This is a genomic window from Pseudomonas sp. BMS12, assembly GCF_001592875.1.
Taxonomy (GTDB): domain Bacteria; phylum Pseudomonadota; class Gammaproteobacteria; order Pseudomonadales; family Pseudomonadaceae; genus Aquipseudomonas.
In genome coordinates this window covers 57,672-160,340 of sequence record NZ_LSOF01000015.1, presented here as the reverse complement: position 1 = coordinate 160,340, position 102,669 = coordinate 57,672, and the positions used below count along the sequence as shown (strand labels likewise).

Genomic DNA, 102,669 nt, shown 5'->3' with positions numbered 1-102,669 from the left:
CAGCAGCCTTTCTTTCTGTCAACCAGTTTCGAAGAATTTTTCGTTTCCTCTCAACCGCTTGCGCCTTATCGAAACTCTCATCTCGCATCAGCGGGAGGCGAATTCTACAGCGTTCAAAACCGCTGTCAACCACCTCTTTCTAGCATCTTCGTTCTTTTCAGACCGAAACCCCGACAGAACCAAACCACCACCCTGTCAGGCCGGCGCATTCTACTTGAATCCGCCGCCGGTGCAACCCTTTATTTCCATCTAACTCTTTGTTTAACAAGGAGTTTTCAGATCAGGCTGCGCCGGAAGAGGTGCGCATTATAGGCACTCAAATTCGCCCGTCAACGACTTTCTGCAAAGATTTTGTCATCTTCCCTTGAGCGATTGACAACAGGGCCACCAGAGGCGGTAGACGCAGCACCAACAGAGTTGCACCACAGCTCGCATAAAACACCCACTCCCCAACATCGGAGCGCACCACCCAGAGCATATGCAGCAATGCCAAGCCAAGAATCGGATAAACCAGACGGTGCAATTGACGCCAACGGGGACCTAGCCGGCGTTGGCTATAGCGATTGGATGTCAGCGCCAACGGTAGCAATGCCAGCAGAGCCAAAGCCCCAACAATGATGTACGGGCGCTCAGCCAGATCAACCCATAGACGCGCCATGTCCAGGCCAAGGATGAATAGCAAGTAGCCCGACAAATGCAGCAAGACGTAGGCAAAACACCACAAGCCCAATTGGCGCCGCACGGCAAGCCAACCACCCCATGCAGTCAAACGCCGTAGCGGGGTCATGCTCAATGTGAGCAAGAGCAGGATCAACGCACCCTGCCCGAGGTTATCCACCAGAACCTTACCTGGATCAGGCCCAGTCAGCTGCATCAGCCCCTGATAGAGCCAAAACATAGGAAACAGCAGTGCAACGACAAAAACGCCACTGCGCCATACCGGATAACGCATCAGTAATACTTCTGTAAGTCGAGCCCACTATAGAGAGTGGAGACCTCGTCATAGCCATTGAACAATCTGGTCGAGATCACGTTGGGATTGAACAGGCTGTTAGGCAGGCGTCGCTCCGTAGCCTGACTCCAGCGCGGATGATCCACTTGAGGATTGACGTTGGCATAGAAGCCGTACTCCTCTGGAGCCAGACCTTCCCAGGTGGTTCGAGGTTGTTCGGCCACGAGGCTGATCCGCACGATGGACTTGATGCTCTTGAACCCGTACTTCCATGGCACTACCAGGCGCAATGGCGCGCCATTCTGGTTCGGCAGTACTCGCCCGTAGAGTCCGACCGCCATCAGGGTCAATGGATGCATCGCCTCATCCAGGCGCAGCCCTTCTACATAGGGCCAATCGATTAGAGAGAAGCCTGAACGCACACCGGCCATCTGCTCTGGCGCCACACGGCTCTCGAAGCGGACAAATTTGGCATTGGCCGTCGGCTCGGCCCGCTTGATCAGATCCGCCAGAGGAAATCCGAGCCAGGGAATCACCATTGACCAGGCTTCGACGCAACGCAGCCGGTAAATCCGCTCTTCCAGGCGATGCGGCTGCACCAGTTGCTCCAGCGAGACAGCCCCAGGCCTGGCCACCTCACCATCGATCATCACCGACCAAGGCTCCACCTCAAGCTTACCCGCGTAACGCGCAGGGTCACCCTTGTTGGTGCCGAACTCATAGAAGTTGTTGTAGTGGGTAACGTCCGGGTAAGGCGTCAGTGCCTCCTCACCGGCCGTAACCGCTTGCCAGCGTACACTCGACAGCTTTTCGCTAAACCAGGCAGGCGACGCACCCGGCTCGACATCCGTGTAACGCCCCTCGTCAGCACGTACAGGCAAAATACTTGCAGCCACAGCGCCGGCGGCGGCAGACATCAAACGACGACGGGAAAGATACACGGCCTCCGGCGTAACCTCGCACTCACGAGCAGCAGAGGTGGGGGGCGTCTTGATAAGCATGCTGAGCTCCGCAATAAGGACGATTGATGCGCCAATAGACTGCGGAGCCGCGGAAAAATTACATTACTCGACGGTTTTGCGACGGCGCAGTTGCAACAAATATTGCACCGGCCCGGATACCGCGTACGCCAGGAAGATCAACAGCAGGATACGGGGCGGGTCGCTGAACACGACGGCGAACACCAGGACCACAACCAGGATGGCAACGAAGGGAACGCGCCCTTTGAAATCGAGATCCTTGAAGCTGTAGAACTTGATATTGCTGACCATCAGGACGCCTGCCATGGCCACCAGCAAGGCATAGAGCATCACCACCGGCACAGGCATATCCACACCATCGACACCGAAGTCCTTCAGCGCCCAGACCATACCCGCGACAACACCCGCAGCTGCCGGACTGGCCAGCCCCACGAACCACTTCTTGTCGACCTTGCCGATCTGTGTATTGAAGCGAGCCAGGCGCAAGGCCGCGCATGCGGTATAGATGAATGCCACTGTGAGCCCGACATTGCCCAGCTCGGACAACGCCCACTGGTATGCCAGCAACGCCGGAGCCAGGCCAAAGGCAACCATGTCGGACAGCGAGTCGTACTCGGCACCGAAGGCGCTCTGGGTATTGGTCAGTCGCGCCACGCGCCCGTCCAGCCCATCCAGCACCATGGCGATGAAGACAGCGACAGCTGCGTACTCAAACTTGCCGTTCATGGCACTGACGATGGCAAAGAAGCCGGCAAACAGGTTACCGGTCGTGAACAGGTTGGGCAGCAGGTAGATGCCGCGATGACGCACCTTGCGTCCCTCGTCGTCATGCCCTTCCTCTACATGCTCATCGATGGGTAGCAGGCTTTCTTCTTCAGAGCCTTTGCCAGAATCCTCGGGGCGTTCGTTCATGAACAATACCTTGCAGCAATTGAATAGGACTACGACCGATGTCAGCGCCAGGCGTTCGCCAGCGACACGGTTCAGCGAGAGGGCTTTATACCAGAAGCCCGCCTGAGCATAAAAAAACGCGGCCGAAGCCGCGTTCCTTAGAGCACCGAAAGACCTTAGTTCTTGGCCTTGTCGACAATCTTGTTGGCCGAGATCCACGGCATCATGGCGCGCAGCTTCTCACCAACCACTTCGATGCCGTGAGCGGCATTGTTGCGGCGGTAGGCGGTCATCGACGGGTAGTTTGCCGCACCTTCCTGGATGAACATCTTGGCGTATTCGCCGTCCTGGATGCGCTTCAGAGCGTTGCGCATGGCCTGACGGGATTCGGCGTTGATGACTTCCGGACCGGTGACGTACTCACCATATTCGGCGTTATTGGAGATCGAGTAGTTCATGTTGGCGATGCCGCCTTCGAACATCAGGTCGACGATCAGCTTCAGCTCGTGCAGGCACTCGAAGTAGGCCATTTCCGGAGCGTAACCGGCTTCTACCAGGGTATCGAAACCGGCTTTTACCAGCTCGACGCAACCGCCACAGAGAACGGCCTGCTCACCGAACAGGTCGGTTTCGGTCTCGTCCTTGAAGGTGGTTTCGATAATACCGGTACGGCCACCGCCGACACCGCAGGCGTAGGACAGAGCGACGTTCTTGGCGTTGCCAGAGGCGTCTTGGTAGATGGCGATCAGGTCAGGGATACCGCCGCCCTTGACGAACTCGGAACGCACGGTGTGACCCGGAGCCTTCGGCGCAATCATGATCACATCGAGGTCGGCACGTGGCACAACCTGGTTGTAGTGGATAGAGAAGCCGTGCGAGAAGGCCAGGGTGGCGCCCTTCTTGATATTCGGCTCGATCTCTTCCTTGTACAGGCGGCCCTGGAACTCGTCCGGGGTCAGGATCATGACCAGATCGGCATTGGCAACGGCAGTGGCCACGTCGGTGACTTTCAGGCCATGGGCTTCGGCCTTGGAGACGGTAGCGGAGCCTTTGCGCAGACCGATAGTGACGTCAACACCGGAGTCCTTCAGGTTGCACGCCTGAGCGTGGCCTTGGGAGCCGTAGCCGATAACAGCGACCTTCTTACCCTGGATGATGGAGAGGTCGCAGTCTTTGTCGTAATAAACTTTCATGTTCTTGGCTCTTCTGGATCGAAAGGGATGGGTGCTCAGCACCGCTACAGGGGCACCTTAAGCGATCCGCACCATTGCGTAAAATGATATATTTGCAACACAACATGCCAATATATGAAACGACTATGGATAGCCACTCGCTCAGACTTTTTCTTTCTTTGGCGGATAACCTGCACTTCGGCAAAACCAGCCGCGAGCAGCACGTCAGCCCATCGGCCCTCAGCCGCAGCATCAAACAGTTAGAAGATGAACTTGGCGCCCCTCTGTTCCTGCGCGACAACCGCTCGGTCCGGCTGACGCGCGAGGGACAACAATTCCGCGAATACGCTCAGGAAGTCATGAACGGCTGGCAGGCTATCCGCCAGACCTTCAAGCAAGACCAGCTGATCCTGCACGGCGAACTCTCCCTCTATTGCTCGGTCACGGCCAGCTACAGCTTTCTCTACGACATTCTGAGCAGCTTCCGTCAGAACTATCCGCGCATCGAAATGAAACTGCACACCGGGGATCCGGCCAAGGCCGTCGAACGCGTGCAGCAACAGTTGGAAGACCTGGCCATCGGCGCGCGGCCGGACAATCTGCCGGCCGACATCGCATTCCAATCCATAACCCGCTCCGAGTTGCGATTTATCGGCCCGCAATCCCCTCAACTACTCAGCGATGAGCAACTGAAGCATCCTGGCGCAGAGACCTGGCGAGACGTACCGATGATTCTGTCGGAAGAGGGACTTGCAAGAACTCGCACAGACCGCTGGCTGAAAAGCCATAACATCAAGCCACGCATCTACGCCCAGGTGAGCGGCAACGAAGCCATCGTCAGCATGGTAAGCCTGGGGTTCGGCATCGGCGTGGTGCCGCAGATCGTTCTGGACAACAGCCCGCTGACTGCACGCATCCGCATCTACGACATCCAACCGCCGCTAACCGCTTACGACATTGGACTGTTCGCCCTGCAAAAGCGCCTCAAGGATCCGCTGATCGCTGCGTTCTGGAACCGCCAGACATAAAAAAGCCCCGCACTGGGCGGGGCTTTCAGCAACAACCTGAAGGTCAGATACTCAGTACCTTGTCGCCACGGGCGATACCGGTGACACCGCTGCGCACGGTTTCCAGAATCGACGCAGTGCCGATGGCCTGGATGAAGCTGTCCAGCTTGTCGCTGGTTCCGGCCAACTGGATGGTATACACGCTGCTAGTCACGTCGACGATCTGCCCACGGAAGATGTCGGTGGTGCGCTTGACCTCGGCGCGCTGTGCGCCGGTGGCCTTCACTTTCACCAGCATCAGTTCGCGCTCGATGTGGGCGCTTTCCGACAGATTCACCAGCTTGACCACTTCGATCAGCTTGTTGAGGTTCTTGGTGATCTGCTCGATCACATCGTCATGGCCAACGGTAGTCAGCGTCAGACGCGACAGGGTCGGGTCCTCGGTTGGCGCCACGGTGAGGCTTTCGATGTTGTAGTTGCGCTGGGAGAACAGGCCGACGATACGCGACAGCGCACCTGGTTCGTTTTCCAGCAACAGGGAGATGATATGGCGCATGGTCAGGTCCGCTCCGTCTTGCTCAGCCACATGTCACGCATGGCACCGCCGCGAATCTGCATCGGGTACACGTGCTCGCTGGTGTCCACTGCAATATCGAGGAAGACCAGGCGGTTCTTCATGGCGAAGGCTTCTTCCATCTTCGGCTTGAGGTCTTTCAGGTCGGTGATGCGCATGCCCACGTGACCATAGGCCTCGGCCAGCTTGACGAAGTCAGGCAGCGATTCCATGTAAGAGTGCGAGTAACGGCTGCTGTATTGCATGTCCTGCCACTGGCGAACCATGCCCAGCGCACCGTTGTTGAGGTTGATGATCTTCACCGGCAGGTCGTACTGCAGGCAGGTCGACAACTCCTGGATGTTCATCTGGATACTGCCTTCACCGGTCACGCAGGCCACATCGGCCTCCGGGAAGTTCAGCTTGACGCCCATGGCAGCCGGGAAACCGAAGCCCATGGTGCCCAGGCCACCGGAGTTGATCCAGCGGTTCGGCTTGTTGAAACGGTAGTACTGCGCCGCGAACATCTGGTGCTGACCGACGTCGGAGGTGATGAAGGCATCGCCCTTGGTCACTTCGCTCAGCGTCTCGATCACGGTCTGCGGCTTGATGATGCTGCCGTCACCCTCGTTGTAGGGGAACAGACGACCACTACCGCGCCACTCGTCGATCTGCTTCCACCAGTTGGCGACGGTTTCCTTGTTCGGGGTCTCGCCGATTTCCTTGAGGATGGCAACCATCTCGGTCAGCACGCTGTCGACAGGGCCGACGATCGGGATGTCAGCCTTGACGGTCTTGGAGATCGAAGCCGGATCGATATCGATGTGGATGATCTTGGCGTTCGGGCAGAACTTGGCACCGGTCTCGCCATTGATCACTCGATCGTCGAAGCGTGCGCCAACCGCCAGGATCACATCGGCATGATGCATGGCCAGGTTGGCGGTGTAGCTGCCGTGCATGCCGAGCATGCCGACGAACTGACGATCAGTGCCCGGATAGGCACCGAGGCCCATCAGGGTATTGGTTACCGGAATATTGAGCATGCGCGCCAGTTCGGTGAGCTGCTCGGAAGCCCCACCCATGACCACGCCACCTCCGGAGTACATGACCGGACGTTTGGCAGCCAGGAGCATCTCGGCAGCCTTGCGGATCTGCCCGGAATGACCACGGGTAGCCGGGCTGTAGGAGCGCAGTTTGACCTTCTTCGGGTAGCTGTACTCGAACTTCTGGGTCGGATCGCCCATGTCCTTGGGAATATCCACGACCACCGGGCCTGGACGACCGGACTGGGCGAGGTAGAAGGCTTTCTTGATCACTTCGGGGATTTCCGAAGGATGCTTGATGATGAAGCTGTGCTTCACGATCGGACGGGAAATACCGACCATGTCGGTTTCCTGGAAGGCATCGGTACCGACCACGGTGCTGGGCACCTGGCCGGAAATGATCACCATCGGGATCGAGTCCATGTAGGCCGTGGCGATGCCGGTCACAGCATTGGTCGCGCCGGGACCGGAAGTCACCAGCACCACACCGGCCTTGCCGGTCGCGCGGGCATAGCCGTCGGCCATATGAGTAGCGGCCTGCTCGTGACGCACCAGGATATGGGTCACTTCCGGCTCTTTGAACAGAGCATCATAGATGTGCAGGAGGGCACCGCCCGGGTACCCATAGATGTACTTCACGCCTTCGTCACGCAACGAGCGGACGACCATTTCAGCGCCGGATAAAAGCTCCACGTTGTTCACCTCTAGAACGCCAGATTACCACCCGACAACGAGTGGTCCTTGATGTAGGTCTTACTGGCCGGCAGACGATCACGACTGTGGTCGCGAGATAGTGCAGGGGTCTGCTTGACGAGTAGCGGAACGGCCCAATCTTGCGGAGCCTTTCCTTCCCAGCGCGAGGTAACGCGTTGCGGGTGTAACGGGGGTCGGCACGGGTAGCGCCTTTTTCCACTGAGCTGAAGGACGCTTGCGGCGGACTCCACTACAGCAGGAATGGGCGATTGTTCGGATTACTGAACAGCAAGTCAAGTCATAGCACGCAGTTTCTTGTAATCGCGGCTTGTGACATGGAGCAGGATGAAGATTTGCAGGTTTTGGTTATAGTAACCGGCAGGTTTTTGCTGCCGACTTCAAGAAGGAAATGACATGCGTCGCATGATTCTCGCGTGCAGTGTGCTGCTCGCCCTGAGCGCCAATGCCAGTGCTGGCCAGATTTATAAGTGGGTGGACGCGCAAGGCAATGTTCACTTTGGCTCGCAGCCACCTGAAGGCCAGCAGGCTGCCGAGGTGAATCCGAACATTTCCCAACCCAAGCTTTCCGTGGAACAGCCTGCCCCCAGCAGCGCAGCCCCTACCGCCGAGCCGGAGCAGAAAGCCATTGATGAGAAGGTGAAAAAGGAAGTTGCCGAGCAGGAAGCCGAGCGCAGGAAATACTGCGAAGCAGTACGCACCAACCTTTCTCAGTTAGAAAACAACCCACGCGTTCGCGTAGAAGACAAAGGCGAGTTGCGTCGCCTTACCGAAGAAGAGCGCCAGGCACAAATCGCCGAAAGCAAGAAGCTGATTTCCGAGAATTGCAAGTAAACGGGAACGGCAGCATCACGAGCGCTTAACCAGCGCTCGTGATCAGTCGATCAAACTCCCCCAGCTCCCGTAGCAAGCCAAGCACTTCGGTCTCACGGCCGCGATAGCACTCCTCCGCCATCGGGCGGATGCCCGAAGCCGAGGGCAAGGCTCCAGACGACTCCAGCAGCGCCTTCATCCGCGGCAGGAACAGCCACTGCAGCCAGGCTTCGAAACTCATGGTATCCACGCAGAACGGCTGCACGCTGGCCAATGCCTCCGCGCTCGGCGGCTCGACCGACCAGAGCCCCAGCACACGCAATTCCCGCTCGATCAGCAACAGTTGCTCAGCAACAGCAGACAGGCGCGTATCCATCAGAGGCTGACCCGTGCTCGCTCACGAGCTTGCGCTGCGCCTGCGGCATCGCCCTGACGCTCGCGCGCCTGGGCGATCAGCCCCCAGAGACCCGCCTGCAAGGTCGGGCGCCCATTGGCGTAGGTCAGACCACGGCGCGCCAACTGCTCGGCCTGGGCCGCATCGCCTTGAGCCAGGCGCACCTCCGCCAGGCGATAAAGTACCTGTGGTTCCCGCGGGGCGATGCGCTGGGCACGCTCCAGACTGGACGAAGCGCCATCCAGATCGCCACTGCTTTGTTGCTGCTGCGCGCTGGTCAATAGCGCCAGCACCGGACCATCGAGCTGTTCGTCCGCCGCCAGACTGCCACCGCCAGGGATGCCGCTGGGCATGCTGGGGATCGGCGCCGCCTGATAGCCATCGGCAGCACCAGCAAGAGGAGCGCTGCTCAGCGGCCCCGACTCAAACGTCGAGGGGGTGACGCTGCTACCGTCCGGAAAGGTCTGCAAGGGGGCCGAGTTCACGCCGCCTGGCACCATCACCACCACGCCGGAGTCCTGCGGCAGATCCTGCGCCTGCGGTGCAGGCGCACTGGACACACCATAGCCGCCGCCCTGCTCGTCATCGAGCAGGCGCCCACTGGAGTCCACTACCGGAATGGAGCCCTGCGGCACGCTGGCGCAACCCGTCAGCACTGCAGACACCGCCACCACCGCAATCCACCACCTAGCCATGCACATCCTCACTTACAACAAAATTCAGTTGAGCCAACCACGCACCCAGTCCATCACCGAGTCCGCCGGAGCCCCCATGCCACACGGGGCGCCCGCTGCCGGTTCGCTGCCACGTATATAAGGAATCTCCACGGCATTCGGGCAACCTGCCGCAGAGCCCTGGCCACTGCTGGCATCCACCCAGGCCGCCGTCACATTGTCCGGCATGGGCATATCCAGCGGCAGCGGGTCGGCCTTCTTCATGAAGCCCGCCCAGACCTGCAATGCCCCCGTGGCGCCGGTCAGCGGCGTCTTGCCGTTGTCGTCGCGCCCCAACCAGACCACGGCCAGCAGATCCTGACTGAAACCGGCAAACCAGCTATCACGCGAGTCGTTGCTGGTTCCGGTCTTGCCCGCCAGCGTCAGCGAGGCCGGCAATTGACTGTACACCGAACGTCCAGTGCCCTCGCGCATCACCCGCTGCATGGCGTTCTGCACCAGGTAGATCGCCCCCGGATCGAAGCGTTGCTGGATACGGAACTGATAACGCTTGAGTGGCTCACCTTCCGCGGCCAGCACATTGCGGATACCGCGCAGCGGTGTATTGAAGCCACCGTTGGCCAGGGTCTGGTACATAGTGGCCACTTCCATCGGGCTCAGGGCTCCGGCGCCCAGCAACATCGAGGGATAAGCCGGCCAGTCACGCTCGACACCAAGGCGCGCAAGGGTTTTGAGCACATTGGGCACGCCCAGTTCCAAACCGAGTTTGGCAGTCGACAGGTTGTAGGAATTGGCCAGCCCCTGATAGAGGTAGATGGTGCCGTGAGCCTTGTGGTCGTAGTTCTGCGGTCGCCAGACCTGACCATCCTGGCCCTTCACAGAAAACGGCGTGTCCTCCAGCCAACTGGTCAGGGTGTACTGACTCGGTCGCTCCAGGGCAGTGAGGTAAACCGCCGGTTTGATCAGCGAACCGATTGGCCGATTGGCATCCAGCGCCCGGTTGAAACCGGCGTAACGCGGCTGACGACTACCGATCAGGGCTTGCACCTCGCCGGTCTCCGGATTGGTGACGACCATGGCCGCTTCCACCTCATCCACACCCTTGCGCCCGGAAAGGCGCTTGAGGGTTTCGCCCAGGGCCGCTTCGGCCTTGAGCTGAATGATCGGATCGAAGCTGGTGAAAATACGCAGGCCTTCCTCGGTCAGGTCCTCTTCGCGGTAGTCCTGGCGCAGCTGACGCTTGACCAGGTCGAGGAAACCGGGGAATGAGCTGTCGGCCAGACTGCCGCGCTTGGTCACACCCAGCGGCTTCTTCTTCGCCGCCTCAGCCTGTTCGGCACTCACCACGCCCTGCTGCACCAGCAGGTCGAGCACCAGATTGCGCCGCTCCAGGGCGCGCTCGGGATTGCGTCGCGGGTTGTAGTAGGTCGGCCCCTTGACCATACCCACCAGCAAAGCCACCTGCTCGAGCTTGAGTTCGCCCAGCGGCTGACTGAAGAAGTACTGGCTGGCCAGACCGAAGCCATGCACGGCGCGCTGGCCATCCTGGCCGAGGAACACCTCATTGAGGTATGCCTCGAGGATCTCCTTCTTGTCGTAGTGCAGCTCGAGCAGCACCGCCATCATGGCTTCGGTCAGCTTGCGCGTCAGGCTACGCTCGCTGGAGAGATAGAAGTTCTTCACCAACTGCTGGGTCAGGGTACTGCCACCCTGGCGCAGCTGCCCCGCGGTGGCGTTGATCCAGACTGCACGCGCAATGCCCTTGGGCGATACGCCGAAGTGATTGAAAAACTCGCGATCCTCGACCGCCACCAGGGTCTCCACCAGATAGGGTGGTGCCTGGTCGATCTTGATCAGGATGCGATCTTCGTGGTGCGCGGGATACAAGCCGCCAATCAATAGCGGCTCCATGCGCGCCACCGCCAGATTGGCGCCATTGGCCTGAGTCAGCCCGGCCACGTAGTCGCCGGAGAACTTCACCCGCACCCGTTGAGCCGGCTCGCTACCTTCGTAGAACTGGAAACCGCGAGTATGCAAATCGACCAGATTGCCATTCACCGCAGCGGCGCCGGGGCCATTGGCAGCACCCTCGCGGCGGTAGCCGAGCGCATCCAGCTCGGTGAGGAAATCGGTCTTGCTGAGCTTCTGGCCGACGAACAACTCCAGCGGCCGTGCATAGACCTTGGCGGGCACCGTCCAACGCTTGCCGGAGAATTTCTCCTGCACCACGGCATCCAGATAAACGGCAAAGCCAGCTACCACCACCAGGCCGACCAGTGCCAGTTTGAACAACCAGCCCAGCCAGGAACGGGAGCTGCCGGAGCGGCGCTTGGCGCCTTTACGAGGGGTACGGGATCGAGTCATGGCGCGGGATTATACGCACTTTGCCCAGCCCAGCCAGGCACGTACCAGCGGTTTGCAGAGCGCCGCACAGCGGCCATAATGCCGCCTCTTATCGAATTCGAAAGCAAGGAACGACCGTGAGCCAAGCCCTGATTGCCGCACTGCAGAATCCAGCCCTCTATCCTCATCCGGTAGACGGCTTCCAGGTGATCGAAACGCATATCTCCTGGGTAGTGCTCACCGGCCCATTTGCCTACAAGATCAAGAAACCGATGAACTTCGGCTTCCTTGACTTCACCGACCTGGACAAGCGCCGCCATTTCTGTGGCGAGGAGCTGCGCCTCAACCAGCGTCTGACCGACGGTCTGTACCTCGAAGTTCTACCGATCAGCGGCAGCGAAAGCGCTCCGCAACTGGGTGGCGATGGCCCGGCCATCGAATATGCCCTGAAGATGCGTCAGTTCCCGCAGAGCCAGTTGCTCAGCGCCGTGCAGGCCCGTGGCGAGCTGACGCCTGCCCACATCGATGCCCTGGCTGCACAGATCGCCGACTTCCACGGCCGTACACCAGCCGTCGCCGTCGATCACCCGCTGTGCTCGCCGCAGGCCATCGTCGCGCCGATGCGACAGAACTTCGAGCAGATCCGTCCGCTGCTGTCCGACGCTGCCGACCTGCAGCAACTAGAGGCTCTGGAAGCCTGGACCGAAGCCAACATCACCCGCCTCGAACCCCTGCTGGCCACGCGTGCAACTAACGGTTCGATTCGCGAGTGCCATGGTGATATCCACCTGGGCAACGCCACCCTGCTGGACGGCGAAGTCGTATTGTTCGACTGCATCGAATTCAACGAACCGTTCCGCCTGATCGACATTGCCTCGGACGCCGCGTTTCTCGCCATGGACCTGGAAGATCGAGGTCTCAAGGCCCACTCCCGACGCTTCGTCAGCGCCTGGCTGGAACACACTGGCGACTATGCCGCACTGGAACTGATCAATTTCTACAAGGCCTACCGCGCCCTGGTACGAGCCAAGGTCGCGCTGTTCAGCCTGGCGCACCAGAACGACGCCGTACAAAAAGCCGCGACCCTGCGCCAGTACCGCAACTACGCCAACCTGGCAGAAAGCTACAGCGCCATCCCCTCGCCCTTCCTGGCCATCACCTGTGGTGTATCGGCCGTCGGCAAGAGCCACGTGGCCCTGCGCCTGGTGGAGGCCCTCGGCGCCATTCGCCTGCGCTCGGATGTAGAACGCAAGCGCCTGTTCGGCGAGCAGCCGGAGGCCGAAAAAGGTGCGTTGCGCGCCGGCATCTACAGTGCCGAGGCCACAGCTGCCACCTACCAGCGCCTGCACCAGCTGGCAGAGAACGCCCTGCACGCGGGCTTCCCGGTCGTGCTGGACGCTGCCTATCTCAAGCGCGAGCAGCGCAGCGCCGCCTGGCAGGTGGCCGAGCAGAATGGCGCACCTTTCCTGATCCTCGACTGCCAGGCGCCCATGGACGTCATCGAGGCCTGGCTGCAACAGCGGCAGGCCGACGGCAACGACCCTTCCGACGCCACCCTGGAAGTCATCCAGGCCCAACAGGCCGGCCGCGACGAGCTGGACGAGGACGAAGCGGCCCACAGCCGGCGCGTGGACACGCACCAGGCGGCCAGCCTGGACAGCCTGGTAGAACGCATTCGCCAGCGTCTGCCGGGAATCTGAGGCAGACGAGCGCTCCTTCGGGCCTGCTCTATACTGCCGGCAGGCCCTGAATGGAGGCACCCCATGAGCCAACCCCGCCAGCTGGATAGCGCGCTGTATCGCCTGCTGCGCAACGAGCAGATTGCCGAATTCAACGCCCAGAAACCGCAGACCGGCATGATCGATCTGCGCGGCGGAGACTTCCGCGGCCTCGACCTGCGCCAGCTCGACGCCAGCCGCATCGACTTCACCGACGCCTACTTCCGCGGCGCCGACCTGCGCGGGCTGGACCTGCGCGAAGCGAAACTGGAAGGCGCCAGCATCGCCCACGCACAGATTTCCGGGGTGTACTTCCCCGTGCAACTGAGTGCCGACGAGGTACTGCTGTCGATGCAGTTCGGTATTCGCATGCGCTACCGCCCCACCTGAACGGCAGCCGCATGAGCGAGATCGCCCGCCTGTTCGGCAACCGCGCCGACGCCTATGCCAGCTTCCGCCCGCAATACCCCGAGCCGCTGTTCGACTGGCTGGCGGCTCACAGCCCTGGCCACCAACGCGCGCTGGACATCGCCTGCGGCAATGGCCAGGCCACTCGCCCTCTGCAGCGACATTTCGACCAGGTGCTGGCTTGCGATGCCAGCCCGGAACAGCTGCGAGCCGCCGATCTGCCAGGCGTGTTCTGCTTCGCCGCCAACGCCAGCGCCCAACCGCTGCACGATGGCTGTCTGGACCTGATAGTGGTCGCCCAGGCCCTGCATTGGTTCGCCACACCGGATTTCTTTACCGAGGCGCGCCGCCTGCTCGGCCCTGGCGGGTTGTTCTGCGCCTGGTGCTACGGCCTGCTGCGCATCGATGAGGCGCTCGATGCACTGCTCGATGACTTCTACCGACACACCCTGGGCGGTTACTGGCCCAGCGGGCGCGCCAGCGTGGATGCCGGCTACGCCGACATCCACACACCCTTCAGGCGCCTCGCGCTACCTGAATTCGCTATCGAGCTGCAATGGGATTTCACCCAGCTGCTGGGCTACCTGAGCACCTGGTCGGCCGTGCAGAAACTGCAGCAAGCCAGCGGCCGTGACCCGCTGCTGGAACTCGCTCCGCAGCTGCAACAGGCGTGGGGCGACGGGCAGAAGACGCGTTTTATACGCTGGCCGCTACACTTCCTGGCAGGCTTCCCCAATCGAGCCGATTCGTGACTGCGCAGCAATGCAAGGAAAGGAGGCGCAATGAACGATGAACTGCAACATCTCAGAAACCTGGGCAAGACATCGGCCCAATGGCTACATGCGGTCGGCATTCACAATGCCAATGACCTGCGCCGTCTCGGTGCGGTGGACGCATACCGGGCAGTGCGCGCACGAGGCTTTCGCGCTTCCAAGGTATTGCTCTATGCCATCGAGGGCGCACTGCTGGACGTACACTGGAACGAGCTGCCGCCGGGACTCAAAGCCAGACTCAATGGCCAACTGGACGAGCAGCGCCCGGGCAACAAGAGCTAGCTCACAACCTCCGAGCGGCGGGATTTACCTGCATCGCGCCGCCGCCTATTGTTGCCATCAGCGGCGTGCCTTATCGTCAGCCTAGCCAGTTCAAGGAATCAACGTCATGTACTTACTCGGGGAGCAACCGGCCTACGCCGATCAGCTGATCCAACGCCTGCAGAGCATTCCTACCCAGCTACTGGATGGGCTGCAGTCCAGCGGAGCGCCACTGCGCCTCGAACAGGTCGATGACCTGGCCAAGATTCTGCCCGGCAACCAGCTGTACATCATCGAAAACGGCCTGCTACATGCCCAGGTCGATGATCGCCCGCTGTTCTATCTACAGGAAGGCGATCTGGTCGGCCTGCGTCAGGGTATCGACCTGCCCAGCTGCCGCTACAGCAGCGAAGAGCAGCTGACTCTGATCCCCTACTCGCGCAGCGAAGTGTTCAAGCACATCTATGCCAGCGAGCAACGCCAGGAACTCTTCATCCAGTACCTGATTGGCCACACCGCCTTGCTCTCCGATGCCCTGGCCCGCCTCAAGCAGCCGGAGATCCGCCCAGCCACCGGCTTCCAGCACTTCGCGGCCGGCGAAGAACTGATCCACCAGGGCGATGATGCGGACCATGTGTTCGTGATCATCGAAGGCCATGCCGAGGCCTATGTCGATGGGCAGAAAGTCGGCGACGTACAGAAAGACGAGATCTTCGGCGCCATGGCCGTGTTCACTCGCGAGAAGCGCAGCGCCACAGTGCTTGCCAGCGAGCCCTGCACTGTCATGGTCATTCCCAAGGACCAGTTTCTCAGCCTGATGCAAAGCAACCCACGCATCGCCCACAGCCTGATCGAGAGCATGGCCCGGCGTATCGACCTGATGAACAAGGAAGTCACCCAGCTGCGCGCCCAGGTTCAGCCGGCCTGATACTACCGCCGAAAACGACAACCCCGGCCAGATGCCGGGGTTGTTCGTTTCTGCCCTATGCCAGGTAGTCGAAGCCAGGCAGTCGAAAATAATTCTCATCTAGGTATTGACGCAAAAATGAGAATTGTTATTATTACCGCAACTGGTCGCGAGATCAGCCGATAAGCTCAAGAGACCATTCAGTCGGACTCTTCAGATTATCTCCTCATCAGGCTAATCACGGTTATTGACCCGGCACTTTGCCGGGTCTTTTTTTGCCTGCGATTCGACTGCCGACCCCGCGGACCGTGCCGCCTGCAAACTTGTTCGGGTGCTCGATGCCTGCTGCTGAATATTGGGCCCGATGAAGAAACGCGACTACCAGCCCACGCCCAGGCCGATCAGATAGCGCCGCTCATTGGTATCGCCATGCTCGCTGGCCACCTTGTCCCACTCGGCCTTGAGGCTCAGCGCCGCCCAGCTGTTGAGCTTGTAGCGCACGCCTGCCTCGGTATCGATGATGTAGTCGATTTCTTCGATGAAGGGCACGCCAACCTCACCCTGGCTGTACAGCTCGAAGTTCTTGCCGAGCAGATAGCGCCGGTAGTCCCATTCCATCGCTGCCGAATTGAAGTGCTCGCTGCTACCGTCGGCGAACACGTAGTCGTTGCGGTTGAACAGCCCAGCCATGGAGAAGGCGCCCAGCGCGTCGTCCCAGAACTGGTAACCGGGTCCGGTACCCACGGTACGCTGGGTCTCGAGATCCTCGACCCGGTCATGGCTGTATTTCAGCTGGCCCTGCCAAAAGAATTGCTGGGTAAGAAAGCGATCGAGGTCGTAGTCGAGCTCGACTCGATCGGTCTTACGCTCGCCGTCCTTGGTTTCATGGTCGTACTCGGCAGCAATGCTGTGGCGCCAGGCGCCGTGCCGGGCCTTGGTATCCAGGTCGATGTCATAGTCCTCGACATCGTTCTCGGCGCGCTTGTAGTCGGCGGAGAAATCCAGGTTGCCGGTCCAGGTCAGATCCTGCACCAGCGGCTTGGGCGGCAGCATCTGGCTGATGGAAGTCAGCTCCACCACTTTCGGTGCAGTACCATTGACCAACTCCACCTGGCCCTCGCCCGCGGGCCGAATGGACTTGGCGCGCTCGCCAATGAAGTCGTCCTGTTTGATCAGCAGCTCCTGCGCACTCTCCAGAGTGGCAATCTTCTTCACATCCAGAGTAACGCTGCCGGCATAGTCGGTCTTGAGCAGCAGCTTGCCGCCATCGAACAGCAGAATGCTGCCGGTAAGCTTGTCGCCGTTCTTCAGCCAGACGGTATCGGCCAGCAGAGAGGTGGGGGAAAGGGCAAGCGTCAGGCAAAGCAGGGAGCGCGGCAGTGTCATGGGATATCAACGGGCTGGTTGCGGGCAAAGGCGCGCATTATCCGCATGCGCGCCGGCTGAGCAAGCACAGACCGGCGGCTAGCCGTCGAGTTCAGCTTTACGACTACCAGCCTATGCCGAGGCCGATCAGATAGTGACGATCGGAGAAGGTCGAGCCCAGTCCGCGCAGCTGGTTCAGCTCGTACAAAAGTGACAGCCTGGCCCAGTCGTTGACGTGGTAGCGCAACCCCGCCTCACCATCGAACACATAGTCGACCTCGGCGATTTGCGGCACCTGTATTTCCGCAGTGGAGTAAAACTCCAGGCGCGAGCCCCAGAGCAGGCGCTTGAAGTCCCATTCCAGCGACCAGCTGTCGAAGCTCAGGTCGAGGTATGGCGAGTCGAGACGCACCCGGTTGAACTGGCCGATCAGGTCGAAGCGTCCCAGCTCGGTATCCCAGAAACGATACCCCGGCCCCGTGCCCAGGATGCGCTGGCGGCTGACATTCTCGAAATGATCCTCCTGGTGCTCATAGCCGCCGCGCCAGAACCAGTGATCGGTGAAGAAGCGATCAAGGTCATACTCCAGCTCCCAGTTATCCTCGGTCTTCTCGCCATTTTCCGTCTCGTGCTCCAGCTCGCCGCGCAGCACATGGCGCCAGCGCCCGTGCTCGATGCGGGTATTGCCCTTGAGCTTCCATTCGTCGGTGCGGTCTTCGTTGCGCTCCATGTCCAGCTTGGCGTCCAGGTTGCCTTCCCAGACACGATCCTGAAGCAACGGCCGCGGCGGTAGCAGGCGGTTGATCTCGGCCAGCGCCACGACCTGCTCGCCACCATTGACCAGGCGTACCATGCCTTTGCCGGCCGGCTTCAGCCGTTCGCTTTTTTCGCTGTCCAGACTGCTGCGACGCAACATCAGGGGTTTGTCCGCACTCAGGGTATCGATATCCTTCCAGTCGATCAGCACGCGCCCGGCATACTTGGTCTTCAGCGCCAGCTTGCCGCCATCGAGCAGCAGTATCTCGCCGGTCAGGCGGTCGCCATTGCTCAGCCACACGGTATCGGCACGTGCCGGTAGGGCCGTACTCACAAGCAGCAACAGCAGGATGCGCAACGACATGGGCAGAACACCCCATAAGAAACCGGAGAAAGTGCCTGAACATGCCCTAGCGCCGCCCCCTGCGGCAAGCGCCGAGGAGCGCCGTGCCGCGCTTTATCTGGTGCTGGCAGCCATCCCGGAAGGCAAAGTGGTTGCCTATGGCGAGCTGGCCAGCCTGGCCGGCCTGGGACGTGCGGCACGCTGGGTTGGCCGTATGCTCAGCCAGCTCCCGAACGACACCCGCCTGCCCTGGCATCGCGTGCTCGCAGCCGGCGGACGCCTTAGCCTGCCGGCAGGCAGCACGGCCGGCGCCGAACAGCGTGCCCGCCTGCGCGCCGAAGGGCTGACGATAAGCAACGACCGCGTCGACCTGCGCCGCCACGGCTGGCGCCCCGAGGAAAACGGGAACAAACCTCGTTGATTGTTCGTCACCATCCGATCGCGCTGCGCAGGCGCTGCAACGCGGCTTGCGCCGCGACGCCAACAGCCCCTAGAGTGCGCCCTTTGCATGCTCCCTCAGCAGAACTTGCCCATGCCCCGTAAAACCTGGCGCGCCGCCCTCGCCACCTATGCCCACCCGGCCGCCCTGGCCCTGTTGCTGCTCGGCTTTGCCGCCGGCCTGCCCTACATGCTGGTGTTCTCCACCCTCTCGGTATGGCTGCGCGAAGCAGGCGTGGCGCACCAGACCATCGGCTATGCCAGCCTGATCGGTCTGGCCTACGCGTTCAAATGGGTCTGGGCGCCGATGCTCGACCAGTGGCGCCTGCCGTTGCTGGGGCGCCTCGGCCGCCGGCGCTCCTGGCTGGTGCTGTCTCAGGGACTGGTAGCCATCGGCCTGATCGGCATGGCCCTGTGCGACCCCCAACAGCATCTCTCCTGGCTGATCGGTGTGGCCGTGGTGGTGGCCTTCGCCTCCGCCACCCAGGACATCGCAGTGGATGCCTACCGCCTGGAGATCGTCGACGACAGCCGCCAGGCCGCCCTGGCCGCCAGCTACATGACCGGTTACCGTGTCGCCGCCCTGCTGGCCACCGCCGGTGCGCTGTACTTCGCCGGCTGGTTCGGCACACCCGGTTCCGGCTACCAGCATGGCGCCTGGGCCAGCACCTACCTGCTGTTCGCCCTGCTGATGCTGCCAGGAGTGATCACCACCCTGTGGATGCGCGAGCCGCCGGTACCCCTGCAGACCCAGATAGCGGCGGCGCGCTACGGCCTGTACCGCCAACTGGCCTCGGTACTGGTATTGATCGTGCTGCTGGTATCGGTGCCGGCGATGTTCACCCAACTCTTCAACAGCGACGCTCTGGGCCTGTTCCAGGGCGAACTGGGTATGGTCGAGCTGATCCGCGACGACCGCGCATTCCTGCGCTTTCTGCTCTACCTGGTTCTTACCAGCCTGTGCCTGTCGCGCATGGGCCGTCGCGGCCTGGCCCCGGTACTCACTCCAGTCAACGACTTCATCCTGCGCTATCGCTGGCAGGCCCTGTTGCTGCTCGGCCTGATCGCCACCTATCGCATGTCGGACACGGTCATGGGCGTGATGGCCAATGTCTTCTACATCGACATGGGCTTCGCCAAGAGCCAGATCGCCAGTGTCAGCAAGCTTTTCGGCCTGATCATGACGCTGCTCGGCGCGGCGGTGGGTGGTCTGCTGATCGTGCGTTTCGGCATCCTGCCGATCCTGCTGCTGGGCGGCGCGGCCTCGGCCGCCACCAACCTGCTGTTCGCCAGCCTGTCCGGCTTGGGCGTCATTGCAACGCCGGCCATCTACGCGGAACGCACGGCGTGGGAGCTGATGCAGGCGCTGGACCCGCACATGCTCATGCTGATGCTGACCATTACCCTGGACAACCTCAGCTCAGGCCTGGCCACGGCCGCCTTCGTCGCCTACCTGTCGAGCCTGACCAACCTGAAGTTCTCCGCCACCCAGTACGCGCTGCTCAGCTCCATCATGCTGCTGCTGCCGCGCCTGGTCGGCGGCTACTCCGGGGTGATGGTGGAAAAACTGGGCTATGCCCAGTTCTTCTTCGCCACCGCGCTGCTCGGCATCCCCACCCTCCTGCTGATCATCCTGCAGTGGCGGCGCGGTGAAGCGCTGGTGAGCGAGCCGAGCAAGAGCTGAGTCAGGCCGATGCCTCGGCGCTGACCATGCGCACCACCCGCTGCGGGAAAGGAATGTCGATACCGGCCTGACGCAGGCCGTCACGCACACCTTCGTTGAGCATGAACATCACGCCCCAGTAGTCGCCATTGTTGACCCACAGACGCAGCGACAGGGTAATCGCGCTGTCCCCCAGCGACGTCACCACCACTTCCGGTTTCGGCTCGGTCAGCACCCGCGAGTCGCGCGCCAGCCCAAGCAGGACCTCGCGCGCGGCCTGCAGGTCGGCATCGTAGTCCACGCCGATGTTGAAGATCACCTTGCGCGTGGCCTGGTGCGAGCTGTTGACGATGGCGCCGTTGGATAGCGCGCCATTGGGCAGGATCACCGTCTTGTTATCCACGGTGCGCAGCACGGTGTGGAAGATCTGGATGCTGTCCACCGTACCGGAAACCCCCTGGGCCTCGATCCAGTCGCCAATGCGGAATGGGCGGAACAGCAGAATCAGCACACCACCGGCGAAATTCGACAGACTGCCCTGCAACGCCAGGCCGATGGCCAGGCCGGCGGCACCGATCACGGCGATGAAGGACGCGGTGGATATCCCCACCATGGAGGCCACGCTGACCAGCAGCAGGACCTTGAGCCCCATGTTGGCCAGGCTGCCGATGAAACTGGTCAGCGCCGCGTCTACGCGCCGCCCTGCCATCAGACGCTGCAGGCGCCGGGTTACACGGTTGATCAGCCACCAGCCCAGCAACAGGGTCAGCAGCGCCAGGGTCACCTTGCCGCTGTACTCCAGCACCACCGGCAGCCAGCTTTCGGACAGCTTGATCAGCTCCTCGAGATTGAATTCCATGGGTTCACTCCTTTTTTCGGACAGCAAAAACGCCACCGCCATGGCGGGCCATGGCGGTGAAGGGTGTTGTATTGGGACGCCCGCGCGGCGCCAGGGTTCCGCCAGGCAGGGTCAATCGCGGAAGTTGTTGTACTGCAACGGCATGCCGAACTCCTTGCCACGCAAGGCCGCAATCGCTTCCTGCAGGTCGTCGCGCTTCTTGCCGGTGACACGCACCTGTTCGCCCTGAATGGCAGCCTGCACCTTGAGCTTGCTGTCCTTGATATGGGCGACGATCTTCTTCGCCAGCTCCTTGTCGATGCCCTCGCGGAAAGTCACTTCCTGCTTCATGACCTTGCCGGAGGCGTAGGCTTCCTTGGTTTCCATGCACTGGCAATCGATCTTGCGCTTGATCAGGCTGCTACGCACGATGTCGAGGACCTGCTCGAGCATGAACTCGGCCTCGGCAGTCAGGGTAAGGGTCTTGTCTTTGCTTTCGATGCTGCACTTGCCACGCAGATCGAAGCGGCGCTCGAGTTCCTTGGTGGCATTGTCGACCGCGTTGGTCAGTTCGTGCTTGTCCAGTTCCGACACCACGTCGAACGAAGGCATGGGCTTGCTCCTGATGGACGGCGCGATCCTCCTCACGGAGTGAACACGCCTGACTTGACGATAAAAATGGCGCGCCCATTATAACCAGTCTGATACGTGCCGTTCGTCACTGCTGCGGCCCCCCTATTTCTGCCAGCGAGTTGCCACCAATGCCCAACCCCCATCTCAGCATCCTGGTGGTGGACGACGCCAAGTTTTCCAGCGCCATGATCGGCCGGGCACTGACCCAGGCCGGTTATCAGGATGTACGCTTCGCCAACAGTGCCGCCGAGGCCCTGCGACAGCTGGAAAAGCGCCCCGCCAGCGTGCTGCTGGCCGACTGGTTGATGCCGGAAATAGACGGGCTGGAGCTGACCGGCCGCGTACGCCAGCTGGACGAAACTGCCGAGCATTACACCTACGTCATCCTGCTCACCGGCAAGGAAGGTGAGAACGTGCTGTCCGAAGCCTTCGACCGCGGCGTCGACGACTTCATCAGCAAATCCTCGATGAACGAGCAGCTGGTGCCGCGGGTCTACGCCGCCGACCGCCTGTGCAACACCCTGCAGCGCCTGCTCAACGAAAATCGCATGCTGACCCAGAACATCGCCAGCCTGGAGCAGCGCAACCTGGTCGACCCGCTGACCGGTCTGGGCAACCCGCGCTACCTGCAACAGAAGCTGAACGACAGCCTGCGCCAGGTCGAGTCGCGCGGTGGCGCCCTGTGCTATCTGCTGATCGGCCTGCAGGAAGGCGATGCGTTGCGCCGCCAGCACGGCAACGGCTTCTGGAACGAAGTGCTGCATGGCGTCGCCCGCCGTCTGCAGCAGCTGGTACGGCCGCTGGACGTGCTGACCCGAGTGGACGAGACCCACTTCGGCATCATTACCCTGCTCGAAGACCTGCAGGAGTGCTCGCCGAGCAGCTTCAAGCGCATGCACGATGGACTCAATCTCAAGGCCTTCAAGACCAGCGAAGGCTTCATCAGCCTCAAGGCCGGCATCGCCCTGGTCGGCCTCGACGCCAAGTCCCTGCCGGTCGAACCACGCCAGCTGTACGCCGAGGCCACCCGTTTGCTGCCCGACTCCTACGCCAGCGGCCGAGTCAGCGCGGTGCGCCTGCCGCTACCGCAGTGACCACCTGGCACATCCTCGGCGTCGGCAGCCTGGGCACTCTCTGGGCCACCCGCCTGGCCCGCGCCGGCCTGCCGGTGCGCCTGCTGCTGCGTGATGCCTCCAGCCTGACCCGCTACCGGGCCGGCGGCGGCCTGAGCCTGGTGGAGAACGGCCAGAGCAGCCTCTACCCCATCGCTGCCGAGACGGCCCAGGCGTCGACACCGATCAAGCGCCTGCTGCTGGCCTGCAAGGCCTATGACGCCGAAGAGGCGGCCGCCAGCCTGGCACCACGCCTGACTCCGGGCGCCGAGATCATCCTGCTGCAGAACGGCCTGGGCAGCCAGCAGGCCGTCGCCGAGCATCTGCCCAAGGCCAGCTACATCTTCGCTTCGAGCACCGAAGGCGCCTTTCGCGACGGTGCCTTTCGCGTGGTCTTCGCCGGCCAGGGCCATACCTGGCTGGGTCAGCCCGGCCAGACGCAAGCGCCTGGATGGCTGGAAGAACTGGCCCGCGCCGGTATCCCTCATCAGTGGACGGCGGATATCCTCGGCAAGCTGTGGCGAAAGCTGGCACTGAACTGCTCGATCAACCCGCTGACCGTGCTGCACGGCTGCCGCAACGGCGGGCTGCGCGACTTCCCCGAAGCGGTCGCCACGCTCTGCGCCGAGCTTGCTCAGCTGCTGCACCGGGTTGGTCAGGCGGAGGCTGCCGAGGGCCTGCACGAGCAGGTACTGCAGGTGATCGAGGCCACAGCCGCCAACTATTCCTCCATGTACCAGGATGTGGCTGCCGGAAGGCGTACCGAGATCGACTACCTGCTTGGCCATGCCTGCCGCGAGGCTGATCGCCTCGCCCTGAACCTGCCGCACCTGAGCGACCTGCAACGACGCCTGCAGGCCGAGCTGCAGGCCCGCGGATTGCCCCTGAACTGAAGCGAGGCTAACCTGCCCTTCCCCGTTCCCTGGAAACCGCGCCCTTGAGCCGTCTACGCCAGCGTCTCGATAACCTGCCGGTCGGTCGCAAGCTGCTCGCCGCGCTGCTGGTGTTGCTGGCCACAGTGATGCTGGTGGCCAATCTGGCGTTCATCAGCGCGGCCTACTGGATATCCCAGGAAAGCATGGCACCGCAGGCCCTGCAGACCCTTGGTCGCCTGTTTGCGACCCCACAGCTCAGCAATAGCGCCCTGGCCTCGCCACAGAATGCCCGCCAGTTGCTGGAACGCCTGGACAGCTATGCCCCGCTGCGCGCAGCCGCCCTCTACAACAGCGCCGGCGTGCGCCTGGCCGACCTGCAGGTGGGCCAACCACTGCAACTACCTTCACGCAGCGAGGATCTTGAGCACTGGCGCCAGGGCGAGTTCCGTGCCACCCAGGTCATCGACCTGCCGCAAACCGGCAAGGCACCCGGCCGCCTGTTGCTGGTCGCCTCCAGCGAACTGCCGGGCGCCTTCTACACCGGCACCGTCAGCGCCAGCGCGGCGATCCTGGTGATCAGCATCCTGCTCTGGGCCCTGATCGCCCGGCAGATTCGACGCCTGGTCACCCGCCCCATTCGCAAGCTGGAAGAGCTGTCGCGCCAGGTCACCCGCGAGGAGAACTACTCGCTGCGCGCCGCCCGCGGCAACCGCGACGAGATCGGCAGCCTGGCCGACGCCTTCAACACCATGCTCAGTCGCATGGAAGCCCGTGAGCAACAGCTGCGGCGGGCTCGCGACGATGCCGAGAGCGCTTTCTCGCAGGCCCAGACACTGGCCGAGGAAACCCGGCACTCCAACCGCAAGCTGGAGCTGGAAGTGCAGGTACGCAGCAAGATCGAGAAGAAGCTGACCGGCTTCCAGAACTACCTGAACAACATCATCGACTCCATGCCCTCGGCACTGATCGCCCTGGACGATCAGCTCTACGTCACCCAGTGGAACCAGGAAGCCAGCGCCCTCTCCGGTACACCATTGGACGAGGCATTGAACCAGCCGGTGTTCCTCGCCTTTCCGCCACTCAAGCCCTTCCTGCCGCAACTCAAGCGGGCCGCCGAAAAGCACCAGGTGGAGAAGGTAGAACGCGTTACCTGGCAGCGCGGCGAAGAGGCCCACCACTACGCCCTGACCTTCTATCCGCTGATGGGCACCAGCGGCCGTGGCGCGGTGATCCGCATCGACGACATCACCCAGCGCCTGTCCCTGGAAGAAATGATGGTGCAGTCGGAGAAGATGCTCTCGGTCGGCGGCCTGGCCGCCGGCATGGCCCACGAGATCAACAACCCACTCGGCGCCATTCTGCACAACGTGCAGAACATCCGCCGGCGCCTGTCCGCCGAGCTGGTGAAGAACCAGGAGCAGGCCGTGGCCGTGGGCATCGCCCTGGACGACGTCAACGCCTACCTGCAGGCCCGAGAGATCCCTCAGCTACTCGACGGCATCGCCCAGGCCGGCTCGCGTGCAGCCAAGATCGTCAGCCACATGCTCGCCTTCAGCCGGCGCAGCAACCGCCAGCTGCTGCCCTGCCAACTACCGCTGCTGATCGACCAGGCTCTGGAAATCGCCGGCAACGACTTCGACCTGACCGAGAGCTTCGACTTCAAAGGCCTGACCATCGTGCGCGATTTCGCACCCGATCTGGAGCCAGTGCCGGCCACTGCCAACGAGCTGGAGCAGGTCATCCTCAACCTGCTGAAGAACGCCGCCCAGGCCATTCACTTGCGTGACGACGAACGCGAGCCGGGACGCATCATCCTGCGCACCCGGCGCAACCCGCCCTGGGCGGAAATCCAGGTGGAGGACAACGGCGTCGGCATGCCGGAGGCCGTGCGCAAGCGCATCTTCGAGCCTTTCTTCACCACCAAGGAAGTCGGCCAGGGCACCGGGCTAGGCCTGTCCGTGTCCTATTTCATCGTCACCAACAACCACAAGGGCCAGCTGGAGGTGCACTCCACCCCGGGCCAGGGCACCTGTTTCACCCTGCGCCTGCCGCTGACCGCTACGCACGAAGAGATGAATCACTGAGATGGGTTACCGACTGAGCAAGATCTACACGAAGACCGGCGACAAGGGCGAGACCGGCCTGGGCGATGGGCGCCGTGTGGGCAAGGACCATCCGCGTATCGAGGCCATCGGCGAGCTGGATAACCTCAACAGTCAGCTCGGCCTGCTGCTGGCCGAGCTGACTGAACAGCAGACCAGCTGCGACGGCCTGAACGAGATCATCGAGGTACTGGCGCCCTGCCAACACCGCCTGTTCGACCTCGGCGGCGAGCTGGCCATGCCCGCCTACCAGGCCCTGCAGAAGAGCGAGGTGGAACGCCTGGAGGCGGCCATCGACCTGTGGAACGAAGAAGTCGGCCCGCTGACCAACTTCATCCTGCCGGGCGGCTCGCGGCTGATCGCCCAGGCCCACGTCTGCCGCGGCCTGGCCCGCAGCGCCGAACGCCGCTGCCAGCACCTCAATGCCGTGGAGCCGCTGCGCCCGGTGGGCATGGCCTACATCAATCGCCTGTCCGACCTGCTGTTCGTCGCCGCCCGCCTGATCGCCCGGCGGCAGAACATCGACGAAGTGCTCTGGCAGGCGGCGCAGAAGCCAGACACTCCGTAGAGGCAGAGGATCGCCCAAATTTCTGCTCGGCAAGCAGAGCTGACGGTGACGGTCAGCTCTGCGGCCAGAATGCGCGGATACCGGCCACCCCCTGGGCACCGGTTTGCCAGGCGCGCTCCCTATCCTGCGGGCCGACACCACCGAGCAAGAAAGCGGGAATATTGCTGCCACGCAGCAGCTCGGCAGCAGCATCCCAGCCCAGCGGCGCAGCCTCCGGATGGGTCTGGGTGGCCTGCAGTGGCGACAGGGTGACGAAGTCCACGCCCATGCGCGCGGCCAACGCCAGTTCCTCGGCGCCGTGGCAGGACGCGGCCAGCCAGCGCTGCCCAGGGAACGGCCGGCCATGGGCGGCGTACTTGCGCAGCTGCTCGGCCGTCAGGTGCCAGCCAGCGGCGGGAAAGTCGCCCAGCCACTCCAGCGGCCCCTTGAGCATCAGCTGCGCCTTGCCGGCGCACAGACCCTGGATATCCACCGCCAGGTCGCGGTACTGGGCATCGAACATGTTCGGCGCGCGCAGCTGGATAAGACGGATCCCGGCCGCCACGGCGGCTCGCACACCGGCCAGCAGCTCGCCCGGCTCCAGGCCATCCGGCGTGATCAGATAGTGATCCGGCAAGCGTGCAGCGGCGACGATGGGCTGGTTGGCGGCGGGAAACTCGTAGTCCAGCAACTCGCGTGAGCTAACCCAGGCCAGCGGCTGGCCCTCGGCGCCATGGGGTTCGCCACTGAAGGCAGAGACTTCCCAGACATCCAGCAGCACCTGCTTGTCCGGATAATCGTGCTGTACCTGGATCAACGGCCGGGCCACCTCGACGTCTATGCCCAGCTCCTCGTTCAACTCGCGAGCCAGGGCATCACGCACCTGCTCGCCGGCCTCCACCTTGCCGCCGGGAAACTCCCAAAGGTCACCCTGGTGCTGGTCGGCAGCCCGCCTGGCAATCAGTACAAGGTCATCGGCGCCGCGGATCACCGCAGCCGCCACATGCACTCGTTTCATCCGTTGTTCTCCGTTTCCTGCAGGCCGGCCTGGTACCAACGCTGGAAGGCCGGCCATTGATAGATGCTGTCCACATAGGCCTGCGCCTCCTGCGGCAGTGCCACTCGGTAGCTGCGCAGCCGCGCCGCCACCGGGGCGAAGAAGGCATCGGCGATGCTGGCGTGACCGAAGAGGAAATCGCCATCCCGACCATGACGTTGACGGCATTCCAGCCACAACGCGCAGACGCGGGCGATATCCGCCTGAACCTCGGCCGGCACTTCGGCCAGCGCCTGGCTACGGCGCAGATCCATAGGCATGTGGCTGCGCAGGGCGACGAAGCCGCTGTGCATCTCCGCGCAGGCCGAACGGGCCAGGGCCCGCGCGGCCTGCCCACGGGGCCACAGATGCGCCTCGGGAAAGCGCTCAGCGAGGTACTCAGCGATGGCCAGGGAGTCCCAGATCACCCCATCTTCGGTTTTCAGCACCGGCACCTTGCCGGTCGGCGAATGCTGCAACAGCCGCTGGCGACTCTGCGGGCCGTAGAGCGAGACGAGGATTTCCTCATAGGGCACCTGGGCCAGCTCCAGCGCCAGCCAGGCGCGCAGCGACCAGGAAGAGTAGTTCTTGTTGCCGATGACCAGGGTCAGGGACATGGGACGCTCCGAATCAGATGGACTGTTCCGACCTTAAGAGCGGCTTCCTCCAATAGCAAATTCCCGGTAGTCATGGGGCCATGACTACCGGGAATCCGGGTACCACTCAGCGCTGAGCGTGGATCAGGTGCGGTATTCCGCGTTGATCTTCACGTACTCGTGGGAGAGGTCGGTGGTCCAGATGGTTTCGCTGCAGGTGCCGCGACCCAACTCGATACGAATGGTGATTTCCTCACGGGCCATCACCGCCGCGCCCTGAGCCTCGGTGTAAGTAGCGGCGCGGCAGCCCTGGCTGGCGATGCACACCTCACCGAGAAACACGTCGATCTTGCTCACGTCCAGGCTCGGCACGCCGGCGTAGCCAACAGCGGCGAGGATGCGCCCCCAGTTGGGGTCGGAGGCGAACAGCGCAGTCTTGATCAGCGGCGAGTGGGCCACGGCATAGCCGACATCCAGGCACTCCTGGTGGGTGCCGCCGCCGTTGACCTGCACGGTGACGAACTTGGTGGCGCCCTCGCCGTCGCGCACGATGGCCTGGGCCACTTCCATGAACACCTCGAATACCGCCTGTTTGAGCTTGGCGAACAGTTCGCCGCTGGCAGAGGTGATCTCCGGCAGTTGTGCCTGGCCGGTCGCGATCAGCATGCAGCAGTCGTTGGTCGAGGTATCGCCATCGATGGTGATGCGGTTGAACGACTTGTTCGCCGCATCGCGCACCAGATCCTGCAACACGCTGCGCGCCACCTTGGCGTCGGTGGCGATGTAGCCGAGCATGGTCGCCATGTTCGGGCGGATCATGCCAGCACCCTTGCTGATGCCGGTGACGGTGACGGTGACGCCATCGTGCTGGAACTGCCGGCTGGCGCCTTTGGGCAGGGTGTCGGTGGTCATGATGCCGGTGGCAGCTTCGGCCCAGTGGTTCTCGTTCAGATCATCCAGCGCCGCCTGCAGCGCGCCCTCGATCTTCTCCACCGGCAGCGGCTCACCGATAACACCGGTGGAGAACGGCAGCACGGCGCCGTCCGGCACGCCAGTCAGGGCTGCCAGCGCAGCACAGGTACGCCGGGCATTGGCCAGGCCGTCCGGGCCGGTGCCGGCGTTGGCGTTGCCGGTATTGGTCAGCAGGTAGCGCACCTCACCCTGCATACGCTCGCGGGTAATCAGCACCGGAGCGGCACAGAAGGCATTGGTAGTGGTCACGCCGGCCACGCGAGAGCCCTCGGCGCAGCGCATCACCACCACATCCTTGCGCCCGGGACGCTTGATGCCGGCGGAGGCGATACCGAGTTCGAAACCGGGAACCGGGTGCAGAGTAGGCAGGGGACCAAGACCGACGGCCATGTGGAACGCTCCTTCGAAGGCAGTGCAAAGCCGCGGGTAGGCGGCACGGGTTGGAAAAACGCCGCGAGCGGCAGAGCCGGTCGCGGCGTTGTCTATATAGCAGGCCCTGCCTGGATCAGCTCAGCTGACCGTGGCAGTGCTTGTACTTCTTGCCAGAGCCACAGGGGCAGGGCTCGTTACGGCCGATCTTCGGCTCGGTGCGCACCGCGCTGGCAACCGCCACTTCGCCTTCGGCCTCCTCGGCTTCGACGCCCGGCATGGCCGATGCCTCGGCGTGCTGGAACTGCATGCGCTCGGCCATGGCCTCGGCCTCGCGACGCAGACGCGCCTCTTCCTCGGCGGGGTCTTCGCGGCGCACCTGCACATGGGACAGTACGCGGATGGTGTCGCGCTTGATCGAGTCGAGCAGCTCCTGGAACAGGGTGAAGGACTCGCGCTTGTACTCCTGCTTGGGGTTCTTCTGCGCATAACCACGCAGGTGGATGCCGTGGCGCAGGTGGTCCATGGTCGCCAGGTGGTCTTTCCACAGGTCGTCCAGCACGCGCAGCAGCATCTGCTTCTCGAAGGTACGCAGGGCCTCGGCACCGGCCAGCTCTTCCTTCTCGTTGTAGGCGCTCAGCAGCGCCTGGAGGATGCGCTCGCGCAGGGTTTCCTCGTACAGCTTCTCGTCGTCGTCGAGCCACTGCTGAATCGGCAGCTGGACACCGAAATCGCTGTTCAACGCGGCTTCCAGGCCACGGATGTCCCACTGCTCCGGCAGCGACTGCGGCGGGATGTGGCTGTCGATGGCGGCGCCCAGCACTTCCTCGCGGAACTCGCTGATGGTCTCGCCGATATCGCTGGCGGCCAGCAGGCTGTTGCGCATGTGGTAGATCACCTTGCGCTGCTCGTTGGCTACGTCGTCGTACTCGAGCAGCTGTTTGCGCATGTCGAAGTTGCGTCCTTCGACCTTGCGCTGGGCCTTCTCGATGGCGTTGGTCACCATGCTGTGCTCGATGGCCTCGCCGGACTGCATGCCCAGAGCCTTCATGAAGTTCTTCACCCGGTCGGAGGCGAAGATGCGCATCAGGTTGTCTTCCAGCGACAGGTAGAAGCGGCTGGAGCCCGGGTCACCCTGGCGACCGGCACGGCCGCGCAGCTGGTTGTCGATACGGCGCGACTCGTGGCGCTCGGAGGCGATCACGTGCAGGCCACCGGCCTCGATCACCTGCTGATGGCGCTTCTGCCAGTCGGCCTTGATCTGTGCGATCTGCTCTTCGCTGGGGTTTTCCAGCGCCGCAACTTCGGCTTCCCAGTTGCCGCCGAGGAGGATGTCGGTACCGCGACCGGCCATGTTGGTGGCCAGGGTAACGGCACCCGGGCGACCGGCCTGGGCGATGATTTCGGCTTCCTTCTCGTGGAACTTGGCGTTGAGCACCTTGTGCTCGAGGCCGGCCTGCTCCATCAGCTTGGAAACGTATTCGGAGGTTTCGATCGAAGCGGTACCGACCAGGATCGGCCGACCCTGGGCCTGGCATTCCTTGATGTCGGTGATGATCGCCTGGTACTTCTCTTCCTGGGTCAGGTAGACCAGGTCGTTGTAGTCCTTGCGCGCCACCTGGCGATGGGTCGGGATGACCACCACGTCGAGACCGTAGATCTGGCGGAACTCGAAGGCCTCGGTGTCGGCGGTACCGGTCATGCCGGACAGCTTGTTGTACAGGCGGAAGTAGTTCTGGAAGGTGGTCGAGGCCAGGGTCTGGCTCTCGGCCTGGATGCTCACACCCTCCTTGGCTTCGATGGCCTGGTGCAGGCCCTCGGACAGGCGGCGGCCCTGCATGGTACGGCCGGTGTGCTCGTCGATCAGGATCACCTGGTCGTTCTGCACGATGTATTCGACATTGCGGTGGAACAGCTTGTGCGCGCGCAGACCGGCGTAGACGTGGGTCAGCAGGCTGAGATTGTGCGCGGAGTAGAGGCTCTCGCCCTCGCCCAGCAGGCCGGCGGCGGTAAGCATCTCCTCGACGTACTGGTGGCCGGCCTCGTTCAGCTCAACCTGGCGGCTCTTCTCGTCAACCTTGTAGTGGCCTTCCTGAGTGACCACGCCTTCCTCTTCCTCGATGTGCTGCTTGAGGCGCGGGATCAGCTGGTTGATCTGCATGTACAGCTTGGAGCTGTCTTCGGCCTGGCCAGAGATGATCAGCGGGGTGCGCGCTTCGTCGATGAGGATGGAGTCCACTTCGTCGACCACGGCGAAGTTCAGCTCGCGCTGGTACTTGTCCTCCAGGCTGAAGGCCATGTTGTCGCGCAGGTAGTCGAAACCGAATTCGTTGTTGGTGCCGTAGGTGATGTCGCAGGCGTAGGCGGCACGCTTCTCTTCCGGCGGCTGGAACGGCGTGACCACGCCGACCGACAGGCCGAGGAATTCATACAGCGGGCGCATCCAGTTGGCGTCGCGGCGGGCCAGGTAGTCGTTCACCGTGACCACGTGCACGCCTTTGCCGGAAAGCGCGTTGAGGTATACCGCCAGGGTGCCCACCAGGGTCTTGCCCTCACCGGTACGCATCTCGGCAATCTTGCCTTCGTGCAAGGTCATGCCGCCGATCAGCTGCACGTCGAAGTGGCGCATGCCCATCACCCGCTTGCCGGCCTCGCGGGCCACGGCGAAGGCTTCCGGGAGCAACTGGTCGAGCGTCTCACCCTTCTCCAGACGGGCCTTGAACTCCTCGGTCTTGGCCTTCAGCTGATCGTCGGAGAGGCCGAGAATCTGCTCCTCCAGCGCGTTGATCGCGGTCACTGTCTTGAGCATGCGTTTAACTTCACGCTCGTTCTTGCTTCCAAAAAGTTTCTTCAACAGTGGCGCAAACATATCGACGGATTCTTCCACGCTGGGGGATGGAGGGTGGTGCCTGGCACGACCCGGCAGCCAGCTCGGCTGCGTGCGAAAGGGGGCATTCTACCCGGAAACGTTGGCGAGAAAAGGGCGAACCCCCACACCCCTGCCGGATACGCCAAACACGCACGCCGACAGGCCGTTCGACTCTATATGGGGACGAACACCGACAGCTGCAAGGCCCTTTGCTAACATGGCGTATCCTCAGCCGAAGCCAGCGCCATGAGTTCTCGCCTCCCTCCCGCCAAAACCCCCAGCGCCCTGCTGCGCGAACATCGCCCGTTGCAGGCGCTGTTCAGCGCCGCTCAGCGCCTGGGCAAGCTGCAGGCGCTGGTCGAGGCGCAGCTGGAGCCGGCGGCGCGCGAGCACTGCCTGGTCGCCAGCTGGCAGGACGGCTGCCTGTTGCTGCTGACCAGCAACGGGCACTGGGCGACACGCCTGCACTACCAGCAGCGCCGCCTGCAACGCGCGCTGCAGCAGCTGCCGGAGTTCGCCGAACTGCAGAAGATCCAGGTCAAGGTGCGCCCGCCCAACACCCAGGTCGCCTACCAGGGCCATCCCGCCGAGCTGTCCCAGGCTGCGGCGGAAAGCCTCAACCACGCTGCCGAAGGCATTGGCGACCCGAAGCTGCGCGCCGCACTGGAGCGCCTGGCGCGCAATGCCCGCCGCGAAGAATAGGCAGAAAAAAACAGGCCACCCGAAGGTGGCCTGAATACATACAGAAGAGGTGTGCTGGCGCTTAGCCCGCAGCAACCGGACGCATGTAGGAAATCGGCGCGGTGCTGGCGTCATCGAAAATCACCACTTCCCAGGCATCCGTCTGCTCGATCAGGGTCCGCAGCAGGCGGTTGTTCAGGGCGTGACCGGACTTGAAGCCCTTGAACTCGCCAATCAGGCTGTTACCCAGCAGGTACAGGTCACCAATGGCGTCGAGGATCTTGTGCTTGACGAACTCGTCCTCGTAACGGAGGCCGTCTTCGTTGAGCACGCGGAACTCGTCCACCACGATGGCGTTGTCCACACTGCCACCGAGTGCCAGGTTCTGCGAACGCAGGAACTCGATATCACGCATGAAGCCGAAAGTCCGTGCGCGACTGACTTCCTTGACGAAGGAAGTGCTGGAGAAATCGACGCTGGCGGTCTGGGTACGACCACGGAACACCGGGTGATCGAAATCGATCTCGAAGCTCACCTTGAAGCCGTCGAAGGGCAGGAAGGTGGCGCGCTTGTCGCCCTCCTCCACTGTCACTTCGCGCAGCACGCGGATGAACTGCTTCGGTGCTTCCTGCTCTTCCAGGCCAGCAGATTGAATCAGGAATACAAAGGGACCGGCACTGCCATCCATGATTGGAACTTCGGATGCCGAGAGCTCGACGTAGGCGTTATCGATGCCCAGGCCTGCCATGGCCGAAAGCAAGTGCTCTACGGTATCCACCTTGACGTCACCATTGACCAGAGTGGTCGACATGGTGGTCTCACCAACATTCTCGGCGCGGGCGGGGATTTCCACGACCGGATCCAGATCGGTGCGACGGAACACGATACCGGTATCCACCGGGGCCGGCTTGAGAGTCAGGTAAACCTTCTCTCCAGAGTGCAGGCCAACACCGGTGGCGCGGATGATGTTCTTCAGGGTGCGTTGTCTGATCATGGTTTTGGCTGCTTGTGCGCTTGTTGCGAACTGTTTTCAACAATGGGCGGCGATGATAGCAGAACCGCCCTTTGCTGAACACCAATCACCGATATACTCCTGATAGATCGCATCAATCAGCCTGGCGACGCAGGAAGGCCGGGATATCCAGATAGTCCAGGTCATCCTGCGAGTTCAGCTTGGCCGCGGCGGCACTGCCGGCGAGGCTTTGGCGCTGAACGGTCGGGCGCTCGTAGTCCTTGTAGTTGACGGCCGGTTGCTCGGCGGAACGCGGTGCAGCAGCGTTCAGCGTGGCAGCCGCAGACGGAGCAGCCTGCACGGTATTGTCGATAACCTTGACCGGCTTCTCGATACGCGCACCCAGGCCGGTGGCCACGACAGTCACGTGCAGCTCGTCGCGCATGTCCGGATCGATCACCGCGCCGACCTTGACGGTGGCGTGTTCCGAGGCGAAGGCCTCGATGATCTCGCCGACCGCGGCATACTCGCCGAGGGACAGGTCCAGACCAGCAGTGATGTTGACCAGGATGCCGCGGGCGCCCTGCAGGTTGACGTCTTCCAGCAGCGGGTTGCGGATGGCCGCTTCGGTAGCCTCGCGCGCACGGTTCGGGCCACTGGCGGCGCCGGTGCCCATCATGGCCATACCCATTTCGCCCATCACCGTCTTCACGTCGGCGAAGTCGACGTTCATCAGGCCCGGACGCTGCATGATGTCGGAGATGCCGCGCACGGCGCCGGACAGCACGTCGTCAGCCTTGGCGAAGGCAGACAGCAGGCTGGCGTCCTTGCCGAGAATGGTCAGCAGCTTCTCGTTGGGGATGGTGATCAGCGAGTCAACGCATTCGGACAGGGCACGGATACCCTCGTCGGCGACCTGCATGCGCTTGCGGCCTTCGAACGGGAACGGACGGGTCACCACAGCCACGGTGAGGATGCCCATTTCCTTGGCCACTTCGGCGATGATCGGCGCCGCACCGGTACCGGTACCGCCACCCATGCCGGTGGTGATGAAGACCATGTCGGCGCCTTCCAGCACTTCGGCGATGCGATCTCGATCTTCCATGGCGGCCTGGCGGCCGATTTCCGGGTTGGTGCCGGCGCCCAGGCCCTTGGTTACGCCGGTGCCGAGTTGCAGCACGCTACGCGCACCGACGTTCTTCAGCGCCTGCGCGTCGGTGTTGGCGCAGATGAACTCGACGCCTTCGACATTGTTCTTGATCATGTGGTTGACGGCGTTGCCACCACCGCCACCCACACCGATCACCTTGATCACTGCACTTTGCGGGACGTTATCTACTAGTTCGAACATTTCCCCTCTCCTTCCTTTTTAGTTATCGCCTACAGCTACCGCGGGTTACACATCAGAAATTGCCCTGGACCCAGCGTTTCAGCCGCTCCAGTACCGGTGTTCTGGCCTCATCGCCATATTGAATGCCGGGCGACTGATAGCCGTCGGCTTGCTTGCGCAGCCCGTACATCAGCAGCCCGACGCCGGTGGAATAGATAGGGTTGCGCACCACGTCGGTCAGGCCCTTGACGCTGTGCGGCACACCCAGGCGCACCGGCATGTGAAAGATTTCCTCGGCCAGTTCGACAGCACCTTCCATCTTGGCGGTGCCGCCGGTCAGCACGATGCCGGCCGGGATCATGTCCTCGTAGCCACTGCGGCGCAGTTCGGCCTGGATCAGCGTGAACAGCTCGTCGTAACGCGGCTCGACCACTTCGGCCAGGGACTGGCGCGACAGGTCGCGCGGCGGCCGTTCGCCCACACTGGGCACCTTGATGGTCTCGCCAGCACCGGCCAGCTTGGCCAGGGCACAGGCGTAACGGATCTTGATCTCTTCGGCGTACTGGGTCGGCGTCCGCAGGGCCATGGCGATGTCGTTGGTGACTTGGTCGCCGGCAATCGGGATCACCGCCGTGTGGCGGATCGCGCCTTCGGTGAAGATGGCGATGTCGGTAGTGCCGCCGCCGATGTCGACCAGGCACACACCCAGCTCCTTCTCGTCCTCGGTCAGTACCGAGTAGGCGGAAGCCAGCTGTTCGAGAATGATGTCGTCGACTTCCAGGCCGCAACGGCGCACGCATTTTTCGATGTTCTGCGCGGCATTGGTGGCGCAGGTGACCACATGTACCTTGGCTTCCAGACGCACGCCGGACATGCCCATGGGCTCGCGCACGCCTTCCTGGTTATCGATCACATAATCCTGCGGCAGGGTGTGCAGCACGCGCTGATCAGCCGGAATGGCCACCGCCTGGGCGGCGTCCAGCACGCGCTCCAGATCCGCAGGGCTGACTTCGCGATCGCGAATGGCGACGATGCCGTGGCTGTTAAGGCTACGGATATGGTTGCCGGCGATACCGACGAAGGCCGAGTGGATGCGGCAGCCGGCCATCAGTTGCGCTTCTTCGATGGCGCGCTGGATCGACTGCACGGTGGACTCGATATTGACCACCACGCCCTTCTTCAGGCCGCGCGACGGGCTGGTGCCGATACCGACGATGTCCAGCTCGCCATCGGCCGTCACCTCGCCCACCAGCGCCACCACCTTGGAGGTGCCGATGTCGAGGCCGACGATCATCTTGCCGCTTTGCACGCTTGCCATGACTTACCGTTCTCCTTGATTCACTGTGCGGCCGCGGCAACCGCCGCCGCTGGCGCCACCGGTTCGCGCCAGGCCACGGCCAGGCCGTTGGCGTAACGCAGGTCGATGCGCTCGATATTCGTCATCTGCTGCTTCAGCACCTTGTCGTGGATGGCGGTGAAGCGCCGCATCTTGTCCACCAGGTGATCCCGGCCGAGGAGAATCTCCACGCCCTGGGCGGTGCTGAGGAACCAGCTGCCGTGCTCGCGCAGCTCCAGGCGGGTGATGGAAAAGCCCATCGGCCGCAGCAGCTGGCTGAGCATCTGGTATTGCTGCATCACCTGCTGCTGGGCGCGCCTGGGCCCGGACAGCAGTGGCAGATGTTCGTAGTTGGCCGCTTCGCTCGGGGCGAAGGCGCGGCCCTGGTTGTTGAGCAGCGCCCCGTCGCCCCAGCGCGCCACCGGCAGCTGCTCCTGCAGGCTGATGGCGACCTGATCGGGCCACACGCGACGCACTTCGGCATGGGCGATCCAGGGCATCTGTTCCAGCTCGGCGCGCATGCCGGCCAGGTCGACGGTGAAGAAGCTCGCCGAGACGAACGGTGCGATGCGCTCCTGTACCGCCTGCTGGCTGATGTAGCTGAGTTCGCCCTGCACGCTGATGCGGCTGATCGGCCGGTCGGCGTAGGGGATCAGACGCTGCGCCAGCTCATAGGTGCCAAGGCCCAGGCCCAGCAGCAACAGCGGCCACAGCAGGCGCTTGACGCCGCTAAAGTCGGGGCGCGGCAGGCGCGCAGACAGAGGTTGCTTGGCCACCATCCGGCTCGCCCCGCGCGCAGCAATAGGCTGACGCCGAGTGGCGCCTCCCATGGGCTGTGGGTGACGGACAGTGGCAACCATGCTTAACCCCTTGCCTCGACGCTGTCGGCCAGGATCGCCAGCACCAGTTGCTGGAAATCCAGACCCGCCGCACGGGCGGCCATCGGCACCAGGCTGTGATCGGTCATGCCCGGCACGGTGTTGACTTCCAGCAGCCAGAACTTGCCATCGGCATCCTGCATCACGTCGGCACGGGCCCAGCCTTGGGTGCCGACGGCTTCGCAGGCGCGCGCGGTCAGTTCCTTGAGTTCGGCCTCCTTCTCCGGCGCCAGGCCACAGGGCACGCGGTACTGGGTATCACTGGCCAGGTACTTGGCGTCGTAGTCGTAGAAGGTATGCGGCGTGCCCAGACCGATCGGCGGCAGCACGTCGCCACGCAGCATGGCGACGGTGTACTCGGGGCCATCGATCATCTGCTCGACCAGCACCTGCGAATCGAACTGACTGGCGTCCTTCCAGGCGGCAATCAGTGCATCTACATCAGCCACCTTGGCCATGCCGATGCTGGAGCCCTCGTGAGCCGGCTTGACGAACAGCGGGAAGCCCAGCTCGGCAGCAGCAGCACGGCAGTCCTCTTCGCAGGCCAGAGTGGCATGGGCCGGCGTCGGCAGCCCCAGGCTCAGCCACACACGCTTGGTGCGCAGCTTGTCCATGGCCAGCGCCGAAGCAAGGATGCCGCTGCCGGTGTAGGGGATGCCGGCGCACTCGAGCAGGCCCTGCATGGAGCCGTCTTCGCCACCGCGACCGTGCAACACAATGAAGGCGCGGTCGATCTTCTCGCTGTTCAGGCGCTGCAGGAAGTCGTCGCCGACGTCGATGCCGAAGGCATCCACGCCTGCAGCCTGCAGTGCTTCCAGCACGGCGGCGCCAGACTTCAGCGATACCGCACGCTCGGCGCTCTTGCCGCCGAACAGCACGGCGACGCGACCGAAAGCCCGGGGATCGAGGGTGGAATGCAGGCTCATTTCGACTCACCTTGTGCAGCAAACAGCGGGTGCTTGATCAGTTGCGGGGCCACACCGCCGATATCGCCGGCGCCCTGGCACAGCAGGATGTCGCCGGCACGCAGTAGCGGCTGGATGATCGGAGCCAGATCGGCGCCACGCTCGACGTAGATCGGGTCGAGCTGACCGCGCTGGCGAATGCTGTGAGCCAACTGACGGCTATCGGCGCCGGGGATCGGCTCCTCGCCGGCCGGGTAGACCTCCATCAACAGCAGCACGTTGGCATCACCGAGCACCTGCACGAAGTCGTCATACAGGTCGCGAGTGCGGCTGAAACGGTGCGGCTGATAGAGGATCACCAGGCGGCGCTCCGGCCAGCCGCCGCGCACAGCCTTGATCACCGCGGCGACTTCGCGCGGGTGGTGGCCGTAGTCGTCGACCAACATCACGCTGCCATCGGCCACCGGCAGTTCGCCGTAGACTTGGAAGCGCCGACCGACGCCCTGGAAGCCGGACAGGCCCTGGACGATAGCCGCATCCTCGATGCCTTCGTCGCTGGCGATGGCGATGGTCGCCAGCGCGTTGAGTACGTTGTGGTTGCCCGGCATGTTCACCGAGACGTCCAGCGGCTCGCGACCCGGACGCAGCACGGTGAAGAAGGTCTGCATGCCCTGCTGGCGCACATTGATGGCGCGTACGTCGGCATCCTCGGAGAAACCGTAGGTCACGGTCGGACGGGCCACCTGCGGCAGCAGCTCGCGCACCACCGGGTCATCCACGCAAAGCACGGCCAGGCCATAGAACGGCAGGTTGTGCAGGAATTCGATGAAGGTCTTCTTCAGCACATTGAAGTCGCCGCCATAGGTGCTCATGTGGTCGGCGTCGATATTGGTGACCACCGAGACCATCGGCTGCAGGTGCAGGAAGCTGGCGTCGCTCTCATCAGCTTCGGCGATCAGGAAGCGGCTGCCACCGAGCTGGGCATTGGTGCCGGCGGCGTTCAGGCGACCGCCGATGACGAAGGTCGGGTCCAGGCCGCCGGCGGCGAATACCGAGGCCAGCAGGCTGGTGGTGGTGGTCTTGCCATGGGTACCGGCGACGGCGATGCCGTGGCGGTAGCGCATCAGCTCGGCCAGCATCTCGGCACGCGGCACCACCGGGATACGGCGTTCCAGGGCGGTGGCCACTTCCGGGTTGGCAGTGTTGATGGCGCTGGAGACCACCAGCACATCGGCCTGTTCGGCGTTCTCGGCACGGTGACCGATGAAGATCTGCGCACCGAACGTTTCCAGACGTTCGGTCACGGCCGAGGCCTTGAGGTCGGAGCCGGAAACTTCGTAGCCCAGGTTGAGCAGCACTTCGGCGATACCGCACATGCCGGCGCCACCGATGCCGACGAAGTGGATACGACGAATCCGACGCATACGGCGGATTTCCGAACGGGCAGCTGCGGGGGATTTAGCCACGGGCCACCTCCAGGCAGATTTCCACCACCGTGCGGGTGGCATCGGGTTTGGCCAGGCTGCGCGCGGTGCGGCCCATGGCTTTGAGTTTTTCTGGGTGCATCAGAACCTCGGTCAACTGCGCGGCCAGCTTGTCCGCGTCAGTGGCATGTTGCGGGAGAAGGATGGCGGCGCCCTCCTTCGCCAGATAATCGGCATTGCGGCTCTGGTGGTCGTCGATTGCATGCGGCAGCGGCACGAGGAAAGACGGCAGGCCGGCAGCGGCCAGCTCGCTGACAGTCAGCGCGCCGGCGCGACAGACCACCAGATCGGCCCAGGCATAGGCCTGAGCCATGTCCTTGATGAAGGGCGCGACCTGCGCTTCGACCGCCACTTCGCGATAACGCTCCGCAGTGATGCCATCGTGTTGCTTGCCGGCCTGGTGGAACACCTGCGGACGCAGCTCGGCCGGCACCTTGGCCAGGGCCGCCGGCAGCAATTTGTTCAACGGCTCGGCGCCCAGGCTGCCACCCAGCACCAGCAGGCGCGGCTTGCGAGCCTCCAGCGCATCGCGCGGGGTTTCCAGGAACAGCTCCTCACGCACCGGGTTACCGGTGGTGCGCAGTTTGGCGCGCTTGCCGAAGGTATTCGGGAAGGCCTCGCACACCCGCACGGCGAAGGGCACCAGGCTGCGGTTGGCGGTACCGGCCACGGCGTTCTGCTCGTGAATCACCAGCGGTGCGCCACTCATGCGCGCGGCTAGACCACCCGGACCGGTCACATAGCCGCCCATGCCCAGCACGCACACCGGTTGCAGCTCGCGCATCACCTTGCGCGCCTGGAACAGCGCGCGGATGAGCTGGAACGGTGCCTTGAACAGGGCCAGTTTGCTCTTGCCACGCAGCCCGGCGACCTGAATCAGGTGCAGCGGCAGTCCCGCCGCCGGCACCAGCTCATTCTCGATGCCGCGCGGCGTGCCCAGCCAGTGCACGGCATAGCCACGCGCCTGGAACTCGCGAGCACAGGCCAGGGCCGGGAACACATGGCCACCGGTGCCGCCGGCCATGATCAGGACATTACCGCGCATGGCCAAGCTCCTCTTCGGCGAAGTCGGTTTCGTCGAACTCGACTTCCTCGCTGCCCAGCGCAGTACGCCGCTCCCACTCGATACGCAGCAGCACACCCAGGCTGGCGCAGCAGATGATCAGCGAGCTGCCGCCGTAGCTGAGGAACGGCAGGGTCAGGCCCTTGGTAGGCAGCAGGCCGGTGTTCACGCCGATGTTGATCAGGATCTGGCCGATCCAGAGCATGGCCAGACCGTAGGCCACATAGGCGGAGAACAGCTGCTTGGCCTTCTCCGCCCACAGGCCGATGTACAGCGCGCGCACGGCGACGAAGACGAACAGGGCGACGGTGAGCAGCGCGCCGACCATGCCCAACTCCTCGGCCAGCACGGCAAAGACGAAATCGGTATGGGCTTCCGGCAGGTAGAACTGCTTCTGGATGCTGTTGCCCAGGCCCACGCCCAGCCACTCGCCACGACCGAAGGCGATCAGCGCCTGGGACAGCTGATAACCCGCGCCGAACTGATCGGCCCAGGGGTTGGAGAAGTTGGTGATGCGTTCCCAGCGATACGGGTCCTGGATCAGCACCAGCACGCCGCCGGTCGCCGCGATTACCAGCAGCAGGAAGCGGATCAGGCCGACACCACCGAGGAACAGCATGGCGCCCGCAGCACCGAACATCACCACGGTGGCGCCGAAGTCCGGCTCCAGCAGCAACAACGCGGCCAGCGGCATCAGCACGATGAAGGGATTGATGAAGCCCAGCCAGCTCTCACGCACCTGTTTCTGCCGGCGCACCAGGTAGCTGGCCAGATAGAACACGGCAAAGACCTTGGCCAGTTCGGAGGGCTGTACGTTGAACACGCCGAAGCCAATCCAGCGCGATGCACCGTTGACCTCGCGACCGATGCCCGGCACCAGCACCAGGATCAGCAGCAGCGCGGCGAAGCCCAGCAGCGGCACACTGAGACGTTGCCAGGTACTGATCGGCACCTGCAGGGTGAACAGCGCAGCGACCAGGCCGATACCCAGGTAGATCAGATGCCGCACCATGTAGTACAGCGTGTTGCCGGTCTGCGCGGCGGCCACTTCCGAGGAGGCCGAGGTGATCATCACCAGGCCCAGGCCGAGCAGTGCCAGGCAACCGGCCAGCAGCGGGAAGTCCAAGTCGATACCACGGCGGGTATTCAGCGGCGACGGCGTGGCAAGCAGACGAGCCAGCATCAGACCAGGCCCTCCGCTGCCAGGGCGAACAGGCGCCCACGCTCTTCGAAGTTCTTGAACATGTCCAGGCTGGCGCAGGCCGGCGACAGCAGTACCGCATCGCCTGGCTCGGCCAGGGTGGCGGCACGCTGCACAGCTTCGTCCAGAGTCTTAACGCGCACCAGCGCAGCGCCGTCGGCCAGCGCCTCGGCGAGCAATTCGGCATCGCGCCCCAGCAGCACCACGGCGCGGCAGAACTTGGCTACCGGCGCCTTGAGGGCGGAGAAGTCGGCGCCCTTGCCATCGCCACCGGCGATCAGCACCAGCTTGCCGGCGATATCGGCGCCCAGGCCCTCGATGGCAGCCAGGGCGGCGCCGACATTGGTGGCCTTGGAATCATCGTAATAACCGACACCATGCCGCTCGCGCACCCACTGGCAACGGTGCGGCAGGCCGGCGAAGTGGCGCAGGGTGTCGAGCATGGCGGCGAACGGCAGGCCGACCGCGTGGCCCAGGGCCAGGGCCGCCAGGGCGTTGGACTGGTTGTGCGCGCCGCGAATCTTCAGCTCGGCGGTCGGCATCAGCGTTTCGAACTGGAAGGCCAGATATTTCTCACCGCCCTCCTCAATCAGGCCGAAGCGCTTGAAGTCGGGCTTGCCCAGGCCGAAGCTCCAGCACGGTACCTGGTCGGCGATCAACGGGCGCGACAGGGCGTCGTCACGGTTGACCACCACCTGCTTGGCACCACGGAAGATGCGGTGCTTGGCCAGGTGGTACTGGGCCATGCCGGCGTAGCGGTCCATGTGGTCTTCGCTGATATTCAGGCAGGTGGCCACTTCGGCGCCCAGGCGCTCGGTGGTCTCCAGCTGGAAACTGGACAGCTCCAGCACGTACAGCTCGACCTCGTCGCTGAGCAGATCCAGCGCCGGAGTGCCGATGTTGCCGCCGACGGCGACTTTCTTGCCGGCCGCTGCCGCCATCTCACCGACCAGGGTGGTGACGGTGCTCTTGGCGTTGGAGCCGGTGATAGCGACGATCGGCGCCTTGGCATAACGGGTGAACAGGTCGATGTCGCCGGACATCTTCACGCCGCGGGCGGCTGCTTCGCGCAGCGCCGGGGTGGCCAGGGCCAGGCCGGGGCTCACGTACAGCTCCGAGGCACGGCAGAGGAAATCGACATCCAGCTCACCGCAGCGCACTTCCACTTCTGGGTAGTCGCGCTGCAGGGTCGCCAGCTCCGGCGGGTTCGCGCGCGTATCGGCCACGGCGAATCGCACGCCCTGCTGCGCCAGGAAGCGCACCAGGGACATGCCGCTCTTGCCGAGGCCGACAACGATGCGGAACTGGTCGGAAGCGATCAGCGACACTCTCTATTACCTCAGCTTCAGGGTGGCCAGGCCGACCAGGACGAGAATTACGGTGATGATCCAGAAGCGCACGATCACGCGCGGCTCCGGCCAACCTTTGAGTTCGAAGTGATGGTGGATCGGCGCCATGCGGAACACGCGCTTGCCGGTCAGCTTGAAGCTGGCGACCTGGATCATCACCGACAGGGTTTCCATGACGAACACGCCGCCCATGATGAACAGCACGATCTCCTGGCGGACGATCACGGCGATGGTGCCTAGTGCGGCACCCAGCGCCAGTGCGCCGACGTCACCCATGAACACCTGGGCCGGGTAGGTGTTGAACCAGAGGAAGCCAAGGCCGGCACCGACCAGCGCGGCGCAGAACACGATCAGCTCACCGGCACCCGGCACGTAGGGAATCAGCAGGTATTCGGCGAATTTGATGTTGCCCGACAGGTAGCAGAAGATCGCCAGCGCACCGGCCACCATCACGGTCGGCAGGATGGCCAGGCCATCCAGGCCGTCGGTCAGGTTCACCGCGTTGCTGGTACCGACGATGACGAAGTAGGTCAGCACCACGAAACCGACGCCCAGCGGCAGGGCCACGTCCTTGAGCATCGGTACGATCAGGGTGGTTTCCACCGGGCTCTGCGCGGTCATATAGAGGAAGACGGCGGCGGCCAGGCCGAACACCGACTGCCAGAAATACTTCCAGCGGCTCGGCAGGCCGCGCGAGTTCTTCTCGATCACCTTGCGGTAGTCGTCGACCCAGCCGATGGCGCCGAACAGCAGGGTCACGGCCAGCACGGTCCACACGTAGCGATTGGAGAGGTCGGCCCAGAGCAGGGTGCTGACGGCGATGGCGGTAAGAATCAGCGCACCGCCCATGGTCGGTGTGCCCTTCTTCGACAGGTGCGACTGCGGCCCATCGTTGCGCACGGCCTGGCCGATCTGGCGGATCTGCAGGGTGCGAATCATCCACGGCCCCAGCCACAGCGACAGGGCCAGAGCGGTCAGCACCCCGAGAATCCCGCGCAGGGTCAGGTACTGGAATACCCCGAAGCCGGTGTGGAACTGTTGCAGGTACTCCGCCAGCAGCAGCAGCATGATTAGTGTGCCTCCCCCGATGCCCGTTGCAGCAGCGCATCGACGATCTTGTCCATCGCCGCGCTGCGCGAGCCTTTAATTAGAATGGTGGTGTCACCCGATTCGGCGCGAAGAGCGTCGATCAGGCTGGCTTGATCGGCAAAGTGGCGGCCTTTTTCACCAAAAGCCGCGACGGCATGCGCCATCAGCGGCCCCACGGCGTAGAGCGCATCGACCTTGCCGGCAGCATGTGCGCCGACATCGCGATGGCCCTGCTCGGCCCACTCGCCCAACTCGCCCATATCTCCCAGCACCAGGACGGTGCGGCCGGAGAAGGCGGCGAGTATATCGACTGCCGCGCACATGGAAAGCGGGTTGGCGTTGTAGCTGTCATCGATCACCCGCAAGCCGTTCGGGGCCAGGCTGGCCACGGCGCGCCCCTTGACCGGTTGCACGCTCTCCAGACCCTGTTTGATCCCGACCAGCGGCACACCCAGGGCATGCGCAGCGGCGGCGGCGGCCAGGGCATTGGCCACACTGTGCTCGCCCAGCAGGTTGAGCTGGATGCGTGCGACACCAGCCACGCCCACCAGGCTGAAGCCGGCGCAACCGCGAGCGTCGCGCCACAGTTCGAGGCAATGCAGGTCCGCTGCTGAATTGTTCAGGGCAAAGCTCAGCACCTGGCGCCCGGCGGCGCGCGCCTGCCAGGTGGCGAAGGCCTTGTCGTCCAGGTTGAGCACGGCCACGCCATCGGCGGCCAGCCCTTCGAGAATCTCGCCCTTGGCCTCGATGATCTTGTCCGGGCCACCGAACTCGCCGACATGGGCCAGGCCGGCATTGGTGATGACAGCCACCTGCGGCTGGGTCAGGCCAACGGTGTAGGCAATCTCGCCGATATGGTTGGCACCCAGCTCGATCACCGCACCAACATGCTCGGGTGCCAGTTCCAGCAGGGTCAGCGGCGCGCCGAGGTCGTTGTTGAGGTTGCCATGGGTGGCCAGCACTGGACCGCCGAGGCCGGCGCGCAGGATGCTGGCAAGCATCTCCTTGACCGTGGTCTTGCCGCTGGAGCCGGTAATGGCGGCCAGCGGCTTGGCGAACGCAGCGCGGTTCAGCGCACCGAGCTGGCCGAGGGCAATACGGGTGTCGGCCACCACCAGCTGCGGCAACGGCGCACCCGGCACCTCACGCTGCACCAGCGCGGCAACGGCGCCCTTAGCGGCGACATCGGCCAGGTAGTCATGGCCATCGAAGTTCGGCCCGACCAGAGCGATGAACAGCTGACCGGCCTCGATCTTGCGGCTGTCGGTGGACACCGCCGAGAACGCCACATCGGCGCCGACCACACGGGCCGCCAGCGCGGCACAGACTTCGCTCAGCTGCAGCGGCTTAAGCATGGGCGGCCTCCCAGGCGGCCAGCGCCTTGGTGGTCTCGTCCAGGTCGGAGAAGGCATGACGGATGCCGGCGATCTCCTGGTAATCCTCGTGGCCCTTGCCGGCCAGCAGTACCACGTCGCCCACCTGGGCGGAGGCGATCAGACGGGCGATGGCTTCACCACGACCGGATACGAACTCGGCGGCCTCGGGCTTGGCGAAACCGGCGCGGATATCGGCGAGGATCTGTGCTGGATCTTCGCTGCGCGGGTTGTCGTCGGTGACCAGCACCGCATCGGCCAGACGCTCGGCCACGGCGGCCATCAGCGGGCGCTTGCCGCTATCGCGATCACCGCCACAGCCGAACAGGCACAGCAGGCGACCCGCCACGTGCGGGCGCAGCGCCTCCAGCGCCTTTTCCAAGGCATCCGGGGTGTGCGCGTAGTCCACCACTACCAGCGGCAACTGCTGACCACCGAAGCGCTGCATGCGCCCGACCGGGCCTTGCAGCTGCGGCAGCACGCGCAGGATTTCATCCAGTGCATAGTCCAGGCCGAGCAGCGCACCGACCACAGCCAGCAGGTTGCTCAGGTTGAATCGGCCGAGCAGCGGGCTGCGCAGGTTGCCTTCGCCCTGCGGAGTGATCAGGCGAGCACGCACGCCATGATCGTCGAACTGCACCTCACGGCAGTGCAGGTAGGCCGAACTGTCATCCAGGCTGTAGCCGATCAGGCGCGATTCGTGCGACTGCTCGGCCAGCTGGCGACCGAAGGTATCGTCCAGATTGATCACTCGGCAGCGCAGGTCGGGCCAGGCAAACAGCTTGGCCTTGGCCGCACCATAGGCCTCCATGGTGCCGTGATAGTCGAGATGATCGCGCGACAGGTTGGTGTACACCGCCACGTCGAAGTCCAGCGCCGCTACGCGCCCCTGATCCAGGCCATGCGAGGAAACCTCCATGGCCAGGGCTCGTGCGCCCGCCTGCTTGAGGTCGGCCAGAGTCGCCTGAACTGCGACCGGATCCGGGGTGGTGTGACGACCGCTTTGCAGGGCCTCGAAGAAACCTGTGCCCAGGGTGCCGACGATGCCGCAACGCTCACCGAGCAGGTCCAGAGCTTGGGCCAGCAGCTGACTGACGCTGGTCTTGCCGTTGGTGCCGGTCACACCGACCAGGCGCAGAGCACGGCTCGGCTCGCCATAGAAGCGCCCGGCAATAGCGGACAACTGACCAACCAGCCCCTTGATCGGCACCAGTTCGGCACTGTGCGCGGTCATGTGCTCGGCACCCTCGGCCTCGTAGGCGACAGCGGACGCCCCGCGGGCGATGGCATCGGCGATGTGCGCGCGACCGTCCTGGGCCAGGCCCGGCACGGCGAGGAACATGTCACCCGGGCGCACCTTGCGGCTGTCCAGGGTCAGCTCACGAATCAGCGTGGCGCTGTGCGCCTGCGGCAACAATTGATTGAGTGGCATGGGCATCAGATGCGCCCTCCGTTGCTGACACCAGCATCAGCGGTTTGCGGCATAGCGGCAGCCGGATCGACCGGCGGCAGATTGTCCGGGGTGATGTTCATCAGGCGCAGCGCACCGGACATGACTTTGCTGAAGACCGGTGCAGAGACAAGCCCGCCGAAGTAGCCGGCCTTGCTCGGTTCGTCGATCACCACTACCAGCGCGATGCGCGGGTTACGGGCCGGTGCGAAGCCGGCAAACAGCGAGCGATAGGCATTCTCGGTGTAACCCTTGCTGCCCACCGTGGCCTTGCGCGCGGTACCGCTCTTGCCCGCCACGTGGTAGCCCGGAACCTGGGCTCGGAACACGCCGCGCGGGGCCTCAATCACTTGTTGCAACATGCCCTGCATGGTTTTGGCCACGTCCTCCGGCAACACCTGGGCGCCTTCGGGCTTGCTGTCGACACGCGTCATGGACAACGGCAGCATCTTGCCGTGGTTGGCCAGTGCCGCGTAGGCGTGGGCCAGCTGTACGGCGGTCACCGACAGGCCATAGCCGTAGGACAGGGTTGCCGTTTCAGCCTGGCGCCACTTGGGATGGTTAGGCAGGTTGCCAACGCGCTCACCGGGGAAACCCAGGCCGGTATCGCGCCCGAAGCCCAGCTTGCTCATGGTGTCGAAGATGGCCTCGCCACCGATATCGAAGGCGATCTTGCTCATGCCGACGTTGCTGGAGTTGATCAGGATGCCGGTCAAGTCCAGTTCGCGGCCTTCGGTGCGGGACACATCGCGAATGGTGTAGCGGCCGATACGCAGCGAGCCCGGCCACACCTCGACCACATCGCTTGGCTTCCAGCGCCCGCTCTGCAGGGCGGCAGTCATCGACAGCGGCTTCACGGTCGAACCCGGCTCGAACACATCGATCATCGCGCGGTTACGCATGGCCGCCGGCTCCAGGCTGCGACGGTTGTTCGGGTTGTAGGTGGGCTGGTTGACCATGGCGAGAATCTCACCGGTCTTCACATCGACCATCACCAGGCTGCCGGCCTTGGCCTCGTTCTCGAGCAGCGCATTGCGCAACTCGCGATGGGCCAGGTACTGCAGGCGCAGATCGATGGACAGCGCCAGGCTCTTGCCCGCCTTGGCGTTTTGGGTGACCTGTACGTCCTTGATCAATCGACCACGACGATCCTTGAGCACCTGGCGCTTGCCCGGCACACCGGCCAACCACTCATCGAACGCCAGTTCCATGCCCTCGCGACCGCGGTCGTCGACATCGGTGAAGCCGATCACATGAGCCGTCACTTCACCGGCCGGATAGAAGCGACGGAACTCCTCCAGACCGTAGACACCCGGCACCTTGAGATCGAGCACGTGCTGGCCCTGCTCAGGCGTCAGGCCGCGCACCAGGTACATGAACTCGCGCTCGGCATTCTGCTGCAGGCGCTTGGCGAAGGCTTTCGGCTCCTGCCCCAGGGCTGCGGCCAGATCGTTCCAACGCTCGGGCGCCTTGGCCAGCTCCTTGCCATTGGCCCACAGGGTAGTGACCGGCGTACTGACCGCCAGCGGCTCGCCATTGCGATCGGTGATCAGGCCACGGTGCGCGGGAATCGGGATATGCCGCACGCTGCGCGCGTCACCGTGCGCCTGCAGGAAGTCGTGGTCGATCACATGCAGATCGACGATGCGCCAGGCGATGGCACCCGCCATCAACGCCAACAGCGCCAGCACCAAACGGAAGCGCCAGGGATAGAGCGCGCCTTCGAGACCGATCATGGCGCCACCATCTGCACTTCAGCCGGCTCGGGAATGCGCATGTGCAGCTGTTCGGTGGCCAGGGTCTCGATGCGGTTGTGCGCGGTCCAGGTGCTCTGCTCCAGTACCAGACGCCCCCACTCGGCCTGCACCTTGTCGCGCACGCTCAGTTCGGTATACAGCGAGTTCAACAGCTGGCGATTCCAGTGCGCGCAATAAGCCACGGCGATGGAAGACACCAGCACGGCGCCAAACAGCACGGTCAGCAACAGGCTGCCCGGTGGCAGGGGTTTGGCGTAGAGGCGGCTCAACGCAGCTTCTCCGCAACACGCATGACCGCGCTGCGCGAGCGCGGGTTGGCCTTGACCTCGGCCTCGCCGGCAAAGATCGGCTTACCCAGCAGCTTCAGGCGTGGCTCGAATGCCTTGGGGATGATCGGCAGGTCGCGCGGCAGATTATCTGCCTCGCCTTTGGCCTGACGGCGCATGAATTGTTTGACGATGCGATCTTCGAGAGAGTGGAAGCTGATCACCACCAGACGTCCGCCGACCGCGAGGCATTCCAGCGCCGCATCGAGCCCGCGCTCGAGATCGCCCAACTCGTTGTTGACATGAATGCGCAGGCCCTGGAAGGCGCGGGTCGCAGGATTCTTGCCCTTCTCCCAGGCCGGATTGGCCTCGGTGAGCACGGCGGCCAGATCGGCGGTACGCTCGAACGGCTTGAGCGCACGGCGCTCGACCACGGCGCGCGCCATGCGTTTGGCGAAACGCTCCTCACCATATTCCTTGAAGACTCGGGCGATTTCCTCGGCGCTGGCCGTGGCGATGAACTCGGCGGCGCTGACGCCGGCATCAGGGTTCATGCGCATGTCCAGCGGGCCATCGTTGAGGAAGCTGAAGCCGCGCTCGGCGTCATCCAGTTGCGGCGAGGACACGCCGAGGTCGAGCAGGATGCCATCAATCTGACCGCACAGACTCTGGCGCTGCAGCTCCTCGCCCAGCTCGGCGAAGCTGCGTTGCACAATGACGAAGCGGCCGTCTTCGGCCGCCAGTGCATTTCCGCTTGCGATTGCAAGTGGGTCCTTGTCGAACCCGAGCAGCCGACCGCCGGCCCCGAGCCCCTGCAGAATCAACCTGCTATGCCCCCCTCTACCAAAGGTGCCATCGAGGTAGCAGCCATCGGCGCGCACAGCGAGGGCCTCGACAGCCTCGTCGAGCAGCACGGTAATGTGGCGAAAGCTGCTAGTCATGGTCACAGGATCAGGTCACGTAGGTCGTCCGGCAGAGCGCCGGGCTGTTTGATGGCAGCCAGGTCGGCGTCGGCAAGCGCGTTCCAGGCATCTTCGTTCCACAGTTGAAACTTGTTCAGTTGGCCGACCAGCATCGCGTGCTTGTCCAGGCCGGCATGACTGCGCAGGCGCGGCGGCACAAGGAAGCGACCACTGCCGTCGAGTTCGATATCCACGGCATTACCGATCAACAGGCGCTGCAGGCGGCGGGTTTCTTCACGCAGGGAGGGCAGGTCGCGAAGTTTGGCTTCGATCAGCTCCCACTCCGGCAGGGGATAGACACAGAGGCAGGGGTCTACAGCATCGATAGTGACGATGAGCTGGCCAGAGCAACGCGAAACGAGCTCGTCACGATACCGGCTCGGCATCGCGAGTCGCCCTTTGGCGTCGAGACTGATGGCGTTAGCTCCACGAAACACGGCTGCGCTTCCCCACTGTAATTAGCTTTCCATGCCCTTTTGACCCACTTTTTTCCACTTTGTGCCACTTCGACACACTATAGAAACGCGCATACCCCAGCGTCAAGGCGCGCCAAATGGGAAAAATCCTTACAGGACGGCGATTTAGCGAACTAAGCGAGGTGTTTGCGGGGGTAAAAATGCTGCTTTCGAGAGACGAAAACGAGGGCGTTCATGAAGCTGAACTTCGAACTTAAAGTAATTTCTTAAGAGTAAGATTTTTTCGGTATTACAAAGCGGGGAAGAAGAAGCAGAGAGAAGAAGGTGGAGAGTCGATCTGTAAGCCGGGTTCTGTCGAGGACAGTCATTCCTCTACGACGTACATCACTGCACGCCTCTAGCAACCTACCCGGTTCCAGCGCGGGCCACGCCGATGGAACCCTATTTGGTCTTGCTCCGAGTGGGGTTTACCTAGCCACGGACTGTTGCCAGCCGTGCGGTGCGCTCTTACCGCACCTTTTCACCCTTACCGGCGCCGAAACGCTTAGGCGGTTATTTTCTGTGGCACTTTCCGTAGGCTTGCGCCTCCCAGGCGTTACCTGGCACTCCGCCCTATGGAGCCCGGACTTTCCTCCCCCTTCTTGCGAAGGCAGCGACTGTCCGATCGACTCTCCGCCGCCAAGGGTAACGAGGCGAAGACGCCAGGACAAGCTCAGAACCTATTTTCGATCCCCTGCCTATCGGCCATACGGCGTTAAAAACGGCCTCAGAATGCTCATTTACAACTCGTAAACTGCGCCTCCTCGGCCGTACTTGCCTTGTCCGGCTCTAATTCAGAAGATCGCAAACAGATTCTCAGGCGTCTTTTTGCCGATCGAGGGCGGCCTGGTACAGCAGGTTCTTGCGCACCCCGGTGATCTCAGCCGCCAACGCCGACGCACGCTTGAGCGGCAGCTCGGCCAGCAGCAGATCGAGCACGCGTAGAGCCTCGCCACTGACCGCATCCTCACCTTCCGGCGCCTGCCAGCCAGCCACCAGGATCACACACTCGCCGCGCTGCTGATTACTGTCGCTCGCCACCCAGCCGTGCAGCTCCGCCAGCGGCAACCCTCTGAGTGTCTCGAAGGTCTTGGTCAGCTCGCGCCCGAGCACCGCCATGCGCTCGCTACCGAAGACATCGCGCATATCGGCCAGGCAATCGAGGATGCGGTGCGGAGCCTCGTAGTAGATGAGCGTGCGCACATCCTCCCGCACCTGTTCCAGGCGGGCGCGACGACCGACCGTCTTGGCCGGCAGGAAACCCTCGAAGGCAAAGCGATCGGACGGCAGCCCAGCCGCCGACAGCGCAGCAACCAGCGCACAGGCGCCCGGCACCGGAACCACACGCACTCCCGCCGCCCGAGCCGCACGCACCAGATGAAAGCCGGGATCGGAAATCAGCGGAGTACCGGCATCGGAAATCAGCGCCACGTCCTCCCCCGCCTGCAGGCGGGCCAGGAAGCGCCCGCCCTGATCGCGCTCGTTGTGCTCATGACAAGCCGCCAAGGGCGTGGCGATACCGAAGTGTTGCAGCAGACGCAACGAATGGCGCGTGTCTTCGGCCGCGATCAGCGCCACTTCACTCAGGGTGCGCAAGGCGCGCGCGCTGATGTCGTCGAGATTGCCGATCGGCGTAGCGACCACATAGAGGGTGCCGGTAGCTGAAGGAACGGCGGAAGAGCTCACGAACACACCTCGACAACGACGGAAAGCGCGCATTGTAGCCCGTTTCGCAGCCCCGACATCGCACCCGCCGCGGGGCGCGGGTACAATTGCGCCTTCTTTCTGATCAGTACCGGGAACGTATTCGATGATCGCCTGCCTGCGTCCGCTCTCCGCCCTCTGCTTCGCCGGCCTGCTGGCCGCCTGCACCAGCTCGCCCTCGTCCAGCCTGGGCGAACTGCCACGCACGCCCCAAGCCAGCATCGAGCAGATGCTCCAGCAGGCCGCCACCAGCGAGCCGGAACAGGCTGCATTGCTGCGCCTGTCCGCCGCTGACCAGGCCTACCGTCAGCAGGATATCGGGCGCGCCACCCGCATCCTCGACGAAGTGCCGCTGGCAGGTCTGAAACCCGCCCAGCAGGTATACGCCAGCACCCTGAACGCCGAGCTGGCCATGGCCCGCAACAAGCCGAGAAGCGCACTCAAGGCTCTGCAGCACCCGAGCCTGCAGCATCTGGGCGAGCTGCCGGTGGAGCAGCAGATCCGCACGCAACTGGTCAGCGCCCGCGCCCTGGAGGCCGATGGCCAGGCCCTGGCTGCCGCCCGCGAGCGAGTATTCATCGCCCCCCTGCTCAGCGGCGATGCTGCCAGCGCCAACCACGAAGCCATCTGGGCGCTGGTCGCCAGCCTGCCGCAGAGCCAGTTGACCGCCTCCGGCGACAGCGACCTCGATGGCTGGCTAGGCCTGGCCCTAGCCACCAAGAGCGCCGGCACCCCAGACCAGCAACTGGCCGCCATCGACACCTGGAAGAACCAGCACCCGCAACACCCTGCCGCCGTACAGCTGCCGCAACCCCTGCTCAAGCTCAAGGAGCTCGGCGGTCAGCCCTTGCAGAAAATCGCCCTGCTGCTGCCACAAGAAGGCCAACTGGCAGCGGTTTCTCGCGCCCTGCGTGATGGCTTCCTGGCCGCCCACTACCAGGCCCAGCAAGCCGGGCAGAACCCGCCGGAAGTGCTGCTCTACGACAGCTCGCGCATGAGCTCACTGGATGATTTCTACCGCCAGGCCCAGGCCGACGGCGCACAACTGGTGGTAGGACCGCTGGAGAAGCCGCTGGTCAAGCAACTCAGCGAGCGCCCCCAGCTGCCGCTGACCACCCTGGCCCTGAACTACAGCGACGCCGGCCGGGAAGCCCCTGCACAGCTGTTCCAGTTCGGCCTGGCCGCCGAAGACGAGGCCCGCGAAGTGGCTCGCCGCGCCTGGGCCGACGGCATGCGTAGCGCCGTCGCCATGGTGCCCCGCGGCGAGTGGGGCAATCGCGTACTGGCCGCCTTCCAGCAGAGCTGGCAGGAAGCAGGCGGCTCGCTGATCGCCGCCGAGCATGTCGACCAGCCGGTGGAGCTGGCTCGCCAGATCGCCGACCTGCTGCAGCTGCGCCAGAGCGAAGCGCGCGCCAAGCGCCTGCAGAACACCCTGGGCACCCAGCTGGCCTCACTGCCCTCGCGCCGCCAGGACATCGACTTCATCTTCCTCGCCGCCACTCCGCAGCAGGCTCAGCAGATCAAACCGACCCTGGCCTTCCAGTACGCGGGCGATCTGCCCGTCTACGCCACGTCGCACCTCTACACTGGCGGCCACAACCCGAGCCAGTTCCAGGATCTGGAGGGCATCCGCTTCTGCGAGACCCCCTGGCTGCTGGATGCCAATGACAACCTGCGCCAGCAGGTCGACCAGCAATGGCCGCAAGCCGCCGGCAGCCTCGGCCGCCTGTACGCCATGGGCGTAGACGCTTTCCGCCTGGCACCGCGCCTGAGCCAGCTCAAGGCCCTGCCGGACAGCCGCGTCGAAGGCCTGTCGGGCAACCTCAGCCTGAACCAGGCGCAGCGCATCGAGCGCCAACTGCCCTGGGCCGAGTTCCGTGGTGGCCAGGTTCAGCGCCTGCCGGACAGCACCTATTAACAGCCGCCAGGACAGCGGCCGGGTCGCCGAAGAACAAGCCGAGGCGCTGCTCAAGCGCCACGGTCTGAGCCTGCTCGCACGCAACTGGAACTGCCGTGGCGGCGAACTCGATCTGGTCATGCTCGACGGCGATACAGTAGTATTCGTCGAGGTTCGCTACCGGCGGCATGCCGCCTGGGGCGGCGCCCTGGAAAGCGTCGACGCACGCAAGCGCCAGCGCTTGATCCTCGCCGCCGAGCTGTTCCTGCAACGCGAGAGCCGCTGGAGCAAAAGCCCCTGCCGTTTCGACGTAGTGGCCTTCGCCCCCGCACAAGAGCCGAACTGGCTGCGCAACGCGTTCGAAACCTGAATGACCCCGATCAAGGATTTCTAGTCGACGCCCCGCGCACCCTCGGATAAAAACCTGATTGCCGTGTCGGCAACTTCGCTTTTCCATGGCTGTCTCAGCCAGCACACCTAAGGTTCTCCTCCCATGGATATGCAATCCCGTATTCGCCAGATGTTCCAGGCCAGCATCGACACCAAACAGCAAGCCATGGAAGTGCTGGTTCCCTTCATCGAGCACGCCAGCCAGGTGATGGTTCATTCGCTGCTCAACGAAGGCAAGATTCTCTCCTGCGGCAACGGCGGCTCCGCCGGCGACTCGCAGCACTTTTCCTCCGAGCTGCTCAACCGCTTCGAACGCGAGCGCCCGAGCCTGCCGGCCATCGCCCTGACCACCGACAGCTCGACCATCACCTCAATCGCCAACGATTACAGCTACAACGAAGTCTTCTCCAAGCAGATACGTGCCCTGGGGCGCCCCGGCGACGTGCTGCTGGCAATCTCCACCAGCGGCAACTCGGCCAACGTGATCCAGGCGATCCAGGCCGCCCATGACCGCGAGATGGTGGTGGTTGCCCTGACCGGCCGCGACGGCGGCGGCATGGCCTCGCTGCTGCTGCCCGAGGACGTCGAGATTCGCGTGCCATCCAAGGTCACCGCACGCATTCAGGAAGTACACCTGCTGGCCATCCACTGCCTGTGCGACCTGATCGACCGCCAACTGTTCGGGAGTGAAGAATGATCCGTAATCGGCTGATCCTTGCCACCATCGCCCTTGGCTTAGTGCTGGGCGGCTGCAGCAATCGCAGCATCGGCAACAAGATCGATGACCAGTTCCTCGAGCCTGAAGTGGCCAGCAAGATCGAGAAAGGCCATGCCGACCTCGCCTCCCCCACGTCCCACGTGGTGGTGACCGCCTACAACGGCGTCATCCTGCTGGCCGGCCAGACGCCGCGTAGCGACCTCAGGGACAATGCCGGCGAACTCGCACGCAGCGTGCAGGGCGTCACCAAGGTGCATAACGAACTGCAGGTACTCAAGCCGAACTCCCTGGCCGCACGCAGCAACGATGCGGCACTGACCACCAAGATCAAGACGCAGATGCTGTTCGACAGCGAAGTATCGAGCGCCAGGATCAAGGTGGTCACCGAGAACGGCATCGTCTACCTGATGGGTCTGGTCACCCGCGCCGAAGGCGCCAGCGCCACGCGCGTGGTGCAGAACACCTCTGGCGTGCAGAAGATCGTCAAGCTGTTCCAGTACACCAACTGACAATGCTCCAGGCACAAAAAAGGCGATCCCCGGATCGCCTTTTTTGTTTCACTTCACCACTTTCAGACTGGGTCGCCCGCTGGGGCGTGGCGGCTCGTCGTCGCCTGGCCCGTCATCGTCCGGACCACCCTCTTCATCAGCATCGTCCACTGGCGGCTCCAGCTCGAAGACCATGCCCTGCCCATTCTCCCGGGCATAGATCGCCAACATCGCGCCGGAGGGAATGAACAGGGAATGCGCGACACCACCAAAGCGCCCTTCGAAGCTCACCGCCTCGTTGTCCATGTGCAGACTGCGCACGGCACCGGGAGACACATTGAGCACGATCTGGCCATCGCTGGCGTAGCCCGGAGGCACCCGCACACCGGGATATTCGGCATTGACCAGCAGATGTGGCGTGCAGTCGTTATCGACGATCCACTCGTAGAGCGCCCGCACCAGATAAGGACGACTGGAATTCATGGCATGTACCTCTCAACGCATGTTGCGTTCGACACTGGACAGACTGGCCTGAAAGGCCTCGCGCGTGAACATCCGCTCCATATACTCCAGCAGCGGCTTGGCTGGACGCGGCAGCTCGATCCCCAGCTGCGGCAGACGCCAGAGAATCGGCAGCAGGCAGCAATCCACCAGGCTCAACTCGTCACTGAGAAAGAACGGCTTGTCGGCAAAGAGCGGGGACACACCGGTCAGGCTTTCGCGCAGCTCCTTGCGCGCCTGCGCCTTGTCCGCCTCCTTACCGCGCGGCTCGAGGATGCGATCGACCAGTTGACACCAGTCACGCTGGATTCGGTGCATCAGCAAGCGACTGTTGGCTCTGGCCACAGGATAGACCGGCAACAGTGGCGGGTGCGGGTAGCGCTCGTCGAGGTACTCCATCACCACGGTGGACTCGTACAGCGCCAGGTCGCGATCGACCAGGGTCGGCAGACTGCCGTAGGGGTTCACTTCGGCCAGCTTCGGCGGGCAACGCCCGGCCTGAACATCGATGATCTCGGCACTGACCCCCTTCTCGGCCAGCACCAGGCGCACACGATGGGAATAGTGATCGGCAGGGTCGGAATAACAGGCCAACTTATTGGTCGCGGCCATGGCGCCCTCCTTGTTTTCGGAATTACAGAAACAGAAAAACGCACGCGCCCAAAAGGGCGCGTGCGTCTACAGCGGTAACGCGATGTATCAGTGCACGTCCTTCCAGTATTCGCGCTTGAGCAGGTAGGCGAATACGAAGAAGAAGGCCAGGTACAGCAGCACGTAGGTACCGATGCGCTGGCTCTCCAGCTTGACCGGGTTGGCCGAGTAAGCCAGGAAGGTCACCAGGTTGTGGACCTTCTCGTCGAACTCTTCCTCGGTCAGGCTGCCGGTTTTCGGCACGATGGTCAGCTGATCGCAAGCTTCGTGAGTAATCGGCGCGCCGGTCAGCGGGTCGTACTGCTTCTTGCCATCCTCGACCACCTGAACCTGCTTGCAACCGATGACCTGACGGCCCTGCAGACCGGCCAGTACGTTGGGCATACCGACGTTCGGGAAGACCTTGTTGTTGGCGCCCAGCGGGCGGGTAGGGTCTTCGTAGAAGGTACGCAGGTAGGTGTACAGCCAGTCGGTGCCACGCACACGAGCCACCAGGGTCAGGTCGGGCGGCGCTGCGCCGAACCAGGCCTTGGCATCTTCCGGCTTCATGCCGATCTTCATGTGGTCACCGATCTTGGCACCGGTAAACACCAGATTCTCCAGCATCAGCTCGTGCGGGATGCCGATGTCATCGGCAACACGCTCGTAACGCTGGAACTTGGCGCTATGGCAACCCATGCAGTAGTTGGCGAAGGTACGCGCACCATCCTGCAGAGCAGCCTTGTCGGTCAGGTCGATATCGACCTTGTCCAGATGTACATCGTGACCACCCGCAGCGAAAGACAGCGCCGGCAGAGCAGCAAATACAAATGCAGCAAATAGCTTCTTCATCAGCCAGTCACCCTTTCCGGAACCGGTTTAGTCTTCTCCATCCGGGTGTAGAACGGCATCAGGATGAAGTAGGCGAAATACAGCGCGGTGCAGATCTGCGACAGCAGGGTACGGCCCGGAGTCGGCGCCAGCACACCCAGCACGCCGAGAATCACGAAGGACACGCAGAACACCAGCAGCCAGACCTTGCTGAGCCAGCCCTTGTAGCGCATGGACTTGACCGGGCTACGGTCGAGCCACGGCAGAACGAACAGCACGGCAATCGCGGCACCCATGGCGATCACACCCAGCAGCTTGTCCGGCACGGCGCGCAGGATGGCGTAGAAGGGGGTGAAGTACCACACCGGGGCAATGTGCTCAGGCGTCTTGAACGGGTTGGCCTGCTCGAAGTTGGGCTTCTCGAGGAAGTAGCCGCCCATCTCGGGGAAGAAGAACACCACGGCACAGAACACGAACAGGAAGACCACGACACCGACGATGTCTTTCACGGTGTAGTACGGGTGGAACGCGATGCCGTCCAGCGGTACGCCGTTCTCGTCCTTCTTCTTCTTGATGTCCACGCCGTCCGGGTTGTTCGAGCCGACCTCGTGCAGCGCCAGGATGTGCAGCACGACCAGGCCGAGCAGAACGATCGGCAGGGCGATCACGTGCAGGGCGAAGAAGCGGTTCAGAGTGATACCGGAAATCAGGTAGTCACCACGGATCCACTGGGTCAGGTCACCGCCGATCACCGGGATGGCACCGAACAGCGAGATGATTACCTGGGCGCCCCAATAGGACATCTGGCCCCACGGCAGCAGGTAGCCCATGAAGGCCTCGGCCATCAGGCACAGGTAGATCAGCATGCCGAAGATCCACACCAGCTCGCGCGGCTTCTGATAGGAGCCGTAGAGCAGCCCGCGGAACATGTGCAGGTAGACCACGATGAAGAACGCGGAGGCACCCGTGGAGTGCAGGTAGCGGATGATCCAGCCGAACTCCACGTCGCGCATGATGTACTCGACAGAAGCGAAGGCTTCCTCGGCGGACGGAGTGAAGCTCATGGTCAGCCAGATACCGGTAAGGATCTGGTTGACCAGCACCAGCAGCGCCAGCGAGCCAAAGAAATAGAAGAAGTTGAAGTTCTTCGGTGCGTAGTACTTGCTCAGATGGTCTTCCCACATCTTGGTCGCGGGGAAGCGCGCATCGATCCAGGCCATGAATTTTTCCATCATGCTTTCTCCTGGTCCACGCCGATGATCATGACGTCATCGGACTCGTACGAGTGTGGCGGAACCGGCAGGTTCAGCGGTGCAGGCTGGGCCTTGTAGACACGCCCGGCGAGGTCATAGCGCGAGCCGTGGCAGGGGCAGAAATAGCCGCCAACCCACTCCGGCCCGAGATCAGCCGGCGCCACTTCAGGACGGAAGGACGGCGAGCAACCCAGGTGGGTGCACAGGCCGACCAGCACCAGAAGCTCAGGCTTGATCGCGCGATTGGTCTTGTCGACGTACGGAGGCTGAACCGAAGCAGCAGACTCGGGGTCGGCCATCCTGTCGTGGATTTTGTCCAGGTTGGCCAGGATCTCCTCGGTACGGCGCACGATGAACACCGGTTGACCGCGCCACTCGGCGACCATCTGCTGGCCTGGCTCGACCTTGGCGATATTCACTTTCACCGGTGCACCGGCCGCTTTGGCCTTGGCACTGGGGAACCATGACCCCACGAACGGAGTCGCAGCACCCACCGCTCCGGCAGCACCGACCACCGAAGTGGCTGCTACCAGGAAGCGACGCCGGCCTGCATTCACGCCGTCATTGCTCATTCAGTCGTCTCCCATCAGCTTCATGGCCTGTTGTTCAGGCCTCTACTAAGTAATAAATCGGGCCGCACAAAATTTGCAGAATGGTAAAGAAAAGCCCCTTTTCTGACAAGGTAATTACCGGATACAAATTGCTCGCAAGCCTTGCAAATCGGGCTTTCCACCAATGCGACAGGTTGTCGCAGAGATATTAAAGGACAATAAAAAACGCCCAGCTCCGCAAGGAACTGGGCGTCTTTGAACGTAGCAGCGAATTAACGCTTGGAGTACTGAGGACGCTTACGCGCTTTACGCAGACCCACTTTCTTACGCTCAACTTCACGGGCATCACGAGTCACGAAGCCAGCTTTACGCAGCGAGCTGCGCAGGGTTTCGTCGTACTCGATCAGAGCGCGAGTGATGCCATGACGAATGGCACCAGCCTGACCGCTGACACCACCACCGAGAACGGTGACATAGATGTCGAACTTCTCGGCAGTCTCGGTCAGCTCCAGCGGCTGACGCACGACCATGCGAGCGGTCTCACGGCCGAAGAAGTTATCCAGGCTGCGATTGTTGATGGAGATGTTGCCAGTACCCGGGCGCAGGAATACGCGCGCGGTTGCGGTCTTGCGACGGCCAGTGCCGTAGTTTTGAGTCGCCGACATAATGAACTATTCCGTTAAATCTTAAGTTCTTGGGGCTGCTGAGCAGTGTGCGGATGGCTGGCACCCTTGTACACCTTCAGCTTGCGATACATGTCGCGACCCAGCGGGTTCTTCGGCAGCATGCCCTTGACCGCGGTCTCGATCACGCGCTCGGGGGCCTTGGCGATCAGCTTCTCGAAGCTGATTTCCTTGATGCCACCCGGGAAGCCGGAGTGCGAGTAGTACATCTTGTCGCTGGTCTTGGCACCGGTGACACGGACCTGCTCGGCATTGATCACGACGATGTAGTCGCCGGTATCAACGTGAGGGGTGTATTCCGGCTTGTGCTTGCCGCGCAGACGGCTGGCGATTTCGGTGGCCAGACGACCCAGGGTCTGACCTGCAGCGTCGACGACGTACCAGTCGCGCTTAACAGTTTCCGGTTTTGCAGTAAAAGTCTTCATTCGCTATAGCCTCAGGGGCCGCCCTGAAAATTAAGACGGCGGATCTTACTGAATAGTGCTTGTCTTGACAAGGTCAAAGACGGCCGGAAACAGACGCTTTTGGGGGCTCGGGTCAGCGCGTCCGCTACGGCAGGGGTTCGGTAGGCTAGGCATCCCCACCTTCTTTCCTCGCAGGCTAGGCATCCCCGCTAAGAAAGCCGCGGAATTATGCCGATTACTGAAAAAATAGCAACCTGCTTTATGATCGGCGCTTTCGCCAGAACCGAGGAGTCAGCCATGGAATACCGCCAACTGGGCCGCAGCGACCTTAACGTCAGCGCCCTGTGCCTGGGCAGCATGACCTGGGGCCAGCAGAATGACGAGGCTGAGGGTTTTGCCCAGATCGACCGAGCCAAGGCCTGCGGGATCAACTTCCTCGACACCGCGGAAATGTACCCGGTACCGCCGCGCCGCGAGACCTACGGCGCCACCGAACGCATCATCGGTAACTATTTCAAGGCTCGCGGCAATCGCGCCGAATGGGTCCTGGCCAGCAAGATCGCCGGCCCGGGCAATGGCATCGACTACATCCGCGACGGCCGCCTCAAGCACAACCGCCAACACATAGTCGCGGCCCTCGACGAGAGCCTGAGACGCCTGCAGACCGACTGGATCGACCTCTACCAACTGCACTGGCCGGAGCGCAGCACCAACTTCTTTGGCCAGCTTGGTTACCGCCACCAGGAGCAGGAATTCACCGCACTGCAGGAAACCCTGGAAGTGCTCGGCGAGCAGATCAAGGCCGGCAAGATCCGCCACATCGGCCTGTCCAACGAAACCCCCTGGGGCACCATGAAATTCCTGCAACTGGCCGACAGCCTTGGGCTGCCGCGCATGGCGTCGATCCAGAACCCCTACAACCTGCTCAATCGCAGTTTCGAGGTCGGCCTGGCCGAAGTGGCCATTCGCGAACAGTGCGGCCTGCTGGCCTATTCGCCACTGGCGTTCGGCATGCTCTCCGGCAAATACGAGAACGGCGCTCGCCCGGCCAATGCGCGGATCACCCTGTTCAGCCGCTTCGCCCGCTACACCAACCCGCAGGCCGAAGCCGCCTGCAGCCGCTATGTCGCCCTGGCCCGCAAGCACGGCCTCGATCCGGCGCAGATGGCGCTGGCCTTCGTCACGCGCCAGCCGTTCGTCACCAGCAACATCATCGGCGCCACCAACCTGGAGCAGCTGGAAAGCAACCTGGAAAGCGCCAGCCTGGAGCTCGGCTCGGAGTTGCTGGCAGAAATCGAAGCCATCCACCGCGACCAACCCAACCCCGCCCCCTGAACGAAAGAGCCCGGCAATCGCCGGGCTCTTTGCATCACGACAGGCTTACAGCGCGCGACTGATGATCTCCTTCATGATCTCGTTGGTGCCGGCGTAGATGCGCTGTACCCGCGAGTCGGCCCAGGCGCGGGCGATCGGGTACTCCAGCATGTAGCCGTAACCACCGTGCAGCTGCACGCACTCGTCGATCACCTTGCACTGCAGGTCGGTGCTCCAGTACTTGAGCATCGCCGCGGTCGGCACATCCAGCTTGCCCTGCAGGTGCAGTTCCAGGCAGCGGTCGACGAACACCCGACCGATCTGAATCTCGGTCGCCATCTCCGCCAGCTTGAAGCGGGTGTTCTGGAACTCCGCCACCGGCTTACCGAAGGCCTTGCGGTCACGGGTGTAGTCCTTGGTCCACTGCAGCGCCGCCTCGGCCGAGGAAATCGCCAGCAGGCCCACGGTCAGGCGCTCCTGCGGCAGCTCCTGCATCAGGTAGACGAAGCCCATGCCCTCTTTGCCCAACAGGTTTTCCCTGGGCACGCGCACATCCTGGAAGAACAGCTCGGAGGTGTCCTGGGCCTTCATGCCGACCTTGTCCAGGCGCTTGCCCTTGGCGAAGCCGGGCGTATCGGCCTCGACCAGGAACAGGCTGATGCCCTTGGCGCCGGCCTTGGCATCGGTCTTGGCCACGACTATCACCAGATCGGCCAGATAGCCGTTGGTGATGAAGGTCTTGGAGCCGTTGATCACATACTCGTCACCGTCCAGCACGGCGGTGGTCTTCACGCCCTGCAGGTCGGAGCCGGTGCCCGGCTCGGTCATGGCGATGGCAGTGACCAGCTCGCCGCTGACCAGTTTGGGCAGATACTTGTGCTTCTGCGCTTCGGAGCCGTAATGCAGGATGTAGGGCGCCACGATATCCGAATGCAGGGAGAAGCCCACGCCCGACAGCCCCAGGCGCGACTGCTCCTCGATCACCACGGCACTGTAAAGGAAGTCCGCGCTCATGCCGCCGTACTCCTCCGGAATATGCGAGCAGAGCATCCCCGCCTCGCCAGCCTTGTTCCACAACGCGCGATCGATATGGCCGTCCTTCTCCCACTGGGCGTGATATGGCACCGCCTCCTGCTCGAAGAACTTGCGCACCGACTCGCGAAATTGCTCGTGTTCGTGGCTGAACAGGGTTCTTGGAATCATTGTTACACCTGCGGCTGAGTGGTCATTGAGTGGCCAACACTCTAGACCCGCACTCCGCAGCTGGGCACTGGACACATGCGCCAAAAAATAAGACGATCCAGCCACCTGATGACCGTTTAATCACTAACAAGAACAATCCATGTCCCCCATACGCATCGCCATACTCGCCACCGACGGTGTATTCGCAGCCACCCTGATGCAGGCCCGCGACTTCTTCCACATGGCCGGCCTGCGCCGCAGCAAGCAGCAGGGCCTGGAGCTGAACTCGATCTTCCAGACCCGCATCGTCAGCCCCGATGGCGTATCGGTCACCAGCTTCAGTGAGGCGGTGATTGCCGTGGACTGCGGCCTGGAGCCCGCCGATGTGATCATCCTGCCGGCGTTCTGGGGTGACTTCGACGAGCTGCGCCAGCGCCATCCACAGATCACCGATTGGCTGCGCGAGCAGCATGCCGGCGGCGCCGTCATCTGCGGCGAAGCCACCGGGGTGTTCTGGATGGCCGAGGCCGGTTTGCTCGACGGCAAGGAAGCGACCACCTACTGGCGCTTCTTCCGCGAATTCGCCGAGCGCTTCCCCAAGGTTCTGCTCAACCAGGAGAAGCACCTGTCCGACGCCGACAACCTGTACTGCGCCGGCGGTGTCACCTCGGCCTGCGACATGTACATCTACCTGATCGAACGTTTCTGCGGCGCCTCCATCGCCCAGGGCGTATCCCGCGACATCCTCTACGAGACCCAGCGCAGCTACAGCCCGGGGCGTATCGGTTTCGGCGGTCAGAAGCTGCACCAGGACGTGGCCATCCTGCAGGTTCAGCACTGGCTGGAAGAGCACTTCGCCGAGAAATTCCGTATCGAAGACGTGGCACGCCAGCACGGCATGAGCATCCGCAACTTCATGCGCCGCTTTCAGGCCGCCACTGGCGACAAACCCCTGCATTACCTGCAGCGCCTGCGCATCGAAACGGCCAAGAGCCTGCTCAGCTCGACGCGCAAGAGCATCAAGACCATCAGCTACGAAGTGGGCTACGACGACGCCAGCTTCTTCGCCCGCCTGTTCCGTCAGCACGCCGAGCTGTCGCCCAACCAGTACCGGCGCCAGTTCCAGCACAAGGATGGCGCCTGAACGAAAAAGGGGCTGCCGATTGGCAACCCCTTCATGGAACACCCTTGACGCTTACGGCTTGTGCGGGCGCGACAGAAATTCGTGCGACTGCATCTCCAGCAGGCGACTCAGGGTGCGCTGGAATTCGAAACTCAGACGCCCACCGGTGTAGAGATCCTTGAGTTCCACCTCGGCGGAGATGATCAGCTTGACGTTGCGGTCGTAGAACTCGTCCACCAGGTTGATGAAGCGCCGCGCCATATCGTCCTTGGCCACGCCCATCTGCTCGACGTTGGCCAGGATCACCGCGTGGAAGATCTTGCCCAGCTCGATGTAGTCGTTCTGGCTACGCGGGCCGTCGCACAGCTCGCGGAACTCGAACCAGGCCACGTCCTCGCAGACACGCACGGCGTTGATCGCCCGGTTTTCGATCATCAGCGCTTCGTTTTCCACGGCGTGGGTGCAGTCCGGCAGCAGGCTCTGGAAGCTCTTGCGCAAGCTGACCTCGGCCTCGGCATCCAGCGGCCAGTGGAACAGCTCGGCCTGTTCCAGGGCACGCAGGCGGTAATCCACGCCGCTGTCGACATTGACCACCTCGGTGTGCTCCTTGACCAGGGCGATGGCCGGCAGGAAGCGCGCGCGCTGCAGGCCGTCCTTGTACAGGCCGTCCGGCACGATATTGGAGGTGGCGACCAGGCTGACGCCGTTCTTGAACAGCTCGTCGAGCAGGGTGGCGAGGATCATGGCGTCGGTGATGTCGCTGACGAAGAACTCGTCGAAGCAGATCACCCGCGCCTCGTCGGCGAAACGCTTGCCGATGATGGTCAGCGGGTTCTTCTCACCCTTGAGGGTCTTCATTTCCTCGTGCACGCGCTTCATGAAGCGGTGGAAGTGCGTGCGCATCTTCTTCTCGAAGGGCAGCGCATCGAAGAAGGTATCGACCAGGTAGGTCTTGCCGCGCCCGACGCCGCCCCAGAAATAGATGCCCTTGACCGGCCCCTGCGGCTTCTTGCCGAACAGCTTGCCGAGCAGACCCGACTTACCCGAATCGGCCGCGATCAGGTCGTCATACAGGCGTTGCAGATGGCGCACGGCGTTTTCCTGTGCGGCATCGTGGAAAAAGTCCGGCCGTTTCAGATCGGCCTGATAACGCTCAAGAGGAGTCATTCTGGGAAATTCGGTAACAAAAACGGGGCGGTCACTTTAGCGACGCACCCCGTGCTTGGCAATCGGCCAGTAGTCTGGCCCCGCGTTTATTCCTGCGGCGCCAGTGCCTCGCGCAGACGAGCAACGCCCGCCTCACGTGCGTCGGCATCGGCGAAGGCCGGGCTTTCGCCGATCAGCTCACCGTCCAGCCACAGCGCGAAGGCCTCGCCCTGCTCGCGCACATCCAGCGCCTCGCCAGACTGCAGACGCTTGCTGGCCTGGCCCGCGGCCTTGCCATCGGCGAAAGGTTTGGACAGCAGCAGTTGCTCGCCGGAGGCATCCAGAAGGCGGAAACGGAAGCTGCCGTCCTCGTCACGGAAGCTGACGAAGCGCGCTGTCTTGGCCGCTTTCTTCTTCTCGCCGCCGACGACCTGCACCTGCTCGCGGAACGAGCGCAGACCCACCGCTTCGCGCAGCTCGCCGAGGAAGGGGGTGGCGGTCCTGCGCGCCTTGGCGGCACCGGCCAGGAGAATGTCCTCCAGGTCGGCAGGCTTGGCGATCAGCGCGTTGTAGCGTTCGCGGGCCTCGCCCAGCTCGGCGTCGAGCAGCTGGAACAGGCGACTCTTCGCCTCGCCCCAGGCCAGACCGCCTTCCAGCTCGGCACGAAACTCGGCCTGCTGCGCCTGGCTGGCGAAGGCCTGGTACAGGGTGAACAGGTGCGAGCCCTCGGCATCCTTGGGCTCGCCCGGCAGCTTGGAGTCGGTGACGATGCGGGCAATGGCGTCCTTGAGCTGTTTGGCAGTGCCGAACAGCGGGATGGTGTTGTCGTAGCTCTTGCTCATCTTGCGGCCGTCGAGGCCGGGCAGGGTCGCCACTTCTTCCTCGATCACCGCCTCGGGCAGGGTGAACAGCTCCTTGCCATTGCCGAACAGGTGGTTGAAGCGCTGCCCGATGTCGCGGGCCATTTCCACGTGCTGGATCTGGTCGCGGCCGACCGGCACCTTGTGCGCGTTGAACATCAGGATGTCTGCGGCCATCAGCACCGGATAGCTGAACAGGCCCATGGTGATGCCCGCATCCGGGTCTTCGCCCTGCTCGACGTTCTTGTCCACCGAGGCCTTGTAGGCGTGAGCACGGTTGAGCAGGCCCTTGCCGGCGACGCAGGTGAGCAGCCAGCACAGTTCGGGAATCTCGGGGATATCGGACTGGCGGTAGAAAGTCGCCTTGTCCACGTCCAGGCCCAGCGCCAGCCAGGTGGCGGCGATCTCCAGGCGCGAGCGCTGGATGCGGGCCGGCTCGTCGCACTTGATCAGCGCGTGGTAGTCGGCAAGGAAGTAGAAGGAGTCGGCGTCAGCGGCACGGCTGGCGACGATGGCCGGACGGATGGCGCCGGCATAGTTGCCCAAGTGCGGGGTGCCGGTGGTGGTGATGCCGGTGAGAATGCGGGTGCTCATGATCGTTTCGCTTATTGAATTCGGGGCTGAACCAGGTCTTTGAGTTCCGGTAGCTTGCCGTGAAAAAAGTGGCCGCATTCTGCCACTTTCAGCAGCTCATGGGGGCGTACCAGCGCGGCGGACCAGGCGTAGACCGCCGAGGGCTCGACCACTTCGTCCTGCTCGGGCTGAATCAGCACCACTTCACCGCCCGCCGGGAGGTGTTCGGGCGCCTGCAGGCGATGCACGGCCGGCGCGACCATGAACAACCTCGTCACCTCGATGCCCTGATCGTCCAGGCGCCCTCCCAGGGCACCTGCGACGAAACCGCCGAAGGAGAAGCCAAGCAGGGTCAGCGGCAGCTGTGGATGCTGCTCGCGCAGCCAATGGGCGGCAGCCTCGGCGTCATCCACTTCGCCGCTGCCCATATCGTGACTGCCGGCGCTGGCGCCGACGCCGCGATAGTTGAAGCGCAGAGTGTGGTAACCCATGTCGCGCACGCTGCGCTGCAGGGTGGAGACCACCTTGTTGAGCATGGTGCCGCCCTGAACCGGGTTGGGATGGCAGATCAGGGCGATGCCACGGGCATCCGGCACTTCACAGTAAAGGGCTTCGAGCTGGCCACAGAGGCCGTCGATGAACAAAGGGGTTTCGCGGATCAACAGCAGGAACTCCGTGACCCCGGGCAGGGTCGACACGTCTTGGTTAGGCACATCGCACAACAGGGCTTTGCCGCGGTATACAGCGCCGGCGAGAGCCGCTACCGTAAAACAAAGCCGCTTTCAGAGGAAGGACTCGTGGAACAATCGCTCACCCCCTGGCTGCTCCCTGCCATTGCTCTACTGGCCGGCGTCGCGATCGGCTTTCTGGTGGCGCGCCTGCTGCCCAACGCCGCACCCGGCCGCACCCAGCGCCAGCTGGACGAGATGCAGCAACGCTTCGACAGCTACCAGAACGAGGTGGTGACCCACTTCAACACCACGGCCAGCCTGGTGCGCAAGCTGACCCAGAGCTACCAGGAGGTTCAGGAACACCTGTCCCAGGGCGCCAGCCGCCTGGCCGCCGACGAACTGACCCGCCAGCGCATGCTGGCCGCCCTGCACGCCGAAGACAGCAAGGCTCCACGCGAGCGCCTGACACCGCCGAAGAGCAACGAGGCACCCAAGGACTACGCGCCCAAGGAGCCGGATGAGCCCGGCACCCTGGACGAGACCTTCGGCCTCAAGCGCTGATCCGCTGACTGCAAAAAGCCCCGCCATCGCGGGGCTTTTTACTTTCTATGTGTCAGTGAACGCCGCGAGCGAGCGACTAGCCTCTAATGCTGAGCTCGGCATGGCCTGGACTCGCGACCTCAGCGGGCTAACAGCAAGCACAGCAGGAAGGACTGGGTGGCACTCCGCCTTACCCGTGACGCTCTATACGACCTGAGTCGCGGCCAAGGCCCCTCCCACTGGAGGCGGATGAACGATCCCAGATTCTGTGTGGGAGCGGCTTCAGCCGCGATGCAGGCAACACCACAGCTGCCCCTATCGCGGCTGAAGCCTCTCCAACAGTGCGGTACGCCAAGAACACGCTACTGGGGCATAGCCATAAAAAAGCCCCGCACCAGGCGGGGCTTTTCATACAGCCAACAGGATCAGATCGCGCCGCGCGTGCGCAACAGATCCAGCACCTGCTTGACGCCCTCTTCCACCGACAGCGCCTGGGTATCGATCACCAGATCGGCATCCAGCGGGATGTCGTAAGGGAAAGACTCACCCGGGATGTTGTCGCCAGCCGCCGCGTACAGGCCCTGTGGGTCACGTTCGGCGCAAACCTGCGGCGAAGCCTGGACGTAGACGGTGATCAGACGCTCGGCACCGACCACGGCCTTGGCCTGCTCGCGCCCTTCGGCATCCGGGGCAACGAAGGCGGCCAGGGTCAGCAGACCGGCCTCGTTGAACTGCTTGGCCACCTGAGCGGCACGGCGCCAGTTCTCGGCACGCCCGGCGCGATCCTGCGGCAGACCCTTGTTCAGGTCGTGGCGCAGATTCTGGCCGTCCAGCACATAGACCGCGCGACCCATGTCGAACAGCTTGCGCTCCACGGCATAAGCCAGGGTGCTCTTGCCCGCACCGGACAGGCCGCTGAACAGCACGGTAGCCGGCTGCTGGCCGAAACGGCTGGCACGTTCCTCGGTGGAAACATGCGCCAACTGGACATGATGGCCACCCGCGCCAACCGGCGCAGCGATGATCATGCCGGCCCCGACGGTGCCGTTGGTCAGGCGGTCGATGACGATGAAGGCGCCAGTAGTGCGATTACTGGCATAGCCATCGAGCGCGATCGGCGCATCCAGCGCGATCTTGACCTTGCCGATCTCGTTGAGCTGCAGGCTGCTCGCCGCGCCCTCTTCCAGGGTATTCACATCGACGCGATGGGTGATGCTGGCGATCGAGCCCGGCACATAGCTGGTAGCCCGCTTGATGTCGTACTTCTTGCCCGGCAGCATCGGTTCCTCGGCCATCCACACCAGCATGGCCTCGAAGTTGTCGGTGACCTGCGGACGGTTGTCGGCATGCACCAGCATGTCGCCACGGGAAACATCGATCTCGTCTTCCAGGGTCAGGGTGATGGCCTGGCCCGGGCCGGCCTGCTCCAGCTCGCCGTCGAAGGTGACGATGGATTTGACCTTGCTGCCCTTGCCCGACGGCAGCGCAACGACTTCGTCGCCCTTGCGCACGATGCCGCTGGCCAGGGTGCCGGCGAAGCCGCGGAAGTTGAGGTTGGGACGGTTGACGTACTGCACCGGGAAGCGCAGGTCGTCGAAGTTGCGATCACCGGCGACCTCAACGGTTTCCAGGATTTCCATCAGCGACTGGCCGGTGTACCAGGGCGAGCGTTCGGACCTGTTCACCACGTTGTCGCCCTTGAGCGCCGACATTGGCACGAACTCGAGGGTGGACGCACGCAGATTGATCTTCTCGGCGAAGGCCAGGTAATCGGCCTTGATCGACTCGAACACGCCCTGATCGAAGTCTTTGAGGTCCATTTTGTTGACCGCAACGACGATGTGCTTGATGCCCAGCAGCGAGGCAATAAAGCTGTGGCGCTTGGTCTGGGTCTGCACGCCGTAGCGGGCATCGATCAGGATGATCGCCAGGTCGCAGGTGGACGCACCGGTCGCCATGTTGCGCGTGTACTGCTCATGACCGGGGGTGTCGGCGATGATGAACTTGCGCTTGGCGGTGCTGAAGTAGCGGTAGGCCACGTCGATGGTGATGCCCTGCTCGCGCTCGGCCTGCAGGCCGTCGACCAGCAGTGCCAGGTCGACTTCGTCGCCGGTGGTGCCGACCTTCTTGGAGTCCTTGGTGATGGCTTCCAGATGGTCTTCGTAAATCATCTTGGAGTCGTGCAGCAGGCGCCCGATCAGGGTGCTCTTGCCATCGTCGACGTTGCCGCAGGTGAGGAAGCGCAGCAGCTCTTTACGTTCGTGCTGGGCCAGGTAGGCGAGGATGTCCTCGCTGATCAGATCGGATTGATGACTCATGGCGCGGAATCCTTAGAAGTAACCCTGGCGTTTCTTTTCTTCCATCGAGCCGGCGGCGTCGTGATCGATCACGCGGCCCTGGCGCTCGGAAGTCCGGGTCAGGAGCATCTCCTGGATGATGTCCGGCAGAGTCGCCGCCGTGGACTCCACCGCGCCGGTCAGCGGGTAGCAGCCGAGTGTGCGGAAGCGCACCATCTTCTTGGTGATGCTGGCCTTCTGCTCGGGGGTCAGGTGCTCGAGGATGCGCTCGTCGTCGATCATCACCAGCGTGCCATTGAGCTCGACCACTTCGCGCTCGGCGGCGAAGTACAGCGGCACGATCGGGATCTGCTCCAGGTAGATGTATTGCCAGATGTCCAGCTCGGTCCAGTTGGACAGCGGGAACACGCGGATCGACTCGCCCTTCTTGACCTTGCCGTTGTACACGTTCCACAGCTCGGGACGCTGGTTCTTCGGGTCCCAGCGGTGCTTGCTGTCGCGGAAGGAATACACGCGCTCCTTGGCGCGGGACTTCTCTTCGTCGCGGCGCGCGCCACCGAAGGCGGCGTCGAAACCGTACTTGTCCAGCGCCTGCTTGAGGCCCTCGGTCTTCATCACGTCGGTGTGCTTGGCACTGCCGTAGGTGAAGGGGTTCATGTCCTGCGCCACACCATCGGGATTGATGTGGGTGAGCAAATCGAGCCCGTATTCGCTGACCATCTTCTCGCGGAAGCGGTACATCTCCTGGAACTTCCAGCGGGTATCGACATGCAACACCGGGAACGGCAGCTTGCCGGGGAAGAAGGCCTTGCGCGCCAGATGCAGCATCACGGCGGAATCCTTGCCGATGGAATACAGCATCACCGGGTTGTCGAATTCGGCGGCCACTTCACGAATGATGTGGATACTTTCCGCCTCGAGCTGTTTCAGGTGCGTCAGTTTATCGAGCATGGCTAATCACAGTTCTGGGAATGAACGGCCGGCGGGCCGTGGACGAGGGCGCACTCTAGCACAGCACCCGCTTCTATTCAGGAAGGCTATTAGATCGAAACGATCTAGATATATGCCCGGTTGTCAGACCGGATTCGGGCAGTCGATGAACAGATGTTCGACCGCAAAACGCCGCGCCAGGTACTCACCCAAAGCCTGCACACCATAGCGTTCGGTGGCGTGATGGCCGGCAGCGATGAAGCTGACGCCATTCTCGCGGGCGCTGTGATAGGTCTGCTCGGAGGCCTCGCCCGTGAGGAACAGATCGACACCCGCGGCGATGGCCTGGTCGATATAGCCCTGGCCGCCCCCGGTGCACCAGCCGATCTTGCGCACCATGCCCTGGCCTTCCACCAGCAGCGGCTCGCGGCCCAGCACGTCCTGTACGCGCCGGGCAAAGTCACGCGGCGACAACGGCTCGTCGAGAAAACCGAGCAGGCCGACCACCTTGGGGTTGCTCGCATCCAGCGGGCCTTCCACGGTGATCTCCAACTGGCGGGCCAGCTGTACGTTGTTGCCCACCTCAGGATGCACATCAAGCGGCAGGTGGTAGGCCAGCAGGCTGATGTCGTTGCCCAGCAGAGTCTGCAGGCGGCGGCGCTTCATACCGGTGATGCAGGCATCCTCGCCTTTCCAGAAATAGCCGTGATGCACCAGCACCACATCGGCCTCGGCTTCTACCGCCGCATCCAGCAGCGCCTGGCTGGCGGTGACACCGCTGACGATACGACGCACCTGCGGCCGACCTTCGACCTGCAGACCATTCGGGCAGTAGTCGGCGATGCGTGCGGCGTTGAGGTAGCGGTCGGCTTCCTCCACCAGGGTAGTCAGGGCAATGGCCATGGATATTCCTCACAAAGGATTGCGGGCGCTGCCTTCTTGCCGGGCACCCCTCTATAATGCCGCCACCTTAAGGGCCGATTCTGCCCCCCGCAACTCCAAGGACCGCATTCCGATGCTCAAGGCCCTGCGCTATTACGGCTGGCCGCTGCTGGCCGGCCTGCTGCTGGCACTGCTGCTGATCCAGAGCTTTCCCCAATGGGTAGGCTTGCCCAGTAACGAGGTGCATCTGCAGCAGGCACCACGCTACGGCATCGCCCAGGAAGGCCCGGTGTCCTACGCCGAGGCGGTGAGCCGCGCCGCGCCGGCAGTGGCCAACCTGTACACCACCAAAATGGTCAACAAGTCGTCCGGCCACCCGCTGCTGGAAGATCCGGTGTTCCGCCGTTTCTTCGGCGACAACCTGCCCAAGCAGCGGCGCATGGAGTCGAGCCTGGGCTCGGCGGTGATCATGAGCCCCGAGGGCTACCTGCTGACCAACAACCACGTGGTAGCCGGCGCCGACCAGATCGTGGTGGCACTGAAGGACGGTCGCGAGACCCTGGCTCGGCTGATCGGCAGCGACCCGGAAACCGACCTGGCGGTACTCAAGATCGACCTGAAGAACCTGCCAGCCATCACCCTGGGTCGCTCCGACCAGATCGACATCGGCGATGTCACCCTGGCCATTGGCAACCCCTTCGGCGTCGGCCAGACCGTGACCATGGGCATCATCAGCGCCACCGGGCGCAACCAGCTGGGCCTCAATACCTACGAGGACTTCATCCAGACCGACGCGGCGATCAACCCCGGCAACTCCGGCGGCGCGCTGGTCGATGCTCATGGCAACCTGATCGGGGTCAACACCGCGATCTTCTCCAAGTCCGGCGGCTCCCAGGGCATCGGCTTCGCCATCCCGGTCAAGCTGGCCCGCGAAGTGATGAAGGCGATCATCGAACATGGCCAGGTGATTCGTGGCTGGCTGGGCATCGAAGTACAGCCGCTGACACCGGAACTGGCCGAGTCCTTCGGCCTGCAGGGGCGTGCCGGCATCCTGGTCGCCGGCATCTACCGCGGCGGCCCGGCACAAAAGGCCGGCCTGCAGCCCGGCGACCTGATCATGAAGATCGGTGATGAAGCGGCTATCGATGGCCGCCGCTCGATGAACCAGGTGGCACGCGCCAAGCCCGGCGATTCGATCAGCATCGAGGTGCTGCGCAACGGCGAACCGCTGGAGCTGACGGCCGAGATCGGCGTTCGGCCACCCGCGGAGATCCAGCAGCAGGAATGAAAAAAGGCGCCGCAAGGCGCCTTTTTCATGACCGGGCAGCCCTACAGAATCTGCCCCAGCGCTTCCAGCAGGGCCTGGTTCTGCTCCGGCGCACCGATGGTGATACGCAGGAACTGGGCAATACGTTGCTGCTTGAAGTGACGCACGATCACCCCGTGCTCACGCAGGGCGGCAGCCAGCTCGGCGGCGTCACGCTGCGGATGGCGAGCGAAGACGAAGTTGGCCGCCGATGGCAGCACCTCGAAGCCCAGGCCGGTCATGGCCGCGACCAGCGCCTCGCGGCTGTCGATCACCAACTGGCAGGTCTGGCGGAAATAGGCGTCATCCTCGAACGCCGCCGCCGCACCGGCAATCGCCATGCGATCCAGCGGGTAGGAGTTGAAGCTGTTCTTGATCCGCTCCAACGCCTCGATCAGGTCCGGATGGCCGACCGCCAGGCCAACGCGCAGCCCGGCCAGTGAGCGCGACTTGGACAGGGTCTGGGTCACCAGCAGATTGGGATAGCGGTCGACCAGTTTGATCGCCGTCTCGCCACCGAAGTCGATGTACGCCTCGTCCACCAGCACCACGCTGTCCGGGTTGGCCTCGAGCATCTGCTCGATGGCGTCCAAGGCCAGAGCGCAGCCGGTCGGCGCGTTGGGGTTGGGAAAGATGATGCCGCCATTGGGTCGCGCATAGTCTTCCACGCGGATCTGGAACTGCTCGTCCAGCGGCAGGGCCTGGTACTCGATGCCGTACAGGCCGCAGTAGACCGGATAGAAGCTGTAGGTCACGTCCGGGAACAGCAGCGGTTTGCCGTGCTGGAACAACCCATGAAACGCATGCGCCAGCACCTCGTCGGAGCCGTTGCCGACGAATACCTGGGCGGTGCTCACGCCGTAATAGTCGGCGACCGCCTGCTTGAGGCGGTCGCTATTGGGGTCCGGGTACAGGCGCAGGCTGTCGCCCAGCTCGGCCTGCATGGCCGCGACGGCCTTGGGCGACGGGCCGTAGGGGTTCTCGTTGGTATTGAGTTTGACCAGCTTGGCCAGTTTCGGCTGCTCACCCGGCACATAGGGCACCAGGCCCTTGACGAAGGGGCTCCAGAATTTGCTCATCTGCCCTTCTCTCCTCGAATCGATTCTTTGATAGGGGCGCACAACGCGCCCCGGAACACTCAGTTCTTGATGCGGTACTCGGCGCTACGGGCATGGGCGGTCAGCGACTCGCCGCGGGCCAGCACGCTGGCGACCTTGCCCAGCTCCGATGCGCCCTCTGCCGAGCAGTGGATGATCGACGAGCGTTTCTGGAAGTCGTACACCCCCAGTGGCGAGGAGTAGCGCGCGGTGCCGGAGGTCGGCAGCACGTGGTTGGGACCAGCACAATAGTCGCCCAGGGCTTCGGCGGTGTAACGACCCATGAAGATGGCGCCGGCATGACGGATCAGCGGCAGGTACTGTTCGGGATTCTCTACCGACAGTTCCAGATGTTCCGGGGCGATGCGGTTGGCCACTTCGATGGCCTGGGCCATGTCGGCCACCTGGATCAAGGCGCCTCGTCCCTCTATGGAGGTGCGCGCGATGCTTTCGCGCGAAAGCGTCGGCAGCAACTTGGCGATGCTTTCCGCCACGCGGTCGAGGAAGGCGGCATCCGGGCTGACCAGGATCGACTGGGCGTCTTCATCGTGCTCGGCCTGGGAGAACAGGTCCATGGCGATCCAGTCCGGATCGGTCTGGCCGTCGCAGACCACGAGGATCTCCGAGGGGCCGGCGATCATGTCGATACCGACCTTGCCGAACACATGGCGCTTGGCGGTGGCCACATAGATGTTGCCCGGCCCGACTATCTTGTCCACCGGCGGCACGCTCTCGGTGCCGTAGGCCAGCGCAGCCACGGCCTGGGCGCCACCGATGGTGAACACCCGGTCGACGCCGGCGATGCAGGCGGCGGCGAGGACGATCTCATTGATCTCGCCACGCGGAGTCGGCACCACCATCACCACTTCCGGTACGCCGGCGACCTTGGCCGGGATGGCGTTCATCAGCACCGACGACGGGTACGAGGCCTTGCCGCCCGGTACGTACAGGCCGGCGCGGTCCAGCGGGGTGACTTTCTGCCCCAGCACGGTGCCGTCGGCTTCGGTGTAGCTCCAGGAATCCTGGCGCTGACGCTCGTGGTACAGGCGCACGCGCTCGGCCGCCTTCTCCAGCGCGCCGCGCTGTTCGGGCGTGATACGGGTCAGGGCCAGCTCCAGCCGCTCGCGCGGCAGGATCAGGTCGGCCATGGCCGCAACATCCAGGCCATCGAACTGCTTGGTGTAGTCGACCAGGGCGGCATCGCCACGCTCACGCACGGCCTTGATGATGTCCAGCACACGCTGGTTGACCGCGTCGTCCGACACGCTTTCCCAGCTCAGCAGATGATCCAGATGTCGAGCGAAATCCTGGTCGGCGGCATTGAGTCGGCGGATGGCAACGGGAGCGGTCATAGCGGGCCTCATGATTGGCTATTGCTCGGGCGTCGCTAGGCTACCAAGCCCACCGCATGGACGCCCGAGAAAAGTGGCTATGACACGGATAGGCGGGTGCGGCTCAACACCGCACCGAAGTGGTATCAGCAGGGATGTCGCGCTTCGACAGCGGCGCGCAGGGTCTCGATCAGCGCCTGGATACGGCCATGCTGCATCTTCATCGAGGCCTTGTTGACGACCAGTCGCGAGCTGATGTGGGCGATCAGCTCCTGCGGCTCCAGACCGTTGGCACGAAGGGTGTTGCCGGTATCGACCACGTCGATGATCTTGTCGGCCAGGCCGACCAGCGGCGCCAGCTCCATCGAGCCGTACAGCTTGATCACGTCCACCTGGCGACCCTGCTCGGCGTAGTAACGCTTGGCCACGTTGACGAACTTGGTGGCCACACGCAGACGCCCCTTGGGCTCCGGTGCGCCGACCTTGCCGGCGGTCATCAGCTTGCAATTGGCAATCTGCAGGTCCAGCGGCTCGTACAGGCCCTGGCCGCCGTACTCCATCAGCACGTCCTTGCCGGCCACGCCGAGGTCAGCGGCACCGTGCTCGACATAGGTCGGCACATCGGTGGCGCGCACGATCAGCAACTGCACATCCGCCTGGGTGGTGGGGATGATCAGCTTGCGGCTCTTCTCCGGATTCTCGGTCGGTTCGATACCGGCTGCGGCGAGCAGCGGCAGGGTGTCGTCGAGAATGCGGCCCTTGGACAGCGCGATGGTCAGCATGAAGCAGTTTCCTTAAAACGGTGACCAGCCCTCGCGGGCTGGCTGTTGGGCTTCGCTACGCTCGGCCCAACTCAGCCCGGCACACGGCGAATCTTGGCGCCGAGCAGCTGCAGCTTCTCTTCGATGCACTCGTAGCCACGGTCGATGTGGTAGATGCGGTCGATCAGGGTCTCGCCCTCGGCCACCAGTGCAGCGATGACCAGGCTGGCGGAAGCACGCAGGTCGGTGGCCATCACCGGAGCGCCCTTCAGCGCCGGCACGCCGGTGACGATGGCGGTGTTGCCTTCGACCAGGATCTGCGCGCCCATGCGGTTCATTTCATAGACGTGCATGAAGCGGTTCTCGAATACCGTCTCGATGACGGTGCCGGTACCCTCGGCGATGGCGTTGAGGGAGATGAACTGCGCCTGCATGTCGGTCGGGAAGGCCGGGTACGGCGCGGTGCGCACGTTGACGGCCTTGGGTTTCCTGCCCTTCATGTCCAGCTCGATCCAGTCCGGACCGGTGGTGATCTCGGCGCCGGCTTCCTGCAGTTTGGCCAGCACGGCTTCGAGAATGGTCGGATCGGTATCTTTCAGCTTGACCCGACCGCCGGTCGCGGCAGCCGCCACCAGGTAGGTGCCGGTCTCGATACGGTCGGGCATCACGCTGTAACGACCGCCACCGAGGCGCTCGACGCCGTCGATGACGATGGTGTCGGTACCGGCACCGCTGACCTTGCCACCCATGGCGTTGATGAAGTTGGCCAGGTCGACCACTTCCGGCTCGCGCGCGGCGTTTTCCAGCACGGTGCGGCCCTTGGCCAGGGCAGCGGCCATCATGATGTTCTCGGTACCGGTCACGCTGACGATATCGAAGAAGAAGTGCGCGCCACGCAGGCCACCTTCCGGCGCCTTGGCCTTGATATAGCCGCCTTCGACCAGGATCTCGGCACCCATGGCTTCCAGGCCACGGATGTGCAGGTCGACCGGACGCGAGCCGATGGCGCAACCGCCGGGCAGCGCCACCTCGGCCTCGCCAAAACGCGCGACCATAGGGCCAAGCACCAGGATCGAGGCGCGCATGGTCTTCACCAGCTCATAGGGCGCGACCAGGGTCTTGATGGTGCTGGCGTCCACTTCGACGCTGAGTTTCTCGTCGATGATCGGCTGCACGCCCATGCGACCGAACAGTTCGATCATGGTGGTGATGTCGTGCAGGTGCGGCAGGTTGCACACGGTGACCGGGGTGTCGGCCAGCAGGGTGGCGGCCAGAATCGGCAGGGCGGAGTTCTTCGCCCCGGAAATACGGATTTCGCCGTCGAGGCGGATACCGCCGGTGATGATCAGTTTGTCCATTGCAATCTCGCTGCCCGCAGGCTCAGGAACGCTCGGCCCAGGCGGCCTGGCTGAAGAATTTCATGGTCACGGCATGGATGGCGCCACTGGCGATCCACTCGTTGAGGTGGGCATAGATCTGTTGCTGGCGCTTGACCGGACTGAGGGCGGCCAGCTCGTCGCTGATCAGGTTCAGCTGGAAATTGCAGCCCTCGCCTTCCACCTCCACACGGGTGTTGGCCAGCTTGGCCTCCAGGAGGTTCTTAACTTCTACGGCCTGCATGCTCAACCTCGATCAACGCAAAACAATTCATGGGCAAGCCTGAGCTCGCGGGTCGGCAATCATACAAAAAAGCCCCCCGCCTGCGAAGCCCGGCAGACGGAGGGCTCTCGGAGCACTCAGCGCGGCAGCTCGAACAGCTCTTGCAACCCGGACACCTGCGCGATCTCGCGCATGTCCTGAGGCAAGCCACGCAGACTCAGTTTCTTGCCGGCCTTGCGCGCGTCGCGCAGATAGGCCAGCAGCAGCGACAAGCCGACGCTGCTGGACTTTTCCACGGCGGAGCAATCGAGCACCAGATCGCCAGCCGAGCTGGACTCGATCAGGCGCCGCCCGCTCTCGCGCAGAGCGGGACCGTTGCGATAGTCGATCACGCCACTGAGCAGCAACGTGCCGTCGGCACCCGTGCGAATCGCGCTTTCGCTCATTGCCCGCCTGCCTGCTGACCTTCGGCACTGTCCTTGGCCTTGGCCACCACCTCGGCCCAGCCTTCGATGGTCTTGTCCAGGTCATGACCATTGCGCTGCATGCTATCGGCGAACTGATCACGGAACAGCTTGCCGATGTTGATGCCATTGATGATCACGTTACGCAGCTTCCACTGCCCATCCAGCTGCACCATGGTGTAGGAAACCGGATAGACGGTGCCTTTGCTGTCACGCACTTCCATGCCGACACTGGCGCGATCGGCGCCCTCGGCCTTGGCCGGCAGCACGCGGATGTCCTGGTTGTCGTATTCGAGCAAGGCGTTGCCGTAGAACTGCATCAGGCTGCGCTTGAAGTTCTCCTCGAAGCGCTTCATCTGCTCGTGGCTGGCGTTGCGCGAGTATTTCACGGTCATGATGCTGCGCGAGATTCCCGCACTGTCGACCACAGGGCCGAGAATGCGCTCCAGAGCGTCATAGAAATCCTGGGGATTCTGCTGGTAGGAAGCCTTGTTGCTCTTGAGGTCCGCGAGCAACTGATCGGTAGTGCCTTTGACCACTTCGTGGGCGGAAGGCACGGCCAGAGCCATCATCGGCAAGCTGGCCAGGGCGACCAGCAGGCCGCGGCGGAGCATCGTGAAGAGGGTCATTTGCTTTCCTTGTTCACCGAGTTCATCAGGAATTTGCCGATCAGATCTTCCAGCACCAGCGCCGACTGCGTGTCATGGATGGTTGCGCCATCCTTGAGCAGGTCTTCTTCGCCACCGACGCTGATACCGATGTACTTCTCACCCAGCAGACCGGCGGTGAGAATCGATGCCGTGGAGTCCAGCGGCAGGTTGTTCACCCGCTTCTCGATCTCCATGCTCACCCGGCCGGTGTAACTGTCATGATCCAGATCGATGGCAGTGACCTTGCCGATGGTCACACCGGCCATGGTCACCTTGGCCCTGACGGTAAGACCGGCAATATTGTCGAAGTTCGCATAGAGCTTGTAAGTATCGCCCGAGCTTGCGGCGGACAGGCCGCTTACACGCAGGGCCAACAGCAGCAGGGCCAGCAGTCCAGCCAGCAAGAACAGGCCGACGCCAACTTCCAGGGAGCGGCTTTGCATCAGATATCTCCAAACATCAGGGCGGTCAGAATAAAGTCGAGGCCGAGTACGGCCAGTGAGGCATACACCACGGTCTTGGTGGTGGCACGACTAATGCCTTCGGAGGTGGGTTCGCAGTCGTAGCCCTGGAATACCGCAATCCAGGTCACCACGAACGCAAACACCACACTCTTGATCACACCGTTGAGTACGTCCTCGGTGAATTCCACGCTGTTCTGCATATTCGACCAGAACGAGCCTTCGTACACACCCAGCCAGTCCACGGCGACCATGGCACCACCCCAGATCCCCACAACACTGAAGATGGCGGCGAGCAATGGCATGGAAAGGAAGCCGGCCCACAGGCGCGGGGCAATGATGTACTTGAGCGGATCGACACCAATCATTTCCAAGCTGGACAGCTGCTCGGTGGACTTCATGTTGCCGATCTCGGCGGTCAGCGCCGAACCGGCGCGCCCAGCGAACAACAACCCAGTGACCACCGGCCCCAGTTCGCGCAGCAGGGTCAGCGCAACCATCTGCCCTACCGCCTGCTCCGAGCCGTAGCTGGTAAGGATGTTGTAGCCCTGCAGCGCCAGCACCATGCCGATGAAGAGGCCCGCCACCACGATGATCGGCAACGACAGCACGCCGACCGAGTAGAGCTGACGAATGAGCAGCTGACCGCCGTTACGCAAACCACTGCGACCAAACAGCGAACTGAGCAGAAACAGGGTCGAACGCCCCATGGCCTGCACCACGTCGATACCGGCACGGCCGAGCAGAGCGATACGTTCGATAGGGGACTTCCTACGCATCAGCGCGCTCCCAGCAGATCGTCGAGATAATCCGGGGCCGGATAGTGGAACGGCACCGGGCCATCCGGAATCCCTTTCATGAATTGCTGGATGCGCGGACTGTCCGAACCCATCAATTCATCCGGCGTGCCGTGCCCCAGCACCTGACCATCACCCACTACATAGAGGTAGTCCGCGATACTGGCGGTTTCGGCGAGGTCGTGAGAAACCACGATACTGGTGATACCAAGTGCATCGTTGAGCAAGCGAATCAGACGTACCAGCACGCCCATGGCAATCGGGTCCTGGCCGACGAACGGCTCGTCATACATCAATATCTGCGGGTCCAGAGCAATGGCCCGAGCCAGTGCCACACGACGCTTCATGCCCCCGGACAGCTCGTCAGGCATCAACTCGACGGCGCCACGCAGACCGACAGCCTGCAGCTTCATCAGCACGATGTCGCGGATCATCTCGTCCGGCAGGCGGGTATGCACACGCAGTGGGAAGGCGACGTTCTCGAACACGTCCAGGTCGGTGAACAGCGCACCACTCTGGAACAGCACGCCGAACTGCTTGCGCATATCGAACAGGTCGCTGCGCGACAGGCTCGGCAGGTTCTGCCCGTTGACCCAGACCTCCCCCGCCTGGGGCTTGAGCTGGGCCGCGATCAGGCGCAGCAATGTGGTCTTGCCGCAACCGGAAGGCCCCATGATGCCGGTGACCTTGCCGCGCGGAATAGAGATATCGACATTATCGAAGATGTTGCGCGCGCCTCGCTGAAAGGTAAGCCCCTTCAGCTCGACGGCATAGGCATTCTCGGCACTCATCCAAACTCCTTGTGATACGCCCCTTCCCTGGACAGACGCAGTAGCCCGCAACGGGGACACTCGCACCCGGGTCAGGCCGAACAGGCCGCGAAATATAGCATTGACGCACTCTGCGACCCAAGGCACTACACACTTTTCATTACATACGACGCAGCCCTGAACAACCGCCAGGTGAGCCAGGGCTGCTTTGTCGGTATACTCTCTGCCTTTTTAGCCGAGCACCCTGCAATCGCCATGAGCAGAACCAGCGACCTGATCCAGTCTGCACAACGCACCATCCGCCTCGAAAGCGAAGCGGTGACCAGCCTGCTGAGTCGTGTCGACTCCGATTTCATTCGCGCCTGCGAGATGATCCTGGACGGCAAGGGGCGTGTCGTCGTGGTGGGTATGGGCAAGTCCGGTCATATCGGCAACAAGATCGCCGCCACCCTGGCCAGCACAGGCACTCCGGCCTTCTTCGTCCACCCGGCCGAGGCCAGTCATGGCGACATGGGCATGATCACCCGCGACGACATCGTCCTGGCCCTGTCCAACTCCGGCTCCACTGCGGAAATCATCACCCTGCTGCCGCTGATCAAGCGCCTCGGCATCCAGATGATCAGCATGACCGGCAACCCGGACTCGCCGCTGGCCAAGGCCGCCGAAGTCAACCTGGACGCCCGCGTTGCCCAGGAAGCCTGCCCGCTAAATCTGGCCCCCACCTCCTCCACCACCGCCTCCCTGGTGCTCGGCGACGCCCTGGCCATCGCCCTGCTGGAAGCGCGCGGCTTTACCGCCGAAGATTTCGCCTTCTCCCACCCGGGCGGCGCCCTCGGCCGACGTCTGCTGCTCAAGGTGGAGAACGTCATGCACGCCGGCGAACGCCTGCCACTGGTGCCGCGCGGCACCAGCCTGCGCGAGGCGCTGCTGGAGATGACCCGCAAGGGCCTGGGCATGACAGTCGTCATCGAGAGCGATGGCACACTGGCCGGGATATTCACAGATGGCGACCTGCGCCGCACCCTGGACAAAGGCGTCGACGTGCTGCAGGCCAGCATCGACCAGGTCATGACCGCCCACGGCAAGACCGCCCGCGCCGAGATGCTCGCCGCCGAAGCCCTGAAAATCATGGAAGACCACAAGATCAACGCGCTGGTGGTCGTGGATGAAGAGGACAAGCCGGTAGGCGCCCTCAACATGCATGACCTGCTGCGCGCCGGAGTGCTGTAAATGAATGACAACCTGCTGCAACGCGCCAAAGCCGTGAAACTGGCGATTTTTGATGTCGACGGCGTGCTCACCGACGGCCGCTTGTACTTTCTAGTCGACGGCAGCGAATTCAAGACCTTCAACACCCTGGACGGTCACGGCATCAAGATGCTGATCAACTCCGGCGTGCGCACCGCCATCATCAGCGGGCGCAAGACCCCGGTAGTCGAACGCCGCGCACAGAACCTGGGTATCCAGCACCTGTATCAGGGCCGCGAAGACAAGCTTGTCGTCCTCGACGAACTGCTTGGCGAGCTGGGCCTGAACTACGAACAGGTTGCCTATCTTGGCGATGACCTGCCCGATCTACCGGTGATTCGTCGCGTCGGCCTGGGCATGGCCGTAGCCAGCGCCGACGGCTTTGTGCGCCAGCACGCGCACGGCGTGACCAGCGCCCGCGGCGGCGAAGGTGCAGCCCGCGAATTCTGTGAACTGATCATGCGCGCCCAGGGCACCCTGGAAGCCGCACAGTCCACCTACCTCTAGGAAGCGCCATGAACGGCAAGCTACGCAACTACCTGATCGGCTCGCTGATCGTCGCCCTGCTGGCGGCGGTGGGCTACTGGAACGTGCGCCCGGAAAGCTTCATGGACAAACGCGCCAGCGGCGAAACCGACAACGCCGTCGACTTCTATGTGGTCGGCGCCAGCACCCAGCAGTTCCAGGAGGACGGCAAGCTGCACTACGAGATGACCGCCAGCAAGCTGGAGCACCTCAAGGCCAGCGACATCACCCAGGTGGACAAGCCCGACCTGCAGCTGTATCGCGGCACGCAGCACCCCTGGCACGTACGCAGCGACAAGGGCGAAGTATCGCCCGAAGGCAAAGAAGTCGAACTGATCGATAACGTGCGCATCGCCCGCACCGATGCCAAAGGCCGGCCGACCGTGATCACCAGCAGCCGAATCACGGTATTCCCCGACGAGGAATATGCGCAGACCAAGCAAGCCGTTAGAATCGAGGCCGCCAATGGGGTAACCACGGCCAAGGGAATGAAAGCGTACATGAACGACGGCAAGATCAACTTGCTGTCCAACGTAAGAGGCCAGCATGAGGTTCGTTAAAACCTTCCCCCTACTGCTCTGCCTGGGCAGCGCGCTCGGAAGCGCCGGCGCCTGGGCCCTACCCAGCGATCGCGAGCAACCTATCCGGGTACAGGCAGACAGTGCAGAACTGGATGACAAGCAAGGTGTCGCCGTCTATCGCGGCGGCGTGGTGATCACCCAGGGCACCCTGAAGATCACGGGCGACACCGTGACCATCACCCAGGACGCCAACGGCGACATCGACGTCTTCACCTCGGTAGGCAAACCGGCCTACTACGAGCAGAAACCCGCCGTCGACAAGGACATCGTCAAGGCCTACGGCATGACCATCCAGTACTATGCGAGCAACGAGCGCATCGTACTGATCGACCAGGCCAAGGTGATCCAGCAGGGTAATACCTTCGAAGGCGAGAAGATCGTCTACGACACCCAGCGCCAGATCGTCAACGCCGGCCGCGCCACAGGCAGCAATGTCTCGACGCCGCGCCCGCGCATCGACATGATTCTGCAGCCGCGCAAGAAAGCCGATCAGCCGGAGCAAGCGCAGTAATGGCGACCCTCAAAGCCCAGCACCTGGCCAAGAGCTACAAGGGCCGCCAGGTGGTTCGCGACGTCAGCCTGTCCATCGACAGCGGCCAGATCGTCGGCCTGCTCGGCCCCAACGGCGCCGGCAAGACAACCTGCTTCTACATGATCGTCGGCCTGGTCCAGGCCGATCAGGGCCGCGTACTGATCGACAATCAGGACATCAGCCATCAGCCCATGCACGGCCGCGCCCGCTCCGGCCTCGGCTACCTGCCGCAGGAAGCCTCGATCTTCCGCAAGCTGTCGGTGACCGACAACATCATGGCCATCCTCGAGACCCGCAAGGATCTCGATCACGCCGGCCGGCACAAAGCTCTGGAAGCTCTGCTGCAGGAGTTCCACATCAACCACATCCGCGACAGCCTGGGCATGAGCCTGTCCGGCGGTGAACGCCGACGTGTGGAAATCGCCCGCGCCCTGGCCACCGAGCCCAAGTTTATTCTGCTCGACGAACCCTTCGCCGGCGTCGACCCGATCTCGGTGGGCGATATCAAACAGATCATCCACCACCTCAAGGCCAAAGGCATCGGCGTACTGATCACCGATCACAATGTGCGCGAGACCCTGGATATCTGCGAAACCGCCTACATCGTCAATGACGGGCAGCTGATTGCCGAAGGTGATGCCGAGACCATCCTGAGCAATCAACTGGTCAAGGAAGTCTACCTGGGTCACGAGTTCCGCCTGTAATCCCGGCAAGCATGCAGGGCTTGCGCAAACGACTGGAATCATTCAAGGTCAGGCATATAATTTGCTTCTAGGGCGGCCCGCCGCCCTGCAGTGGATGGCGCAGTGCGCCGGCAAGTGAACAAGGTACCCAGCCCCACACCATGAAACCGTCGCTAGTCCTCAAGATGGGCCAGCAGCTGACGATGACTCCGCAGCTGCAACAGGCCATTCGACTCCTCCAGCTATCCACTCTGGACCTGCAACAGGAAATCCAGGAGGCCCTGGAATCCAACCCCATGCTCGAGCGCCAGGAGGAAGGCGAAGACTTCGACAACTCCGACCCCATGGCCGATAACGTCGAACAGAACAATTCGCCCCAGCAGCAGGACAACTCGAACTTCCAGGACAGCACCGTCGCGGTGAATGACAGCCAGGAAGATGGCGAATGGCATGACCGCATTCCCAACGAGCTGCCCGTGGATACCGCTTGGGAAGACGTCTACCAGACCAGCGCCAGCAGCCTGCCCAGCAACGATGACGACGAGTGGGACTTCACCACCCGCACCTCGGCCGGCGAGAGCCTGCAGAGCCACCTGCTCTGGCAACTCAACCTGGTGCCGATGTCCGACAAGGACAAGCTGATCGGCGTGACCCTGATCGACTGCATCAATAATCAGGGCTACCTGGAAGAAACCATCGACGAAATAGTCGAGTCGTTTCACCCGGAACTGGAAATCGAGGCCGACGAGGTCGAGGCTGTACTACACCGCCTCCAGCACTTCGAGCCGGCAGGCGTCGGCGCCCGCGACCTGCGCGAGTGCCTGCTACTGCAACTGCGCCAGCTTCCCAGCAACACCCCCTGGCTGACGGAAGCCCAGCGTCTGGCCAGTGATCATCTGGATCTGCTCGGCGGACGCGATTACAGCCAGCTGATGCGTCGCATGAAGCTCAAGGAAGACGAACTGCGCCAGATCATAGAGCTGATCCAGAGCCTCAACCCGCGCCCCGGCTCGCAGATCGAAGCCAACGAACCCGAATACGTGGTGCCGGATGTCATCGTGCGCAAGCACAACGATCGTTGGCTGGTGGAGCTCAACCAAGAAGCCGTGCCGCGCCTGCGGGTCAACGCCCAGTATGCAGGCTTCGTCAAACGCGCCGACTCCAGTGCCGACAACACCTTCATGCGCAACCAGTTGCAGGAGGCTCGCTGGTTCATCAAGAGCCTGCAGAGCCGCAACGAGACCCTGATGAAGGTGGCGACGCAGATCGTCGAACATCAGCGTGGTTTCCTCGACTACGGTGACGAGGCCATGAAACCGCTGGTCCTGCACGACATCGCCGAAGCGGTGGGCATGCACGAGTCGACCATTTCTCGCGTTACCACACAAAAATTCATGCATACCCCGCGCGGCATCTACGAGCTGAAGTACTTCTTCTCCAGCCACGTCAGTACCTCCGAGGGTGGCGAATGTTCGTCCACCGCGATCCGCGCAATCATCAAGAAATTGGTGGCTGCGGAAAACGCGAAAAAGCCGTTGAGCGACAGCAAGATCGCTGGTTTACTGGAAGCACAGGGCATTCAGGTAGCCCGTCGCACAGTCGCCAAGTACCGTGAGTCTCTCGGCATCGCTCCATCCAGCGAACGCAAGCGATTGATGTAAACGGCCCTGAACGGAAGGTTTCTGCACTACCGTATCGCGCCAGGCCCTGTTTAGGGGGAACTCGGCTCGCAGTGCATCAACCCTCCAGCCAACGTGTTACGGCGGCAGGCCCGATAGCCTGTCTCTTACACAAGGCAACAAGGAGATGCGTTATGCAAGTCAACATCAGTGGGCATCAACTGGATGTGACCGACGCCCTGCGCGACTATGTCGGGGAAAAACTCAGCCGACTGGAGCGCCACTTCGACAAGATCACCAACGTTCAGGTGACCATGGAAGTGGAAAAGCTGAAGCAAAAAATCGAAGCAACCCTACATATCGCCGGGGGTGAGGTGGTGGCCAATGCCGTACATGAAGACATGTACGCCGCCATCGACCTGCTCACCGACAAACTCGACCGCCAACTGATCAAGCACAAGGAAAAGCAGCTGGGCCGCATGCAAGGCGCTACGGCTCGCTGACACTTACCCCACCCATGATCCGACTCGAAACCATACTGACTCCCGCACGTTCCCTGGTGAACGTGCCGGGAGGCAGCAAAAAGCGTGTACTCGAACAGATTGCCAACCTGGTGGCCCGCGATCTTCCCGATCTGGACGGCCAGGATATCTTCGAAAACCTGATCGCCCGCGAGAAGCTCGGTTCTACCGGCTTCGGTAACGGTATCGCCATCCCCCACTGCCGCCTGGCCGGCTGCAGCGCACCGATCAGCGCGGTACTGCACCTGGATGCGGCGGTGGACTTCGATGCGATCGACGGCGCCCCGGTGGATCTGCTGTTCGTCCTGCTGGTGCCGGAAGCGGCTACCGACGAGCACCTGGAGCTACTGCGCCAGATCGCCAGCATGCTCGACCGCAGTGAAGTGCGCGAGCGCCTGCGCCAGGCACAAAGCAACGAAAGCCTGTACCAGGTCGTGGTCGACGTTCAGAACGGCAACTAGTACGGGAGCCAGCGCCATGCGCCTGATTATCGTCAGCGGACGCTCCGGCTCAGGCAAGAGCACAGCCCTCGACGTCCTCGAGGACAACGGTTTTTACTGCATCGACAACCTGCCAGCCGGCCTGCTGCCGGACCTGGCCGAGCGTGCGCTGCTCCAGACCGAACTGCTGCACCCCCAGGTCGCGGTTTCGGTCGATGCGCGCAACCTGCCCAGCCAGCTCAAGCGCTTCCCCGAGCTGCTCGAGGAGGTCCGCGCACGGCATATCCAGTGCGACGTGCTGTATCTGGATGCCGACGAGGAAACCCTGTTCAAGCGCTTCTCCGAGACTCGCCGGCGTCATCCACTGACCAACGAGAACCGCTCGCTGGCCGAGGCCATACGCGATGAAGCCCAGTTGCTGGCCCCCATCATCGATCTGGCCGACCTGAAGATCGACACCACTCACCTCAACCTCTACCAGCTGCGCGACAGCATTAAGCTGCGCCTGCTCAACCGCCCCACCCCCGGCACCGCATTTCTGGTTGAATCCTTCGGCTTTAAGCGCGGCATGCCCGTGGACGCCGACCTGGTATTCGATGTGCGCTGCCTGCCCAACCCCTACTGGAAGCCCGACCTGCGCGACATGTCCGGCCTGGAGGCACCGGTGGCGGAATATCTGGCCGCGCAGCCGGATGTGGAAGAGATGTACCAGGACATCCTCGACTACCTGAACAAGTGGCTGCCACGCTTCGCTGCCAGCAACCGCGCCTATGTGACCATCGCCATCGGCTGCACCGGGGGGCATCATCGCTCGGTCTATCTGGCCAATCGCCTGGGTGAGACCCTCAAACCCATACTGAACAACGTCCAGATACGCCACCGCGACCTGAGCTAAGGATTGCAATGCCCGCCCGCGAGATCACCATCATCAACAAGCTCGGCCTGCATGCGCGGGCCGCCGCCAAGTTCGTCGGCGTGGCCAACGCCTTTCCCTGCCAGGTGCGCGTCGGGCGCACGAGCGAGAGCCTGGTCGACGGCAAGAGCATCATGGCGGTGATGATGCTGGCCGCCGGCAAGGGCACCAACCTGTTTCTGCACAGCGAAGGCGAACGCGACGACGAAGCGCTCACCGCGCTGGTCGAACTGATCAACAACAAATTTGACGAAGGCGAGTAAGCCGCCATCGCGAGAGGAAAGGGGCCATTGGCCCCTTTCCTGTTTTCAGCTGCCCGCAACCATCATCTTCTCGATCAGCACCGAGCCGGTGCGGATATTGCCGCGCAGCTCCAGGTCGCTACCGACCGCGACAATCTGGCGGAACATGTCGCGCAGATTGCCGGCGATGGTGACTTCCTGCACCGGGAACTGGATCTCGCCGTTCTCCACCCAGAAACCGGCGGCACCGCGCGAATAATCGCCGGTCACCATGTTCAGCCCCTGCCCCATCAGCTCGGTCACCAGCAGGCCACGCCCCATGCGGCGTAGCAGCGCCTGCTGGTCCTCGTCACCATGACTGACGAACAGATTGTGCACACCACCGGAATTGGCCGTGCTGGGCATGCCCAGCTTGCGCCCGGAGTAGGTACCGAGGACGTAGGACACCAGCTCGCCACCGGCGACGAAAGGCTTGGCATAGGTGGCCAGGCCATCGCCATCGAACGCCGCGCTGGCCATGGCGCGCGGGATATGCGGGCGCTCGTCGAGGCTCAACCATTCGGGGAACAGTTGCTGGCCCAGCGCACCTTCGAGGAAGGAGGAGTGGCGATACAGGTTGCCGCCGGAGATGGCGGCCAGAAAACTGCCGAACAGCCCGGTGGCCAGCTCGGCGGCGAACAGTACCGGCACCTCGCAGGTCGCCACTGGACGCGCGCCCAGGCGTGCCACACTGCGCTCGGCGGCCTTGCGCCCGATCAGGACAGGATCAGCCAGCAGCTCACCCTGGCGATTGACGTCGTACCAGTAGTCGCGCTGCATCTGCCCCTCGCCCTCGGCGATCATCACGCAGCTCAGGCTGTGTCGCGAGCTGGCGTAACCGCCGACGAAACCATGACTGTTGCCGTAGACCCGGCAACCGAGGTGGGTATTGAGGCTCGTGCCGTCGGCATTGCTGATCCGTGGGTCGCAGGCGAACGCCGCCTCTTCGCAGCTCAGCGCCAGCTCTACCGCACGCTCCGGAGCCAGATCCCAGGGATGGTAGAGGTCCAGCTCCGGCAGCTCGCGCGCCATCAGCGCGGCATCGGCCAAACCGGCGCAGTCATCCTCCGAGGCATGCTGGGCAATTGCCAGGGCGGCCGCCACCGTCTCGCGGATGGCCGCATCGCCGCTGGCCGAGGTACTTGCCGAGCCCTTGCGCTGACCGACATACAGGGTGATGCCGAAACCCTGATCGCGGTTGAACTCAACCGTTTCCACCTCGCCCTGGCGCACCGTGGTGGACAACCCCTGTTCCACCGACACCGCCACCTCGCAGGCGCTGGCGCCCTGGCGTCGGGCCTCGCTGATGATCGCCTCGACCTGGGCCTGCAATGTCGGCAGCGCCTGCGGCCCTACTGTTTCAATCGAACTCATGCTGCACTCCACCTGCGGGTGACTGTCCATCGGGACAGGCATCCCCTGACTGGTTATCATGGCGGCGTTTCCATTCGGACCGCCCCCATGGCTGATTCTTACGACGAAGACTTCTCCGGCGAGAAGAGCAAAACCCAGATCAAGCGCGAGCTACATGCCCTGCAGGATCTCGGTGCGCGTCTCACCACCCTAAAGCCCGAGCTGCTGGACAAGCTGCCGCTGACCGACGCCCTGCGCAAAGCCCTGGCCGAGGCGCCGAAGCACACGGCCAATGCGGCCAAGAAGCGCCATGTCCAGTTCATCGGCAAGCTCATGCGCGAACAGGACATCGAGGCCATCCTGGCGCTGATCGACCAGGTCGACAGCTCCACCCGCGAATACAACGAGCGCTTCCACAACCTCGAACGCTGGCGCGACCGCCTTATCACGGGCGACGACACCACCCTGGAAAGCTTCGTCACCGACTATCCAGAGACCGACCGCCAGCACCTGCGCAGCCTGATCCGCCATGCCCAGCACGAGGCGGCGCACAATAAACCGCCGGCCGCCGCGCGCAAGGTTTTCAAATACATCCGCGAACTGGACGAGGTCCAGCGCGGCCTGCGTTAATGCCTCATCCCTAGGCTGGGCATCTCACCCAGCCCAGACACTAGGCTCCCGTACCACCCACGGTGATCGCATCGATCTTCAGGGTCGGCTGGCCGACGCCAACCGGCACCGACTGGCCGTCCTTGCCACAGGTACCCACGCCGCTGTCCAGGGCCAGGTCGTTACCGACCATGGAGACCTTGCTCATGGCCTCCGGACCATTGCCGATCAGCGTGGCGCCCTTGACCGGCGCGGTAATCTTGCCGTCCTCGATCAGGTAGGCCTCGCTGGTGGAAAACACGAACTTGCCACTGGTGATGTCCACCTGGCCGCCGCCGAGGTTGGCGCAGTAGATGCCCTTCTTCACCGAACGGATGATTTCCTCAGGGTCACTCTCGCCGGCCAGCATGTAGGTGTTGGTCATGCGCGGCATCGGCAGATGCGCGTAGGACTCGCGCCGGCCATTGCCGGTCGGCGCCATGCCCATCAGGCGCGCATTCAGCTTGTCCTGCATGTAGCCCTTGAGCACGCCATTCTCGATCAGCGTGGTGCAATGGGTCGGTGTGCCCTCGTCGTCGACGCTGAGCGAGCCACGGCGCCCGGCCAGGGTGCCGTCATCGACAATGGTGCATAGTTTGGACGCCACCGGCTGGCCGATCTTGCCGCTGTAGGCCGAACTGCCCTTGCGGTTGAAATCGCCTTCCAGGCCGTGGCCGACCGCCTCGTGCAGCAGCACGCCGGACCAGCCGGCGCCCATCACTACCGGCAGGGTGCCGGCCGGCGCGGGAATCGCTTCCAGGTTGACCAGCGCCTGGCGCAAGGCCTCGCGGGCGTAGCCCATGGCGCGTTCTTCGCCGTTACCATCGCGCTCGAGGAAATAGCGGTAATCGCTGCGCCCGCCGCCGCCATGACCGCCGCGTTCGCGGCGACCGTTCTGTTCGACGATCACGCTGACGTTGAAGCGCACCAGCGGGCGGATGTCGGCGCCCAGGCTGCCGTCGCTGGAAGCCACCAGCACATGGTCCCAGACCCCGGCCAGGCTGACAGTAACCTGTTTGATACGCGGGTCGAGCGCACGGGTGGCGACATCGATACGCTTGAGCAGCTCGACCTTTTCGGCGCGCTGCAGCACTTCCAGCGGATTGTCCTGAGCATACAGTGCAGTGATCTGCGGACTGGCGAAGGCCTGCACACGGCCCTGCTGCCCGGCGCGGGAAATCGAACGAGCGGCGCGGGCGGCCTGGCTCAGCGCCTCGGCATGGATCGCGTTGCTGTAGGCGAAACCGGTCTTCTCACCGGACTGGGCACGCACGCCGACGCCCTGGTCGAGGTTGAAGCTGCCTTCCTTGACGATGCCGTCCTCCAGCACCCAGGTTTCCGAAACCTGGCTCTGGAAATACAGGTCGGCGGCGTCGATGCCGGGGCCGGCCAGGTCGCCGAGAATCGCCGGCAACTGCTCGATAGCGAGGTTGCCGGGGGCCAGCAGCTGGCTGCTGACGCGTTCGAGGATGTCGGTCATAACTGCTCCGTGGGCGCCGCCCCGGGTTGGGCCGGCGCAATGAATCGTCTGTGTTGGGCCACCGGCATGCGCTGGCGCACTGCCGCCTGCTCGCGGGCATCGCGCTCGGCCAGCAATACCGCCTCGCCTGTGGCCTGTTCCGCCAGCACTCGCCCCCAGGGATCGATGATGGCCGAGTGGCCGAACGTCTCGCGCCCGCCCGGATGAACACCGCCCTGCCCGGCCGCCAGCACATAGCACTGGGTCTCGATGGCACGGGCGCGAGTCAGCACCTGCCAGTGGGCGGCACCGGTGACGGCGGTGAAGGCCGCCGGGGCCGTGATCAGTTCGGCACCGGCCGCACGCAGCCGGCTGTACAGTTCGGGGAAGCGCAGGTCGTAGCACACCGTCAGCCCCAGGCGTCCGAGCGGGGTATCGGCGACCACCACCTGATTGCCGAAGGCATAGTCGTCCGATTCGCGATAACGCCCGCGCGCATCGGCGACATCGACATCGAACAGATGCAGCTTGTCGTAGCGGGCGACGCGCTGGCCCTGGCTATCGAACAGCAACGAGCAGGCATGGGGCTTGGCATCGGGCTGGCCGTCGGGCGGCAAGGGAATGGTGCCGGCGACCAGCCAGAGTCCGAGTTCACGGGTCGTGTCGCGCAGCCAGGGCAGGATCGGCCCGTCGCCCTGCGCCTCGGCACGCCCCAGGGCCGCCAGGTCGCGGCGGCCCATGGCGGCGAAGTTCTCCGGCAATACGGCGAGGCGCGCGCCCTGCTGCGCGGCCTGCTCCAGCAGACGGCGGGCTGCAACGAGGTTGGCCAGGACATCGTCCTGACTGGCCATCTGGATCACGGCAAAGGACATGGATACTTGCGCCAGGTTCATGCCTGCATGCTACCCCATGTCGACGAAACTGACTTCACCGGGGTTTCTCGAAGGGCTTGTCGAAAGTGATTTCCGGGCTCGCCCAGGGCCCCTTGACCTGATACTGAACGCTGGCAAAGCGCGCCACGCGATCACCGAGCAGCTTGTCCACCACGAACAGCGCACCGCCGATGGCCGGCGCACCAACGATCAGCGCTGCCAAGGGCAGATTGTTGGTGACCGGCAGGGTCACCAACAGCGTGGCATCGATCCGCTCATCGGCCATGTCCAGGGTGCCATTCAGCTCCAGGGTGCTGGACGGGCCTTCGACCTTGAGTGGTTTGCGGGTTTCGAATACACCGTTCTGGCCAACCAGCAGGACCTTGGTGCGGTCATAGCTGAGCCCCTTGCCGAGCAGGTCGGAGAAGTCCAGGCGCAGACGGCGACCGATGGAGTTGAAGTTGAGCAGGCCGAACACCCGCAGGGCCGAGGCCGAACCCTGCACCTCGACGAACTGCCCCTTGCGCAGGCTGGCATCGAGGCTGCCCGTAAAGCGCTTGAGGTTGAGACCTGCAGGCGAGCCGGGCCAGCGCCCATCGGCATCGAGACGGAAGCGCTCGCTGGTGGCGCTGGGCGCATACCCCCAAGCATTGAGAACATCGGCCAGGTTCTCGCCCTCCAGCCGACCCTTGTACCAGCTGCTGCTAGCACCGGCCGCGCCCTCCCAGCCGGCGCTGCCCCCCACGCGCAGGCCCTTGAGTTCCAGCGCCAGATCGCTGAACTGCACGCCTTGCGGGGTCGGCCTGGCTTTCAGCGACCAGGCCCCGAGCAGGTCATCGCCCTGCAGGACCTTGGCGATGCGCAGATCCAGCGCCGGCACCTGCTTCGGATCGACCGCCGCCAGCGGATCAGGCTTATCCACAGGGTCTGTCGTCACCGGTGGCGCGGCCGGCGGGAAGCTCAGGCGTGCCAGGTTCACATCGATGGGCGCGCCTTGCGCATCCGGCAGACCGACCCGCCCCTCGAGCAGCGCGCTGGCCAGATCCAGCTGCCAAGCACTCTCGCCTCGCGCCAGCTTGACGGCCAGGTCATCGACCTGGGTGCCGAACCCGCTGAAGCGCCCGATCTTCATCTCTGCGCCACGAAAGAACTGCTGGCTCTGACGATCGCCAGACAGTCCTGCATAGGGTTTGATTGCCGCCTGCCAGGCAATCCAGTCCAGTTCGGCGAGTTGCCCGCTGATGCGTATACCGCTACCACCTGGCATTTGTGCAGTGCCACCACCCAGGCGCAGCTCTCCGCGCCCCTGTAGCAACTGGCCTGGCGGCGCAGCGAAGGCCAGGTTGACCAGCTCGCCATAATCCAGCCAGTAACGCCGCTCATTGCCCTGCAGGGTCATGCGCCAAGAGGTCTTGCGGGTTTCGGCAGCCGCCTTGGCGAACGGTGGCGGCAGCTGCACGGCCAACCCCTTGAGGTCGGAATCGACTCGCAGCTGACTGTCGGCACCATCCAGGGTCAGGCGCAGGTTGTAGGGCAGCTCGCCGGCCAGCGGCAGGGGCTGGGTCACGCCCAGCCAGCGGGTCAACTCGCCCAGAGGCACTCGCCCATTGGCCTCGATGCGGGTCCGCGCATTGCCCCGCGCGCCTTCGGCCACGGCCCGGCCGCGCACGGCATGGCCGAGCACTCGGGCGCGGATGTCCGGGGCGCTCAGACCGCTGGCGGTATTGAAGCGGAAGGCACCCTTGAGCTGGCTCAGTTCGAGGGCGGGATTGACCAGCTTGAGGTCCGCACCCTCGGTGGCGAAATCCACCTGCACCTGCGGCGGCGTGCTCGTGGCCAAAGGAATATCGAGCTTCAGCTTGCCGCTCAACGGTCCCTGCCCCTGCCAGCCGGCAAAGGTCTCGGCAGTACCGATAGGCGCTTCCTGAAGAATCTTCAGCGCATCGCCCAGGCTGCTCTCCACCTCGCCTTCCAGGGCCAGGCGTGACACCTGACCCGGTGCGACATGGGGCACGCTGGCCTGCACGTTGAGCACGCGACTGTCCAATAGGCGGCCTTCCGACACGCGCACATCGACGCCATCGTCCTCGATCAGCACTTCGCCACGCGCCTCGCGCAGCAACGGCCAACCCGGCTGGAAAGCCAGTTCGGCATCATGCACGAGAAAATACAGGCTGATGCTGCGGGCCGCGTCGTCGGCCCCCTTGGCCAGCGAGCCCTGGTACTGAAACCAGCCATCGTCGATGCGCCCACCGCGAATCGCCGTCTGCAGCCATTCGCCCAGGGCTGGGCTGAAACCGGGGGACTTGGTCGGCAGGTACTTGCCGGCCTTGCTCGCATCGCCGTCCGCCAGGCCGACGCGCAGGTCCATGTAGTCTTCTTCCGCCGGGTCTTTGCGCAGCCGCACCAGAAAATCACCGGCAATCCTGCCTTCCTCGCCAACCACCTGCAGGTAGGGGCTGTTCAGCGTCAGGTTGCCTTCGTCCAGCTGCCAGTCCAGCCGGGCGCCGGCCTGGCGATATTGCCAGGGCTCGGCGAACAGGTTGGGGAAGTGCAGGCTGAAGTTCTCGCTGGCAACCAGGGCCTCGCCGCCGCCCAGATCACCGCGTACGCTACCGCTGGCGTTCTCCACACCCGGCACACCCTGCCAGGCGCCTATGCCGACCTGCTGCAGGTTGGCGAAGAACTGCAGGCGCTTGCCATCGTTCAACTGCGGGCGGTACTCCAGGCGCACATTGCGCAGCACTCCGTGTGGCGCCAGGGCCGCGAGGGCCTCGTCGGCCTGCTCCGGCAACGGTACCAGGGCGCGTATCACCGGCCCCAGGGGCGTGAGGTCGAGCCGATCGGCATCCAGTTGCCAGAGCTCGGCCTGCCCGGCTGCGTCAAGGCGCTGGCGCAGGGCCAGGCTGACCTCGCCCCAGCGCGTCTCGCCCAGGCTCAGCGCCAGGCCGTCCACCAGCAACTCCGCGCTGTCGGCCTGGCGCTCGAAATAGCTGTTCAGGCCCAGGTCCGAGATATGTACCGGTTTACGGCCGTCGTGGCTGCCACTCAGCTCCGGCACATGCAGGCGAGCCGCACCGCGCTGCACACGCCCCTCGGCCCAGTCCAGCCAGAACTCGCCGCCGGCCTGAGCCTTGTCCAGCTGCCAGGCACCCGTCAGATCCTCTGGCAACCAGGCCGCCCAGTCGCTCTGCGGCAGGCTCAGGTAGGCTTCGGCACTGCTCGCCTGCCAGTCCTTGGCATCCAGGCGCACGCGCAAACGCAAGGCCAGCGGCTGACCGTCGGGCAGACGCAGGCGCACATCCAGGCGCTGGCGTACCAGCCCGCTGCGCAAAGTGGCGTCGATATAGGTCAGACTGAGCGGCTCGCGCCCCCGCGGTTCGAGAGTCAGCTGGCTGCCCAGCAGCGATACCTTGCGGACATGTTCCAGCAGCTTGAGCAGTTGCTGCGGCTGCAGCGGTTGGCTCGGTTCGCGGGTCGGCAGCCCTTCGACGGTCCAGCGACCCTCCTCGCCCTGGCGCAGGCTCAACTGCAGCCCTTCGACCTGCAGATTGGCAAAGCGCAACTGGCGGGCCAGCAGGCTGCCGATCACATCCGGTACCACGCGCACCTGATCCAGACGCACGACACTGGCACCCTCGCCCACTTGCACATCGTGGGCCGTCAGTACCGGATCGAAGCCACTCCAGCCGCCTTCAAGGCTACCGATGAACAGCGGCATGCCCAGCGCATCACGCGCCCGGTCCTGCACCTCATCGCGATATTCCGCCAGCAGCGGTGCCAGTTGCCGACCCAGGCTGACATACAGCGCGGCCAGCACCAGCAACAGAGCGCAGAGCCCCAATCCCCATCGCAACAGCCGGACCAGGAAGCCCATTCAGAGCAGCACCACGTCGTACTGCTCCTGGGAATACATGCTTTCGACCTGGAACTTGATGGGCCGGCCGATAAAGGCCTCCAGTTCACCGACGTTGCCTGACTCTTCGTCGAGCAGGCGGTCGATCACCTTCTGATTGGCCAGCACCAGGTAGCCCTCGGCCTGATAGGCACGGGCCTCGCGCAGGATTTCGCGGAAGATTTCGTAGCAGATGGTTTCCGCAGTGCGCAGCTTGCCGCGCCCCTGGCAGGCCGCACAGGGCTCGCACAGCACCTGTTCGAGGCTCTCGCGAGTGCGCTTGCGGGTCATCTGCACCAGGCCCAGTTCGGTGATGCCGATGATGTTGGTCTTGGCGTGATCACGCTCCAGCTGTTTTTCCAGGGTGCGCAGCACCTGGCGCTGATGTTCCTCGTCTTCCATGTCGATGAAGTCGATGATGATGATCCCGCCGAGGTTGCGCAGCCGCATCTGCCGGGCAATCGCGGTGGCCGCCTCGAGGTTGGTCTTGAAGATGGTTTCTTCGAGGGTACGGTGACCGACGAAGGCGCCGGTGTTGACGTCGATGGTGGTCATCGCCTCGGCCGGATCGACCACCAGGTAGCCGCCGGACTTGAGCGGTACCTTGCGCTCCATGGCACGCTGGATCTCGTCCTCGACACCGTACAGGTCGAAGATCGGCCGCTCGCCCGGATAGTGTTCGAGGCGATCGGCGATCTCGGGCATCAGCTCGTCGACGAACTGGGTGATCTTGCCGAAGGTTTCCCGCGAGTCGATGCGGATCTTCTCGATCTTAGGGTTGACCAGGTCGCGCAGGGTGCGCAGGGCCAGGGACAGGTCCTCGTAGATCACCGAAGGCGTCTTGGCCGTCTGCATCTGCCCGGCGATCTGCTCCCACAGGCGGCGCAGATAGCGGATATCGGCGAGGATCTCGTCGCGCCCGGCACCCTCGGCGGCGGTGCGCAGGATAAAGCCGCCCGCCTCCTCGATGCCCTCGGCCGCCACACAGTCGGCGACCACCTGCTTGAGGCGCTCGCGCTCGGTCTCGTCCTCGATCTTCAGGGAAATACCGACATGCGCGGTTTTCGGCATGTACACCAGGTAGCGCGAGGGAATCGACAGCTGGGTGGTCAGGCGTGCGCCCTTGGTGCCGATGGGGTCCTTGGTCACCTGCACCACCAGGCTCTGGCCCTCATGCACCAGGGCTCCGATGGGCTCCACCGCGCTGCCTTCGCGGCTGGAGATTTCCGCCGCGTGGATGAAAGCGGCGCGATCCAGGCCGATGTCGATGAAGGCCGCCTGCATGCCCGGCAACACCCGCACCACCTTGCCCTTGTAGATATTGCCGACGATGCCGCGCTTCTGCGTACGCTCGACATGCACTTCCTGCAGCACACCGTTTTCCACCACGGCCACGCGCGACTCCATCGGCGTGATGTTGATCAGGATTTCTTCGCTCATGCGTCCTACTCTGCGCGTCGCGGCTGCTGGCCAGGGGCCGCCGCGTTCTATTGTGGGCCGACAGGCGCAGCCTGCCAGCACGGAATCCCGAATTCTCCAAGCATTTGCGCGGTCTCGCACAATGGCAGCCCTACTACCGCCGAATAGCTGCCCTGCAACTGGCTGACAAACACCGCCGCCAGGCCCTGGATACCATAGCCACCCGCCTTGTCCTGCGGCTCGCCGCTGGCCCAGTAGGCCTCGGCCTCACCGGGCCGCAAAGGGCGAAACGCGACCCGACTGACCACTACCCGCGACTCGACCCGGCCGGCGCCGGCCAACGCCACGGCGGTCAGCACCTGGTGCTCGCGCCCGGCCAACGCCGCGAGCATGGCCAGGCCATCCGCGCGATCCAGCGGTTTACCGAGAATGCGGCCATCGAGCACCACCGCCGTGTCGGCCCCCAGCACCACCGCCTCGGCGGCCGACCCCAGAGTAGCCAGACCAGCCTCGGCCTTTTCCCGCGCCAGGCGCTCTACATAGCCATGGGCGGACTCATCCGGCAACGGGGTTTCGTCTATGGCGGCGATCAGAGGAGTAAAAGGAACGCCGATCTGGGCCAGCAATTCGCGCCGGCGGGGGGAACCCGAGGCCAGGTAGAGCGTGGCCATGCAGACATCTCCCTGTCGAAGGAAATTGAAGAAGCGGTCTTGTCAGTTGACCGCGAAACGCTGCTGCAACCCACGCAGGATGGCGAACACCCAGGGCCAGAGCAAGGCGCTGATCAGCGCCGGCAGGACAAAAGCCAGGGTTGGCGGGCGATTGCCGGTGAGAGCGTTGAGCCACAACTGCACCAGCTGGGCCAGTCCGAACACCACCAGCAGCACCAGGCTCTGCTGCCACATGGGAAACATCCGCAGGCGGCGCTGCAAGGACAGCACCAGGAAAGTGATCAGGGTCAGTATCAGCGCGTTCTGCCCGAGCAGGGTGCCATACAGCACATCTTCCACCAGACCCAGGCTCCAGGCACTGACCATGCCCAGGCGATGGGGCAGCGCCAACACCCAGTAACTCAGGACCAGCGCCAGCCACAGCGGCCGGCCGATCTCCATGAACTGCGGCATGGGGGCCACGCTGAGCAGCAGGGCCAGCAGCAGACTGCCCCAGACCACCCAGCCATTGCGGGATCGGGCCACCATCACTGTCTCTCCTGTGCAGCCGCCGGCACGGCAGGTTCGTCACGCCCCGGCACCGGGGCCGGTACTGCCGCATCCGGCGCCTCGACCGGCGCAGCAGCGTCGGCGGCCTCCTGAGCCTGGGCCGCCTCGGTAGCGCGTTCTTCGGCGCTACGCGCATCGGTGAACACCAGCAGCATGTAGCGACTGCGGTTGAGTGCGGCGGTGGGAATGGCGCGAACAATGGCAAACGGCTGGCCGGAGTCGTGGATCACTTCGCTGACCGAAGCCACCGGGTAACCGGCCGGGAAGCGCTGACCCATGCCCGAACTGACCAGCAGATCACCTTCCTTGATATCGGCGGTATCGGCCACATGGCGCAGCTCCAGGCGTTCGGGGTTGCCGGTTCCGGCGGCGATGGCGCGCAGGCCGTTGCGATTCACCTGCACCGGAATGCTGTGATTGGTATCGGTCAGCAGCAAGACCCGCGCGGTATAGGGCATCACCTCGACCACCTGCCCCATCAGGCCGCGCGCATCGAGCACGGGCTGGCCGAGGAACACGCCGTCCTTCTCACCCTTGTCGATCAGGATGCGATGGGTGAAGGGATTGGGGTCGACGCCGATCAGCTCGGTGACCAGCACCTTCTCGTCGACCAGGGCGGCGGAGTTGAGCAACTCGCGCAGACGCACGTTCTGCTCGGTGAGGGTGGCCAGCTTTTGTAGGCGCCCCTGCATCAGCAGAGCTTCGGCCTTGAGCTTCTCGTTCTCGGCCATCAGCTCGCTACGACTGCTGAACTGCTGCGCCACGCCTTCCCACAGGGTCAGCGGCAGGCGGGCCAGGCGATAGGCGGGCTCGGTGATCAGGCCCAGCTGGGCACGCAGTGGCTGCAGCACTTCGAAACGCGCATCCACCACCATCAGCACGGCCGATAGCACGACCAGCACCAGCAGTCGTACGCCCAGCGAGGGCCCTTTGGCGAATAGCGGTTTGATGGCGCGTCCCCTTTTGCAGCGGCGGAAAGTGCAACAGCCAGAAAATACAAAGCCGGAAGAATGGGCTTCCGGCTTTGACAGCTTACCTCAGGCTCACTCGGTGGAGAGCAGGTCCATGGAGTGACGATCCATCATCTCCAGGGCACGGCCACCGCCACGGGCGACACAGGTCAGCGGGTCTTCGGCGACGATCACCGGCAGGCCGGTTTCCTGGGACAACAGCTTGTCCAGGTCGCGCAGCAGCGCGCCGCCACCGGTCAGTACCAGGCCACGCTCGGCGATATCGGAAGCCAGTTCCGGCGGCGATTGCTCCAGGGCGCTCTTGACCGCCTGGACGATGGTCGCCAGGGACTCCTGCAGCGCTTCCAGCACTTCGTTGGAGTTGAGGGTGAAGCTGCGCGGCACACCCTCGGCCAGGTTGCGACCACGCACATCGACTTCACGCACGTCGCCGCCAGCGTAGGCGGTGCCGATTTCCTGCTTGATGCGCTCGGCGGTGGATTCTCCGATCAGCGAACCGTAGTTACGGCGCACGTAGGTGATGATGGCTTCGTCGAAGCGGTCACCGCCAACGCGGACGGATTCGGCGTAGACCACGCCGTTCAGCGAGATCAGGGCGATTTCGGTGGTACCGCCACCGATGTCGACGACCATCGAGCCACGGGCCTCTTCGACCGGCAGGCCGGCACCGATGGCAGCCGCCATCGGCTCTTCGATCAGAAACACTTCGCGGGCACCGGCACCGAGAGCCGATTCGCGGATGGCGCGGCGCTCGACCTGGGTCGACTTGCACGGCACGCAGATCAGCACGCGCGGCGAGGGCTGCAGGAAGCTGTTCTCATGAACCTTGTTGATGAAGTACTGCAGCATCTTCTCGCAGACGCTGAAGTCGGCGATCACGCCGTCCTTCATCGGGCGGATGGCGGAGATGTTGCCCGGAGTACGGCCGAGCATGCGCTTGGCCTCAGTACCGACGGCAACCACACTCTTCTGGTTGTTGCCGCTGGTGCGAATGGCAACCACGGACGGCTCGTTGAGGACGATGCCGCGCTCGCGCACATAAATCAGGGTATTGGCCGTTCCCAGGTCGATCGACAGATCGCTGGAGAACATGCCACGCAGTTTCTTGAACATGGGATAGAGAACCCTAGGCAGAGCGTGGTGGAAACGCTGGGTAAAAAAGTGCGGCAAACTCTATCAACGAGCAGCCTTTTGGGCAAGGCGGCGGATGTGCTAAATTGCCCGCTTTTCCGGGCCTTGTAGGCCCAAAATTCGCGGCCTTTGACCACCCAGCGCGGCATCCGTTCCCGCCCGCTCCCGCCCGGTCACCCGCTAGTCCCTGGAGAATCACGATGGCGCTCGAACGCTCCGACGTGGAAAAAATCGCCCATCTGGCCCGTCTGGGGCTGAGCGAAGGCGAAATTCCGCAAACCACCGCGACCCTCAACAACATCCTCGGCCTGATCGACGCCATGCAGGCGGTCGACACCACCGGCATCGAGCCACTGGCCCATCCGCTGGAGGCCACCCAGCGCCTGCGCGCCGATGCAGTAACCGAACAGAACCAGCGCGACGCTTACCAGGCCATCGCCCCGGCCGTGGAAAGCGGCCTGTACCTCGTGCCGAAAGTCATCGAATAAAAGGAAAGGGTTTCCCATGCATCAACTGACCCTGGCCGAGATCGCCCGCGGCCTGAAGGACAAGACCTTCTCCTCCGTGGAGCTGACCGGCGCCCTGCTGGCGCGCATCAAGCAGCTCGACCCGCAGCTCAACAGCTTTATCACCGTGACCGAAGAGCTGGCCCGCGCCCAGGCGCAAGCCGCCGACGCGCGCCGTGCCAATGGCGAAGACGGCGCCCTGCTCGGCGCCCCGATCGGCCACAAGGACCTGTTCTGCACCCAGGATGTGCTGACCAGCTGCGGCTCGAAGATCCTCACCGGCTTCAAGGCGCCCTACAACGCCACCGTAGTCGACAAGCTGGCCAGCGCCGGCACCGTCACCCTGGGCAAGCTGAACATGGACGAATTCGCCATGGGCTCGGCCAACGAGTCCAGCCACTAT

Annotated in this window: 101 protein-coding genes, 1 other RNA gene and 2 pseudogenes (1 of these 104 cut by a window edge); 36 read left to right on the top strand and 68 right to left on the bottom strand. The window is 63.5% G+C overall.

Annotated elements, in window-relative coordinates; translation table 11 throughout:
- Positions 1–253 (top strand): annotated as a pseudogene (locus tag AYB31_RS22065) (hypothetical protein); the annotation flags it as partial.
- Between the two features lie 63 nt (positions 254–316).
- Here the strand turns inward: AYB31_RS22065 and msrQ are convergent.
- The 4 genes from msrQ to ilvC form a co-directional block, all read right to left on the bottom strand.
- A complete protein-coding gene (gene msrQ / locus AYB31_RS15595; RefSeq protein ID WP_082805324.1) occupies positions 317–952 on the bottom strand; it encodes a protein-methionine-sulfoxide reductase heme-binding subunit MsrQ in 636 nt (211 codons plus the stop codon).
- Positions 952–1,953 (bottom strand): protein-methionine-sulfoxide reductase catalytic subunit MsrP, encoded by a 1,002-nt coding sequence (gene msrP / locus AYB31_RS15590; RefSeq protein ID WP_068829616.1) that lies wholly within the window; start codon positions 1,951–1,953, stop codon positions 952–954. The genes msrQ and msrP overlap by 1 nt, the downstream gene beginning before the upstream one ends.
- A 63-nt stretch (positions 1,954–2,016) precedes the next feature.
- Positions 2,017–2,844: a CDP-diacylglycerol--serine O-phosphatidyltransferase gene (gene pssA, locus AYB31_RS15585; RefSeq protein ID WP_068829615.1), complete on the bottom strand. Its 828-nt coding sequence runs from the start codon at positions 2,842–2,844 to the stop codon at positions 2,017–2,019.
- Between the two features lie 155 nt (positions 2,845–2,999).
- Positions 3,000–4,016, bottom strand: coding sequence for a ketol-acid reductoisomerase (ilvC, locus tag AYB31_RS15580; protein WP_068829614.1), 1,017 nt, complete (start codon positions 4,014–4,016; stop codon positions 3,000–3,002).
- A gap of 125 nt (positions 4,017–4,141) precedes the next feature.
- Between ilvC and ilvY the strand changes: the two genes are divergently transcribed.
- Positions 4,142–5,023, top strand: coding sequence for an HTH-type transcriptional activator IlvY (ilvY, locus tag AYB31_RS15575; protein ID WP_068829613.1), 882 nt, complete (start codon positions 4,142–4,144; stop codon positions 5,021–5,023).
- Between the two features lie 43 nt (positions 5,024–5,066).
- Here ilvY and ilvN read toward each other — a convergent pair whose 3' ends face one another.
- Positions 5,067–5,558, bottom strand: coding sequence for an acetolactate synthase small subunit (ilvN, locus tag AYB31_RS15570; protein ID WP_068829612.1), 492 nt, complete (start codon positions 5,556–5,558; stop codon positions 5,067–5,069).
- Between the two features lie 2 nt (positions 5,559–5,560).
- Positions 5,561–7,291: an acetolactate synthase 3 large subunit gene (locus AYB31_RS15565; protein WP_068829649.1), complete on the bottom strand. Its 1,731-nt coding sequence runs from the start codon at positions 7,289–7,291 to the stop codon at positions 5,561–5,563.
- Between the two features lie 414 nt (positions 7,292–7,705).
- On the opposite strand from AYB31_RS15565, the gene AYB31_RS15560 reads away from it, so the two are divergent.
- Entirely contained in the window at positions 7,706–8,143 is a 438-nt protein-coding gene (locus AYB31_RS15560; protein WP_068829611.1) for a DUF4124 domain-containing protein, read from the top strand.
- Between the two features lie 25 nt (positions 8,144–8,168).
- On the opposite strand, the gene AYB31_RS15555 is transcribed toward AYB31_RS15560, so the two are convergent.
- From AYB31_RS15555 to mrcB, 3 genes are read right to left on the bottom strand one after another with little or no spacing between them, the layout of a single operon-like run.
- Positions 8,169–8,498: a YqcC family protein gene (locus AYB31_RS15555; protein WP_068829610.1), complete on the bottom strand. Its 330-nt coding sequence runs from the start codon at positions 8,496–8,498 to the stop codon at positions 8,169–8,171.
- Positions 8,498–9,211, bottom strand: a complete 714-nt coding sequence (locus AYB31_RS15550; protein WP_068829609.1) for a tetratricopeptide repeat protein — start codon at positions 9,209–9,211, stop codon at positions 8,498–8,500. The genes AYB31_RS15555 and AYB31_RS15550 overlap by 1 nt, the downstream gene beginning before the upstream one ends.
- A gap of 24 nt (positions 9,212–9,235) precedes the next feature.
- Entirely contained in the window at positions 9,236–11,554 is a 2,319-nt protein-coding gene (gene mrcB / locus AYB31_RS15545) for a penicillin-binding protein 1B (RefSeq protein WP_082805323.1), read from the bottom strand.
- A 116-nt stretch (positions 11,555–11,670) separates the two neighbouring features.
- Between mrcB and AYB31_RS15540 the strand changes: the two genes are divergently transcribed.
- From AYB31_RS15540 to AYB31_RS15520, 5 genes are all read left to right on the top strand, one after another.
- A complete protein-coding gene (locus AYB31_RS15540; RefSeq protein WP_068829608.1) occupies positions 11,671–13,233 on the top strand; it encodes a bifunctional aminoglycoside phosphotransferase/ATP-binding protein in 1,563 nt (520 codons plus the stop codon).
- Between the two features lie 63 nt (positions 13,234–13,296).
- Positions 13,297–13,641 carry a pentapeptide repeat-containing protein gene (locus AYB31_RS15535; protein ID WP_068829607.1) on the top strand — a complete coding sequence of 115 codons (345 nt, stop codon included), beginning with the start codon at positions 13,297–13,299 and terminating at the stop codon, positions 13,639–13,641.
- Positions 13,642–13,652: 11 nt separating this feature from the next.
- Positions 13,653–14,411 carry a class I SAM-dependent methyltransferase gene (locus AYB31_RS15530; RefSeq protein ID WP_068829606.1) on the top strand — a complete coding sequence of 253 codons (759 nt, stop codon included), beginning with the start codon at positions 13,653–13,655 and terminating at the stop codon, positions 14,409–14,411.
- A 30-nt stretch (positions 14,412–14,441) separates the two neighbouring features.
- Positions 14,442–14,714, top strand: a complete 273-nt coding sequence (locus tag AYB31_RS15525) for a TfoX/Sxy family protein (protein WP_068829605.1) — start codon at positions 14,442–14,444, stop codon at positions 14,712–14,714.
- Between the two features lie 106 nt (positions 14,715–14,820).
- Complete coding sequence (locus AYB31_RS15520) at positions 14,821–15,621, top strand: cyclic nucleotide-binding domain-containing protein (RefSeq protein ID WP_068829604.1); 801 nt, start codon at positions 14,821–14,823, stop codon at positions 15,619–15,621.
- Between the two features lie 357 nt (positions 15,622–15,978).
- On the opposite strand, the gene AYB31_RS15515 is transcribed toward AYB31_RS15520, so the two are convergent.
- A complete protein-coding gene (locus tag AYB31_RS15515) occupies positions 15,979–16,986 on the bottom strand; it encodes a DUF481 domain-containing protein (protein WP_068829603.1) in 1,008 nt (335 codons plus the stop codon).
- Between the two features lie 103 nt (positions 16,987–17,089).
- On the bottom strand, positions 17,090–18,085 hold the full coding sequence (locus AYB31_RS15510) for a DUF481 domain-containing protein (protein WP_068829602.1): 996 nt from the start codon (positions 18,083–18,085) through the stop codon (positions 17,090–17,092).
- Between AYB31_RS15510 and AYB31_RS15505 the strand changes: the two genes are divergently transcribed.
- Entirely contained in the window at positions 18,084–18,485 is a 402-nt protein-coding gene (locus AYB31_RS15505; protein ID WP_068829601.1) for an MGMT family protein, read from the top strand. The two genes, AYB31_RS15510 and AYB31_RS15505, sit on opposite strands and share 2 nt — an antisense overlap.
- A 111-nt stretch (positions 18,486–18,596) precedes the next feature.
- Positions 18,597–20,186: an AmpG family muropeptide MFS transporter gene (locus AYB31_RS15500; protein ID WP_068829600.1), complete on the top strand. Its 1,590-nt coding sequence runs from the start codon at positions 18,597–18,599 to the stop codon at positions 20,184–20,186.
- Position 20,187: 1 nt separating this feature from the next.
- Here AYB31_RS15500 and AYB31_RS15495 read toward each other — a convergent pair whose 3' ends face one another.
- Both AYB31_RS15495 and AYB31_RS15490 read right to left on the bottom strand, forming a co-directional pair.
- Positions 20,188–21,024, bottom strand: coding sequence for a mechanosensitive ion channel family protein (locus AYB31_RS15495; RefSeq protein WP_068829599.1), 837 nt, complete (start codon positions 21,022–21,024; stop codon positions 20,188–20,190).
- A 111-nt stretch (positions 21,025–21,135) separates the two neighbouring features.
- On the bottom strand, positions 21,136–21,615 hold the full coding sequence (locus AYB31_RS15490) for a YajQ family cyclic di-GMP-binding protein (RefSeq protein ID WP_068829598.1): 480 nt from the start codon (positions 21,613–21,615) through the stop codon (positions 21,136–21,138).
- Between the two features lie 143 nt (positions 21,616–21,758).
- On the opposite strand from AYB31_RS15490, the pseudogene AYB31_RS22060 reads away from it, so the two are divergent.
- The 4 genes and pseudogenes from AYB31_RS22060 to AYB31_RS15470 all read left to right on the top strand — a co-directional run.
- Positions 21,759–22,730 (top strand): annotated as a pseudogene (locus tag AYB31_RS22060) (response regulator); the annotation flags it as partial.
- Positions 22,727–23,641, top strand: coding sequence for a putative 2-dehydropantoate 2-reductase (locus AYB31_RS15480; RefSeq protein ID WP_068829596.1), 915 nt, complete (start codon positions 22,727–22,729; stop codon positions 23,639–23,641). The pseudogene AYB31_RS22060 and the gene AYB31_RS15480, both read left to right, overlap by 4 nt.
- 44 nt (positions 23,642–23,685) lie before the next feature.
- The gene (locus AYB31_RS15475; RefSeq protein WP_068829595.1) at positions 23,686–25,707 is read left to right on the top strand and encodes an ATP-binding protein; all 2,022 of its coding nucleotides are present in this window, start codon (positions 23,686–23,688) and stop codon (positions 25,705–25,707) included.
- Between the two features lies 1 nt (position 25,708).
- The gene (locus AYB31_RS15470) at positions 25,709–26,293 is read left to right on the top strand and encodes a cob(I)yrinic acid a,c-diamide adenosyltransferase (RefSeq protein ID WP_068829594.1); all 585 of its coding nucleotides are present in this window, start codon (positions 25,709–25,711) and stop codon (positions 26,291–26,293) included.
- Between the two features lie 52 nt (positions 26,294–26,345).
- On the opposite strand, the gene AYB31_RS15465 is transcribed toward AYB31_RS15470, so the two are convergent.
- From AYB31_RS15465 to secA, 4 genes are all read right to left on the bottom strand, one after another.
- Positions 26,346–27,290 (bottom strand): Nudix family hydrolase, encoded by a 945-nt coding sequence (locus tag AYB31_RS15465; protein WP_068829593.1) that lies wholly within the window; start codon positions 27,288–27,290, stop codon positions 26,346–26,348.
- On the bottom strand, positions 27,287–27,925 hold the full coding sequence (locus tag AYB31_RS15460; protein WP_068829592.1) for a glutathione S-transferase family protein: 639 nt from the start codon (positions 27,923–27,925) through the stop codon (positions 27,287–27,289). The genes AYB31_RS15465 and AYB31_RS15460 overlap by 4 nt, the downstream gene beginning before the upstream one ends.
- A 123-nt stretch (positions 27,926–28,048) precedes the next feature.
- Positions 28,049–29,266, bottom strand: coding sequence for a bifunctional glutamate N-acetyltransferase/amino-acid acetyltransferase ArgJ (gene argJ, locus AYB31_RS15455; RefSeq protein ID WP_068829591.1), 1,218 nt, complete (start codon positions 29,264–29,266; stop codon positions 28,049–28,051).
- Positions 29,267–29,381: 115 nt separating this feature from the next.
- On the bottom strand, positions 29,382–32,114 hold the full coding sequence (secA, locus tag AYB31_RS15450) for a preprotein translocase subunit SecA (RefSeq protein WP_068829590.1): 2,733 nt from the start codon (positions 32,112–32,114) through the stop codon (positions 29,382–29,384).
- A gap of 246 nt (positions 32,115–32,360) precedes the next feature.
- Here secA and AYB31_RS15445 point away from each other — a divergent pair, with 246 nt between their 5' ends.
- The gene (locus tag AYB31_RS15445) at positions 32,361–32,816 is read left to right on the top strand and encodes a DUF721 domain-containing protein (RefSeq protein ID WP_068829589.1); all 456 of its coding nucleotides are present in this window, start codon (positions 32,361–32,363) and stop codon (positions 32,814–32,816) included.
- A gap of 61 nt (positions 32,817–32,877) precedes the next feature.
- Here the strand turns inward: AYB31_RS15445 and lpxC are convergent, their stop codons facing one another.
- The 18 genes from lpxC to rsmI all read right to left on the bottom strand — a co-directional run bounded on the left by lpxC (position 32,878) and on the right by rsmI (position 52,331).
- Positions 32,878–33,789: a UDP-3-O-acyl-N-acetylglucosamine deacetylase gene (lpxC, locus tag AYB31_RS15440; RefSeq protein ID WP_068829588.1), complete on the bottom strand. Its 912-nt coding sequence runs from the start codon at positions 33,787–33,789 to the stop codon at positions 32,878–32,880.
- Positions 33,790–33,901: 112 nt separating this feature from the next.
- On the bottom strand, positions 33,902–35,098 hold the full coding sequence (gene ftsZ, locus AYB31_RS15435; RefSeq protein WP_068829587.1) for a cell division protein FtsZ: 1,197 nt from the start codon (positions 35,096–35,098) through the stop codon (positions 33,902–33,904).
- 52 nt (positions 35,099–35,150) lie between these two features.
- Entirely contained in the window at positions 35,151–36,395 is a 1,245-nt protein-coding gene (gene ftsA / locus AYB31_RS15430) for a cell division protein FtsA (RefSeq protein ID WP_068829586.1), read from the bottom strand.
- A gap of 20 nt (positions 36,396–36,415) precedes the next feature.
- Positions 36,416–37,273 (bottom strand): cell division protein FtsQ/DivIB, encoded by an 858-nt coding sequence (locus AYB31_RS15425; protein ID WP_068829585.1) that lies wholly within the window; start codon positions 37,271–37,273, stop codon positions 36,416–36,418.
- A gap of 2 nt (positions 37,274–37,275) precedes the next feature.
- Entirely contained in the window at positions 37,276–38,217 is a 942-nt protein-coding gene (locus AYB31_RS15420; RefSeq protein WP_068829584.1) for a D-alanine--D-alanine ligase, read from the bottom strand.
- Positions 38,214–39,620, bottom strand: coding sequence for a UDP-N-acetylmuramate--L-alanine ligase (gene murC, locus AYB31_RS15415; protein WP_068829583.1), 1,407 nt, complete (start codon positions 39,618–39,620; stop codon positions 38,214–38,216). Before murC ends, AYB31_RS15420 begins: the two co-directional genes overlap by 4 nt.
- A gap of 34 nt (positions 39,621–39,654) precedes the next feature.
- Positions 39,655–40,725, bottom strand: coding sequence for an undecaprenyldiphospho-muramoylpentapeptide beta-N-acetylglucosaminyltransferase (gene murG / locus AYB31_RS15410; protein ID WP_068829582.1), 1,071 nt, complete (start codon positions 40,723–40,725; stop codon positions 39,655–39,657).
- Positions 40,715–41,926 (bottom strand): putative lipid II flippase FtsW, encoded by a 1,212-nt coding sequence (gene ftsW, locus AYB31_RS15405; protein WP_153020726.1) that lies wholly within the window; start codon positions 41,924–41,926, stop codon positions 40,715–40,717. Before ftsW ends, murG begins: the two co-directional genes overlap by 11 nt.
- The gene (gene murD / locus AYB31_RS15400) at positions 41,926–43,272 is read right to left on the bottom strand and encodes a UDP-N-acetylmuramoyl-L-alanine--D-glutamate ligase (protein ID WP_068829580.1); all 1,347 of its coding nucleotides are present in this window, start codon (positions 43,270–43,272) and stop codon (positions 41,926–41,928) included. The genes ftsW and murD overlap by 1 nt, the downstream gene beginning before the upstream one ends.
- A gap of 6 nt (positions 43,273–43,278) precedes the next feature.
- Positions 43,279–44,361, bottom strand: coding sequence for a phospho-N-acetylmuramoyl-pentapeptide-transferase (mraY, locus tag AYB31_RS15395; RefSeq protein WP_068829579.1), 1,083 nt, complete (start codon positions 44,359–44,361; stop codon positions 43,279–43,281).
- Between the two features lie 2 nt (positions 44,362–44,363).
- Complete coding sequence (locus AYB31_RS15390; protein ID WP_068829578.1) at positions 44,364–45,737, bottom strand: UDP-N-acetylmuramoyl-tripeptide--D-alanyl-D-alanine ligase; 1,374 nt, start codon at positions 45,735–45,737, stop codon at positions 44,364–44,366.
- Positions 45,730–47,193, bottom strand: a complete 1,464-nt coding sequence (gene murE / locus AYB31_RS15385) for a UDP-N-acetylmuramoyl-L-alanyl-D-glutamate--2,6-diaminopimelate ligase (RefSeq protein ID WP_068829577.1) — start codon at positions 47,191–47,193, stop codon at positions 45,730–45,732. The genes AYB31_RS15390 and murE overlap by 8 nt, the downstream gene beginning before the upstream one ends.
- Complete coding sequence (locus tag AYB31_RS15380; protein WP_068829576.1) at positions 47,193–48,941, bottom strand: peptidoglycan D,D-transpeptidase FtsI family protein; 1,749 nt, start codon at positions 48,939–48,941, stop codon at positions 47,193–47,195. Before AYB31_RS15380 ends, murE begins: the two co-directional genes overlap by 1 nt.
- Positions 48,938–49,231 (bottom strand): cell division protein FtsL, encoded by a 294-nt coding sequence (gene ftsL, locus AYB31_RS15375; RefSeq protein WP_068829575.1) that lies wholly within the window; start codon positions 49,229–49,231, stop codon positions 48,938–48,940. Before ftsL ends, AYB31_RS15380 begins: the two co-directional genes overlap by 4 nt.
- Positions 49,228–50,169 carry a 16S rRNA (cytosine(1402)-N(4))-methyltransferase RsmH gene (gene rsmH, locus AYB31_RS15370; RefSeq protein ID WP_082805320.1) on the bottom strand — a complete coding sequence of 314 codons (942 nt, stop codon included), beginning with the start codon at positions 50,167–50,169 and terminating at the stop codon, positions 49,228–49,230. Before rsmH ends, ftsL begins: the two co-directional genes overlap by 4 nt.
- Positions 50,170–50,171: 2 nt before the next feature.
- On the bottom strand, positions 50,172–50,627 hold the full coding sequence (gene mraZ / locus AYB31_RS15365; RefSeq protein WP_068829573.1) for a division/cell wall cluster transcriptional repressor MraZ: 456 nt from the start codon (positions 50,625–50,627) through the stop codon (positions 50,172–50,174).
- 303 nt (positions 50,628–50,930) lie between these two features.
- Positions 50,931–51,278, bottom strand: an RNA gene (rnpB, locus tag AYB31_RS15360) — RNase P RNA component class A.
- 183 nt (positions 51,279–51,461) lie between these two features.
- Entirely contained in the window at positions 51,462–52,331 is an 870-nt protein-coding gene (gene rsmI, locus AYB31_RS15355) for a 16S rRNA (cytidine(1402)-2'-O)-methyltransferase (RefSeq protein WP_236715567.1), read from the bottom strand.
- A 124-nt stretch (positions 52,332–52,455) separates the two neighbouring features.
- On the opposite strand from rsmI, the gene AYB31_RS15350 reads away from it, so the two are divergent.
- From AYB31_RS15350 to AYB31_RS15335, 4 genes are all read left to right on the top strand, one after another.
- Positions 52,456–54,267 (top strand): penicillin-binding protein activator, encoded by a 1,812-nt coding sequence (locus tag AYB31_RS15350; protein ID WP_068829571.1) that lies wholly within the window; start codon positions 52,456–52,458, stop codon positions 54,265–54,267.
- Positions 54,230–54,616 carry a YraN family protein gene (locus AYB31_RS15345; protein ID WP_269085712.1) on the top strand — a complete coding sequence of 129 codons (387 nt, stop codon included), beginning with the start codon at positions 54,230–54,232 and terminating at the stop codon, positions 54,614–54,616. The genes AYB31_RS15350 and AYB31_RS15345 overlap by 38 nt, the downstream gene beginning before the upstream one ends.
- A gap of 123 nt (positions 54,617–54,739) precedes the next feature.
- A complete protein-coding gene (locus AYB31_RS15340; RefSeq protein ID WP_068829570.1) occupies positions 54,740–55,333 on the top strand; it encodes a phosphoheptose isomerase in 594 nt (197 codons plus the stop codon).
- Positions 55,330–55,863, top strand: a complete 534-nt coding sequence (locus AYB31_RS15335; protein ID WP_068829569.1) for a BON domain-containing protein — start codon at positions 55,330–55,332, stop codon at positions 55,861–55,863. Before AYB31_RS15340 ends, AYB31_RS15335 begins: the two co-directional genes overlap by 4 nt.
- A 48-nt stretch (positions 55,864–55,911) precedes the next feature.
- On the opposite strand, the gene AYB31_RS15330 is transcribed toward AYB31_RS15335, so the two are convergent.
- The 7 genes from AYB31_RS15330 to rplM form a co-directional block, all read right to left on the bottom strand.
- The gene (locus AYB31_RS15330; protein ID WP_068829568.1) at positions 55,912–56,325 is read right to left on the bottom strand and encodes a ClpXP protease specificity-enhancing factor; all 414 of its coding nucleotides are present in this window, start codon (positions 56,323–56,325) and stop codon (positions 55,912–55,914) included.
- Between the two features lie 12 nt (positions 56,326–56,337).
- The gene (locus tag AYB31_RS15325) at positions 56,338–56,955 is read right to left on the bottom strand and encodes a glutathione S-transferase N-terminal domain-containing protein (protein WP_068829567.1); all 618 of its coding nucleotides are present in this window, start codon (positions 56,953–56,955) and stop codon (positions 56,338–56,340) included.
- Between the two features lie 87 nt (positions 56,956–57,042).
- Positions 57,043–57,825 carry a cytochrome c1 gene (locus AYB31_RS15320; RefSeq protein ID WP_068829566.1) on the bottom strand — a complete coding sequence of 261 codons (783 nt, stop codon included), beginning with the start codon at positions 57,823–57,825 and terminating at the stop codon, positions 57,043–57,045.
- On the bottom strand, positions 57,825–59,036 hold the full coding sequence (locus AYB31_RS15315; RefSeq protein ID WP_068829565.1) for a cytochrome b: 1,212 nt from the start codon (positions 59,034–59,036) through the stop codon (positions 57,825–57,827). The genes AYB31_RS15320 and AYB31_RS15315 overlap by 1 nt, the downstream gene beginning before the upstream one ends.
- Positions 59,036–59,629: a ubiquinol-cytochrome c reductase iron-sulfur subunit gene (petA, locus tag AYB31_RS15310; RefSeq protein ID WP_068829564.1), complete on the bottom strand. Its 594-nt coding sequence runs from the start codon at positions 59,627–59,629 to the stop codon at positions 59,036–59,038. The genes AYB31_RS15315 and petA overlap by 1 nt, the downstream gene beginning before the upstream one ends.
- A gap of 251 nt (positions 59,630–59,880) precedes the next feature.
- Positions 59,881–60,273, bottom strand: coding sequence for a 30S ribosomal protein S9 (rpsI, locus tag AYB31_RS15305; RefSeq protein WP_068829563.1), 393 nt, complete (start codon positions 60,271–60,273; stop codon positions 59,881–59,883).
- 14 nt (positions 60,274–60,287) lie between these two features.
- Entirely contained in the window at positions 60,288–60,716 is a 429-nt protein-coding gene (gene rplM / locus AYB31_RS15300) for a 50S ribosomal protein L13 (RefSeq protein ID WP_068829562.1), read from the bottom strand.
- 276 nt (positions 60,717–60,992) lie between these two features.
- Between rplM and AYB31_RS15295 the strand changes: the two genes are divergently transcribed.
- Complete coding sequence (locus AYB31_RS15295; protein ID WP_068829561.1) at positions 60,993–62,030, top strand: NADP(H)-dependent aldo-keto reductase; 1,038 nt, start codon at positions 60,993–60,995, stop codon at positions 62,028–62,030.
- Positions 62,031–62,075: 45 nt separating this feature from the next.
- On the opposite strand, the gene AYB31_RS15290 is transcribed toward AYB31_RS15295, so the two are convergent.
- The gene (locus tag AYB31_RS15290; RefSeq protein WP_068829560.1) at positions 62,076–63,212 is read right to left on the bottom strand and encodes an acyl-CoA dehydrogenase family protein; all 1,137 of its coding nucleotides are present in this window, start codon (positions 63,210–63,212) and stop codon (positions 62,076–62,078) included.
- A 220-nt stretch (positions 63,213–63,432) separates the two neighbouring features.
- Here AYB31_RS15290 and AYB31_RS15285 point away from each other — a divergent pair, with 220 nt between their 5' ends.
- Positions 63,433–64,335 (top strand): GlxA family transcriptional regulator, encoded by a 903-nt coding sequence (locus AYB31_RS15285; RefSeq protein ID WP_162493009.1) that lies wholly within the window; start codon positions 63,433–63,435, stop codon positions 64,333–64,335.
- 51 nt (positions 64,336–64,386) lie between these two features.
- Here the strand turns inward: AYB31_RS15285 and zapE are convergent, their stop codons facing one another.
- From zapE to AYB31_RS15270, 3 genes are all read right to left on the bottom strand, one after another.
- A complete protein-coding gene (zapE, locus tag AYB31_RS15280; RefSeq protein ID WP_068829558.1) occupies positions 64,387–65,481 on the bottom strand; it encodes a cell division protein ZapE in 1,095 nt (364 codons plus the stop codon).
- A gap of 86 nt (positions 65,482–65,567) precedes the next feature.
- Positions 65,568–66,914, bottom strand: a complete 1,347-nt coding sequence (locus AYB31_RS15275; RefSeq protein ID WP_068829557.1) for a tryptophan--tRNA ligase — start codon at positions 66,912–66,914, stop codon at positions 65,568–65,570.
- A gap of 11 nt (positions 66,915–66,925) precedes the next feature.
- Positions 66,926–67,558 (bottom strand): alpha/beta hydrolase, encoded by a 633-nt coding sequence (locus AYB31_RS15270; protein ID WP_442961823.1) that lies wholly within the window; start codon positions 67,556–67,558, stop codon positions 66,926–66,928.
- A 132-nt stretch (positions 67,559–67,690) separates the two neighbouring features.
- Between AYB31_RS15270 and AYB31_RS15265 the strand changes: the two genes are divergently transcribed.
- The gene (locus tag AYB31_RS15265; RefSeq protein ID WP_068829556.1) at positions 67,691–68,125 is read left to right on the top strand and encodes a YhcB family protein; all 435 of its coding nucleotides are present in this window, start codon (positions 67,691–67,693) and stop codon (positions 68,123–68,125) included.
- A 404-nt stretch (positions 68,126–68,529) separates the two neighbouring features.
- On the opposite strand, the gene cysN is transcribed toward AYB31_RS15265, so the two are convergent.
- The 3 genes from cysN to AYB31_RS15250 form a co-directional block, all read right to left on the bottom strand.
- Positions 68,530–70,422: a sulfate adenylyltransferase subunit CysN gene (gene cysN, locus AYB31_RS15260; RefSeq protein WP_068829555.1), complete on the bottom strand. Its 1,893-nt coding sequence runs from the start codon at positions 70,420–70,422 to the stop codon at positions 68,530–68,532.
- Between the two features lie 12 nt (positions 70,423–70,434).
- Positions 70,435–71,352 carry a sulfate adenylyltransferase subunit CysD gene (gene cysD, locus AYB31_RS15255; RefSeq protein WP_068829554.1) on the bottom strand — a complete coding sequence of 306 codons (918 nt, stop codon included), beginning with the start codon at positions 71,350–71,352 and terminating at the stop codon, positions 70,435–70,437.
- Positions 71,353–71,475: 123 nt separating this feature from the next.
- Positions 71,476–72,234 (bottom strand): Nif3-like dinuclear metal center hexameric protein, encoded by a 759-nt coding sequence (locus AYB31_RS15250; protein WP_068829553.1) that lies wholly within the window; start codon positions 72,232–72,234, stop codon positions 71,476–71,478.
- Between the two features lie 112 nt (positions 72,235–72,346).
- Between AYB31_RS15250 and algW the strand changes: the two genes are divergently transcribed.
- Entirely contained in the window at positions 72,347–73,501 is a 1,155-nt protein-coding gene (gene algW, locus AYB31_RS15245; protein WP_068829552.1) for a Do family serine endopeptidase AlgW, read from the top strand.
- Positions 73,502–73,542: 41 nt separating this feature from the next.
- Here the strand turns inward: algW and hisC are convergent, their stop codons facing one another.
- From hisC to AYB31_RS15195, 10 genes are all read right to left on the bottom strand, one after another.
- Entirely contained in the window at positions 73,543–74,598 is a 1,056-nt protein-coding gene (gene hisC, locus AYB31_RS15240) for a histidinol-phosphate transaminase (RefSeq protein WP_068829551.1), read from the bottom strand.
- A gap of 59 nt (positions 74,599–74,657) precedes the next feature.
- Positions 74,658–75,968: a histidinol dehydrogenase gene (gene hisD, locus AYB31_RS15235; RefSeq protein WP_068829550.1), complete on the bottom strand. Its 1,311-nt coding sequence runs from the start codon at positions 75,966–75,968 to the stop codon at positions 74,658–74,660.
- Between the two features lie 125 nt (positions 75,969–76,093).
- Positions 76,094–76,729 (bottom strand): ATP phosphoribosyltransferase, encoded by a 636-nt coding sequence (gene hisG / locus AYB31_RS15230; protein WP_068829549.1) that lies wholly within the window; start codon positions 76,727–76,729, stop codon positions 76,094–76,096.
- 71 nt (positions 76,730–76,800) lie between these two features.
- A complete protein-coding gene (gene murA, locus AYB31_RS15225; protein ID WP_068829548.1) occupies positions 76,801–78,066 on the bottom strand; it encodes a UDP-N-acetylglucosamine 1-carboxyvinyltransferase in 1,266 nt (421 codons plus the stop codon).
- 22 nt (positions 78,067–78,088) lie between these two features.
- A complete protein-coding gene (locus tag AYB31_RS15220; RefSeq protein WP_068829547.1) occupies positions 78,089–78,328 on the bottom strand; it encodes a BolA family protein in 240 nt (79 codons plus the stop codon).
- Between the two features lie 116 nt (positions 78,329–78,444).
- Positions 78,445–78,753, bottom strand: a complete 309-nt coding sequence (locus AYB31_RS15215; protein ID WP_068829546.1) for an STAS domain-containing protein — start codon at positions 78,751–78,753, stop codon at positions 78,445–78,447.
- Entirely contained in the window at positions 78,750–79,400 is a 651-nt protein-coding gene (locus AYB31_RS15210; protein ID WP_068829545.1) for an MlaC/ttg2D family ABC transporter substrate-binding protein, read from the bottom strand. Before AYB31_RS15210 ends, AYB31_RS15215 begins: the two co-directional genes overlap by 4 nt.
- Positions 79,397–79,864, bottom strand: coding sequence for an outer membrane lipid asymmetry maintenance protein MlaD (gene mlaD, locus AYB31_RS15205; RefSeq protein ID WP_068829544.1), 468 nt, complete (start codon positions 79,862–79,864; stop codon positions 79,397–79,399). The genes AYB31_RS15210 and mlaD overlap by 4 nt, the downstream gene beginning before the upstream one ends.
- A complete protein-coding gene (mlaE, locus tag AYB31_RS15200; protein WP_068829543.1) occupies positions 79,864–80,661 on the bottom strand; it encodes a lipid asymmetry maintenance ABC transporter permease subunit MlaE in 798 nt (265 codons plus the stop codon). The genes mlaD and mlaE overlap by 1 nt, the downstream gene beginning before the upstream one ends.
- Positions 80,661–81,470: an ATP-binding cassette domain-containing protein gene (locus tag AYB31_RS15195; protein ID WP_068829542.1), complete on the bottom strand. Its 810-nt coding sequence runs from the start codon at positions 81,468–81,470 to the stop codon at positions 80,661–80,663. The genes mlaE and AYB31_RS15195 overlap by 1 nt, the downstream gene beginning before the upstream one ends.
- Before the next feature lie 234 nt (positions 81,471–81,704).
- Here AYB31_RS15195 and AYB31_RS15190 point away from each other — a divergent pair, with 234 nt between their 5' ends.
- The 10 genes from AYB31_RS15190 to AYB31_RS15145 all read left to right on the top strand — a co-directional run bounded on the left by AYB31_RS15190 (position 81,705) and on the right by AYB31_RS15145 (position 88,774).
- Positions 81,705–82,679: a KpsF/GutQ family sugar-phosphate isomerase gene (locus tag AYB31_RS15190; RefSeq protein WP_068829541.1), complete on the top strand. Its 975-nt coding sequence runs from the start codon at positions 81,705–81,707 to the stop codon at positions 82,677–82,679.
- On the top strand, positions 82,680–83,204 hold the full coding sequence (locus tag AYB31_RS15185; protein ID WP_068829540.1) for a KdsC family phosphatase: 525 nt from the start codon (positions 82,680–82,682) through the stop codon (positions 83,202–83,204).
- A gap of 8 nt (positions 83,205–83,212) precedes the next feature.
- Entirely contained in the window at positions 83,213–83,782 is a 570-nt protein-coding gene (lptC, locus tag AYB31_RS15180) for an LPS export ABC transporter periplasmic protein LptC (RefSeq protein WP_068829539.1), read from the top strand.
- Positions 83,769–84,314 carry a lipopolysaccharide transport periplasmic protein LptA gene (gene lptA, locus AYB31_RS15175; RefSeq protein WP_068829538.1) on the top strand — a complete coding sequence of 182 codons (546 nt, stop codon included), beginning with the start codon at positions 83,769–83,771 and terminating at the stop codon, positions 84,312–84,314. The genes lptC and lptA overlap by 14 nt, the downstream gene beginning before the upstream one ends.
- Complete coding sequence (gene lptB, locus AYB31_RS15170; RefSeq protein ID WP_068829537.1) at positions 84,314–85,039, top strand: LPS export ABC transporter ATP-binding protein; 726 nt, start codon at positions 84,314–84,316, stop codon at positions 85,037–85,039. Before lptA ends, lptB begins: the two co-directional genes overlap by 1 nt.
- 140 nt (positions 85,040–85,179) lie before the next feature.
- Positions 85,180–86,679 carry an RNA polymerase factor sigma-54 gene (locus tag AYB31_RS15165; RefSeq protein ID WP_068829536.1) on the top strand — a complete coding sequence of 500 codons (1,500 nt, stop codon included), beginning with the start codon at positions 85,180–85,182 and terminating at the stop codon, positions 86,677–86,679.
- 152 nt (positions 86,680–86,831) lie between these two features.
- Positions 86,832–87,140, top strand: a complete 309-nt coding sequence (gene hpf, locus AYB31_RS15160) for a ribosome hibernation-promoting factor, HPF/YfiA family (RefSeq protein ID WP_068829535.1) — start codon at positions 86,832–86,834, stop codon at positions 87,138–87,140.
- A 14-nt stretch (positions 87,141–87,154) separates the two neighbouring features.
- Complete coding sequence (gene ptsN, locus AYB31_RS15155) at positions 87,155–87,619, top strand: PTS IIA-like nitrogen regulatory protein PtsN (RefSeq protein ID WP_068829534.1); 465 nt, start codon at positions 87,155–87,157, stop codon at positions 87,617–87,619.
- A 16-nt stretch (positions 87,620–87,635) separates the two neighbouring features.
- Positions 87,636–88,493, top strand: coding sequence for an RNase adapter RapZ (gene rapZ, locus AYB31_RS15150; RefSeq protein WP_068829533.1), 858 nt, complete (start codon positions 87,636–87,638; stop codon positions 88,491–88,493).
- An 8-nt stretch (positions 88,494–88,501) separates the two neighbouring features.
- A complete protein-coding gene (locus tag AYB31_RS15145; RefSeq protein ID WP_068829532.1) occupies positions 88,502–88,774 on the top strand; it encodes an HPr family phosphocarrier protein in 273 nt (90 codons plus the stop codon).
- 45 nt (positions 88,775–88,819) lie between these two features.
- On the opposite strand, the gene pmbA is transcribed toward AYB31_RS15145, so the two are convergent.
- The gene (gene pmbA, locus AYB31_RS15140) at positions 88,820–90,166 is read right to left on the bottom strand and encodes a metalloprotease PmbA (RefSeq protein WP_068829531.1); all 1,347 of its coding nucleotides are present in this window, start codon (positions 90,164–90,166) and stop codon (positions 88,820–88,822) included.
- 87 nt (positions 90,167–90,253) lie between these two features.
- Between pmbA and yjgA the strand changes: the two genes are divergently transcribed.
- Entirely contained in the window at positions 90,254–90,775 is a 522-nt protein-coding gene (yjgA, locus tag AYB31_RS15135) for a ribosome biogenesis factor YjgA (RefSeq protein ID WP_068829530.1), read from the top strand.
- A 40-nt stretch (positions 90,776–90,815) separates the two neighbouring features.
- On the opposite strand, the gene tldD is transcribed toward yjgA, so the two are convergent.
- The 8 genes from tldD to mreB form a co-directional block, all read right to left on the bottom strand.
- The gene (tldD, locus tag AYB31_RS15130) at positions 90,816–92,273 is read right to left on the bottom strand and encodes a metalloprotease TldD (RefSeq protein WP_068829529.1); all 1,458 of its coding nucleotides are present in this window, start codon (positions 92,271–92,273) and stop codon (positions 90,816–90,818) included.
- Entirely contained in the window at positions 92,270–93,124 is an 855-nt protein-coding gene (locus AYB31_RS15125) for a carbon-nitrogen hydrolase family protein (protein ID WP_068829645.1), read from the bottom strand. Before AYB31_RS15125 ends, tldD begins: the two co-directional genes overlap by 4 nt.
- A 55-nt stretch (positions 93,125–93,179) precedes the next feature.
- On the bottom strand, positions 93,180–97,001 hold the full coding sequence (locus AYB31_RS15120) for a YhdP family protein (RefSeq protein WP_068829528.1): 3,822 nt from the start codon (positions 96,999–97,001) through the stop codon (positions 93,180–93,182).
- Positions 97,002–98,459, bottom strand: coding sequence for a ribonuclease G (rng, locus tag AYB31_RS15115; protein WP_068829527.1), 1,458 nt, complete (start codon positions 98,457–98,459; stop codon positions 97,002–97,004).
- Positions 98,460–98,506: 47 nt separating this feature from the next.
- Positions 98,507–99,109 (bottom strand): Maf family protein, encoded by a 603-nt coding sequence (locus AYB31_RS15110; RefSeq protein WP_068829526.1) that lies wholly within the window; start codon positions 99,107–99,109, stop codon positions 98,507–98,509.
- A gap of 42 nt (positions 99,110–99,151) precedes the next feature.
- Positions 99,152–99,637, bottom strand: coding sequence for a rod shape-determining protein MreD (mreD, locus tag AYB31_RS15105; RefSeq protein ID WP_068829525.1), 486 nt, complete (start codon positions 99,635–99,637; stop codon positions 99,152–99,154).
- Positions 99,637–100,608 carry a rod shape-determining protein MreC gene (mreC, locus tag AYB31_RS15100; protein WP_082805319.1) on the bottom strand — a complete coding sequence of 324 codons (972 nt, stop codon included), beginning with the start codon at positions 100,606–100,608 and terminating at the stop codon, positions 99,637–99,639. The genes mreD and mreC overlap by 1 nt, the downstream gene beginning before the upstream one ends.
- 93 nt (positions 100,609–100,701) lie before the next feature.
- Positions 100,702–101,742, bottom strand: a complete 1,041-nt coding sequence (gene mreB / locus AYB31_RS15095; RefSeq protein ID WP_068829524.1) for a rod shape-determining protein MreB — start codon at positions 101,740–101,742, stop codon at positions 100,702–100,704.
- A gap of 218 nt (positions 101,743–101,960) precedes the next feature.
- Between mreB and gatC the strand changes: the two genes are divergently transcribed.
- Complete coding sequence (gene gatC / locus AYB31_RS15090) at positions 101,961–102,248, top strand: Asp-tRNA(Asn)/Glu-tRNA(Gln) amidotransferase subunit GatC (protein WP_068829523.1); 288 nt, start codon at positions 101,961–101,963, stop codon at positions 102,246–102,248.
- Between the two features lie 16 nt (positions 102,249–102,264).
- A protein-coding gene (gatA, locus tag AYB31_RS15085) for an Asp-tRNA(Asn)/Glu-tRNA(Gln) amidotransferase subunit GatA (RefSeq protein WP_068829522.1) crosses the window boundary here: on the top strand, positions 102,265–102,669 show its start. Its footprint extends 1,047 nt past the window's final position; 405 of the gene's 1,452 nt are visible here — the first part of the coding sequence; it begins with the start codon at positions 102,265–102,267; its stop codon lies beyond the right edge, outside the window.

What these genes read in the sequence shown, in the direction of transcription:
- AYB31_RS15285 (WP_162493009.1), top strand. Translation starts at nt 63,433, where the DNA reads ATGGCCGGCCTGCGCCGCAGCAAGCAGCAGGGCCTGGAGCTGAACTCG.
- AYB31_RS15490 (WP_068829598.1), bottom strand. Translation starts at nt 21,615, where the DNA reads ATGCCTTCGTTCGACGTGGTGTCGGAACTGGACAAGCACGAACTGACC.
- AYB31_RS15420 (WP_068829584.1), bottom strand. Translation starts at nt 38,217, where the DNA reads ATGAGCCTGCATTCCACCCTCGATCCCCGGGCTTTCGGTCGCGTCGCC.
- cysN (WP_068829555.1), bottom strand. Translation starts at nt 70,422, where the DNA reads ATGAGTCATCAATCCGATCTGATCAGCGAGGACATCCTCGCCTACCTG.
- AYB31_RS15535 (WP_068829607.1), top strand. Translation starts at nt 13,297, where the DNA reads ATGAGCCAACCCCGCCAGCTGGATAGCGCGCTGTATCGCCTGCTGCGC.
- AYB31_RS15500 (WP_068829600.1), top strand. Translation starts at nt 18,597, where the DNA reads ATGCCCCGTAAAACCTGGCGCGCCGCCCTCGCCACCTATGCCCACCCG.
- mlaD (WP_068829544.1), bottom strand. Translation starts at nt 79,864, where the DNA reads ATGCAAAGCCGCTCCCTGGAAGTTGGCGTCGGCCTGTTCTTGCTGGCT.
- AYB31_RS15340 (WP_068829570.1), top strand. Translation starts at nt 54,740, where the DNA reads ATGGATATGCAATCCCGTATTCGCCAGATGTTCCAGGCCAGCATCGAC.
- AYB31_RS15320 (WP_068829566.1), bottom strand. Translation starts at nt 57,825, where the DNA reads ATGAAGAAGCTATTTGCTGCATTTGTATTTGCTGCTCTGCCGGCGCTG.
- AYB31_RS15505 (WP_068829601.1), top strand. Translation starts at nt 18,084, where the DNA reads ATGGGCAGAACACCCCATAAGAAACCGGAGAAAGTGCCTGAACATGCC.
- mreB (WP_068829524.1), bottom strand. Translation starts at nt 101,742, where the DNA reads ATGTTCAAGAAACTGCGTGGCATGTTCTCCAGCGATCTGTCGATCGAC.
- petA (WP_068829564.1), bottom strand. Translation starts at nt 59,629, where the DNA reads ATGAGCAATGACGGCGTGAATGCAGGCCGGCGTCGCTTCCTGGTAGCA.
- AYB31_RS15525 (WP_068829605.1), top strand. Translation starts at nt 14,442, where the DNA reads ATGAACGATGAACTGCAACATCTCAGAAACCTGGGCAAGACATCGGCC.
- msrQ (WP_082805324.1), bottom strand. Translation starts at nt 952, where the DNA reads ATGCGTTATCCGGTATGGCGCAGTGGCGTTTTTGTCGTTGCACTGCTG.
- AYB31_RS15460 (WP_068829592.1), bottom strand. Translation starts at nt 27,925, where the DNA reads ATGTCCCTGACCCTGGTCATCGGCAACAAGAACTACTCTTCCTGGTCG.
- mrcB (WP_082805323.1), bottom strand. Translation starts at nt 11,554, where the DNA reads ATGACTCGATCCCGTACCCCTCGTAAAGGCGCCAAGCGCCGCTCCGGC.
- rapZ (WP_068829533.1), top strand. Translation starts at nt 87,636, where the DNA reads ATGCGCCTGATTATCGTCAGCGGACGCTCCGGCTCAGGCAAGAGCACA.
- AYB31_RS15335 (WP_068829569.1), top strand. Translation starts at nt 55,330, where the DNA reads ATGATCCGTAATCGGCTGATCCTTGCCACCATCGCCCTTGGCTTAGTG.
- AYB31_RS15425 (WP_068829585.1), bottom strand. Translation starts at nt 37,273, where the DNA reads ATGGTTGCCACTGTCCGTCACCCACAGCCCATGGGAGGCGCCACTCGG.
- AYB31_RS15555 (WP_068829610.1), bottom strand. Translation starts at nt 8,498, where the DNA reads ATGGATACGCGCCTGTCTGCTGTTGCTGAGCAACTGTTGCTGATCGAG.
- AYB31_RS15275 (WP_068829557.1), bottom strand. Translation starts at nt 66,914, where the DNA reads ATGAGCACCCGCATTCTCACCGGCATCACCACCACCGGCACCCCGCAC.
- algW (WP_068829552.1), top strand. Translation starts at nt 72,347, where the DNA reads ATGCTCAAGGCCCTGCGCTATTACGGCTGGCCGCTGCTGGCCGGCCTG.
- murA (WP_068829548.1), bottom strand. Translation starts at nt 78,066, where the DNA reads ATGGACAAACTGATCATCACCGGCGGTATCCGCCTCGACGGCGAAATC.
- lptA (WP_068829538.1), top strand. Translation starts at nt 83,769, where the DNA reads ATGAGGTTCGTTAAAACCTTCCCCCTACTGCTCTGCCTGGGCAGCGCG.
- AYB31_RS15465 (WP_068829593.1), bottom strand. Translation starts at nt 27,290, where the DNA reads ATGAAACGAGTGCATGTGGCGGCTGCGGTGATCCGCGGCGCCGATGAC.
- hisC (WP_068829551.1), bottom strand. Translation starts at nt 74,598, where the DNA reads ATGAGCAAATTCTGGAGCCCCTTCGTCAAGGGCCTGGTGCCCTATGTG.
- AYB31_RS15470 (WP_068829594.1), top strand. Translation starts at nt 25,709, where the DNA reads ATGGGTTACCGACTGAGCAAGATCTACACGAAGACCGGCGACAAGGGC.
- AYB31_RS15145 (WP_068829532.1), top strand. Translation starts at nt 88,502, where the DNA reads ATGCCCGCCCGCGAGATCACCATCATCAACAAGCTCGGCCTGCATGCG.
- AYB31_RS15560 (WP_068829611.1), top strand. Translation starts at nt 7,706, where the DNA reads ATGCGTCGCATGATTCTCGCGTGCAGTGTGCTGCTCGCCCTGAGCGCC.
- yjgA (WP_068829530.1), top strand. Translation starts at nt 90,254, where the DNA reads ATGGCTGATTCTTACGACGAAGACTTCTCCGGCGAGAAGAGCAAAACC.
- rng (WP_068829527.1), bottom strand. Translation starts at nt 98,459, where the DNA reads ATGAGCGAAGAAATCCTGATCAACATCACGCCGATGGAGTCGCGCGTG.
- mreD (WP_068829525.1), bottom strand. Translation starts at nt 99,637, where the DNA reads ATGGTGGCCCGATCCCGCAATGGCTGGGTGGTCTGGGGCAGTCTGCTG.
- ilvY (WP_068829613.1), top strand. Translation starts at nt 4,142, where the DNA reads ATGGATAGCCACTCGCTCAGACTTTTTCTTTCTTTGGCGGATAACCTG.
- ptsN (WP_068829534.1), top strand. Translation starts at nt 87,155, where the DNA reads ATGATCCGACTCGAAACCATACTGACTCCCGCACGTTCCCTGGTGAAC.
- AYB31_RS15185 (WP_068829540.1), top strand. Translation starts at nt 82,680, where the DNA reads ATGAATGACAACCTGCTGCAACGCGCCAAAGCCGTGAAACTGGCGATT.
- hisD (WP_068829550.1), bottom strand. Translation starts at nt 75,968, where the DNA reads ATGACCGCTCCCGTTGCCATCCGCCGACTCAATGCCGCCGACCAGGAT.
- pmbA (WP_068829531.1), bottom strand. Translation starts at nt 90,166, where the DNA reads ATGAGTTCGATTGAAACAGTAGGGCCGCAGGCGCTGCCGACATTGCAG.
- gatC (WP_068829523.1), top strand. Translation starts at nt 101,961, where the DNA reads ATGGCGCTCGAACGCTCCGACGTGGAAAAAATCGCCCATCTGGCCCGT.
- AYB31_RS15330 (WP_068829568.1), bottom strand. Translation starts at nt 56,325, where the DNA reads ATGAATTCCAGTCGTCCTTATCTGGTGCGGGCGCTCTACGAGTGGATC.
- ftsA (WP_068829586.1), bottom strand. Translation starts at nt 36,395, where the DNA reads ATGGCAAGCGTGCAAAGCGGCAAGATGATCGTCGGCCTCGACATCGGC.
- rpsI (WP_068829563.1), bottom strand. Translation starts at nt 60,273, where the DNA reads ATGTCGGCGACTCAAAACTACGGCACTGGCCGTCGCAAGACCGCAACC.
- mraY (WP_068829579.1), bottom strand. Translation starts at nt 44,361, where the DNA reads ATGCTGCTGCTGCTGGCGGAGTACCTGCAACAGTTCCACACCGGCTTC.
- AYB31_RS15195 (WP_068829542.1), bottom strand. Translation starts at nt 81,470, where the DNA reads ATGAGTGCCGAGAATGCCTATGCCGTCGAGCTGAAGGGGCTTACCTTT.
- AYB31_RS15290 (WP_068829560.1), bottom strand. Translation starts at nt 63,212, where the DNA reads ATGATTCCAAGAACCCTGTTCAGCCACGAACACGAGCAATTTCGCGAG.
- AYB31_RS15220 (WP_068829547.1), bottom strand. Translation starts at nt 78,328, where the DNA reads ATGCAGGCCGTAGAAGTTAAGAACCTCCTGGAGGCCAAGCTGGCCAAC.
- AYB31_RS15445 (WP_068829589.1), top strand. Translation starts at nt 32,361, where the DNA reads ATGAGTTCTCGCCTCCCTCCCGCCAAAACCCCCAGCGCCCTGCTGCGC.
- ilvN (WP_068829612.1), bottom strand. Translation starts at nt 5,558, where the DNA reads ATGCGCCATATCATCTCCCTGTTGCTGGAAAACGAACCAGGTGCGCTG.
- cysD (WP_068829554.1), bottom strand. Translation starts at nt 71,352, where the DNA reads ATGCTCGATAAACTGACGCACCTGAAACAGCTCGAGGCGGAAAGTATC.
- AYB31_RS15110 (WP_068829526.1), bottom strand. Translation starts at nt 99,109, where the DNA reads ATGGCCACGCTCTACCTGGCCTCGGGTTCCCCCCGCCGGCGCGAATTG.
- mlaE (WP_068829543.1), bottom strand. Translation starts at nt 80,661, where the DNA reads ATGCGTAGGAAGTCCCCTATCGAACGTATCGCTCTGCTCGGCCGTGCC.
- AYB31_RS15390 (WP_068829578.1), bottom strand. Translation starts at nt 45,737, where the DNA reads ATGCTTAAGCCGCTGCAGCTGAGCGAAGTCTGTGCCGCGCTGGCGGCC.
- lptC (WP_068829539.1), top strand. Translation starts at nt 83,213, where the DNA reads ATGAACGGCAAGCTACGCAACTACCTGATCGGCTCGCTGATCGTCGCC.
- lptB (WP_068829537.1), top strand. Translation starts at nt 84,314, where the DNA reads ATGGCGACCCTCAAAGCCCAGCACCTGGCCAAGAGCTACAAGGGCCGC.
- ftsZ (WP_068829587.1), bottom strand. Translation starts at nt 35,098, where the DNA reads ATGTTCGAACTAGTAGATAACGTCCCGCAAAGTGCAGTGATCAAGGTG.
- AYB31_RS15520 (WP_068829604.1), top strand. Translation starts at nt 14,821, where the DNA reads ATGTACTTACTCGGGGAGCAACCGGCCTACGCCGATCAGCTGATCCAA.
- AYB31_RS15250 (WP_068829553.1), bottom strand. Translation starts at nt 72,234, where the DNA reads ATGGCCATTGCCCTGACTACCCTGGTGGAGGAAGCCGACCGCTACCTC.
- murC (WP_068829583.1), bottom strand. Translation starts at nt 39,620, where the DNA reads ATGCGTCGGATTCGTCGTATCCACTTCGTCGGCATCGGTGGCGCCGGC.
- AYB31_RS15120 (WP_068829528.1), bottom strand. Translation starts at nt 97,001, where the DNA reads ATGGGCTTCCTGGTCCGGCTGTTGCGATGGGGATTGGGGCTCTGCGCT.
- ftsW (WP_153020726.1), bottom strand. Translation starts at nt 41,926, where the DNA reads ATGCTGGCTCGTCTGCTTGCCACGCCGTCGCCGCTGAATACCCGCCGT.
- AYB31_RS15495 (WP_068829599.1), bottom strand. Translation starts at nt 21,024, where the DNA reads ATGGAATTCAATCTCGAGGAGCTGATCAAGCTGTCCGAAAGCTGGCTG.
- AYB31_RS15515 (WP_068829603.1), bottom strand. Translation starts at nt 16,986, where the DNA reads ATGACACTGCCGCGCTCCCTGCTTTGCCTGACGCTTGCCCTTTCCCCC.
- AYB31_RS15380 (WP_068829576.1), bottom strand. Translation starts at nt 48,941, where the DNA reads ATGATCGGTCTCGAAGGCGCGCTCTATCCCTGGCGCTTCCGTTTGGTG.
- AYB31_RS15215 (WP_068829546.1), bottom strand. Translation starts at nt 78,753, where the DNA reads ATGAGCGAAAGCGCGATTCGCACGGGTGCCGACGGCACGTTGCTGCTC.
- murG (WP_068829582.1), bottom strand. Translation starts at nt 40,725, where the DNA reads ATGCGCGGTAATGTCCTGATCATGGCCGGCGGCACCGGTGGCCATGTG.
- AYB31_RS15125 (WP_068829645.1), bottom strand. Translation starts at nt 93,124, where the DNA reads ATGTCCTTTGCCGTGATCCAGATGGCCAGTCAGGACGATGTCCTGGCC.
- ilvC (WP_068829614.1), bottom strand. Translation starts at nt 4,016, where the DNA reads ATGAAAGTTTATTACGACAAAGACTGCGACCTCTCCATCATCCAGGGT.
- rsmH (WP_082805320.1), bottom strand. Translation starts at nt 50,169, where the DNA reads ATGACTAGCAGCTTTCGCCACATTACCGTGCTGCTCGACGAGGCTGTC.
- rplM (WP_068829562.1), bottom strand. Translation starts at nt 60,716, where the DNA reads ATGAAGACTTTTACTGCAAAACCGGAAACTGTTAAGCGCGACTGGTAC.
- AYB31_RS15315 (WP_068829565.1), bottom strand. Translation starts at nt 59,036, where the DNA reads ATGGAAAAATTCATGGCCTGGATCGATGCGCGCTTCCCCGCGACCAAG.
- AYB31_RS15295 (WP_068829561.1), top strand. Translation starts at nt 60,993, where the DNA reads ATGGAATACCGCCAACTGGGCCGCAGCGACCTTAACGTCAGCGCCCTG.
- msrP (WP_068829616.1), bottom strand. Translation starts at nt 1,953, where the DNA reads ATGCTTATCAAGACGCCCCCCACCTCTGCTGCTCGTGAGTGCGAGGTT.
- AYB31_RS15550 (WP_068829609.1), bottom strand. Translation starts at nt 9,211, where the DNA reads ATGGCTAGGTGGTGGATTGCGGTGGTGGCGGTGTCTGCAGTGCTGACG.
- AYB31_RS15530 (WP_068829606.1), top strand. Translation starts at nt 13,653, where the DNA reads ATGAGCGAGATCGCCCGCCTGTTCGGCAACCGCGCCGACGCCTATGCC.
- argJ (WP_068829591.1), bottom strand. Translation starts at nt 29,266, where the DNA reads ATGGCCGTCGGTCTTGGTCCCCTGCCTACTCTGCACCCGGTTCCCGGT.
- AYB31_RS15210 (WP_068829545.1), bottom strand. Translation starts at nt 79,400, where the DNA reads ATGACCCTCTTCACGATGCTCCGCCGCGGCCTGCTGGTCGCCCTGGCC.
- AYB31_RS15190 (WP_068829541.1), top strand. Translation starts at nt 81,705, where the DNA reads ATGAGCAGAACCAGCGACCTGATCCAGTCTGCACAACGCACCATCCGC.
- AYB31_RS15165 (WP_068829536.1), top strand. Translation starts at nt 85,180, where the DNA reads ATGAAACCGTCGCTAGTCCTCAAGATGGGCCAGCAGCTGACGATGACT.
- lpxC (WP_068829588.1), bottom strand. Translation starts at nt 33,789, where the DNA reads ATGATCAGACAACGCACCCTGAAGAACATCATCCGCGCCACCGGTGTT.
- tldD (WP_068829529.1), bottom strand. Translation starts at nt 92,273, where the DNA reads ATGACCGACATCCTCGAACGCGTCAGCAGCCAGCTGCTGGCCCCCGGC.
- hisG (WP_068829549.1), bottom strand. Translation starts at nt 76,729, where the DNA reads ATGCTGACCATCGCGCTGTCCAAGGGCCGCATTCTCGACGACACCCTG.
- pssA (WP_068829615.1), bottom strand. Translation starts at nt 2,844, where the DNA reads ATGAACGAACGCCCCGAGGATTCTGGCAAAGGCTCTGAAGAAGAAAGC.
- murE (WP_068829577.1), bottom strand. Translation starts at nt 47,193, where the DNA reads ATGCCCATGCCACTCAATCAATTGTTGCCGCAGGCGCACAGCGCCACG.
- AYB31_RS15350 (WP_068829571.1), top strand. Translation starts at nt 52,456, where the DNA reads ATGATCGCCTGCCTGCGTCCGCTCTCCGCCCTCTGCTTCGCCGGCCTG.
- secA (WP_068829590.1), bottom strand. Translation starts at nt 32,114, where the DNA reads ATGTTTGCGCCACTGTTGAAGAAACTTTTTGGAAGCAAGAACGAGCGT.
- zapE (WP_068829558.1), bottom strand. Translation starts at nt 65,481, where the DNA reads ATGACTCCTCTTGAGCGTTATCAGGCCGATCTGAAACGGCCGGACTTT.
- AYB31_RS15325 (WP_068829567.1), bottom strand. Translation starts at nt 56,955, where the DNA reads ATGGCCGCGACCAATAAGTTGGCCTGTTATTCCGACCCTGCCGATCAC.
- AYB31_RS15510 (WP_068829602.1), bottom strand. Translation starts at nt 18,085, where the DNA reads ATGTCGTTGCGCATCCTGCTGTTGCTGCTTGTGAGTACGGCCCTACCG.
- hpf (WP_068829535.1), top strand. Translation starts at nt 86,832, where the DNA reads ATGCAAGTCAACATCAGTGGGCATCAACTGGATGTGACCGACGCCCTG.